The sequence below is a fragment of the Paenibacillus sp. J31P13 genome (genome assembly GCF_056269295.1).
In genome coordinates this window covers 864,192-979,534 of the sequence record NZ_JBWDNR010000002.1, presented here as the reverse complement: position 1 = coordinate 979,534, position 115,343 = coordinate 864,192, and the positions used below count along the sequence as shown (strand labels likewise).

Here is a 115,343-nt window from a genome sequence, read left to right as displayed (position 1 = left end):
GTGCAAATCCAAAGGAATAAGCTCATGATTAATATAGACAACTTCCTTTGTCCAATGAGTAAGAGTAAGCGACATATCTGCCCCTGGCTTACCAGAGCCTAATACAATCGTTTTCTTATCGGATATTTCAAATCCATCGCAGTCTGGACAGACAAAGACGCTAATACCTAGGCAAGGTAGAAGCTCAGGGAATGGAGGCAAACGGTCCTTAACACCAGTTGCGAGCAACAGCCTCTTGCCATGATGCCATTCACCGGTCTCCGTATGCAATATAAAGCCTTCTGAAGACTTCTCTGCTCTAATCACTTCTCCACTTACAAAATGTACGCCCAATCGCTCCGCTTGTAATCGTCCGTCAGCCAATAATTCTGCTCCGCTAACACCATCCGGCCATCCGATAAGGTTGTGGTAGCTTCTACAAATGCTGGATCTTCCATCTGCCGAATCAATGACAGCAACTTTGTGACGATAGCGTCCAAGCTGTATGGCAGCTTGTAATCCCGCGATACCGCCGCCTACAATGATACAATCCATTTGCATCCACCTGCCTCCTGCTCAAGCCAATACCATCGAGTATTTATTGTTTTTAAAATCTCACCTTCTTATGCAAGAGTGACGTTCTTCATCTTTTTTCAATAAAAAAAACCAGCTGCTCTCAATTGAAAGCAAGCTGGCTTTTTTTCTACAAACAATCTTCATCTAAATCTGAAATCCTTATCTCTCATGCTGTAATCGCAATTGCTTCCTTTTCTTTAGCAGTTCAGGCAGCGCAATTCCAAACAGAACGACAACCACTCCTATCCACTGCAACGGACTAACATATTCATGTAATACGAAGGAGGATAGAAGTACAGCAACTGGAAGCTCAGATGCTCCAAGTATTCCGGCCATCCCTTCCCCAATATGAGGAACGCCAATTGCAAATAGAACAGGAGGAATAAATGCACCGAAAAAACCAAGTAAAAGGCCATAAAACAAGAGATCTCCAAAAATCACACCATTAAATAAAAAGGTCGGCGGGAACAATAGGAATACAAGTAACAATCCTCCTGTTATCATCCATACGCTGCGATAAGCAGGATGCACGGACGGAACAGCCTTCCCACTAAATAAAATAAATAAAGAATAACTTACAGCGGACAGCAAGCCTAAAATCACACCCATGATATTAAACTTACCCGTACCTTGCTCCAAAATCCCAGCAGCCAGCAATGTACCTCCAAACAAAATGGCGATAGTGAACAACATTATGCCTTTTGGACGCTTCCGTTGGCTAACAGCTTGGATTAGCACGCCGATCCATGTGAATTGAAATAATAAAATAATAGCTAATGAAGCTGGAATATATCGCAGTGATTGATAATAAAGCAAACCTGTTATTGCGGTTGGGGTACCAGCAGCCATTAAAATAAAGCGATGCTTCCATGTTAATTTTGTCATTTTCTGAGAGGAAGAGACTGAAGCTTCCGCAGTGTTCTCCGTCATTTTTGCCTTATTCTTCTCACGCCACTTCATAATAGTCGCAAAAATCCAAGCAAGTATAAAACCCGTAAGTAGTTGACTGCCGACCACCTCACCTAGCTGATAGCCTTTCCCATAAGCAAGAACTACAAAGGTTGATAATATGCCATAGCTGGCTGCACCAAAAAATACCGATAATAAATATTTCATGCCATTAATTGCTCCTTCCTGATGTCCGTATACCTTTTTTTGCACACAAAAAAAATCCTAACTATGAATATAGAATCATTTAAAAAATGATCTTATATTCGTAGTTAGGAAGTTAAGGCTTCCTGTAGAAACCCTCACCCTTATCGTTCTGTTAATGCCGTGAGGTTATACGAATTATGATGTTGTAAGTTAATGTTCAACCCTTTAAAGGTTACATGACAAGTAAGCTTATGTCAATGGTTAAAAAATTGGAAATTGACCATTTTTACGGCTTCGATCGTATTTATCAGTAGCAAATGCCAACTCTTTCGTGAATAAATGATTGATTAAAATATTCGGAAACGGCTAATTCCGCTGTGTCAGCAAACGAGATTTCCGAACCATTGGATGGCAATACATCCTTCTGAAATCTATAGCCGCCCCTTTGCTCCTTCTCGACAAGCTTGGTTGGACAGATGATGGTCCAGTCCAAATTAGTTTTCAACAATTCGATATAGACTTGATGATGTTCCTTCGCTGCAACTTGTTTTCTTTGCTTATTCTCGATTGATTGATATCTAAGCAAGTGCGGTTCCACTGCACTTTGCAATATTCCAGCCGTACCAATGGTAACAAGTCTTTGCACATTGTAATGGTTCATGGCTTCAATCACATGATTCATGCCGGCAAGGAGTGTACCATTACCCTCTGTGCTTAGCGATGAGATAACGCCATCTACACCTTCCATGGCATTCATAACGTCCTCGCGGCTGCGAATATCCCCAACAATAACCTCTTCTCCCGTTTCAATGGGCGAGCGAACAAAACGTTTAATCGGGACGCCGCGAGCTGCTATAAGTTCATGAATATATTTTCCTGTGTTGCCTGTTGATCCAATGAGCAGCAAAGCCATCTTCATTATTTCCTTCTTTCTACTTCAATTCTTCAACAACGTTAGGAGGTGTTAATCCTTTAACACCATTAATTAAATTATTAGCGGCGAGCATCGCCATATCGAAGCGGGTGGCTGCAGTTGCCGAACCGATATGTGGAAGTGTTAGGACATTGTTCATAGTAAGAAAAGGATGATTAGATTCTATGGGCTCTCTCTCATAAACATCTAGTCCAGCTGCTGCTATTGTTCCCTCTTGTAGCGCTTCGATCAAAGCTTGCTCATCAATCGTTTGACCTCTAGATATATTTATGAATATAGAGGAACGTTTCATTAATTGAAATTCGCGGCGTCCAATTAGCTTCATTGTCGCTGGCGTCAATGGTGCCAATAGTACAACAAAGTCAGAAGCTGCTAGCAACTCGTTGAGCTCCGCATATCGAACACCTAGCTTATCCTCAGTCTCTGGCTTCCGGTTGCGATTATAATAGAGGACATCCATTTCAAAGCCGAATTTTGCTCGGCGTGCAACAGCTTCACCAATTCGCCCCATACCAATAATCCCGAGTGTGGCGTGGTGTACATCTGTTCCGAATAACTTATTGCCGTCTCCTTGCTTCCAGTTGCCGTCCTTCACATAATGATCCAGCTCAGCCACTCTTCTTGCTGTTCCTAACATCAATGCAAAAGCTAAATCCGCTACCGTTTCATCGAGCACATGCGGCGTATTCGTTCCAAGAATGTTACGCTCCTTCATTGCTTTCAGATCAAAATGGTTATAGCCGACGCTAATACTGCTAACGATTTTGAGGTTAGGAGCTGCTTTTAGAAGCTCAGCATCAATTTTCATACCCGCAGTTAGCAGGCCACTCACATTGGCAAGCATAGAATAAAGCTTGTCCGTGGGGATCGTTTCACCGCGATCCCACTTTTCTATATTACAATGCTCTGCTATATAGGCTTCCACCTCAGCTGGGATAGGACGGTCTATAAATACGGAAGGTTTCATTGACATTCTCCTCTCGGGCTTTCATTTCACAAAAATGATTTCTACTCCCATTATAAAACGAATGCTCCTCTAATATATAGAGCTGTGAGTATTGAATGCCAAATCCATCCTATCTTAGTCATGCATAGCTGCTTGCTGCTTGTACAAATCTTCAACTACAATCGCTGCCATAGCTTCAACAACAGGAATTATTCTTGGACAGATACAGGGATCATGTCTGCCAATCGTTTCAATCGTTTTCTCTTCCCCATGGATATCGATCGTCTGCTGCTGTTTGGAAATGGATGAGGTTGGCTTAACAACTATACGAAATACAATCTCCTCACCTGTACTAATACCGCCAACAATACCGCCAGCATGATTAGTTAGAAAACCATTACTGTCCATTTGATCATTATGCTGACTGCCCAGCATGTCTGCTGCCGCAAATCCGGTACCGAACTCAATACCTTTAACCGCGCCAATAGAAAGCATAGCTTTGGCTAGTTCAGCATCAAGCTTATCAAATACCGGCTGCCCAATACCCGGTTTAACGCCTCTTATTCTGCACTCCACAATTCCGCCGCAGCTATCGCCAATTTCAGCCAAGTGCTCCACTTTTTTGATCATTTCTTTTGCTGCTTCTGGATCACAAGCTCTAACTGCATTTTGCTCGATCTCAGCTTCAACAAACGTTTCGCTTTTGATTCCGCCAATTTCCTTTGTGTATGCGATGACACTTACTCCTCTATTTTCTAGCAGCTTCCTTGCAACAGCTCCGCCCGCTACTCGCCCTGCCGTTTCTCTTCCAGAAGCTCTCCCGCTTCCTCGATGGTCACGAATGCCGTATTTTTTCAAATAAGTATAGTCAGCATGACCTGGACGGAATGAGTACTGAATATCACTGTATGCATCAGGCCTCATATCCTTATTGTGAAGCATGATGAACAAAGGTGTTCCAGTCGTTTTCCCTTCAAAAGTACCTGATAGAATGTTGATGATATCATATTCTTTGCGCGGTGAAGTTACAGATGATTGACCTGGCTTTCTACGGTCCATTTGTACTTGAATATAGGCTTCATCCAATTCAACGCCTGGTGTAACACCATCGACAATGACACCTACTGCTTCCCCATGCGACTCACCAAAAGTTGTTATTTTAAATAGATTCCCATATGAATTACCAGCCATTTATTTTTCCTCCCGAATGTATGCTTTGACGTTCATCTTCTGTTTCCATTATAATTTTGATTGTGAAATAAATGAAATCATTATATTTAGATCTCACCATAGAGAGGATCTATATCACTTATGAATATAAACTTGGAATGGTATCGTATTTTTCTATATACAGCTAAGTCAGGAAATTTGACCTTAGCGGCTAAAGAACTTCATATCACGCAGCCGTCTGTAAGCTATGCCCTTAAACAGTTGGAAGCCATGCTAGAGGTTAAGCTTTTCCAGCGCATGTCCAAAGGGGTTAGACTTACGTCTGAGGGCTCTGCGCTCCTCACGTATGTAGAGAAATCATTCTCAATGCTGGAGGCTGGAGAAAGCAAGCTGCAGTCACTTAAGGACCTCACAGCAGGTGAACTGCGTATTGGAGCAAGCGGCCCTATTATTAAGCATGTGCTATTGCCCCAATTAGATTCCTTCCATGCCGAACATCCCGATGTTAGAATCCGTCTTGCCCAAGGAAAGTCATCCGATCTGCGCACGCGCTTAAAGGAAGGGCAAATTGATTTGGGACTTGTCCATCTGCCCCTGTATGATGAGTCGCTTGACGTAACGCCTCTAATTGAAATACAGGATTGTTTTGTAGTTGGGCCCGCGTATGAGAAATGGTCAAAGCAAGTACTTACTGCTGAAGAGCTCGCCAAAATCCCGCTTCTGCTGCTAACACCTGGAAGCAGTACGCGAGGTTTTAGTGACCAATGGTTTGCATCACAAGGATTAGATGTCGAAGCGGACATTGAGCTAAGCAGTATGGAGATGCTGATCGAGCTTTCTGAGCGGGGTTATGGAGCGGCTTTCGTAACACAATCTTTCGTTAAACAAGAGCTGCAGAGCGGCAAGTTGTTTCAAATTAAAACAGAAAAAAGGATCCCCTCACGTTCAATCGGTATTGCTACAAGAAGAGATTCCTCGATGTCATTAATCGCGACTCACTTTATAGAGCTCTTAACGAACAAAATATCCTTTTAATCTCATGATGCAGTAAATCATCAAGTACTTTCTTACGAATAGCTTATGGTGGTTAAGTTTTAAGTTGAAAATAACAATGTGGTCATTTATAATATAGTATGGTTTTAATTGTTCTCGTGAAAGGAATTATACGATGAGTGAAAATAATAATTATCGCGTATTATTGTATTATAAATTTGTAGCTATCCCTGATGCCGAGCAGTATGCTGCTGAGCATCTTGATTATTGCAAGAAGTTAAATATTAAGGGCCGTATCCTTATTGCAGATGAAGGCATTAACGGTACACTCTCCGGTACATTTGAACAAACAGAGCAATATATGCGTGATATGCATGCTAACCCATTGTTCTCTGATTTGTGGTTCAAAATTGACGATACGGACAAGCATGCATTCAAGAAAATATTTGTTCGTTACAAAAAAGAGCTCGTAACCCTTCGTTACGAAAAACCGCTTGACCCTAATACGCTTACAGGAACGCATCTCTCTCCAAAAGAGTTTCATGAATATTTGCAAAGAGAAGATGTCGTTGTTCTGGACGGAAGAAGTGACTATGAGTATGATCTCGGTCATTTCCGTAACGCAATCAGACCCAACCTAGAAACATTTAAGGAATTTCCGGAATGGCTTCGTGAGAATATGGCTGAGTTCAAGGATAAACCTATTCTTACTTACTGTACTGGCGGTATCCGCTGTGAGAAGCTTACAGGTGTCATGCTTAGCGAAGGCTTCAAGGATGTTTACCAGCTCGATGGCGGTATTGTAACGTATGGTAAGGATGAAGAGGTTCAAGGCAGACTGTTTGACGGCAAATGCTATGTGTTTGATGAGCGCACTTCCGTTGATATCAACATGACGGATGAAGCGGTAGTTGTCGGCAAATGCCATCATTGCCAGCAGCCGGCTGACACTTACATCAACTGCGGAGATGATTCCTGTCACCTTCAGCATATCGTATGTAAGGAATGTGAAGAAACGAAGCATGGCTTCTGCTCAACAGAATGCGAAGAGCATGTTATCAGCTTGCACTCCTAACCCAAAAAGGTTGGACTTCTGAATCACAGAAGTCCAACCTTTTTTATTTAAGTTTATTTTAAAACCCTGACGGTTGCCCTGATTTCAATAAGGCATCATCTAAATAGGCTCTGTATAGCGGCTCATCCGGTGACTCCAATAGGAGCGCGCGATAATAAGTAACAACCTTAGGAAAATAATAAGGATTCACATCCGCTGCTTGGACTAAGCCTGAGTAACGCCAACGATACGTCTCTACTCGGTAAGCTTCTTGAGAGTCATGATTCCATAAGGCTAGTTCACAAAGACCATCCCTTCCATATACACCAGGCATATCCTCAATCTCAATTCGGTTATACATAATACCTTCAGGAATTAAACGATTAAAGCCTTGGGGATTCCAATGATAAATATCAAGCTCGGAAACGTTCCAATCTGCTTGCCACCCTACAATTAAGCTTAACTGATTGGGCCTTGCAATCGGAGCTGCCCATAAGTCATTTATGCCGCTTCCCTTCCCTTTCATTTCAAAAATACGATACCAATTATGACCGCTTCTCTTCAATATCATCATATAGGGTTCATTTTCTAAACGATAAACAGCCGTTACTTCCTGCTCCTGATCCCCATCAACATCTGCAATTAGAATTGCAGGCTGGTTACCGTATTGTTGTAATCGAATGATTTCCGCATCTGGCGGCAAGAAGCTTCGAATCATTAATTCATAAATACCATACTGACTCATCGTTTATCCCTCGTTTCTCGTTAGTCCTCAAAGAAGAATATGCCGATTCTATTCATAAAAGCACCCTTTCGAGCTAGAAGTCTGCTGCGTCTAACCGCATCTTTAAAATCAATTGCATTTGGACAACCTAAAGCTGTCTGAACTGACAACCTAATCAAACTACCGGAGGTGCCGTCATGGCTCGAAATAAAAACAAATCTATTCCAAGTAAAAATCAAGCATTCGCAGCGAGCTCTCAAGAAGCTGAAAACAACTTAGCTGCTTCTACTGCAGAGAACAAAAATCAGAAGGGTCACGTACCTAACAGTCCATCGACAGGCTAATTAGCTACGCCTTAGAAACGAAAAGAGCTGTCTGTGAGGTTTCCCTCCTAGACGGCTCTTCTTATCCTTTATTTTGTTATGATTAATTCCCAGCGATTACTGTATTGAAGCAGCCTTGGATGGATGTGCTGAGGCTCTGTTAGGATGAGAAGACGTATCTTCACTATCCACTCCTCGAAGGATGAGAAGGAAGCAAACTTATTAGCCATATCCCCTGTCATTAGTAAGAATAACGGTGATGGGTAGGTTTCAGCTAAATGTCGCAGCGCTGAATCAATTGGTGTATACTTTTTACGCTTTATTTCCAATCGTTCAACGGTAATATCTGAATCATCCCGATCTCTTCTCCACTCGTGAAGCCTATCCTCTCGTTTGTAAAAGGCGCTGACCGTTTCTTTGGAGATGCGTTTCATGCTTTGTTCATGCAAGGGATAGAGAACGAGTTTTTTGAATGAGCGCTCCTTAGCCAAGTACGCCGCAAGATCCAGTTCCCGATCCGTAGTATGCTCAAATGAATCATAATAAACGATTGTACCTTTTCGCTCATCCTTCGGCGGCTCATAGCCGAATGGCATCTTTTGTATGATTTCGCTCATCATTGTTGCCTCCTCGTGTCATGATCTGCTCCTATTATGACCCAGAGCTTGAAAATAACACAATTTAAAGTGAATTACCATGCTAGAGCTTTCGATAGTCGCTTTTCATTATATTTTTCACGAGCCCCGACCATTTGGAGTTAGCAGGACAATACTTTTTCGCTACCTTCTCCACCGTCTTCAGCCCTTTGCCTACATAGTTTTTGGAGAGAAGCTGTCCAAATTTCCGTACGCTGTCTCCCTTGGTTTTAAAGCTGAAGGCTTTGTTGTACTTGTCTCCATCTATGGCATTCAATCCGAATAAATTATTTTTCTTCTTGGCAAGCTTACTCTTGCCATTTCCGCTCTCAAGCTTCATGACCGCAATTGTGAAATAGGCATTAATGCCATAGTCCTCTTCAATTTCGAGAATAGCTTCTTCTAAGCCATGACCGGAAAGCTCCGTGCCTTCAAATATTTTTTCAATTTGATCAATGGACAGCCCTGAATCTGAAGCTACGATCGAAGTAGGTTCATTAGGCTCAGAGTCAATCTTTTCTGTCTTTGCCTCATCCCCATCATCATTGGCCTGCATTTGTGTAAGTAAGTATATCTTCTCGTATTTATCAGATGAAGCATTAGCGTCTGCACTTGGCGCTGCGGATGTCAGTACTGCCTCTTCTTCTATTAATGTAGCATAACTGCCCTTAATAAAGCCGCCTTCCTTCAACTCCAGCCAGCCGTTATCGGTCACTGCAATTATTTCTAAGATTGTACCCTGCTTAACGACTTTAACAATTGCGGAAGCTGCATTTGGCTCAGTACGAACATTTAAGTAATAAGCGGTTACCTCATATGTATGGGACGGTTCTTCTTCAACCGTTGTATTCAAAGGGAGCTCCACTTCCGAGATTTGGTTAACGATGTTCTCCGATACTTCTAGTTCACTACTTTCAACGGGCTCGATTACTGGCGCTGGGATCGATTTCAGCGAGATCATTTCTGTGCGGTAAGGGGTAGGCAAAATAGTCGGTTCTACATCCTCCATGTTAGCTGTCAGATTTACTAAAGATTCCGATGATGAGAGTAAAGCATCATGTTGTACCGGTTTTGTCGTCATTCCTAAAGTGACCAACAAGGATATCAAAAGTAATTGAACGAAGGCATGTTGAATTAACTTTTTTCTCATGACTATACCTCTTCCTATAATTTATTGGAGGATACCTGTTACGAGCTAAGTTAGGAGTCGCGGATCAGCTGAATAAGGGATGATCAAGCAGTCTGAGGAAATTATATGTTGCTACATCAGACATAAGACGAGTTTTTATCCTTTTTGTAAAACCAAGGAGACCCAAAAAAGCTCTAATTCCCGATGGAATAAGAGCTTTTTTGGATAAATAAATTTTTTTTAATGGATGATGGTATAATGGTTTCAACAAGCCAGAAGGGAGTTTCAACCATTGAAAAGATTAACAATGACGACTGTTTACTCTGTCGTTCTCTCTGCGCTGCTGCTTAGCGCATGTGGGAGCGGACAAGCTGCCACCAATCATAATGGACATACCAATGAAACAAGTGCATTAAATGATTCCAACGATAACCATGGAACCGGAACCCATGTAAGTAATGGTGATCTGCAGGAAAAAACCGCTTCACTAGATATTCTGCCCTCTTTCTTGGATGGAGCATCAAAAACGATTAGGACCGCTTACCAAAAGGCCGCCACCGTTACAGATGTGCTGCCCTTTATTCCCTGCTATTGCGGCTGCGGCGAAAGTGCCTCTCACAAGAGCAATTTGAATTGCTTTATTGCAGAAATAGAATCAGATGGTTCTGTTGTGTGGGATGATCACGGCACAAGATGCAATGTTTGTATTGAAATAGCCGTAACCACTGCTGCAATGAAGGCAAATAACATTGATGCCCAAAGAATCCGTCAATTCATTGATGAAACCTATAAAGAAGGTTACGCTGCTCCAACACTAACGGAACTTCCACCCTCAGCTTAACTATCATTTGTAAGATAACACTCTTCATTCACAACCCCCCTCTCGGACAATCCTGATCACAATTCAAGCTCTTGTTCGAGAGATATCTTTTATTCGAAAGTGCCAATCAAAAAACGCCTCTTGTATTATTTTCATAGCAACGAGAATTGTCCCTATAACGGTTTGCAAAAAAACAAACAAAATCATAACTTTACGGCATCGCCACATACGCCCTAATCTAACTAATATAAAGCTATAAAACGGCTAGCTATTATTTCATTGCTGCAAATGCGGAGGTGATCCATGAAAGTGCAAAATAAAGTTGTATTTATTACTGATGCTGATCATGAAAGCGGACGGGCTATTATTAGAAGGTTGATTGGAGCGGGTGCAAGCTTTATCCTAAACAGCCCTTCTGACGGCTTAAACCTCTCGGAAGAGCTGTCGACCATACGTGAAGCGGGCTTGCAAGCATTCGTTGTTCATATTAATCTATGCAGCAGTACAGACCTAGCCGAAATGCTAGAATTAGCTGAAAAAGAGATAGGGACTGTTGATATTTTCATTCATAATACTAAATTGGTTCACCTTGCCCCCATTGAAACCTGTGAGGAGGATGCATTTCTAGACTCCTTAGCCGTTAATGCCAAATCAGCTTTCCTTTGCACACAGGCTGTCGGAAAGCAGATGACCCGTAAGCAGTCTGGCAAAGTCATCTACGTCTCCTCCATACATGCGCAGAAGCCTACAGGCTCCGCTTTTGCCTACAGTGTATCGAAGGGGGCAGTGAATATGCTTGCTAAGGAAGCAGCACTTGTCCTTGGCCGTTCCGGCGTTAGCGTAAATACGATTGAGCTCGGACCAATTGCCGGAGATGATAAGCAATTTGAGAGCAGTCTCTCTACTCTTTATAACGATTATGAATATAAAGTGCCAAACACTGTATTAGGGAATTACGATGATTTAGCCGAGCTTATTCTTTTCCTATCCTCTGATGAGTCACGTTATATGAACGGCACAGATATAAGACTCGACGGTGGATTCCTTCTTCACTACATGAATTTCAAAATGAAACGTCCGTAATTCCCTGCCTGGAGGTGCGTCATGAGTATGGAAGGAAAAATTGCACTAGTAACTGGTGCAGGAACAGGGATTGGCAAAGGTGTAGCTCTCGAGCTCGCCAGACGAGGTGCTAAGGTTGCTGTCCATTACAATCAGAGTGATGCCGGTGCGCTCCATACAAAGCAGCAAATTGATGAGTTTGGTGGAGAAGCAATCCTTGTTCAAGCCAATGTGTCTGTAAAGAATGAAATTGAAAGAATGGTTCATCAAGTGATAGAGTCTTTCGGAGGCGTCGATATACTCGTTAATAATGCAGCGCTCCAATTGAATTATGATTTCTTCGAGCATGATGAGCACTCATTCGATCGCATGATGAATGTTAATCTAAAGGGTTATTGGCAATGCATCCAAGCGGTCATCCCTGCAATGAAACGGAAGGGCTCAGGTCGTATTATTAATATGTCCTCTGTCCATAGCAAGCGACCCACTGATTTTGATGCCGTCTATTCAATGACCAAAGGCGGAATAAGAATGCTTGGCAGAGAAGCAGCTATTGAGCTTGCCCAATACGGCATCACTGTCAATACGATTGAACCAGGACAGGTCGATGTTGGGAAACAAAGCGCGAGAGAGTCCAAATCCATAATGACTCCTGAGCAAATTGAAAAGTTTAAGAAAACAAAGGGCAATATCCGCGAAAAGTTTCCTCTCGGTCGGGTTGGCACACCGCTTGATGTAGCAAAGCTAGTATGTTTCATCGCTTCCGATGAAAGCGAATTCATGACAGGTTCATCTATTCGGCTTGATGGCGCAAGTATGCTTCTTTAACAAACCCTTCTCTACCAATCTATTATTAATTAGGAGTGATTTATATGAGTAATAATCAATCCTTTGAAGAGACGCTAGCGCATGTCAGCACCTATTCTCAGCCCTCTCAGCTTCGCATTACGGATATTCGTTTCACCGATATCACGGGTGGTCCTTTCCACAGCAGTCTGATCAAAGTATATACAAACAGTGGCTTAGTCGGGTTCGGAGAAGTTCGAGACGGAGCAGATAAAGTTTATGCCCAAATGCTAAAAGGCCGGCTCTTAGGCGAAAATCCTTGCAATGTCGATAAGCTGTTTCGGCGCATTAAACAATTTGGCGGACATGCAAGGCAAGGCGGCGGAGTAAGCGGTCTTGAAATCGCTCTATGGGATTTAGCTGGAAAAGCATATGGCGTTCCGATCTATCAGATGCTGGGTGGTAAATTCCGAGAGAAAATTCGAATGTACTGTGATACTGAGGTTGTAGGCAAGGATACAGGTACTGCTATGGGGTTAGCGCTTAAGAAACGTATGGATGAAGGCTTCTCGTTTCTGAAGATGGATCTTGGGATTGGCCAAATCATTAATGAGCCAGGTACGCTCAGCGCTCCAATGGGTTTTTTAGAGGAAATGCGTGATATTTCCAAAAAAAGATATCAATCTCACAGTGACAAACTGACGGAAGATGAAATACGATTAATCCGAAATCAACATTATGATATTTATAATATCCCTCATCCTTTCACAGCCATTCATGTCACAGAAAAGGGTCTCGACATGCTGGAGCAATATGTAGCGGATGTCAGAGCCGTAATCGGTTATGAAGTGCCGCTTGCTGTTGATCACTTCGGACATATTGGACTAGAGGATTGTATAAAGCTTGGCCGCCGTGTAGATAAGTTCAATCTCGCTTGGATGGAGGATATGCTGCCTTGGCAATATACAGAGCAATACGCCAAGCTGTCACGCTCAGTCGCCACCCCTATTTGTACGGGAGAGGACATTTATTTAAAAGAAAACTTTAGGCCGCTTCTACAAGCCGGCGGCGTCTCCGTTATCCATCCTGATGTATTAACAACAGGCGGTATACTGGAAACGAAAAAGATTGGCGATATGGCGCAGGAATACGGCGTTGCGATGGCGATTCATATGGCAGAGAGCCCTATTGCATGCCTTGCTGCCGCACATGTCGCTGCTGCTACCGAAAATTTCATGGCGCTGGAGTATCACTCCTGCGAGGTGCCATGGTGGGATGATATTATCATTGGCAGCAAGCTGCCGAAGAAGCTCGTACAGAATGGTTTTATTCATATGACAGATGCACCCGGACTTGGCATCGACGACCTGAACGATGAAGTATTGGCTCATCATCTCCATCCCTCCATTCCCGGTCTATGGGAATCAACAGACAACTGGAACCATTATCACTCCAATGATCGTCTTTGGAGCTAAACAACAAAAAAACAGCAGCCTCGGATTTCTAAATCCTTGGCTGCCGTTTTTTTATCCTAATAAATCTATTTAGTACCTTTTGTGGCTAATTTATCGATCGAGCTTTAGCATGCGATAGTTATTCTTGATGTAGTTATAGCCTGAAAATATAGTCAAGATTAGCGCTATATACATAAGAATCAGATCAACTGGAATGTTCGTGATAAGACTGAATGGCTGGTTATTCAACATAACAGCTATAATGGCAACAACTTGGAAGACCATTTTAATTTTACCGAAACGATCAGCTTGCAATGCGATCTTCTGAGAGGAGGCAACAATTCTAATCCCTGTAATGATTATCTCTCTTGCAATTATTGCAAAGGCTATCCAAGAGTAGATCATCTGCTCGCTTACCATCAAGATTAACGCTGCAGAGATCAATATTTTATCTGCTAACGGGTCCAGCAGCTTCCCCATATTCGTTATTTGATTATACTTTCTAGCAATATGTCCATCAAGCTTGTCAGTAGCTGCGGCGAGAATAAATAGGGCTGTCGCATAATAGATGCCAAAAGAATCGACATGCTGTAATAGAAGGGATTTTTCGACTAACTCATTCGGATAAATAGGGAAAAGTAAAATGAAAATCGGTATTAATAGTATTCGTGCAATGGTTATCTTATTTGCTAAATTCATGCTCAACCCCCTATGTATTAACTCCTTCAAAATACCATATTAATCTTTTTATCTCCTGGATTAATGGTTATATTTGTTGATCCAATCTGTTCTCCACTCCTGAAACCCCTTCGTTTGAATCTCTTCTAATGTTTTACCGTCTATTGACCAATAACCCCCATCTAATTGCTCGCCATGCGGGAATGAAGTGCCTCCTATAGGCACACCATCGGCTTCATATACATAAACATCAACCTTCCCATTTTTCAGAGGATGATTTTTGACAATATATCTCTCAACGTTGATCGTCTTACCAAAATACCTTTCGGGTTCAACAAGCTGCAAACCCCAATACATCATATAGGGTAGTGCTGTGATTTTATCTTTTGTCAGTTCATAGCTTTCAACATGTCCTTCATAGGATACAATGTCATAGCCTTTACTCTCAACAAATGTTTGAGATAATGAAGTGCCTTTCTGTAATTCATTATTTTCCGCACAACCTAATAACAAAGCTAGTAACAAAATGGACATCATATACTTCATCTTCCACCCCCATCAATCATTAAATGATCAGACTCTCTATTTAATACGAATCACATTATCCACAAATACTGCTTTATTAGAGCTCATTACTATCTTATTAACGAAAATTTGTAAAAAAATGTTTCAAATCATTACGATTAACCTCATTAAGTAATTTTGTTAGCATCATTAAATAAATGGTTGAATTGCGTTATTACTACAAATTAAAAGAACCGCCCCAAACTATTTCTAGTTTTGAACGGCTCTACTATATTATGCATCTTGCTAAAATTGCGGCGGAAAACGATGCTTTGTCGCTTGTTCGAAGCTATACGCTAATTTGATCAATGTTGGTTCGCTGAATGCAGTTCCGACAAAAGATATACCTTGGGGTCCTTTAGTTGTATAGCCTCCTTCAGCAATAATGCCATTATACGCAAAGCCACCCGGAACGGTAATGACTGGATAGCCTACTCTTGCAGCTAGGTCTGGCCCCTCTTCATTTCCAAGAAAAAGCAGGGCATCCAAGCGGTGCTCTTCAAGTGCATAATCAATACCCTGCTTACCTGCCATCTCTATATTTTTTGTTTTACTGTCTATATATTCTTGCTCAGTCAAATTCCCGATTGTCTCCTGGGACCAGAGCAGTACATTTTGACCGTATTTCAAAGCTTTATCCCCATGTTCTGTATTAAACGTGATTACATCCTGCAGTGAATGTACAGGACTGCTCTCATCTAATGCCGATAGATAGGCATTAAGATATTTCTTAAACTCATATCTCAGAACATTGCTATCCCATTCTGTTCCTTCACAGGGAAGTACTACAGGATCAATAATAACAGCGCCTTGATTTCTTAAGACCTCAATTGCAGACTCTATGATCGCAAGCCTATCCTCATCTAAATCCTTATAGTAGAATCGTGGAATTCCAATTCTAGCATGCTTTAAATAATCCGCGTCCAAGAAAGGCGTGTAATCACTATAGCCGCGATTCCCCGCAGCTATTGATAATTCGTCTCTTTCATCCGCTCCTGACAAGACCCCCAGTATGATCGCTGCATCTCTAACTGTTCTGGTCATCGGTCCGGCTGTATCTTGTGTATGCGTAATCGGAATGATTCCGGATCTGCTAATTAAACCAACAGTTGGCTTGATGCCTACAAGACTGGTTTGGCTTGATGGACTAATAATGGAACCTGATGTTTCTGTGCCGATCGCAGCTGCACACAGGTTAGCAGTCACCGATGCAGCAGAACCTGAACTCGATCCCCCAATGAACAATTCACCAGGACCATATGGGTTTAGAACTAGTCCGCCGCGTGCGCTGTAGCCTGCCCACATCGTGTTGGACATGAAGTTTGCCCACTCCGTCATGTTTGCTTTCCCAAGCAGCACAGCGCCTGCAGCACGCAATTGAGCTGCAACAAAGGAGTCCTTAGCCGCATAGGAATCGGCGAGTGCCAACGACCCTGCGCTCGTATGCATGTTATCCCCTGTATCGATATTGTCCTTCAATAAGATAGGAATGCCATGCAACTTGCCTCGGCTACCCTTTTCGAGTCTTTCTTGATCCAAAGCTTTTGCTATCTCTATCGCTTCAGGATTGATTTCAAGAATAGAATGAATTAGCGGATCATGTTTGCTAATCCTCTCTAAATATGACGCTACTAATTGTTCCGAACTCAGCATTCCTGCTTCCATTGCAGCTTGCATTCCTGCTATGTCTGCTTCTACTATCCATTCCTCTACATTGATTTTCATTTATTCATCTCCAACTTTGTTTGACCTAATCGTCTATAGTTCTAACTATAGGGAGTAATGCCATTTTATGAAACAGACTAAATGGTTTAAATCATTTTTTACCAAACATAGGCTCAAGTGAACAGAAAAAAGGACGAAATGCACAAGTACATTTCGTCCTTCCCTTCACTCTTCCTTTCATCTTTCACAAGCTAACCGATTCTCGCAGCTTCCATCAACCCGCGAATATAACCGATTCCAAATAATCGTCCTAGCATTTCATAGCCTGGATTAGCATTATCCTCGCCTTCCATGGTAGGCACATGATCTGGTCTTGCGGGTCCGCTAAAGCCAACCTCTGAATAAGTTTGCATTGCTTCAAGCATATTTGTTTTCCCGTCATCATGAAAAGTCTCATGAAATTTCTCGGGTGTTCCAACAACATCTCTAAAGTGTACGAAGAACAATTTATCTTGCCCAGCAAACTGTCTAATTACGGTTGGAATATCATCTCCTGCAGTAGCTAGCGTACCCTGACAAAGTGTTATTCCGTTATACGGACTGGGCACGAGATCAATAGCACGCTGCAGCGCAGCCGCATTTCGCAGAATGCGAGAAACGCCTCTGATCGACGCTATTGGGGGATCATCTGGGTGTAGAGCGAGCTTAACTTTAGCTTCTTCCGCTACAGGAACGATTCGTTCCAAAAAGTATTGCAGATTGGACCAGAGCTGCTCTTCCGTAACGATTCCCGCTTCAGTGAGGGGAGCATCGTGCATGAGACTGTGATCATAGCTGGAAACTAGAGCGCCGCCGCGCGTCCTTGTTGTTGTTGAGGTGCGAAACCAATTAAACTGAGCCATAAAATTGTAGCAAAGTACAGGAATGCCTGCCGCTCCCATATTTCGAATAAAAGCTTGAAATTGCTGGATCTCTTGATCCCGACCAGCTGTTCCTAGTTTAATTTCATTGCTTGGCGGCATCGATTCGATAACGGCCAGCTCAAGGCCGAAATCAGCAAAACGCTGCTTCATCCGAATAAGCGGCATCAAATCCCAAGGCTTCTCTTGTTTTTCCTCCCAAGGAAGCCAAGCAACTGCATGATTTACGCCTAACTGCTTCGCCAAGTGCCATAATCGGTCGGTCTGAGGCGAAAATGCTTCTGCTAATTGCATACGTAAAACACCTCTCTCTCAACTCTATTAGTTTCCAGCTTTCGCAGCCAATTCTTTACCCATTTTATCTATTTTGTTATAAGCAGCTTCTATAGATTGTTGACCGAAAGTGACGGCCTCCATTTCCTTCTTATACGTATCCACCCACTCAGAGAAACCAGCTGCAGGAGGATAGAATGGTAAAGCTTTATCTAGCGAGAGATCGTATAATTGTTTGCCTAACTTATCCTTTGCTTCAAGGGTTGGTTCTAGCTCATTATAGATGTCTGGATTAATCGGTATTCCCCGAGTAAGCCCAAGAGCCTTGCCCGCTTCCTTATCCGTAATAAACCATTTCACGAATTTTTTTGCCTCGTCTTTATTTTTGGAATTGGCGCTCACGCTCAGGAAGATAGTGGATTGTGCCCAGCCGCCACCAGCAGGACCAACAGGCATATTTACGACGTCTACCTTGCCTGGCATGAGCTGTTCCAATGCACTGACCGAGCCTGTTGTTGCCCCCCTCGTCATTACAACGCCAGATGCCATTGGATCAGCGAGTGGATCATTTTCTAGAAAGGCAGCAGCCTTCTCTGCGGGAGGAACGATTTTATCTTTGCGGAATTGATCATAGGTTTGGTAGAAGGACATGAAGGTTTCTTTATCCAACGTAAACGTCTTTCCTCCATCAGACATAACAGGCAACTTACCCATTGAAGTCTGATAATAATTATAGCTATCCCAAGTTGTCGTATCCCCTATCGGATATTTCCCTTCTGGCAGCTTATTGCGTGCATCTCTCGCCCATTGGAAAAATTCATCATAGGTCCAATCCTTTTTCGGATGAGGAATGCCGTATTGATCAAGATCAGCTTTATTGAATGCGATGCCTTGCGCGTTTTGACTAAGAGGAATCCCGTAGAGCTTTCCATTAATACTTAAATTCCCAATAACGCTTGAATCGACAATTCCACTTAGATCAATATCAGATAAGTCCTCCAGCTGTCCTCTAGCTACATACTCTTGGATGTAGGCAGCATCCATTTGAAGCACATCCGTTATCGATTTTGAAGCTGCGAGCGTCGGGAGCTTTTGCCAGAATGCATCCCAGGCCATAAATTCAGGTTTGAAGGTAATATTTTTGTTTTGCTCCGCGTAAATGTCTAGAGCCTTTTTCGTTGCTTCATGCCGGGCATCTGGTCCCCACCACATGATACTTAGCGTTGTTGCCCCTCCTGCTTTATTGTCTCCCCCTTTTTCTCCGTTTTTGTTGCCGCCATTACCGCCTCCGCTGCAAGCTGATAGTAGGAGCATGAGTGCCAAAACAAGTAATCCCATCCCTTTTAACCGTCTTCTGCTCATCATTAGACATCCCCTTTACGTTGTTTAATGTGAAACGCTCAACCTTTTAATCCTGTCGTTGCTATTCCTTCAACAAAGTGCTTCTGTGCAATAAAGAAGATGAGAACGGAAGGAAAGATGGACAGCAAGGACATCGCCAGCAATTGCCCCCACTGAATATCAAACTGATCAATGAACATACGTAGTGCAAGTCCAACGGTAAACTTATCTACCGAGCTCAAATAGAGAACCTGCGCGAAGAAATCATCCCAGCTCCATATAAATGTGAAGATCGCAACAGTAACAAGTGCCGGCTTAAGCAAAGGTAAGATGACTCGCAGAAATATTCCATAGACACTAGCTCCGTCAATCGTAGCAGCCTCATCCAAATCACGAGGAATACCGCGTATAAACTGTACAAGCAGGAAGATAAAAAATGCGCCTCCGCCAAAAAAATGCGGCAATACCAGCGGAACATAGCTATCTACAAAGCCTAGCTTGTTAAACAAAATATACTGTGGAACAACCGTTACTTGCCCAGGAAGCATCATCGTCAATAATAAAATGGAGAACCAAAAACCGCGCAGCTTAAATTGCAGTCTCCCGAAGCCGTAAGCTACAATGGCTGCCGTAGCTACGCCGCCTACTACGTTGCCGAGCTCCATGAGCAGCGTATTACCGAAGAAATGAGCAAAAGTATATTCAGAAGAAAAATGCCAGCCGTTTGTATAGTTCTCCCACATGGGGATCTTTGGCCATATAGTAGGCAGACTAAGCTCTTCCGTCTTTTTCAAGGACGCACCAGCCCACCATATGATGGGGTATAGCATGATGAAGGAAAATACCGTTAGAAACAAATGACTCGATAGCTTAGATCGATGCGAGTTCATTTCGGTTTCCCCCCATCCGATTCGTAAAATACCCAATAGCGTGATGCAGCAAAATTAATGACCGTCAGCAGAGCAACAATCGTTAGCAAAATCCATGCAAGAGCCGACGCATAGCCCATCTGATAATGCTTAAATGCCTTCTCGTAGAGAAACATGGCATACATATACGTTGAATTGATCGGCCCACCTTTCGTTATGATGAAAGCAGAGGTGAATGTTTGAAAGGATCCGATAATACCGAGTACGAGATTGAAGAACATAACAGGAGAAAGCATAGGAAGCGTAATGCTTAAAAACTTTCTAACTTTCCCAGCTCCGTCAACGGACGCCGACTCATAGAGCTCCTGAGGAACCTGTTTTAGGCCAGCAAGGAATATGACCATTGTAGAACCGAACTGCCATGTATTTAACAAAATCAAGGTCCCAAGTGAGGTGTCTGGATTCGAGATCCATCCCACGCCTTCAATGCCAACCCAAGCTAGTATCTGATTGATATAACCGTCAATACCGAACATATTTCTCCACAGCGCTGCTACTGCAATACTACCGCCTATCAAGGATGGGAAATAAATAGCTGTCCGGTATAGATTCATCCCGCGAATATTTTTATTAAGTGCTAGAGCAACCATAAGTGAGAAGAAGAGCTTCAATGGCACTGAGAATAAAACAAACATAAACGTGACACTGAGTGACTTGGTAAACGTCGTATCGCCTGTAAAGATTTTGGTATAGTTATCTGTTCCCGTCCATACTGGATCTTCCAGCAGTGAATAATCTGTGAAGGATAAATAAAATGATTGAGCGATAGGCCATAATGTCAGCAGTAAGAAACCGATTAACCATGGTGAAATAAATACATAGCCCGCAATGCTATTCGTTCCTGTCTGCTTTCGCTTTCTTCGTGTCTTCTTATTGTTCAGCTTCGCTTCCTTTGCCGTGATTGCATTCGCTTCCATAAACTCCTCCCTCTTGCCTCCACATTTTAGTGAACCGATGATGTTCTCTTACTTTAATTGAAAGCGGTACCATCGTTAAAGGAGAATAATTTATGAAATGGTTTGATTATATATAGGGTGGAAAAATTCATAGATTGCGTTCAAAAGCCTTAAGAAAGTCACATCGACAAAAAACCAAATGTCCTTAACAATAGAGCTAGGAAAGAAAACACGTAAGCGCTAATCACAAACATGCGAAAGAGGTGCTTCTCATGAAATTTGACAATCCAGAAGATATTATTCAGCTTACTCCGCTTTGGGAGGGTGAACGGTTTCCCAACGGTCGCCCCAAGGTATCCGAGGATGTATTGCGCCGGATGCGAAAAATTACATTAGAGGAAGCATGGGGTCCTCTATGGAACAGAGGGTATGCGTTTCAATTTGAAGGTGACTTCAAAATCATTCATCCTAATAAAGTAATGGTTGGCCGTGCGGTAACCGCTGTCATGGTACCCAAACGTCCGGATCTTCATGAAACATTATTAAAGTATGGTCATGAACAAGAGGATCGCAAAGGCTTTTTTAATCAGTGGGTGATTGATGCATTGGTAGAGGATGACGTTGCTGTCGTGGACATGTTCGATAAGGTTCATTTGGGTACTTATGTAGGCGGAAATCTTTCGACTGCCATTTCTACGAGAACAAAACGAGGCGGAGCTGTTATTTGGGGCGGTATTCGCGACAATCAGCAAGTCGTAGAGATCGAAAATATAAATGTGTTCTATCGCGGCAGTGATCCAACTGCTATTGCAGATGTGACAATGGTAGGAATGAACGGACCTACTAGAATTGGCAAAGCCATTTGTATGCCTGGCGATGTAGTGCTCGGCACACCGTCAGGTGTCATCTTCATCCCTCCTCATCTGGCAGAGCTCACGGTAGTACAAGCAGAGAAATCACAAGTTCGTGACGTATTTGGCTTCGTACGGCTTCGTGAGAGTGTCTATTCGACTGCACAAATTGATGCAGGATGGGACTTAGCTTTATGGCAGGATTTCCTAGGCTGGTTCCAATCGGATGATGCGGCTGCCGAATACCGTCATTTATCATGGGAGAAAGAGCTCGAAGACGCTCGTCAATCAGAGCGAAACGGTCCGCAAAGCGACGTTCGGCTTTAATTCAAATGGCAAGCATGCGAAAAAAGGACTCTAAAGGCAGATTACACGCCAACAGAGTCCTTTTTTATTTGATATATCAAATCGTTTACCTCACGATAGATTCTCGATATTCGCTAGGCGAGATGCCAACCTTCTTCTTAAATATTTGGCTAAAATATCGAGGGTCTTGATACCCCACCCGCTCCGCTACCTCATAGTTTTTGAAATGTGTGCTTCTAAGCATATCCTTCGCTTTATCAATACGAATATCCGTCAAATGCTCGATAAAGGTTTTGCCCGTATTGAGCTTGAACAGCAGACTTAAATACGTTGGCGTCATATATACCTTCTGCGCAACACTTTGCAGGGAGGCATGCTGACATTCCAGCTCCATGTGATGAATGGTCTTTTTTATAATACTGCGATGACTCTCTTTCTGGCTATGGGACAGCACATCCTTAAGTCCGATAAGAAACCGGATGACGTATCTCTTAATATCATGCAGCGTCTCTAGCTTCACAATGGATATAACATCAAAGTGCTCGTAAGTGCCAACTTGATCAACCTCAGACCGTACCCGCTTCTCCATACCAACCAAAAAACGTACGGTAAAGTCATACACACTTTTGGTATCAATCGGTCCCTTCTGCAGCAAGGAATCATAGAAGAAATGTACGGATTGCTCGATCTCTGCTGAGCTCTCAGCCCCTTTAAACCGATCAAACTGTTCCTTCTCCATGTCCGCTGGGTATTCTTGCAGCACCTCATAACGGCCAATTTCGCTAAAATGAATAATTTGCCCTGTTCCTCGATAAAACTTATCTTGTAAAGCTAAGGAGGCTTGGCGATAGGAATGGACGACATCAGATAAATGACTGCATGGCTTGCCAACTCCAATATTGATCGGCTGCTGAAAGCGTTCCTTCAGTATGGCTTGCATGTGTTCAAGCAGATCCTTCGACACCCATGAGAATAATAAACCGATCCTGCCCTCTTCATCTACAAATACGATACTCCCATCGTTGATTTGCTTCTGCATATAATCACGCATTTGTTCTAAGTATATGGTCTTCTCATGCTCATCTCGGAATTGAACCGTAAGCTCAAGCAGTGCAATCGCCGGGAAGGTGTAATAGGGATTTAATTGGAGACGTGATAAGCTTTCCTTCAAATCCATTCGCGCACCGCTTATGTCAGATACAAGGTTTCTTAAAAAACGATCTCTCATCCAAGTTAGAATAACATCCTCTTTAAATAACAGCCCCTCGTTCAGCATGCTTCATTCCCCCTCTTTTACTAAGGTTGACTTGCAAGATGCATGAAACTAGTCCAGATGAATGGTTTTGTAAGAGTGCATATGCTCGATAAAAGCGTCCTCAGCGAGTACTCTATCTCCAGAACGGAGCACTTCAATTAAGCGCATATGCCAATCAGCAAGTCCGTCTGTGGAAAAATGTCGATTAGAAATAGCCATAAAGCGCATGACCTTTATTTTCATCTGATTCCATAACTCCAAAATCATATGATTATCGCAGCGCTTATAAAAGAAACCATGAAACTCCATATCCAACTCCAAAATAGACAAAAGATCATTTTTTTCATTTGCCTTATTCATTTGTTCAATAATGCCTTCAAGATAAGTAAAATCCTCTTCGGTTAATTGATTCATGGATTGCCTAACCGCATACCCCTCAATGATCTCTCTTAGCTCAAAAATATCCTTAATTTCCTTCGACGTTATATTAGAGACGACCGACCCTTTATTAGGTATCCCTGTAATAAATCCTGACTGCTTCAGTCTCTCTAAAGCTTCTCTGACTGGAGCTTGGCTAATTTCAAATTTCTTCGCAATTTCAAGTACGAGCAAACGCGTTCCTGGCTGAAGCTCACCTGCGAGAATTTCTCTTTTTAACGTCGTAAAAACTTGTTCACTGATAGAATTAATCGGAGTAATAGAGATATTCTCATACATATTATTCGTATCTCCTTCCACATTATCGATTATCGATAATCTAATCTAGATTCATTATAAAACGCTTTCATGCTTGTGACAACCGCTTATATTGTCGAATATTCCAATTAATAAATATAGTTCAAATGGATTATGATCGATTAATGCGTGTACCTTTTAAAAGTTTAATTACTAGTCACACACTCATCCAAAGCATATAATAAAAGGATTAGTCTACGTCCGATCCTTATACGGACAATTGGAGAATTAGTGATGAATATGAAGCTTCTATCAATCAAAAAACAAATTTTCAGTCTTATTAATCGATACCCTCTTCTATCCAAGGCAGAGCTAATGAAACAGCTCACGATTACAAGCACCAGTTTATCCAGAGTTTTGGACGAGCTGCTATCAGATGGTCTAATCATTGTTTCCGAACTTGGGCAATCAACTGGCGGACGAAAGCCAATCCTATATAGCGTGAATGCTTCTCATCGCGCGATTTTCGGAATAGAAATTTCTCGCTTCTCTTCCTCGCTCGGTTTATATGACCTTAATCTAAAGACCTTAGCATTTAAGCGCTGGAAAATGGACGAGCATATGACACCGCAAAAGCTTGTTTCAAAAATAGCTGGACTTGTTGCTGAAATGCTAAGAGACTGTGATATCAAACGTGATGATGTACTCGGAGTAGGTATTGGAGCCGTCGGTCCGCTTAGTCATGAGAATGGGATCATACTGAAGCCTCGCTACTTCCCTGCAGAGGGCTGGAGTGATGTTCCGATATGCGAATGGCTGGAGCAGAGCTTGAACTTGAATGCCTTGCTCGATAACGGGGCTAATACCGCTATTATCGGCGAGCACTGGGCTTTGCGTAACGAACAAGTAGAGCATATGCTTTATGTCCATGCTGGTGTCGGCTTGCGTACAGCTATGATGTCAGGCGGACAAATCGTTAGAGGGGCTTTCGATATGGAAGGCTCTTTTGGCCAAATGATTCTACAAACAAATGGCCCAAGACTAGGGGATAAGGGCAATTACGGAGCTTTAGAAGCGCTGGTTTCTATCCCTGCTTTAGTAACGAAAATACGTTCAAATCTCCACTTATGCACCGATAGCAGCCTAAGAGATTTGGCGCAGGAGGACATTGGATTTGACAGCTTGCAAAAGGCTTATATCCGTGGAGATTCATTCGTCATAGAACAATTTCTTCAAACAGCTTCTTATCTTGGAATTGGCATTGCAAATTTGATCAATATTTTACATCCAGAAGCAGTTATATTAGGCGGTCCATTTGTGAATGCTCATGCTTCGATTTTTGATGCCGTGATTGAAGTTGCGCGCAGCAATATTTATTACTCTCCTCAATATGAGCCAATGTTCTCTCGCGGTCAGCTCACTGAGGATGCTGTTACCGCAGGAGCAGCTATTATGCTGCTTGAAGAGTGGGATCTTAGCTAGTAATGAAAAAGAACGATTCCGATTATTAAAAATCGCATCGTTCTTTTCTTCTCACTACCTTATCTTCATTTTCTTCTCAAAATATTAGGGTTGTAAATTTCCACGAAGCCGCATCCGAGGCAGGATACAAATAGATAATGCTGATAGTTAATATCTAGTATTTTACTAATACCTGTTCCGGTCATTGCTGCCTCATTCTTCTCACATTCCTCATACCCGCATTTCACACATTTGAATGTTTGCTCAATATGCCCTCCATCATTTTGATCTCCGTATTCCACTATATTTTCACGCCATTCCAAATCCGTTTTATCCAACATTTCATGCATATGCTCTGGCAGTACCTCTTGCCTGCATTCTGGACATACATCATTTGAAAGCACAACTCCACTCAAACACCACGGACACTCTATCAAATCAATCATCCTCCCTAAACCATATTTTTCATTATTAGAATCAATACCCTTATATTATTTAGTGAGCTAAAAATACGTACTTATTGTATTTAGTTCTTATACATCCATAGTAAGGTTTAATTTGATTAGTTTAACAAAATAGCCATCTGTAAATATGGCTGAAATGGTTCTTTAATAGAGTAGTTAAAATGGAAAAAGGGCAAAACACTGAGACTCAGCGTTCTGCCCTTCGTACAATAAAGCCAGCAGATTAACCCGTTTTAAGAATAGTTTTTCTGCTGTTAATCATTAGATTTGTTAGCCATACCGATGATCATTACGATAAGCACGAGTAGTTGAATGAGCAATTCATTACTCATATCAATCCCTCCCAGCTATAGGTAATGCTCCTTCGAACCGGCTTCTCCTCTCGTTCTAACGACACTAACGAACATCTCCCAGTATCATATCTATGAGCGGAGCTTGATTTTTATGACGGAAATTCGCACTGCTGCAGCAGCCGTAATGATGGATGCCAGACATACAGCAGCGAAGTGTAAGAGGCTATTCGTTATAAATAACTTTTCCAGTTGAACAGTCTCTGCAGCACCTCGTACGAGGACGATAGCAATAGGATGCAGGATGTAGATCCATACTCGCCATTCCCTAAAAGCTTTTCCTGTTCTCCCCCTCCATTTCAGCGCCCATTGTACTAGAAAAAACGTAGCAGGCAATGCAAATACATACATGCTGTCATGTCTTGGGATCTCGGCATTGTTCAGGAGAATACCTTCAACGAACATCAAGCCGATGGACACGAAAAACAAGCCGGCGTCCATTAAGGTGTTTCTCTCCTTTTTCTGATGTTTGGCAGTCCATGCTCCAAGTGCAAGATATATAGGAGCGTAAAATAAGCCGTTACGCGTGTAATCAAAAACATTGAACATCACATCGTATGCTTCCGCTATCCCTGTGTAAGGAATAATAAAACCAAAGTAGCTGTCACCAAGCAATCCTACTATATACAATAAACAGGATGCAGCCAGCATCGCATTCAGCGACATCTTTTTGTACATCAAGGTTGTTAGCGATATTCCAATTAGTAAAGCAGGCAAATACCAGAGATGATAAAAGGTACCGTCAAACAAGATGTCTTTTATAAAAGAATACACAGTAAACTCTTCTGTAAAATAACCCGTATATAAGTTGAGTGGTATATATAATAGAATAGCAATGCCATATAACATACCGATTTTTTTCAGATAACTTAGAAGAGACTTTCTATCCGATATCGAATCGCCTGTCAGCTTGCGAAAATAGAAAAATCCGGATGTCATAAAGAATATAGGTACCGCGACACGGGTAAGAATACCGCTAAGTAAAAAATTCGTATAAGGACTGTAAGATAACAACGGTCCGGTATGGTTGGCAACAACCAGTATTGCAGCAATAAATTTCAGCCAATCTAGGCCGCTATAATTTGGTTTATTAATCACAGGCCTTTTGTCCTTTGCCTGTAAATGCAGTTACGATAAATCCATCCCTATTATTGCCTGATAGTCTGTAAAGGTCACATTTCACTATCGGGACTGTCGTGGTTGGTGCTTCTTCTGCACTCACATAATAGATTTCAACGAATAAATGATCATTTTCAAATATATAATGCTCACTTGCATATCTATATTGTTGAATAAAATCGATATACTCTTCTAAACAAAAGGCATTTTTCTCCATGATCACAGCATGTGGATAGCCCACATAACGGAAATGCCAAGGCTCGCAAGAAATATTCGTTATAGCTTCTTTGCCTTCCTTATATCTTTGAACAAATCCATGCTCTGCAGCCAGCTGTTTAAAAGATCTATATTTACCACTATCTGGAAAAGAAGGCGCTATAAAGTCGACATCTTTATCTCGTTTCCCAACATCAATGGCAAGCCCTGTTTGATGCTCGCTTTGATCCGGTAATGCTACGTAACAAGCCGTATACACTGGACCATTTTCGATCAAGGATGTTTCGTAAATTCGCACTTGCTCTTCCTTGGTGCGGTAGCCGCTCACAGCGACAATATCATCCATACCCTGGCATTCGTTCAGTAAAGAACTGAAATGCTGCAAGGTTGTTTTTTCCAAGAGCATACCGATTTGCAGTTCTCTTATGTCTGGAAATGCGCTTAATGGCTGGAGCTTATCGAGCGGCAGCGCCTTTCTTATCGGATTGGCTCCATTCACTAATACCAAATGCCCCTCGAACATGTCATCACGGCTTACTTGAACAGCAGCATGCTTCACATAACTGCTTTCTTGAATTCTTTCCCCATATTTCGGTTGTCCCATCGTGTACGAGCCTCCTCTATACCTGTATATGTTCTTCTTACTCTAGTTGTAAGTGATGTTGATATTTCTTGTGCTACGCTGCCAATATGAGCCGCCAGCTCGGCAAATGTAATCTTCTGCTCACCCTGACGGCCGATTAATGTCACCGTATCCCCTTCTTTACATGCCACTGGGATTCTGATCATTAACTGGTCCATGCAAATTTTACCGACGACCTTTGCACGTACACCATTCACAAGAACCTCTGCACGCTGCATATTTTGCGACCAGCCGTCAGCGTATCCGATTGGAACTGTACCAATCCATTCCTCTTCCACTGCTTGATAGGAATTGTCGTAACCCAGATACTCACCTTTGCTCACTTTCTTTACTTGCATGAGTTTGCTGTGCAGGCTTAACGCAGGCTCTAGCCCTATGGTTGGAACAAGCTTCTCGGGATAGAATCCGTACATCGCAGCTCCTATGCGTACCATATCCATGGCCAAATGAGGGAAACGCAGTGCTGCCGCGCTCCCTGCACAATGATAATGACCTATAGGAAGGCCAGAAGCTTTGCCCCACTTCATCATGTTTATAAAATGTTTGGTTTGGAACTCTAGAAAGGTTGTATCTTCTTTTGCGGCTGTAGCAAAATGAGTGTAAAAGCCATCGACTACAATATCCGATGACCGCAGCCAAGGAACGAGCTCATCCCACTCTTCTTTTGTTTTTAAGCCGATTCTACCGAGTCCGGTATCCATTTTTACATGGACTTGAAGTTTTTTTCCTGTACCGTTTGGCTTGTACGTTCTCATTTCTTTAAACCACGAGGCACTCGTTACGGTCAGCATCAAATCATTCTCCAGCGCAAGCCCGATATATCCAGGACTAATAGGTGTAAGGATCAATATTGGCAGCTTCATACCCTTATCTCTCAGCTGGAGAGCCTCCTCCAAATAAGCAACTGCCAGGTAATCGGCTCCGGCTTGTTCGGCCATTTTCGCCGACTCAATGTCACCATGACCATACCCATTCGCTTTTACAACAGCCATTAGCTTGACTTTATCCGGCAGTGTTTGACGAATTTTATGCATATTATCGCGTATATGATTCAAACTAACCTCAGCCCAAGTATCTCTAAGCATTGGCATCACCTCGTATAATGAATCAATTGTTTTTCGGCATGACGGGTGAAAGCATAATCAATAAGCTTTTCAACAAGCTCAGAGTACTTCGTTCCGTTCGTACGCTCCCACATAACTGGATACATGCTGTAATTGGTGAAGCCGGGCAGTGCATTTATTTCATTCAAATACAGCTCTTCATTGCCATTGAGGAAAAAATCAACACGCGCAAGTCCTGAGCAGTCATGTGCTTGATAGGCTTGTATGGCAAGCTTCCTAATTCTTAGAGTAACCTCTTCCGATAGCTGTGCCGGTATCGACATTGTCAGCTGCTTGTCCATATACTTGGACTCAAAATCGAAGAAAATATGATTATGCACGAATTCTCCCGGCAAAGATGCGAGCGGCTTCTCATTCCCCATTACAGCGACTTGAATTTCTCTGCCCAATACTTCCTGTTCAATGACGAGCTTGCTGTCATAGTTAAAGGCATCAATAATGCCTGCTGTTAATTGCTGCTTGTCTACACATCTGCTAATGCCTATGCTTGAACCGAGTGAAGCAGGTTTCACATAGCATGGGTAACCGATGTTTTCCGTCACCGATCGAAGAACAGCCGAGCGATCATCCTGCCATTCACCTAAGTGATAAACAAGGTATTCAGCTTGCTTAATACTCGCTTGAGCTGTTAACTGCTTTGATATGGCTTTGTCGAGAGTTACCGCGGAAGACAACACTCCGTTACCGACATAAGGAACATTTAATAGCTCAAGCAATCCTTGTACTGTTCCATCCTCACCATTGGAGCCATGCAGGAGCGGCAATACAACCTTCTTCCCTGGCAAAGCCAACTGATTCACGAGAACATGCCCCATTGATTCAGCAGCTGTCAGTCGATTAGACTGCAGGGTTAAATCACTAATCTCAAGTCCCTGACGACTAAACTTTTCAGGCGCGCACCAAATTCCTTCACGTGTAATATAGATAGGTAAAATTTCAAATTTGGAATCGTCTATAGATAATATGACTGTATATGCAGTTTTGATTGAAACCTCATGCTCGACGGATTTGCCTCCGTATAGTACGAATAGCTTTGTTTTCAAAAGAAAAAACCTCCTAAAATCGACTTGTTATCTCTAATAAAGATAACCGTCAAAATTTAAGAGGCTTGTAATTAAAGATTAAATAAAGCTTAAGATTCCATAAATTGTTTATATGCTTTTGTGACTAGTCACCGTAATAGCCGCGGACAATGCCTGTAAATCTCGGCTTTGAAGCGAGCCATTCCATGGTTTTTCGAGTCAACATGCTGCTTTAAACATAGAAAAAACCCAGGCATATAGCCTGGGTTTTGTTCTACCATGGAAGATCTCCGATGTTATTAAGAATTCCATCTATTTCAGTCAATTCTTCAGGAGATAATGAAGCACCCTCAAGCGCCTTCACATTCTCTTCGATTTGACTGACACGGCTAACGCCGATTAGCGCTGATGTTACCCCACCTTCTCGAAGTGCCCACGTCAATGCCAGCTGGGATATCGTTTGTCCTCTTCTTGCAGCTAGAGCCTCTAAACTGCGGAATTTTTGTACGCGCTCAGCTGTAATGGCTTCCGGCTTCATCGTACTGGATGCTGCCTTGGACTCAGCATCAATTTTATCAACGTATTTATTCGTAAGCTGTCCCCTGCCAAGCGGGCAATACGCAATGGAGCCTACGCCATTCTCTTCCAGTACATCCTGCAAGCTGTCTTCAATCCAACGGTTTAGCATGGAATAGTTCGGTTGGTGAATGAGACAAGGTGTTCCAAGGCGCTTTAATATGGCAACAGCTTCTCTCGTTTGTTCCGCGCTGTAATTGGACAAACCTACATAGAGTGCTTTACCTGACCGAACAGCATAGTCTAACGCGCCTATTGTCTCCTCAAGCGGCGTTTCTGGATCTGGACGATGGGAGTAGAAGATATCTACATAATCCAAGCCCATACGCACTAAGCTTCTATCTAAGCTGGAGAGCAGGTTTTTACGAGAGCCCCATTCGCCATATGGTCCTTCCCACATATAGTAGCCTGCTTTTGTAGAGATCAGAAGCTCATCTCGGTAAGGTGCAAGATCTTTTTTGTATATTTGTCCAAACGTTTCTTCAGCTGAACCAGCTGGTGGACCATAATTGTTAGCAAGGTCAAAGTGATTAATGCCAAGATCAAATGCTTTCAATATCATGGCACGTGAATTTTCTATCGGCTGATTACCGCCAAAATTTTGCCATAAGCCTAATGAGATAGCAGGCAGCTTGATTCCACTTTTTCCACTACGGTTATATTTCATATCTGAGTAACGATTTTGATCGGCAGTATAGGGCATTTGCACATATCTCCTCTGTTGTTTGATTCATGAATACTCATCTAACATGATATAATGTTTGGCTTCACTACAATTTACTTTCTAAGTATAAGCTAGTAATATAGTGAAAAGGAATGTCCGCAAGCAAGATGAATATGGCATAATGTAATATGCTTGTTAGTCGAATTAGGGGATGAATGAGAATGCGGGAGCTATATGATTTGGTTTATTATTATCATGGAAAGCAATATTGTCATCCAAGTTACTGCTGGGGTCCAGGCGTAAAAGATCATTATAAAATACTATTTATCCATAAAGGCAAAGGTACTTATCACATAAATGGCTGTACTTATCACCTCGAGCAAGGCCAAGGCTTCATGGTCTTTCCGGACACAATTTGCTGCATGAAAGCTGATGAAGAGGATCCATGGGTATATTCCTGGATTGCTTTTCAAGGAACTTGTGTAGCGAGTATTTTGGAACAATTGAAGCTCAGTAAAATGAATCCCTGCTTTGAGTTCGCTCCTGCAAATTGGTTTGATTCATGGTTGGATCAATTTACAGAAGCAGATGCACTGCTTACCAATAGTGGTCTCGTTCTTCATGGGTTGCTTTATCAATTAATTGCAGAATGGATCCGACTTCTCTCTGAACCAAGCGTAGAGAATTATGTACCAAAGACGAAAGAGCTATATGTTCGTAAAGCAATCGATTATATTCATAATAATTACTACAACAAAGTGAGCATAACGGAGCTAGCCAAGCTGATTGGCATTGATCGGATCTATCTATCCTCACTCTTCAAAGAGGTTGTTCAACTGTCTCCGCAAACGTATTTATTGCAATACCGAATGGATAAAGCTTGTGATCTCATGAGAAACCCTCAGTTATCCATATCTGATATTTCGCATTCTGTTGGTTATAATGATCCCTTGCTCTTTTCAAAAATGTTCAAAAAAATGAAAGGGCTCTCCCCCACTAGCTACCGTGCACAATATCTATTTACCAGTTCATCACAAACAAGCGCGCAGCGATAAATGACATTAAAGTCACTTATCCGCAGCGCGCTTGAAGCGTTTTTCATATATTTAACGTGATAAATCTTTAACCATCTTAACGTGCGGGATATTCTCCTCCAAAAACACCGTTGAAGCCGTTTCATAGCCCAGTTTTTCATAAAATGGAATGGCTTGAACTTGACCATGCAGCTTTGCTTGCTTTAAGCCTTTTTCAATAGCGATTTCTTCGAGCTCATTCATAATTGTTTTGCCAAGACTATGCATGCGATGCGAAGCTAATACGCAGATTCGCTCAAGCTTAGCCATACCATCCGCTACTCGCATCCTGCCTGTTCCAACAGGCATATTCTCATCATAGACGATAACATGATTACAGATGTCCTCATATTCGTCTAGCTCAACTTCCTCCGCTACACCCTGTTCCTTTACAAACACATTCTTTCTTACTTGAAATGCATCTTCCAATTGTGCCTTTGTTGTTATTCGTTTGATCTCCATTCTTTTACTTTCCTTTCACTTGCTATATTCATGGTACCTTTATGACGAAGTACTATGTTTTCATTATACGGGATTTCGATAAAGAAACAAAAATTATAGCGAAAATCCAAAGTATGACACAAACCATTTAAGGAAATAATTAGACTGATATAATACGTTATTAAAGGAATATAGTGTAAAGTGAGTTGTTAAAAATGATGCAATTATATGGTTGGATGATTGGAAGAACCATACTCGCCTTTATTATTTTAATAATGATATCTAGAATTTTAGGTAAACAAACGATTTCAAATATGACTTTTCATGATTTTGCAACGGGAATTTCAATGGGGGCCATTGCAGCGAATTTAGCCTTCAACTATGAATTTAAAGCCATCTATTTAATAGCTTGTTTGGCAGTCTTAACTGCAATCTCCTTTCTCTCATCTTGGGTGTCCCTTAGATTTCCAAGAACGAGGCATTGGATATCCGGCGCACCAACAGTGATCATCGAAAAAGGTAAAATCCTTGAAGCTAATATGCGAAAAATACACTACACCATGGATTCTCTTAATCAATCACTGAGAGAAAATGATATATTTAATCTCGATGAAGTAGAATTTGCTATTTTAGAGACGAATGGACAGCTCTCTGTAAAAAACCGGGATCCGTTTTTATCAGTAACCAAACAAGATCTGAAGTTGCCAACCATATTGTCAAATGTCCCGATTGAATTGATCATGGACGGCATTATTATGCAAAACAATTTAATGGACAATCAAATCTCTGAAGAATGGCTATTGAAACAAATTAAAAATCGTAATAAAGAGCTAACCGATATCTACTATGCCGTAAAAACGACTACAGGAAAGCTCGTTTTTGATTATTATAAAGATCATATCCATAAACCCATCGATAAAGAATAATGTTGTTGAATCCGTTTAACCTTTACACAAATTAGTGTAAGAATATAGCATATGAGCATGAATCTTTTTCAGGATCCGAATGTTATGCTATAGCTATATTTGATCATAAGAAAGAAAGGCGGAATGATAATGTCTTATTTATCCATTAGTACTTGGAGCTTGCATCGTATCTTAGGCCCTCTTCGCTGGACGGTTTGGAATGCTGGCACGGGGCTTCATGAGACGGTTGAACAGGAACAGCCACAAACCCTTACCCTGTTAGAACTGCCCGCCATTTGCGCAGCAAAAGGCTATCAAGCGCTAGAGGTTTGTCACTTTCATTTCCCAACGACCGATTCGGATTATTTAGAGCAGCTTAGACTTGCCTTTATAGCTGCTGATATACAATTGGATACCTTGTTGTTAGATTACGGCGACTTGACCACAACTGATGAAAATCAAAGATTAGCAGATCTTTCACTCATCCGGAACTGGATAGATATCGCTGCCGAATGCGGTGCGAAACAAATCAGAGTCATTGCTGGTGAGGCTCCTCCAACAGATCTTTCAGCAATCCAGCTAGCGGCTTCCTCTCTATTTGAACTTGCAGAATATGCAGCAACTAGAGGCGTACGCGTGATTACTGAAAATTTTAAACCACTCACATCTACAGCGGAGAGCAGCCTCAAACTGCTTGAGGAAACGGGCGAATTAGTCGGTTTTATTACTGATTTCGGTAATTTCCACGGTCCAAATAAGCTGGATGAAATCGCAGCAACAACGCCAAATAGCGTATCTGTGCATGTAAAGCCAACTTATGATGGGGATGGATATCCAGACGAAGCTGAGCTGATTTCCTACTTGCAACGGGTTGAAGAAACTGGTTTCCAAGGCGCTTATGTTCTCATTTATGATGGTCCAGGCGATATGTGGAGCGGGCTTGATCGTGTCAAAAGGATTGTTGAGCCGTTCATTACTGCAAGGTAGTTCGATTCCAATAAACATGGTTTTTGATTGTATTTGAAACAGAAAAACGATAAATATAAAGGCGATTATGCCAAGTTTTTGATTATTTTCGAGATGTGAATGTTATAAAAAAAAGAGCTGATATCTGCTACTTGGAGTAGTTTTTATCAGCTCTTTGTTTATGCTTATTCAGGTAAGATAGGCACGCGATTTGGAAATGGTTAATCCTATCTTCAATTCAAGATTTTCAATCACTCTATCAATATGTTTACATAACTATTATTATGTTACTATTTGCGCAATCCCCCAGGAATCTTATCGGAAATGTTGTTCATGGCACTTCGTAATTGCTTATTATCGATATGCGTATAGATTTGCGTCGTTTCTATACTTGCATGTCCGAGAAGCTCTTGCAGAGTTCGAATATCTGTACCGCTGCGGATCTGCATGGTTGCAAATGAATGCCTTAGCTTATGGCTTGATAATCTCTTGTCTGCAAGGGAAGGATTTGCTTCCTTGAGCAGTTTTATCGTGTCATCCGCAATCGTTTGAATCATTCGGATGGATAATCGTCTGCCAAATTGCGATACAAAGAAGGGCTGTTCCTTGCCCTGTCGCGATTCTTTTCGTTCCGCCAGTGCATCATTTAAAATGTCCTGAAGCGCAGTTGGAAGCGGGATTACACGCCATTTTCGGCCTTTTCCTAGGATGTGGATGGAGCCGTCTTGATGTAAGTCCTGCACATTCATTCGATGAACTTCTCCGACCCGCAGCCCAGCATAAGACATTAACAGAACGATCGCTACATTTCGAATATAGTATTTTCCTTGTATCGAATGCAGCAAGCCTTCCAGCTCATTTTCCTCTAAATATACAGGAATACGATTTTTCTCTTGCTTTGATTTTGCAATGAGCGCAGCCGGATTTCCTTCCATATGCTCCATTTCTATTAATGCTTTAAAAAATGAGCGAAGCGATGACAGCTTTCGATTACGCGCTTCATCACCTACACCCTTCTCTCGGCATACAGCCATATATCTCATAATGTCCATTTTGGCAATTTTCTTCGTTTCGGTCGGATAAGCTGTTTGAAGAAAATAAGTGACGTCACTCATATAAGCTTGATGGGTTGATTTCGTCATGCCTTTATTTTTCATCCAGATGGAAAATAGCTCAAGCTCAATGCCGTAATTTTCTGTTACCTCATGCTGTCTATTTTGCAAGGAAATTGCCTCCAATAATCGCTTTTATGTATGAAATCTAACCTCCACTACTCTATTATCATAGTCTAAAAGGCTCTTAAAAAGCAAACTGCGTGAAATATGTATTTCACGCAGTTTTTTACCGGCCAATTTCTCTCGTTTTCTCTCAAAAAGCATGATTTATTGGGTATTCTTTGCACCATTATCTGTTATAATCATTTTCACATGAAAATTTATCGGTATTTCGCTAAATTCCTCATCCCAATCATCCTTAACTTGTTGCCAACGTTTCGGATGTTGAATATTTAATCTTGTACCGAATCCTGCGATATCTGTTTTATATTTTTTTTGTATTTTATCCAAGCCTAGCTTAACTATACGTTTAACTTCAGCTTCAGCAGCTTCTTCCATTCTATTGGTAAATGCATTCTTGATAGGTTCATCAGATATCGACCAATCCTCCATAATTCGGCCATTGAACTGAATGTTAACATCAAAGCTAATTTGATTATTGCGGATATGGGAATTAATTTCGCTTTTTAATCGATCCACTTCGAATGAGACAAGCTTATTTGTTTTTTCATCATAGGTTTTAATCATCCCCGCCTTTCCGCTGCCCATTAGAAAAGTAATACCTAACGTTTCTTCTTCATTCAGCAGTCCTTTAAACTTTTGTGTTTTTCCATCAATAACCGCTGAACCGGAAAATTTAGATTCACCTTCCGCTGATACCACATTTTGCAAGGAATAGCTGGAATGTGAATCCATCTTACTCACAATCTGGGTTAATGTCTTCGGAGGCAGGATTTGAAGACTTCGGTAGCGATTATGAATCATATTTGCAAGACGAAACGCAGGAACGGTTGTATTATCGCCTGCTTCTAATGTTTTTCTTGCTTCCCCACTACTCATTAACACCAGCGTGCTTAATCTAATATCATTATCTCTTATGAAAAAATCCAGCAAAGAATTCATGCTTTGATGCTTTGCCAACTGTTGATTAATGACAATTACCTTTAGATGATGACCGATAAGCGGACGTTCCATACGGGTTGAAAATTCTCTGACCATTTGAAAGAGTGAATCACCCGTTTCCGAAATATTTAAATAAGGCTTGGCATCTTGGGAACCGCTCGAATCTTTTTTACCCTCTGACTGTTTATTCACAATTTGTACCGTATAGGATATCAGATTCTTTTTCGGTTGATCATAACCTAATTTATTAAGCTTCCTTTCCAGCTTCGTCTCATTTGCCTCATCCAGCGACATTCCAACATACATACTAAGGTCTTCAATTTCATCCATACTCCAGCAACCCGTTTGTACGGTTAATAAGAGAAAACTCATACTAATAAGTAGAAACCGAAATTTTTTTGTATGTCCCATCATCCTTGTTTGCCTCTCTTCCATTTCGCTATCATCAAAAGGAATATTGGCAGTATGCCAAATAGATAAATTGAACAATTACCAATGAAATTATTCATTATAAATAAATCATTTGTATTTTTCGGAATCATGGTAATCAAGTAAACAATAGGAAGCAATACATACATGCATTTGTTAATTTTCCATTTAAATAATAAGGAAAGACCTAAAGCAGCGGCATAATAGGTTATTGTATAAGTGGAGTATATTTGCATGATCCAAATGACCAGCAGGAAAGAATCATACCTCTCAAAAATCAAGCCAGTGACTTCAAAACTGCGTACTAGATCAATAGTCGGCCATGTTCTTGAAACAACGGCATCAATGGTCATCGAACCAATGACCATAATGACTGTAAAGAGATATATGATTATTGGAATTATCGTTCCATAAACGACCGCCTTAGTTGATTTATCAGGCTTCTTCATAAACGCAGTTAGAATTAATATAATTTCGATACCTGTAAAAGTAAAACTAGTTGTTTGCACGCCCCTTAACACCGGCATGAGACCTTGGCCCAATACGGGACGTAAATTATTTAAGTCAAAATTTTTAAATCCCAAGGCGAGAACAGCCAGATAGATAACAATTGTTATTGGCAAAATAACCTGGAAAAATCGAGCAATCGGATTAATTCCTCCTGTTGCTAAATATAGACTGACCCACATAAACAGCATAACTATCGCCCATGAAGGCGTGCCTTCTAATATAAATAATGTGGTGACTTCACTTAATGCGCGTAATTGAAAAGCTGCAACAACAAAGAAATAAACAATAACAATCAGGCTTAATAATCCGCCCATCCATTTTCCGATAAGCAGCTGATTATACTGATAAAACGTTTGCTCCGGATATATCTTAGATAAACTAGCCATGATCACGCCGGCAATAATGGCTAACAGTCCGCCAATAAAGACAGTCAACCAAACATCTGGTGTTCCCACTTTCTCTACTGTTGTTCTTGGTAATGTTAAAATTCCCGACCCTAGCATAAAATTGGAAATAATAACTGCTGTCTGCACAGTTGTAATTCGATCCTTTACACCAATCAATGCAGACACCCTCTTCCCCTAATCTTATTTACTACTTTTGTCGCTTCGGATTTTTTGTATGAAGCATTTCTGGTCTTTTTTTCATCATAAAGATAGGAACACGCACGATAAAATCCTTAAAATCATTCAGTTTATAAGGTATGGAAGGACTCGCATAATCAACGCCAAAGCTCTTAAGCTTCATCACATGTGCACCTAGTAATAAGCAAAATAAGACAACACCGTATAACCCAAAAGCTGCTGCAAAAAACATAGCAACAAATCGCAGCATACGTAAGGATGTTCCCGCATTATATTGTGGGATAGAGAATGAAGATATCGCAGTAAACGCCACTACAATGACAAGAATAGGGTTAACGATGCCAGCTTGTACGGCTGCTTCTCCGATAATCAGCCCTCCGACGATGCCCATTGCAGGTCCTATAGGTTTGGGGAGTCTAAGTCCAGCCTCCCGCAGAATCTCTATCGCTATTTCCATAATTAAAGCTTCCACAAGTGATGAGAATGGTACACCAACCCTTGCCCCTATAATGGAAATAGCCAATTTGGTTGGAATTAATCCCGGGTGAAAGGAAATAAAGGAAATATACATAGCAGGTGTAAGCAGTGAGAGGATTACTGCGAAAAAACGAAGCATTCTCAGCAGCGAACCGGCTATCCAACGCTCATAATAATCCTCTGGAGATTGTATAAGCATGCTAAAGGTTACAGGAGCGATTAAGACAAAAGGTGTTCCATCAAGGAGTATGGCAACTCTCCCTTCCATTAAAGCACTTATAACTCGATCAGGTCTTTCTGTGCTTTGCACCTGTGGAAATGGACTCAGGTAGTTATCTTCTATCAATTGTTCCACATAGCCGGATTCAAGCACATTGTCGATTTTAATTTTACCAACGCGTTTACGCACCTCATCGACAAGTTCAGTATTCGCTACATCCTTGATATAAGCGATCACAAGCTCCTTTTTAGAACGCACCCCTACTTCCATACTTATAAATGCTAAGCTTGAATCTTCTCCATTCTTTCTTAAGAGCGCCAAATTTTCCATTATTGATTCATTAAATCCAACACGAGGACCTCGAACTAATGACTCTGAAATCGGCTCTTCAATGTTTCTTGTCCTATCTTTATTGGTACCTAAAATAATGATTTCATCTATGCCATGAATCAGAAGTGCTGTCTTTCCTGTTAATACTTTTGATACAACTTCTTCAATAGAGTCTGTCTCTGATATTTGGCTAATTGCCAATACTTGATTGAGTAAAAATGATTTGGTGATTTTATCCGTTTCGATATCAATGGACATCAACGCTTTTAAAATATGTTGATCAATGAGATCACTATCGACCATACCGCTAACAAACACCAGAATAGCTGGAATTCCGGTATTACCCAAGTTAAATTCTCTCAGTGTTACGTCCGTATGATCTTTCATTTGCTCTCTTATATAAGCTGTATTTGCTGTAAATTCATTTGCCATCCTAATCACTCTTCTTCCAGCTTATTAAGCCATTTAAATAGGTTTAAAATAATAAGGGGAATGATAAGCGTAACGACTGCTTGGGCAAACACTTGCCAGTTTGGTATATACAATAGCAATGCTTGTATTGTCAAAGCCCTCACTCCTAACAGCAGCACAATATAGATCAAGATATATTTTGCCTAAAAAAACCATTTTTATGCGAGTGCGTTCTTTATATAAGTAAACAACACAAAAAAAGAGAAGGGTTTCCCCTCCTCCTTGAACTTCATAAATTCAATTATTATAAATCAGTTAAAATTACACCAGCTGGCAGCACGCTCTCTACTTGCTTGCGCACTTCAGGCTTATTCAGCTTATCCCCAAAAATAACAATGGTGCCGTTATCCTCACGCGTACGAATTAATCGTCCAATGCCCTGTCTTAAGCGCAGCAGCATGTATGGCATATCCACCTGCTCGAATGGCGAGCTCGAATCATTTCGTCTAGCAGCAAATAACGGGTCATTTGGAGGGAATGGCAGCTCCCACATCACGACCTGCGAAAGAGATGGACCAGGAATATCGAGTCCTTCCCACAATGTGACCGCACATAAAATGCTAGCTTCGTCTGTTTGGAATTCAGAAATTAGCGTACTAATCTCTCTCGAGCCTTCATATAAGAATCGGAAGTTAGAATAGTCATTACGCTTCTCTGATTCTGATCTGAACTGCTCTAGCTGCTCCATAGATGGAAATAATAACAGCGTTCTTCCGCCTGCAATTTTCAGCAGCTCAAAGGTTTTTTCTATTTTCCCATTTAGATCAATGCTAGTTCCTGCCTTAGGTGCAAGCAGCTTCATTTGCTGCTCATACTCATAAGGTGAAGCGACAGAAAAGGATAAGGCGCTGTCCAAGCCTAAAATATCCATCAAATATTGAAAAGAACCATTAACCGAGAGTGTTGCGGATGAAAACACGATCGGCATTTTCCGAGAGAATACCTGCTCTTTCAATACCTCTTTTACCCATTTCGGCATAATAACGAGTGAAATACCGTCCTTATCCTGGGAAACCCAACTAATCGGCTTGTCTTCTCTTTTGTATAAGGAGAGCGCAAATTGGATCATTTCCAAATGCTCCTCTACGATTTTCAACTGATACGTATCAATCGTATAGAGACCGCTCTCAAATACTAGCTCTTCTTCAATAATGGATAGCGTATCCTGCAATCGATTGATCTCCCGCAGCAATTCTTCGCTCCATATAATTTCTTTCCGTTCGGAAGCAGGAACTTTGATACTATTTTTATTAATCATCTTAAATAAATGTTCGCTTTGCATAATTGCGTCTTCAACAGCAACCGCTAACGTTTCTCGTATTTCTTCTTGAAGCAAACGGATAACGATGCCTTCAAATACAGCATGATTTAGCTTGTAAGTCAGCGCTTGCTGAGCTGCTGTTTCGAGTAAATGACCTTCATCAAATACAACAGAGCTATGATCAGGAAGTAATGGAAGCTGTCCCTCGCGCTTTCTCGCTTCATATGTCCAAACATGCTCCATATAGAAATCATGGGAGCAGATCACAACATCTGCTGCTTTGCGGTAATGATCACGAGATAAGGTTTGTCCACAGCGATGTCTACGATCGCATACCATACAATCTTGGAAGACATCCCAGCCAAGCTTATTCCATTGCTCATCGTTCAGAGCAGGATATTCCTTGCGATTTCCGTAGGGATGAAAGGTTTGCATGGAGTCAGGCTTATATACAAAGCTAGGCAATTCTTGATAAATGCCTTCAAACAGCCCTGCATCATCCTGTCCGGATCTCGCATCCTCTAATTTATTTAGACAAATATACTGATCAGCAGATTTTCCTAATCTCGCATCTATCGTTAAATCCAAGTAACGAGCTAGCTTTGCAATATCCCCTTCGGGCTTGACTAGCTGCTCGATTAACGACTCATCAGCACATGCGATTATGGCTGGCTTCCTTGTATAACGCGCATAACTGATCGCATACAACAAGTAAACAAGTGTTTTACCCGTTCCTACACCAGCTTCTGCGAAAATCGTTTGCTTTTCAGCGAAAGCTCGCTCTAGCTGAAAGGCCATATATATTTGTTCATCTCGAATCTCAAATCCCGCTTCAGGCAGCTTTTCATAAAAAACATCAGCAATCCAATCGCTTGCCTGCTGGATAAACGGTTGTTTCGGGTCAAACTCAAATGGATAATTGTTCACGATGGCTTGCCTCCATGTAGTAGGCACAAACGGCTACGTGAGAACACGCAGCCGTTTTGTGGGATTCCTGTACTAAGCATACTTTTCAATATACCACATGATGCTGTAATACGTCAAAGTATGCTAGACATGTCAGCTGACAATACGCTATTCAATCCATTTAATAAGAAGCGGGTTCTTATCAAGAATCGACTCATACTGTTCTTTCCAGCCGTAGATGGCATCAGGATCAAGCTTTTTATAGCGATCATATTTATGAATGCGGTCCTTCTCTCTTGCCCAGCCCCAATGCTTTACTCTTAGACTCGATGTCTTAGGCGGAACTGAATAAATATTTTGCGGGAATCGACCACAGTGCTGAGGCGTTTGTTTCCATTCATAGGGATAGCCTGCTACATATCTCAACAGAAACGGACGGTATACGGAATGTGCGTTCCAATAGCTATCCTCGCGATACTGATCCTGTGACCAAAAATCATATAGCCGGAATAAATATACATAGGCATCGGGGTCTTGTAGCAACTGAGGTAGCTCATCCTTGAATCGATCTTCAAAATATTCATCTGCATCCATATTCAGAATCCATTGCGGTGAAATGCGGATGGTTTCCTCCCATTGCTGCGTACGGAGCTTAACCTCATTATGAAATTGGGATTGTTCATTCTTAATATAGGTTAGCGGTATACCCGCCAAGCACTCTCGTACTATCTCTTCGGTATGATCTGTACTGCCATCGTCAATAATGACGGCATGGTCAATATATTCACGGTGATGCTGGAGTGCGTCATGCAAGTAACGATCGCCTTCATTTTTTACAATCATGGAAAGTGTGAGCTTGGGACTGGCGCTAGGTGTATGAATCGTAACCTGACTCGGTATGAATGCTGTATTCGTCATAGACACATTGCTGCCTGTAGATTCCATAAACAAATTCGCACGTATAAGATCTGAATCTCTATAGATATGAAACGCCGGATAATGGGTGTCAACATGCAAACGAAGACCAAGAGCAATCGCCCGAACGCAGAAATGACGATCCTCTCCCCAAAAGGATAAATTCGATATGGTCCGAAAGGAAATGTCCTTCTCTAATGCAGATTGAGAAATCAAGGTGCAAGCACCTAAACCACCGACCTCAAATATGCCGGGTATTCTTAGCATGACAATAAATTGAGCTGCTGCTTCCGCGTCTGCTCCTGCACTCATGGTTCGATCATTTTGAAAGGGCCAATAGGTATCTTTTAACCAAACCTGTGGCAATTCCATCGTTCCAGGCTGCCATTGCGTCCAAAAAATAGTTGAAATAATGTCTTTCTCTGATGTTATAAGGGATTCGAGTGCTTTTGGATGGAGTAATAGATCGGAGTCAATAAGAAATAGTCCGTCATAATTCTGATCTCGTGCCGCGGCAATGATCCCGTCTTTCCAGCTAGCTATTTTGTCGATAATTTCATTAGTCCAATAATGCGTGTGTTCATCACGCGTATATGCTGTCACAGCATTTTCGCCTTTGAGAACGGTCGCTTGAACGCCTGCTTCTTCTTGTCTATCCCGAATAAAGTCTTGCAGTAATTGAGATGACTCCTCGGAATCATTGTCATCAATAAAATAATAATCAATACGGCAATCACTCACCGTTAGTCTTTTTAATGAATCGAAAAAATAGTGTAAAATAGCCGGCTTCTGACGAATAGGACTTCCTATTAGTATGCGCTTCAACGAATTGCCCCCTTAACCCGCAGAAATAGCATCGGAATGTTAATCTTTATGAAGCATATGCATGGATTATGCGGAATGTACATAATTCTGGCCAGAATAGGAGCAGGTGAAATAGACAAGATGAGAACTTGGAATTTAAAAGGGCTATTGTACGCTCTACTCTTTCTTTGTTTTGCTGACGCCGCTTTTACAGATTTCGGACTGCGTTTGGAGCTCATCGAAGAGCTTAATCCGCTCGTAAAAGGGATTTATGATTGGAACATTGCTGCCTACTACGTTACGAAGCTGCTTCTCCCCCTACTCCTTATTTTCATTTATAGTCATTTAAAAAGGAGAGTATGGATTAATCCATTCATGCTCCTAGCTCTTTTTCTATATTTCATTGTTAACATCTATCATTTGGTCTGGATTTATTTGGGCTTAGAAAGCGGTCAATTGACCTTTAGCCTCGTATAGACAAAAATCCTTTATCTCTAAAATGTTCAGTGTATAATATGAGTAGCTGTTCTACTGTATTGTCATTGGGAGTATGAAGGAGTTTGTTGCACATGATCGATGCAAGACCGCCCCTTACCATAACTTTAATCAAATTCACTCTTAAATGGATGCTTCTTGCAGGCTTGGTTGGCATCTTAATCGGTTCCATTTGCGCGTTGTTCCTCGTCAGCTTGGACTGGGTGACTCAAAGCCGAATGAGTAATCCCTGGCTCCTATGGCTGCTGCCCGTTGGCGGTGCAGTCGTAGCTTACCTCTATAAGAAAGTTGGAGGAGAAGCTGGGAAAGGCAATAATCTCATTATTGAACAAATCCATTCCGGCAATGGTATTGTCCCTCTGCGCATGACGCCTCTCGTGCTCTTCGGCACATTAGTAACTCACTTGCTGGGTGGATCTGCTGGTCGTGAAGGTACAGCCGTACAAATGGGAGGAAGCTTATCTGCGTGGCTGGGGAAACTTTTCAAGCTCAACTCGCTTAATCGTAAAATTATTCTGATGTGCGGGATTAGCGGAGGGTTTGGTGCGGTTTTCGGAACACCTCTTGCAGGAACTGTATTTGGGCTAGAGGTACTTGCAGTAGGTGCGATCAGCTATGAAGCTATGCTTCCTTGCTTTATTGCAAGCTACGCAGGTCATTTAGTCACAACTGCATGGGGCGTTCACCATGTCCAGTTCCAGATGGGGGCAGTCCCTCCTTTGGAATTGTTTTTTCTCTTGAAAATCATTGCAGCTTTTATTTTATTCGGATGCGCGTCCTATCTCTTTATCAAGCTTACTGGCAAGGTTAAAGTTGTGTTTAGCAAATGGTTCCCAAATCCTGTTATAAAAGCATTTATAGGCGGTATCCTTATCATTTCTCTTGTTTATGCCCTTGGTACGAGAGATTATTTAGGCCTAGGTATTCCGCTCATTCAGCAATCTTTTCAAGATGCAGTCTCTCCTCTTGCCTTTTTATTAAAAACGTTATTTACCTCCATCACCCTTGGGACAGGCTATATAGGGGGAGAAGTAACACCGCTATTCGTCATTGGTTCAACGCTTGGCAGCGCTCTCGGAGGCTTATTCGCTGTCTCTGTACCTTTTCTCGCGGCAATAGGCTTCGTCTCTGTATTTAGCGGCGCAGCAAAAACACCTATTGCATGCTTTATCATGGGAATAGAATTATTCGGCTCAGAAGGTGCTATTTATTTGTTTATGGGTTGTATGATCAGCTATCTCTTCTCAGGTCGAGAACGAATTTACGAAGCTCAAAAGGTAAGAACACCAGAGTAAAGCATAGCTTTACGTACATAGCTTCAATAAAAAAAAGCCTGCATCTCGGTTAAGAGAAGCAGGCTTTTCGGTTTTAGAAATAAACGACATAGATGATTGCTGCAAGCACGATTCGATAAATCGCAAATGGTACGAGCTTAACTCGGTTAATGAGCTTCAAGAAGAAGCGAATCGAGATGAGGGCAAATACAAATGCACTCACAAATCCGGCGATAAAAAAGGGTAAGTAGTCCATCGTGAAGTACTCCCAGTTTTTAGCTAAAGATAATACACTTGCTCCCGCCATGATCGGTACAGCCATTATAAATGTGAAATCAGCTGCGGCGCGATGACTCATTCCAAGCAATACGCCTCCGGAGATCGTGGAACCTGAACGAGAGAATCCCGGCCACAGTGATAAACATTGAATGAGCCCTACTGAAAGAGCCTGCTTATAGGTAATTTGATCCACCGTATCAATTTTAGCCACTTTGGGTCTAAGCTTGTCAGCGAAAATCATAAATACCGCACCGATCACCAGTCCTACAAGCACCGTTTCGATAGAAAACAAATGCTCGTCGATGTAATCATCAAACAGAAGACCAATCACTCCTGCAGGTAATAGACCTACGATAACATGTGTGAGCTTAAGTTTTTTCTGAGGAACCGCTGAAGCTTGTCCATTGTCCTGTTTGCCACGGTCTAAGCCTAGCATTTCAATGAAACGATTGCGGAAAATGATTAATACGGCTAGGATCGATCCAAGTTGAATGACGATTTTAAACGTGTTTGCTGCATACTTTTCTTTGAAAAATTGCTCCGAGTGCAGCCATAAATCATCTACGATGACCATATGACCGGTTGAGGATACAGGAGCAAACTCCGTTAATCCTTCTACAATGCCCAAAATGATTGCTTTCAAAATTGTCAAAAAATCCATCGAGCTCTAATCTCCCAACTACGTGTATGATAGAAAATCAATAAAAAACATGGCCATTTCATATCCTATCATAAAACGATCCCACCCTACAAATCAATAGCTCCTAAGCGCTGAAATCAACCGAAGCGTTGGCGGTAACCGCATTTTCTGCATAATTCTTCTACGGCTTCTCTTCGGGAGAATCCTTCATAAAGGTTGGTCGAACGCTCATTTTCTATAATTTCGGAGAAATGCGTGTCATGAATATTGCCGAGATTAATAACGCCCTCTCCATCTAAGCAGCAAGGAATAACGGTTCCGTCTATAAGGATGCCGGCTTGATTACGCAGCGCATGGCAGAAGCCTTTACCGTCGTCCTCTGGCTCCTTTAAGTCTGGCCATTTGAATTCAGGGTCCTGATTCAGATAAATGCGCTCTGCAATTTTGACACCTGAACCTGGAATGAACTTTTCTTCAATTTTGTAATCCAGATCAAATGCCTTTTCGATCATACCAAGCAGCTCACGGTTTTTGTTCTTCTGTTGATTCGTTTCATTATCCATATCCAAATTCCATAATCGGAATGAGATGATAATATTACTGCTGGCTACCGCTTCCTTGACGAAAGCTAATATTTCTGCGAGATAACCTTCTTTGTTCGTAGAGCCTGCATGTCCATCAAAGCTATGCAACGAGAAGTTAATTTGGCGAAGAGCTGGCTTATTGAGCAGTTTTTCTTTATTTTTTGTAATTAGCGTACCGTTAGACGTAATATTTACTTTAAAGCCCTTCTCATGGGCGATATCAAGCAATACATCCATCTTAGGATGAAGCATCGGTTCACCCTTCACATGAAAATAAATATAGTCCGTATGCGGTTTTATTTGATCCAATGTTTTGATAAAATCCTCTACCTGTATAAATCCTTTAGCACGCAAAGTTGGCGGACAAAAGCTGCATGACAAATTGCATATGCTTGTTGTTTCTATATAAAACTTTTTGAACTTTTTCATCTTTTACTTTACTCCATTCCCCGTTGTCGCAGAGAGCGATATTCGCTCAAGCTTCTATACATTCCGTTATAGCCTATCGCTATTATACAACGACAGACTGTGAAGTGACAAAAAAGGAATAAGATGAACCATCTTACTCCACTTTGCCCTCGTGATCCATCTCTGCTGCTTGAACACCATTTTCTATAAACCGTCCCTTTAATTGTGCAGAAGGCAGCATGCATACCTCCTGACGTCCGAACCAGCGGTATCGATTTCGAGCTATCCAATCATAAACTAGATTTCGCAAAGGGCGAGGCACAATAATAAAGACATAGAACAATGGCCAAAAGCCGCCTAATTGGCGCAAGACACGCAGCGCCGCTGTTGATTTTATGAAATATTGCCCGTTTTCGACCATAACAAACGTATCTAGATCGCCAGTAGGCATTCCGCCACTTATCAGAAACTGTTGGCCAGCCTTCGATTGAAGCGAAGCGAATTGAAAGATTCCGACTTTATCTCGTTTCACAATAAAACGTGTTATGTCATTGCAGAGCAAGCATTGTCCGTCGATGAGCAGCACGGAAGTCACAGACGGCTTCTTCTTCCTAGAAGTGAGTTTTCCCATGAACTCATCCCCTTTCCTCTTTCATCTATTATAATCGCTTACTCAGCTAGCTGGCAGTTCCAAATTTTCTAGTACAACAGTTAAGGGAGTACTACGTTATGTAGTACCCCCAATCGCTACTCCTTGTCATGATGCTGGAATAGACCTCTTCTTCTGACTTTCTCAACAGCCTCTTTGCTGCTTTTCACGCCAAATTTCTTTAATATTTTGTTAACTTGATTTTTGAGAGTGCTCTCTGCTTTATACAGCTTCTTCTCGATTTGGGATTGCGTATACCCCGCTTCAATCAGCTCAAATACTTCACGCTCTGCCGGCGTTAAATCCTTCAATTGCTCCTCACGCTTTAGCCTTGTTAGTTCCTTAAGCAGTGCTTCCATCGGAGCGGAATGGTGATAAGCGCTCCGTATCGCTTGCGGCAGCTCCTTGTAACGAGTTTTCTCTAAATAATGTACAGCGCCTGCAGTAAAGGCCTGTGTCATTGTTTCCTCATCATTTAATGATGTCAGCATAATGATCTTCGCTTTTGAAAGTTCGCTCATCAGAATCGCTGTTTGTATGCCGTCCAGCACGCTTCCTTCAAGTCCAATGTCCATTAGTATAATATCTATAGTAATGCTTTGAGCAAGGCTGAGCGCTTCGCTCCCCTGTGCAGCAGTACCAACGACAAGTATATCCTCTTCTCGATTTAAGAATGCCGTAATCGCTTTAATCCAATCCGCATCATCCTCAACGATAAACACTTTGATATGACTCATAAACACCCTCCCTGCCTATCTCCTATAATCTTTTTTTTAGGCCAAAATAAGGAGGCTCGCGCTCCACCGCCATCTCTAGGTGTAAGTTCAGCGCTGCCGCCGCTCTTCTGCATCACATTGTAAACATAGGACAAGCCCAGGCCAAAATTACGACCTGTTTTGCCGCTGCTAAAGAATGGCTCGAACTCTTGTCCTCGCTTGTCAGCCGCAAGTCCTATTCCGCGATCCAGTACGGATAGTTCTAGCCCTTTTTTATGCGAATGAAGCTGTACATCAATTACACCGCCCTCAGGCATTGCTTCACATGCATTCATTAACACATTGCCGATGGCCTCACTAATATGTATCCTATCGCATACAACTACGGGCCGTATCATATATGCAGTCTGGACTACGATTTCTTGAGAAGATAATAGCGTTTCATGCTGCTTGATACACTGATCTATCAGCTCGTGAAGGAAAACTGGCTCCTCTTTGAGCGTTATCGTTTTCATTTGACTGTGCATCCTGGACACCATAGCTAGCATATGATTGGAAGCATTCGTAATAATCTGCATATGCTGTTGTGTTTGTTCATCATCCTCAGGAAAAATACTTCTTAAATTTTCTGTGCTAATCGAAATCTTAGCAATCTCATTTTTAATCGTATGATTAAGCATCGTCGTACCGGAGCTGACTGCTTTCATCGTGCTTTGAAGAGGATCATGCTCAATGCGAACTCTTACACCTAGCACCCCATATATAAAGGTACAAAAAAAGGCAACAGCTAGCGAGTAAATAATAAAAACCGAAATATAGTTAAAAAAATCAAATTGGGGTGAAAACACCTTCGTGAAGTAGATAAATAGGAGTACAGCAAGCAGAGTAGGCACCATTATTATCGACGTTATAAATCGATTGCGACGAAGCCGAGCATCACGCTCTCTCCAAAATGAGAGTATAAGCAAATAACAGGAAATAAGAAAATAAGGAGCTGTCCACAATAATAGTAGTATGAAAACTGACCTGGAATTGGTGAACGACAAGGATACTGCTGCCATCACTAGTACAGGAAGAAACAAAACCAACTTCCAATATCGCTTCCAATATCGTCCTATTCGTGATTTCTCAAATGAGACTCCTGCATATACAATGCTAAATATAAGAATGCAATAAGGCGTGCATGATAAGTTGAGAAATTGTAGAATACTAGCTGTTGTTGCGTAACCAAGCTCAGTCAGCATATCAGTAAGGCCGCCAACGGATGAGAAAAATAAGAATAAAGCAATCCAATGATTCATCGTATTCCGCGGGTTGTTAAACATAACAATTACAGCTGCTAGAAATAAAGCTATAAAGTAATAGATCATGCTACTATACCTGCCCTGTCAACATTTGATATCTCTATCGTAACATTTTTTAGACTATAAGGTAAAAATAAAAACCCAATCCAGCAGTGAGCTTGATTGGGTTCCTATATGATTGACGCTAGAAATCAGATTTCGGTTTACGCGGCTGAGGTTTTGGTTTATTTTGAACGGCAGGTAAATGCCGCATGCTTCTGAGCATTGGACCTTTACAAATCGGACAAACCTGCTCTGTAGCAGCAAATTCATCTCTTACCCATGCCTTGCATTCCGGATTTTTGCATTTAAAAATTTTAGTCGCTTTTAATTTCGGTTTCTCGTCTTCGCTAGTAGCCACGCTTATGTTTTCCCCTTTTCACTTCAAAACTTAGATCATTAATTATTAACTACATTAAATAAACCAGGAATGACACAAACTGGTTTAGATACGCTCGCGCTATTTCCCGTAAAAGTTAGCTTCCCGCATTCTTTATCAACCTTGAAAATCGCGATGTTATTTGTATCACGGTTTGCTGCAAGCAAATAATTCCCGCTAGGCGTCAATGCAAAATGACGTGGATGACCGCCTTCTACTGATATATGCTGAAGAAGGTTTAATGAGCCTGTTTCTTCATTAATCGCATATACAACGATGCTGTCATGACCTCTGTTTGAGCCGTACAGGAATTTTCCATCTGCTGAAACCGAAATTTCTGCACATGAATTTTCATTATTGAAATCAGCAGGCAAAGTACTTACTGTTTCTTTTGTCGTCAGCTTGCCATTCTCTGCATCGTAAGCAAATGAGGTAACCGTTGAATCAACCTCATTAATAACAAATACGAATTTTCCGTTCGGATGAAAGGCAAGATGCCTTGGACCTGCACCAGGATGAAGAGAAACCGCGCTTTGACGGTCTAGCTTCCCTTCTGCTTCATCAATAGCATACGTTACAATTTGATCAAGCCCTAAGTCCGATACCAGCAAAAAACGGCCGTCAGGACTGTAGAAGGATGAATGCGGGTGTGGACGATCCTGACGATCGGGATGCTGACTGCTGCCAACATGCTGCTGGACATCAAGTTTTTCACCAATAGAAGCGCCATCCTTTGATAAGCCGAATAGACCAATCATTCCTCCATGATAGCTTGTAACCGTCAAATAGCGGCTGTTCGCATCACGTTGAATATGACATGTCGTTGAATCCACCGTTATTTTACGGTTTAAAAGCTCCAATGTCCCATTTGACGCATCAATGCTAAATACAGCAGCTTCACCAACTTTACTACCGCTATCATTGACCGTTTCCGAAATAGCATATAGCAAGCTGCGTTCACGGTCTACATTGAGAAAAGTAGGGTTCTTAAGACCCCCATGCTCGTCCGTGCGTGTTAATGTACCCAATTGTTCATCAAAAGCATACACATAAACGCCGCTTTCTTCTGCTTCGGCATAAGAGCCTGCGAATACAAGCAGCCGCTGTTGTTCTGTCACGGTTACTTCCCCCAATCATTTTCCAAGCAAAGCTTGTAATCATTCCTTATAAATAGACAACGATATTTATTATATAACTTCAGAATGAACCACACAAACATTTTATCCTTAGGAAATTAATCCTTTGAAGTTTTTGGTGCGCAAACACCATCTGTGCATAGCTCATCAGCGTTAGCTTCGTTGACTTGAATAAAGGACGGATACTTCTCTTCCCATGCTTTGTTCAATGTATCAAGAAACACCTCTGGAGATTGCGCGCCAGAAACCGCATATTTACGGTCAACAACGTAGAACGGTACACCGCGAATGCCAAGGCGGCTGCCTTCTTCCTCTTCACCACGAACAGCTTCAGCATATTTATTAGCAGCAAGAATATCCGCAGCAGCTGCTGCATCTAGACCAACTTCTGCTGCAAGCTCAACTAGTTTCTCACGATTTCCAACATTTTCCCCGTTAGTAAAATGAGCTTTAAACAATCTCTCAGACAGCTCTTTTGCCTTTCCTTGCTCTGTAGCAAAATGTACTAAACGGTGTGCATCAAATGTATTGGTTTCAACAGTACCTTCAAATTTAAACGTAATGCCTACTGTTGATGCCTGTTCTGTAATGCTTGCAGTTGCTGCTTTAGCTTGTTCAACACTCATTCCATATTTGGATGCCAGCATGCTGTGCGTACTAATATTTGAATTAGGATCAGCATTCGGATCTAGCTCAAAGCTGCGGAACTCAACCTCTACTGCATCTTTATGAGCGAATTTCTCCAATGCAAGCTCAAACTTTCTTTTCCCTATATAACAGTACGGACATACATAATCCGACCAAATTTCTACCTTCATGCTGATAGCCCCCTAAATAATTGTGATGCTTACTTTATTATTGTAACATGTTTGGATACTACATTGAAAACCATTCATGGCAAAACGAATGCAATAAAAAAGCGATCCTAATCGGAAATGGAACACACTTTCCGAGAAGAATCGCATTTTGTTTACTATTATTATACCGCAAAGATATGATGACCTATTTTTACAACCTGTGTTCTAGACCATATCCATTTCGATGTAGCTGTATCAGGATTGAAATAATAAATAGCTCCGTTTGTAGGATCATAGCCGCTCACTGCCTCTTTGGCTGCTTTATATGCGGTTGAATCCGGTTTTAACTTGTATTGTCCATCATTCACAGCAGTGAAAGCATTCGGCTGCTCAATGACGCCTCTTAACGTGTCAGGAAAGCTTGATGAAGCCAAACGATTCATAACCACTGCACCAACTGCTACCTGCCCCTTATACGATTCGCCTCGTGCTTCTGCATGAATGATTCTTGCGAGAAGCGTCAGCTCCTTTTCGTTTACGGAAACTTTCTTAAGTTGTTTCCACGTATCCGTACCAGCAATACCGTCAGCCTTCAAACCATAATCCTTCTGAAAGCGAGTTAGGGAGTCTAACGTTTTGGTACCAAAATAGTTCGTTACATCCGGGCTGAAATAACCTAAAGTTTTCAACCGATACTGTAAATCCGGAACATCCTGATTCGTAGATCCAACTTTAAGTGTTGCCGCAGGCGCTGCTTCCGCAACAGTCAAAGGCAAACTAAAAGCCATCATGAAAATAATGATTACAACCATGCTATGTTTAACGTAATTATTGTTATTCAAATATATGATCCTCCTTATTTTTACATTAAAAATAAAATTTAATTAATTAATAGTCGTAATAAATATAACTTTCAACACGTTCGTTCGAGTTTAACATAATGTATAGTCAAATGTAACAGAGATTGGACAATTACATGCATTTACCAGTTTTCTTTGTTTCGTTTTTATCACCCTTTGCACATTAGAATTCCAATATAAAAAATAGAAATAGAAACGTTTCGTTACATAAGCAACATGTATATAGTAAACAAGCCATCCTTGTTTTAAACAGGGATTCAACGTACAATTTAAAGGGTATATATATGATTGCGATCCACTCTGTAAACAGAATTTGCTTGATCTTACTTTATCTAAACCATTAACTTAAAATGAGTAAATTCGCGATCTGTTTACATAATTATATTTATGTTCTTTTAATATGGTTAATTAATAATGACGTTAATGAATATGCATGTTATGAGGTGATGGGAATTAATATTTTAAAACAGAAAGATCGCGAAGAGCTCGACAGGAAGCTGCCTACCATGCCCTGGTATATTGAGAAATTCATAAATTACAAACTTCCGGATTTATCTCCATCCTCATTAGTGGAATACATAAGAGATTATGATACTTTTCTTAAATGGCTGATGGCTGAAGGTTTGACTGAAGCGGATAATATCAAAAAAGTTACTTTGCTGGAGCTCGAAAGGCTGCATATGGATAGTATTGACGGCTTTCGAATGTACTTGTCGACGTACAAAGAGGAAAGGAACAGCAAGACAACGATTTCCAGGAAATTGTCCTCCCTCCGTTCCTTATTTCATTATTTGAGTCAAATTGCAGAGGATGAAGAATTCTATCCGCTCCTAAAGCGAAATGTGATGGCGAAGGTTACGATCAAACGTACACATAAGCCAAAGGATACGGCAGCCAAGCTGGAGGGCAAGCTGCTTCAAGAGGAAGAGATAGCAGAATTTATGAGTTACATTAAACAGCACTATGGAACAGATGTAGCAAAGAATAAGCAAGCACTCTATTCCTACGACCTTAACATGATTCGGGATGCCTGCATTATCAGCTTTATTTTACATTCAGGTTTGCGGGTTTCTGAGCTCGTCAATTTAAATGTGGATGATATCGATCTTAAGAAAAAATTATCCTATGTATACCGTAAAGGTAAAAACGATGATACATTCAAAACCCCCGTCTATTTTCGGCAAGAGGCGGTTGAAGATTTAGAAGCCTATATGACGCTGAGAGACGTTCGTTACAAGGCTCCTAAGCGTGAGAAGGCGTTATTCCTCGCCATTGCCAACGGCAAGCAAGAGGGGTCACGTATGACAAAGCGAGCGATACAAGAGATGGTCATCAAATACGCCAAAAGATTCGGTAAGCCGTACTTATCCGTGCATAAATTGAGACATTCCTTTGCAACCGATTATTACTTGCGAAATGATATTTACAAGACACAGGAGCAGCTTGGTCATGCCTCCCCCGAAACGACACAGATTTATGCCCATTTGACCGATAAAACGATGGCCCAGGCCATTGATCGCAATAAAAAAGAGGATGATTCACACTAGCGTTTTCTCAAACGCTTTGTGAACACCCTCTTTTTTTTCATCCGCTAACTATGAGCTGGATTGCAGGATAACCGATTCTTGCATAGATAACTGCGTTAGGACAAGATTGGAATAAATGCCGCCTTGCTTCATTAAAGCCTCATGAGAGCCTTGTTCAGCGATTCTTCCATCCTCTACAACGAGAATAAGATCCGCATCTCTAATGGTTGACAAGCGATGTGCAATAATAAATGCTGTTCTCCCTGCGAGCAAGGTTTGTAAGGCTTCCTGTATATGCTGCTCCGTCTCTGTATCCACGCTTGATGTTGCCTCATCTAATATCAATATGCGCGGATCAGACAGCAGCACGCGTCCAAAGGCGAGCAATTGTCTTTGACCGACTGAAAGCTTTGAACCGCGTTCCTCCAGCTCCGTTCCGTATCCATCAGAGAGCTTCGCAACGACGCGATCTAATCGCACACTCTCCCCTGCTTTGTGCAGCTGCTCATCTGTTGCGTTCTCATTGCCATAACGCATATTTTGTTCCACCGTACCTGCAAATATAAATGAATCCTGCAGTACAATTCCCATCTGTTTACGCAAAGATTCCAGAGTGGCTTCCTTAACATCCATTCCGTCAATTCGTACTGTGCCGCTCGTTGAATCGTAGAATCGCATGAGCAGGTTCACGATGGTACTCTTCCCAGCACCTGTAGGACCAACTAAGGCAACGCGTTGTCCCGGTTTAACTTGGAACGAAATGTTATGAAGCACATCAGGTTTGTTTTCCTCGTACCGGAATGATACATTATCGAAAGCAACAGCGCCTTGAATGGAAGGAATATCCTTTGCTTCTTTGCTGTTTTTCACCTCAGGCTCCGCATCCAGCACCTCGAAAATCCGCTCTGCCGAAGCCATTGCAGAAAGCAATTGGCTGTATACCTTGGACAAAGCGCTGAGCGGTCCCCAGAAACGCCATAAGTAGTTAATGAATGCCATTATAAAACCTAATGTAATCGCATTATCCAATACACGGATAGCACCATAATAGACAACGATACAAGTACCAAGCATACCGATCATTTCAACAAGTGGATAGACGGTTGATTCCAACTTAATGGCACGCATGAACGCTTGTTTATTGCGAGTATTAATGCCGTTAAACTTCTCATTATTCATCTCTTGACGAGAAAAAGCTTGGATAACGCGTATGCCTTGAATCGTCTCGTTTAGATTCCCGTTGATCGCAGACATCGTTGAACGCGAACGCGACCAAGAGCCTTCAATTTTGGGACGGAGCTTCGCAATAATAAAATAAAGCAAAGGAAGCATAATAAAAGATAATAATGCCAGCTGCCAATCCATCCAGAACAAAATAACGATGATCCCAACCAAATGCGTAAATTCCATAACGATTGTGATGAGCCCGCCATTAATTAGTTCACCGATTGCATTCGTATCATTCGTAATTCTTGACATAATTTTACCTGCCGGTCGTCCGTCAAAGAATCGAAATGTCAACGTCTGTAGATGATTAAATAATTGCTGCCGCAAATCAAATAAGATGCGCTGACCCGTGAAATTAATCCATCTTGTATGCATCCAGCCGAAGAGCCAACTAATAAGCCTAATCCCCAGTAGAACGGCAGTTAATATATAAATAATGTTATAGTTTTTGGCTATTATTCCTTTGTCGATAATGTATGCGAGAATGATTGGCTCTGACAAGCTCAGAAGCATATTAATCAGTACGATTATAACAACCCATGTCATAAGTTTGCGATACGGAGCAAGATATTTCAGCATACGCTTCATGTAGCCCATATTAAACGGTTTTTCATCAGCATCCGTATCTTGATCCCACTCGATTTGACTCATTCGATCACCTCTTTTTTTACTGATGTGCGATATTCTTTTGTCTATCGAATAATTGTCGGAAGAAGCCGCCTTGTTCATTTAATTCTTTGTGCGTGCCCTGCTCCGTCAATCTCCCGCTCTCGAGCACGATTATACGGTCTGCATGCTGGATAGAGGAAAGTCTTTGCGCAATAATAAACGTTGTTCTTCCTTTCATCACGCTGAGCAATGCCTCATGAATAGCAGATTCCGTTGCTGTATCGACACTGGCTGTCGCTTCATCTAACACTAGAATTGGAGGGTCCATTAATATAGCTCTTGCAAGTGCTACGCGCTGGCGCTGACCTCCAGAGAGTCCCACACCGCGTTCACCGATCCGTGTGTCGTAACCGTCTGTCATGCCTACTATAAAGTCATGAATTTGTGATTTACGCGCTGCTGCCTCAATCTGTTCAACTGTTGCATCTGGGCATCCATAGGCGATATTATCACGGATCGAAGCAGAGAATAGAAACGTCTCTTGAGGTACAATCCCAATGCTTCTGCGCAAACCGTCAAGGTCATATTCCCGAACGTCTACACCGTCAATAAGTAATCTGCCTCCGGTTACATCATAGAAACGCGAAAGCAAACCGATCAGGCTGCTTTTACCTGAGCCAGTAGAACCAAGCACGCCGATTACTTCACCTTGCTTAACCTGGAAAGTAACATCATCCAATATCGGTTTATCCTTCTCTTGATCCTGATCGGCAAAGTGAAAAGTAACACGATCAAACACAACATTCCCTTTCATTTCATATGTATCCACACCTTTAATCGGCGTAACAATATCCATTTGTGTATCCAACACTTCAAAAACACGTGGTGCAGCTTTTACAGCCTGCTGCATAATGTTAATCTGCCATCCAAGCATGTTAAGAGGCCAAATGATTCCCCAGACATACCATTGAAACGCCATAAAAGTGCCAAGCGACATTTCATCGCGCACAACAAATATCGATCCGATGCAGATCATCATAACGAAGGTAAGCCCGCCGTAGAAGCCCATAAGAGGAAATGCTTTTGCCTCCAGCTTCGCACGCTCCATATTCGTCTCGAAGCTTTGCTCATTTCGCTGAGCAAATTTCTGCTGCTCTACGCCTTCGGTTGCAAAGGATTTGACGACTCGAATGCCTGAAATATTTTCCTGAAGCGTTGTCGTCAGGCGTCCCATTTGCTCTCTAATTTTCGACCAAGCAGGACCGACATTCTTATTAAATCTCCAAAGCACAAACAAAATAAATGGAATTGTAATTAAGCTGATGACGGTAACCTTCCATTGCATCGACAACATAAAAATAATCGTTCCGAGAAAGGTTAACATGCCGGTAAACAGACTCATCGCTCCAAAACCAACGAAGTTTTTTACCGAATCAATATCACCAGTCATTCTCGACATCAATTGTCCGGTTTGCGCACGATCGTAATAAGAAAAGGATAAGCGTTGCAAGTGAGCATATAATTCTTTGCGCAATTGAAATACGACATTCTGACCAACCAGTTCCTGTGAATAGCCCTGTATGAACATCCCTATGCTTTTTAAAGCTTGAATGCCGACAAGAGAAAGCGTTAGCCATAATACGAGAGACATGTTTCTTTTATCAATACCCTCATCAAATATTTCGCTAAGTACCCAAGGTGCAATCAAATCACAAATCGTCGCTACAATCATTATGGATACTGCAATAAATACCCATTTTGCATTCGGTCTTACATAAATCATCAGTCTTAAAAGCGTTTTCATACGACAACTCCCCTCCTCATTGGAACAAAAAAAGACCTCAAGCCGCAAACGGCTCAAGATCCTCGTATAAATAGACAGCTATGCAGCCAGTCAGCTGCATGTCAGCCCTTTTACGAAGGCAGGCCTCTCGGTTTGTTTACTAATTCTATTGAAACTCATGCTTAATTGTCCGCCGTCAACATTCATTTCAATCGCATTCGTAAACATCCTCAAGCCCCCCTTTTCCAATTTCAATTTGTAACACTTTCCAATCACATCCAAATATTAACACCGAAATCAATATTTAAGCAAGACATTTTTCAAAAAAAGTCAAAATCGATCTAAGCCATGCGGCTGCTCCATATCGACGGTTGAAATCCCTTCCTCTACCGCAAACTCAAAATCCTCAATATCGTATATTTGAACCGGCACCTCTGCTTCAATAAGCTTTTCTTGGAATTCAAACTGATCAGATAAGAGCGGTATATTCAGCTTTAGTCCAGTCAGCAGAAGCTCGGTTTCAATCGGATCGAAAACCTCTCCGTAATGAGCATTGTCCACAGCATGAATAACAGTAAATTGAATAACATCATTCAGCAATAAAGGCGAGCTTTCTCTCCAAGGCACTTGCATCGCTTTTTCAATTTTTTTGCGGTTTAGTGAATCCTCAAAAAAAGCAATCAGCTCATTTATTTTGTTTTTCACATGCCCATCATCATCAGGATCCTCCATAACAGGCTCAGAGCCGTCTCTCATCTCATATAACTCTGCTATTGATGAATAAGGTACAACATAATCAATAGGTCGGCTTGGTACAAGAAGATGTCCATACGTTGCTATTAAAACTGCTTCTATTACAAATCGTCTCCGCATGTGATCTCCTCCTAAATCATTTTATTAATATAAACCGTTCGTATGCATCACTACTATTAAAATTAGGTTACATATTATTATACAATATTCCAAAGCCTGTTCAAGAGAGTCATCAAACCAAATTTGCACAATATGTGCGATTAGCTGTAAAATAAATGTTATGCCTAACATTAAAAAATGAATGTGTAGGCAATAGATTTAGGAGGTTTTCACAAATGCAGCAGGAAGAAGCCATCATTATCGGCGCTGGTCCTTGCGGATTGGCAGCAGCGATTGAGTTAAAGCGAATTGGACTCAATCCGCTTATTATAGAGAAACGTAATATTGTACATTCTATCTCCCAATACCCTACTTACATGCATTTCTTTAGCTCACCGGAGCTTCTGGAAATTGGTGAAATACCCTTTACTACAGCCAACGATAAGCCATCACGGCTTGAAGCTTTAAACTACTACCGTACCGCTGCTCAACGCCATAGCATTCGTGTGCAAGCTTATGAAGCCATTACTAGCATCCAGTCAGAGAATGAAGCTTTTGTGCTTCAGAGCAAGGATCGCTTCGATCAAAACCGCACATATAAAAGTAATTACGTTGTTATTGCAACCGGTTATTTCGACCATCCTAATGTACTTGGTATTCCTGGTGAGGAGATGGAGAAAGTCAGTCATTTCTTCCGTGAATCTCATCCATATGTAGGAATGAAGGTTGCCATCATTGGAGGAAGTAATTCAGCTATCGATGCCGCATTAGAGCTAGAGCGAGTTGGCGCTGAAGTTACAGTCATTTATCGTGGTGAAGGTTATTCTTCCAGTATAAAGCCTTGGGTTAGACCTATTTTTGAAAGTAAAGTTGCCAAGGGCTTGATCGGCATGCATTTTGAATCCAAAGTAATCGGCATCCAAAATAATGACATTACGGTTCAAGGCCCAGCGGGCAACTTGTCCATTCCGAATGATTTTGTTTTGGCTCTAACCGGCTTCCACCCCAATCGCAATTTTCTAACACAGACAGGAATTACGATGGAGGATGAAGGATATCCTACTTTCCACGAAGAAACGATGGAGACTAATGTACCCGGCATCTATCTTGCTGGAGTAGTCGCTTCACGACATGAAGCAAACGAGATTTTCATAGAGTCAGGGCGTTACCACGGACGGAAAATCGCAGAACATATTTTGAACAAAAAAGACATATCGGCTACGTAGCCGATATGTCTTTTCTTTTCATCATTTCTTACTTCTTCTCATCATCTAGCTGCTTCTTAAAGTCGGTTACTTGCCGATCTATTGGCTTGCCCTCACCATAACGAACCTGTTCATACAAGTCAATAAAGCCATGCAGTTTCTCACTGCTCCTATTGCCTTTCCCCCACTTTATAATATCTGTCGTTGTCTCACGTGGCGTCAAGTGCTCTTTAATCTCATAGCCCTTCTTGGCATCATTACGAAGAAGCTGCGCATAAAGGAATCTGATCCTCTCCGCATTTGTCGTTAGATCATTCCAATCTGTTCCTCGCTTTTTCTTAGGAAGCAGATTTTTCAATCCATTTCCGATTCCATCCCATAAATTATTTAACGTCATTAATTGTTCCACTTCATCGGTAAAACCTTCTTCAGTTCTTCGGTTCTCTGCATTACGCTCAAGCAGCTTATTGGCAATAGTCCTTACCCATTGATAGAGTTTTTTTCCAAGCCAATATAAGAGTACTACTGCTGCGATAATAAAAATAACGATAGCTGCTATTTTCAATATTTGTTCCAGTATGACCAACCATGCTGCAGGATCCTTCGCTTCCTCCTGAGGCATAATTGGCGGTGGTTCTGGAGCCGGTGTATCAGGTGTTTCAATCTTCTCCTGCGGGCGGTTTAACCAATTAAGAATGCGATCTATAATACTCTTAATACTATCTTCAATGAATCTCTGAATTTTTGTAAATAAAGCTATGATACTAATTACTACTATGATAATTAGAATCAAAAAGCGGTTTTGACGCTTGAACGCTGAAGCAGCAGGGGACTTTGCCGTATCCACCGTCTCACTATTTAAATGACGTTCATTAGCTAAGAAAAAAAACAAAATAACCGCAGCAATTCCGCATGCTATGACTATTCCATTGTAATTCATTAGCTTAGGAATCAAAGAAATTTTTAATGGCTGCACGGCAATATAGGTTGTTGCCCCAACAAGCATGCGTGAATTAGGAAAAGCTATAGCCCAGCCATGCACGCTTGTTGATATGCCTCTGAAAAGAGCAAACGCCCCTACTATGCCGCATACCGCAATTGGAATGACCATCATTTTTCCTGTCCATAGGAAGGTAATTAGACACACCTGCAAAAGACCAAGCAATATAGATATAAGAACCCTATTAATAAGTCGAAGCCTAGGCAATCTCTCGATCAGCATGGACCCTGACATATAGCATAAAGGCAAGGTAAGAAGCCATGGCCAAATCGCAGATTCAGGGAGCAAATAAATGGCGATGATGAGCAGCAGAGGTAAATAAAATAACAACTCCATAAAACCATACAATAGGGAAACTAGAGCTTGGCGCTGCTTATTATCTGCTGTCATGCGCTCACCTCTTCCCTACTCCTGCTTGATCCATCCTTCTCTTCTTTTGAAGCTAGTAATCTATCTGTCAACAGCCATACTGCTACCGCATTACCATTATATCGAAGCTGTTCTGCTTGCTCTTCCAATTGATTATTCCAGTAAGCAGTAATAATCAGAACATCTCGCTCGCTAAAGCCGTTCTGCGCTTCTCGCTCCAGCATGGTATGGAACAGCTCTGTTCGTTCGATCTCCAGCTTCGCCATACACTCCAGTAATCCTATAAGATGCTCATGACCGGCACGAGGCTCTATGTGCACACTCTCACGACTGCCGATAAGCGGCATATTCGCTGCAAAGCCAACGTCCATTCCTTGCCCAATAACAGACTCTGCTGCGCCAGCTGCCCATTCAATACCGCTCTCAATTAGGTCCATATCCGTAACAGTGCGCCACATACCTTCCGCGTCGTCTACATTCAAATAAATCATAAGTCTTCTATCGGCTGTAAAATCATGCTGATGCACTTGAAGGTTGCCAGTCTTAGCTGTTGCTTTCCAATTGATTTGCTTATAAGTATCTCCTGCTTGATAATCCCGTACACCAGCGTTTACAAATGGATCGCTTATAATCCACCTTCTAACGGACTGATCACCTTGCCAGCTATGATAAGGAAGCTCATGGACGGGAACCTGTGCTGGCTTTGGATATACAAGCAGTTGCCCATCAAGATCAATTTGTTGGGAGACACTGCTTATGCCAAGCAGATCGCCTCCGGTTAGTGAAACGGATTGAAGCTTGTACCAGCCTCTTTTGGCGCATGTGATATGATGCTTGCGTGTTATTTTGGTAAAAGGCGCTAAGCTAAAGAAGCTTTTATGATTTTGATAAAAATTCCCGCTGCTCACTGATAGATTGTCCTGTCTCTGAAAGTGCAAATGAGTCGAGAGCTGAGACTCTACACGCAGCCATGGTACAGGCAGCCACTTTGCATTAGTCATTTCCTCGATAAGATCAATTTTATCGCCGCGAAAGCATGTTTTCACAGTTAAATGCCGTTGGTATTTAATTTTACGCAGTACAAAGCGATGAAAGACAACACTCTGGATGTACAAAATTCCAACTGCAGCAACAATATACCAAAACAATGTCATCTCGCCGCCGCCTAAGAAACGGCTATGCCGACTTCAGCAGGCACGGCTGTTTGTTGAATGATCTCATCAATAATTTTATCCGCATGAGCTGGTGTACGGTGCATGCCTCGGATAGCCAAACGATGCGAAAGAACAGGCTTTGCCATTGCCTTCACATCATCAGGAGTAACGAAATCTCTCCCGCGCAAAATGGCATGCACTTGTGATGCACGAAGCAGTGCTTGGCTGCCTCGCGGACTGACACCTACAGACACCTCTTCGCGTTTACGCGTCTGTTCAACCAACTGCAGCAAATACTGAAGTACATCATCCGTCACCTTGACCGCTGGGTACGATTGTTGAGCTTGTTGAATAACATCAATCCCTGCAACAGGCGTCAGCTCAGTGAGGGGATCATGATCTTTAAATCGCTTCAATAGCTGCAAGCCTTCCTCAGTTGTAGGGTAGCCCATTTTTATTTTAAACAGGAATCGATCAAGCTGAGCTTCAGGAAGCGGGAATGTTCCTTGATGCTCCACAGGGTTTTGTGTTGCAATAACCATAAATGGACGTTCCAATGCTTTGGTTTCACCGTCTATACTTATCTGCCGCTCTTCCATACATTCTAGTAAGCTGGATTGCGTCCGCGGTGTTGCACGATTGATTTCATCTGCCAGCAGCAGGTTTGTGAATAGCGGTCCTGCGCGGAATTCGAACTCACTAAGCTTTTGATTATAAAAATGAATGCCGCTTAAGTCAGAAGGAAGCAAATCTGGTGTGAATTGAATTCGTTTAAAATGAAGCGACAATGACTTCGAAAGTGACTTGGCAAGCAATGTCTTTCCAGTTCCAGGAACGTCCTCAAGCAGCACATGACCTGAAGTAATCAGTCCGATCAAGAGCAGCTCAACAACTTCCTCTTTACCGACAATAACTTTTCCGATATTTGCTTTAACATCCTCAGCTAATTGTTTAACTGCATGAAATGACATAGCTCCAGCTCCTTATTTAGTCGTATATCCGCTGCGGTCACGCTGCAGCTTCTGCAATTCACTCCAACGGATCATCCGGATTCCTTCATCTTGCAGCGTCTGACGAATATCTGCATCACGGAATAATTCAAGCTCCATTCCGCGTTTGGCAGGCTGAGCATGGAATGCTTGAAGTTCATCCGTAACGAGTGATGGATGAATAATAATTTCTGTCACTCCTGGAATCAGGCCTCTTAGCAATGTCTGCATGTCTGATTTGAGAGATTCATAAGTTTCATTCTCCTGTAGATGAAAGGGAAGACCTAGCAAATAATCCAAAATAACGACTCCCTTTGAATCTGCAAGCCCTGCAAGAAGCTTTGCTTGCTCAGCTAGCTCCGGCGGTGCAATTCCTCCATCTCTTTGCAGCAAATAGCGCGGCAACCGGAAAGGCAGACCATAGGAAGCGCATACATCAAGGACAATTGCTAAGAAATTCCGACCAGTAGCGAGACCATAGAGACTGCCCATATGATTATCAGCATGAGATGGCTTCATGCCCATCGCCAATGCCATTTCGATTTGTGCAATCAGCTCCGCCTTCACTTGCTCAGGATCAGCCGCTTGCTCAAAGGTTTTGCAGTCTTTTGGGAAATAATTTTCTGCTGTCACCAGCGAAGCTGTACTTTCTTGTCTATTAACCGGACCCCAACGATAGGAATCCCATTCACTCGTAAATGTAAAATGAATACCAACATCCACTTCCGGATGTCTCGCGCTCCAAAGCGCGCCATCTCTTGCCCAAGCGCATGGCAGCATTAACGTAGCGGAACTAACCATTTCATCTAGCAGCAGCTGTTGAATACCTTTATTTACAGAATGGCATAGACCATAATCATCCGCATTAACAAGAAGAAGCTTCTCGCCCTCATTATATCCTAACGCCTTAGCTAAGCTCATACCCTTCCAACCTCCCATAGTCATTGATCCAGCTCAAAGCAAAATTGCAATGATCAATAATTCCGCAAAGCACATGATCTTCATCTAAACCTTCTCTCAAGCGTACCGCAAAATGCAGCGCTACGTCCAGCAGCCTTAATTTCATTAACGAAGGCAAGTAGTTCATTTCCTCATCCGTCAATGGAAAAGATTCCAAATAGCCTTGTATGAGAAGCTTAACGCGCTTGGCAAACTTCGGATCTTCTTCTCTAATCAAATCTACAACGATAACTGCAAGTTCCATCGCTCTAACATCGATTGTACTGAACTCAAAATCAAGTATGCCTACGATCTCATCACCTTGAGCAACGGTATTATTAAATACGAGATCTCCATGAATCCATTGCTTAGGCAATTTAGCAATTTCATCGCACACGGGGATAAGCTTATTTCTCTCCTCTTGGAGCCTTATAAAGCTATCTCGTCTTGCAGCAAGCTCCTTTGAACACTCAGTTATTGCTAAGAAGCTATTAGCGTCCATAGAGTCGTAAGTACTTTCCAGTAAATAATAGGGACTATAAATGGGCTCACGCAATAGTGCAATCTCACTTAGAGCAATCGTCAGATGAGCAGCCGCTCTTCCAAGAGCAAATACATGCGAGTCGTTAGTAGAGCTCGGCCGTTCACCGTCAATATAAGAAAATACTGCGGCAAGAGTGCCGTCTTTCGCAATACATAACGTTTCTCCAATTTTATTTTGAATCGGAACAGGAACTTGATAGAGTAAATTTTGAGACTTTTCCAGTAATGCATGTAAAACCTCATGCTCTAATCTAACAATTTCAGCATCCTTATGGTTATTGTAGACACGCAGTACAAAGCGATCAGCACCTGCTGAAACCATTCTAGTCGTATTATTCATACCGCTCTCACGATTCTCAATCTCATAAAGAGCAACAAATTCATATTGATCCAAAAATAGGGATAAATCTATCGTACAGACGTTCAAATGTAAAATCCTCCTCAGTTCTCCTGCTGCAAACGTGACAAACGGCTCCCAAGCTGATCTCGCCAGCTCTTTGCCAGCTCTTCAACCTCCAGCAGCTCCTGCAAACCTTTAACATCTTCCTTATCCATGTACATAATACGATTTGCCTCAGCAATCGACTTTCTAGCAGGATGCCTGTGTGTGATGATCAGCTCGGCTCCTTCACGAATATCTCCTTCTTGCAGCACTCGGAAATAAAATCCAGTAAAGCCATTTTTTTGAGCTCGCATTGGCAGTTCAGGCAATCCATTACGCAGTCCAAGCTTATAGCATGGTTGACGCGGTTGACTTACTTCCAGCAAAATTTGACCTGATTGAATCTGATCACCAATGCATAAATCATCTTCCGTCCAGTTGGAGAGCGTAAAGTTTTCACCAAAAGCGCCGGATTGAAAGGCAGCACCGAGCTCATTCTCCCAAAGCGGATAACGCTTCTCAAAATAAGCACAAACTGCTTTATCGGGGCCGCCGTGATGAACGGTATCACCCTGCCCATCCCCTTGTAGACCGGTAAAGCTAAGCTTATGCGCGAGTTGAGAAGGCTGCTTGAAAATACCTGTCAGCACCTCTTTAGAGCCGTGTGCAATCATGGAGGGCATACCAACATTTAAAGAGATCAGACGTGCTGATTCTATGTTTTGTTTCATTTTTCCAAAAGCCTCCTAGATTTTTTGCTTATTTGAACATTATAAACGTGAAAGGGAGAAGTTGGCAAAGTGTTAAAGCTTTATCAATCATTCATGCAGTTAACTATTTAATTGAATTTCATTTCGACATCATTTACAACATGAATTTCCATAGCGTGTCGAAAACGTTTCTTTCGTGTAGCTTATTGCGCTTCCCCGGGAAATGTTTTCTAATTTATCGGAAATATTTCCTGAAATAAAGAACCTTATTTCCCCGTTTGCCATAATATTCTGTCAATTCAAAGGGAACTTCCCTTCCATTCCAAACAGCTCCTTATGGGATCCTCTAGCTCTGCTTTGCAAACGTTCTACATGTTTCTTTTTATATCGAAACTCAATAATTGCCGTTGCTAAGAATAACAACCCAGCAATAATAGCACCCGAAACATGCACAAAAATACCGGCCAGTATACTGGAGGAGATTAACCAAAGGAATGCTGCCCAATTAATGGGCATGCTCCAATTTCCCAATGACCAGGGAGCGTCATTTAATAAACTCCCCCTCTCTCTTTTACCTAGCTTAAGACCAATCGGTATGGCATACGATATATGCAAGCAAATAATCGCTAATGCAAGCAAAAGATTGATGACCTCTCTCTCATTGCTTAGTATTGCAATTATAGTAATCGTTAGAGAAGTCGTAATGCAGAGCCAAACAGCTTGAATGGGGGTTTGCAGCCGTTCAGATACTAAGGACCACTTACGACTTAGTGGCAGCGCTTCGTCACGTGCTAGACTATATACAACGCGTGAACAGACTGTAAGAGACTGCAAGCCACTTCCCCATAGTGAGCAAATAATTAAAATAACAATGAAGGCTTGCCCTCCCCATCCGATCATAGCTGTTTGAATAAAAAGCCCCATGCCCGTTGCACCTATTGCCGGTCCCATATTGAGCAGCATGAATGCAAGCAGAATAAATGCGATGATGAATATATAAGCTGTAGACAAGTAGATCGCCCAAGGTACTCGAATACGAGGATCAAGCGTTTCCTCTGATCCGTGACTAGCGCCATCCATTCCTAAAAATAGCTTAAGTAAAAGCAATAAGCCGCTGATGTATGCGCCAGACTGTACGGTACCGCTCCACCCCGCATTTTGAAATTGAAATAACCATAAAGGAGAATATCCGCCTGGCCAAAATACCCAAACAAGTCCACTGAGTATACCAACTGCTGTCAGCACTTGAAGCCAAACACCGCAAGCTTGAAGCACGCCAAGCATACGATAACCCCAATGATTAATCGCTCCCTGGGCTATCGATATCGCAAGAAGAATACCCCAGAAGGATAAAGAGCTGGCTTGATAGCCAAAACGGGCGGAAGCATATGTATCGATGTATATCGCACAAGCGTAATTAACCAAAGCTAGCATAGCCAAGTGGCCTGAGGCGTTAAGCCATCCCGTTCGCCAACCCCATTTTCTACCACTGATTGCTGTTGCCGCATGATAGATACCGCCAGCCGTTGGCACCGCAGAAGCAAGCTCAGCTATCGAACCACTGACAGCTAGCATCAATAATGCCAATATAGGCAGTCCAAAACCAATAACAGAGGGTCCTCCCTCTCCTAACGCAGGACCAAATACGATTACTGCGCTGCCTACTAATCCCATTGTGTTAAAGGATAAAGCGAATATGGATAAACCACCCCATCTTCTTCGAAACAGCTGTGCCAATCCAAAGCGATGCAAATCATGTTTATCCTGAAGCTGCTGTGCTGCCTCTCCGTACTGTAGCATGCTTACATGTGTAGACGACCTTATCGAACGCTGCGCTTTGTATGCACCTAGCCATACAGCTACGCAAACGGCGAACATCAATATTACTCCTGCAACAAATAACAGCATATTCACACCCCCATACATAAATATATGAGTTAGTTGGCAGTCACATGCAGAGACAAGGACAAGGCACTAGATGTATCTAAGTCCTAACCTATACAAATCAAAGAAGCCTCGCATCTATTCTAATGCGAAGCTTCCATTCGAAATATTAAGTGGTTGCAAGTCATTATTGCTCGAGAAATCCAATCACTTCTTTTTTCAGTTCATGAATATCAAAAGGCTTTGACAAAAGCTTGCTTGCACCAAGTTTATTCGCTTCTTCAGCGATATGCGGTTCAATATAAGCGGTTATAAGAATGACTGGCACTTGCGCCGACATTTCTCTTATGCCCCGCAGAACCTCAATCCCAGTCATGTCAGGCATTTTCAGATCTAGCAATATACAATCAATTGAATGGTTCTTAAAAAGATCCAGCGCCATTGTACCGTTCTCAGCTTCATACACAGTTGCGCCAATCTCACTAAACAATTCACCGATTAACATGCGGATCGATGGCTGATCATCTACAACTAAGATAGCTCCTTGAATTTCATTAGTTTGTTTCGTGCACATAATGGGCAATTTTTTTTCTTCAACATTTGAGATAAAAATGGGATTATCCAGCCCATTCTCTACTTCGAGACTGGAAGATTTTGTTGTTTGATCGGGGGATGCCGTATTATGATACTTTTTTTCATTGTTTTTATGATTCTGCTGATACAAGGCAAACGACACAGAGGCGATTACTGCTACAGCAATAAGTACGATTATCAAAGTCATAGTGCCTTCTCCTTAAAGCCAAAAGCTATCCAATTGAAAATCTTTTCTTTCTATAGTTGGAGCTTCATTACCTTTTAATCATTTACAAGCATTACGCCCAGTGGTCCATCTTCGTTGATTATATCTTGGATCTCATAAACGCTTATCGGAAAATAATTAAAACCATATACATAAGCAGTCAGTTCATAGAGCTGAAAATAAATGACCAGCGAGCGATCAGCGACATAATAATCCTGATCCGGTCTGATGGATTGGAACGGCTCCAACGGTTCAATCGATCTCGCTTTAATTTGTGCGCTGACAATTTCACTTAAACGCTTCACGTAATCCGCTCCGGGCTTAAACAATTGCGCTAGCGTATACGTTTGTCCAGTAGATTGCTTAAAAGTGAGCGATTGCTGAAGCGTATTGCCATGGGCACCGCCTGTATATGCGTAATTAAACAAAGATAAGCCGAGATAGTCCTTTTGATTCGTCTTTTGTTCAAAATAACCAATCATTTGAGCTTGAGGATAATCGAGAGCCCCTTGACTGTTAACTTGATTCTGAACCGTTTCATGAATGGTATGATTGATTTTCTTATCCGCAGCTTCGCTTTGCCCTCCGCTCACATAAGGCAAAAATAACTCAGCTTTCGGAAAAACGGATTTAGCCGTTTGTATAACGACAGGCGGTTTAAATGGCATTCTGAAGACACCTTCCTATTCGGTAAGATGCTCCAGTATATGCAGGCTGCGACTCATCTCATACCATTTGATCCCGCCATGCTGAGAAGCGGACTCGCCACGAAGCTGAAACTGCTCTGCTTGATAAAACGGAATCAAATGTTCTTCACACATTAAAATGATCGTTTGGATTCCATCCATCTGACATTGCTCTACTAGCTTCTTCATAAGCATTGAGCCGATTCCCTGTCTGCGAGAATTAGGATTGACGGCAACAGTAAGCACACAGAAGTTATGACCCAGCAAAAAATCAGCTTGATCACCCTTCATCTCATCACCGCAGGATGACTGGGAGGTTCTAATGCCATTCGTTATACCCAGCAGCTCTGTCCCTCTCCATGCAGACCAAAAAAACTTTCGATAATGCTTATAACGAAATTGAAAACCGCTGAGCGAAGCGGCTGCTTCCGGCGTGTAACAGCTGAGCTCCAGGGCAATGGCGGCCTCGAGCTCCTGTTCAGCTATTGGCCGCAGTATAATTTCATTCACAGCAATGATTTCTCGCGTTCAGTGAGTCTTCTGCCTCTTACGTCCAGTACCAGCTTCCCACTATTCAAGCCTAGTATCCGATCCGCATATCTTTCCGCCCAATCACCCTGATGCATAACTGCGATAACGATAACGCCTTGATCTCGGCATAGCGCTTTCAAATCACTAAGCACTTGATCTGCTGTATGGGGATCCAGCCCTGATACAGGCTCATCCGCTGCGATGATCTTGGCACCATGTACAAGAGCTCTTGCAACAGCCATACGCTGACGCTCTCCGCCGCTTAATGTACTTGCTTTTTGATGCGCCTTATCAATAAGTCCCCGCTTCTCAATCATGTCCATGGCACCCATATAATCATCATTACGAACCATGCCTGTCCATCTGCGCCAAGCTGGAGTTTGTGTAATAGAGCCGATGATTACATTTTTGAGTCCTGTCTTGTTCGGAAACAAAAATGGCTTCTCTTCTAAATATGCTACCTCGCGCTTTACTTTCATCTTCGCGGTTATACCTTCTTTGAAAACATCCTTGCCATTAAATTGATAAGTACCCTCAGTCCATTTTTCTTGAAGCGCCAAGCATTTGAGCAGCATAGACTTCCCGCTTCCGCTGTCTCCTTTTATCGCGATAAAATCACCCGGATAGGCTTCAAAACTAATATCGCTGAGCACCTTTGGGCCCCCTGGAATACGTTTGGATAAGTTTTTTATTCTAATCATTTTCCGCGCTCCTTCTGTTAGCAGCAATCGCATCTATGAATCTAGTTTACGTTAAACAAAAAACAGTTTCCATACGAACAAATGTTTGGTATAATAAAAACAAGAACAAACGTTCCATCGATCAAGCAATTCAACCCTTAAAGGAGGCCTGATCACCATGAATAACATCTGCGAAAATTTCCGTTATGTAGAGAAAGCACGTCCATTCCGCGACTTAACCTTTAAGTTTTACGCTGATGGTAAGCTTATCATTATCGACAATGCAGCAGAGGAGGTGATCACCCCTAATGATTTAAAGAATGACAGCAAAGACTTCTATATTCGTAGACGAATCGCGTTTATCAAAAATCAAATCGCTGCGACACAGTTGAAATATGCATAACATAATCTATGAGGAGGAGGTGATTCGTCACCTTCTCCTTTTTTACATGAATTGACGGAGCCCCCTCAATTGCGGTAGATTGGACATACAGCCTTATATGCAGCAAAGGAGAAATATTAGATGAAACAACAAATTATGTTTGACTTGGATGATACGCTAATTCACTGTAATAAATATTTTTATATGGTCATTGATCAGTTTATTTCTGCAATGACAACTTGGTTTGAAGCTCATCCTGAAGTTACGATAGATGCCATTCGAGATAAACAAATGGAGCTCGATATTGCCGCTGTTGCTGTAAACGGCTTCAAGAGCGAGCATTTCCCACAATCCTTCGTTGACACCTATACGTACTATTCCAATCTGACTGGACGCAAGCGTTCTCCAAAGGAAGAAAATCTGCTTTGGAAGATGGGTCTCTCCGTCTATGAGCATGATATCGAGCCTTATCCAAATATGGAGCACACCCTTTACTCGCTGGCTGAGTCTGGACATGAGCTTCATTTATATACAGGCGGCGAGCTTCTTATTCAGCAGCGCAAAATTCAAAGCTTGAATTTGGAACGTTACTTTGAATCTCGGATCTATATTAGACGACTGAAGAACAGCGATGCGTTAGAAAATATTCTATCTACAGGCATTTTCGATCGCAGCAGTACTTGGATGATTGGGAACTCCATTCGCACAGACGTGGTGCCCGCATTAACAGCAGGCATTCATGCCATTCATATGCGCGCGGTATCGGAATGGCAATTCAATGTCATGCAGATAGAAATTGAGCCAAAGGGTGCTTTTTTAACATTAGATCATCTCAAAGATGTGCCGGATGCGATCCACCAGTATCTCAATCGGTAAGCATCAATGTTATCAAATAGACCCGACTACGCCCCCACGCAAGGGATGCGGAGTCAGGTCTATTTTTTTGCCATTTGCTTAGAGGCTACTCTTCTATTGCTAATTCACCTGTATCTATATTTTTGACAACAATTTTGCCTTCTGTTTGTGTACCATCCTCAAGCGTCAGCTTCAGCTTATTGGTTTTGCCCTTCTCCACTAAATTTTTCACCTGCACATCCGTTAGACTCCGTCCGAAGCTTTCCTTCCAGATGACGAATTTGCAGCCTTCCTTATAATGAGAACAACCGTAACCCTTTCTTCCCATGAAAATCGAGCCGCCACAGCCTGGGCGAGGACACACTGCAACCACGCTTGGGCCGCTTGATGCAGAAGAATCCACGCTTGTACTTTTCTTAGAAGCCGCAGAAGTACGCGTTTTGACAGCAGTTCCACCACTGCGAGTGGATGAGGCTGCCCTCTTACCCGCTGCTCCCCTGCCTGCCGAAGCGGGAGCATCACTCTCAAATGATGTTTTTGCAGCTCTTGATTGGACACGAACCTTATCGACAATCATCGTTGCGAATTTTTTTACATTTTCCATGAACTGACCGTCCGATGCCGTTCCCCTGGATATTTCGGTTAATCGTCTCTCCCATAAGCCCGTCATCTCTGGTGAAGTCAGAAGATCAATGCCTGCTCCTCGAATAAGTTCGATAGCGGTTCGACCTTTTTGTGTGATGTTGATTTTCTTTCCTTGCATCTCCACATAGCCAACATTTTTCAAACGTTCAATTGTAGCGGCGCGTGTCGCTGGTGTGCCAAGACCCGAATCCTTCATGGCATCTCGCGTATCCTCATCCTCAATCTGCTTGCCCGCGCTCTCCATCGCTTTCAATAAGGTTCCTTCTGTATAGTGCTTTGGAGGCTGCGTATCCTTCTCTTTCACTATTGCATCGGAACAAATAACGCCAGCGTTGGAATCGATTGAGAAAGGCTCACTTACCTCGATTTCCTCATCCTCTTGCTCGTCCTTGTCTTTGCCCTTGGTTGCTTTTGCTTTTTCCTTCTTCTGATCGGCATAAATGACCTTCCAGCCTAGGCTGAGCAGCTCCTTAACCGTCGTTTTGAAGCTCTCATTCTCTACTTCGGTCAGAACGGTATGCACCTTATATTCAGCAGCGGGATAGAACTGAGATAGGAACCTTCTCACAATCAGATCATAAAGCTTCTGCTCATCCGGAGTAAGTCCATTGGCTTTACGGTTGGTAGGCAATATCGCATGATGGTCCTCTACCTTAGTCGGATTGCAAATCGATTTATTCCCTTTATGAACAAGTCCACGATTAGCTCCCCGGACAAGCTCATCATATACGGTCCCTTGCAAAGCATTCAGTGTTTTGTGCATTTCAGGAATATTTTGCTCTGTCACATAATTGGAATTCGTTCTAGGATAAGAAATAACCTTATGCTTCTCGTATAATGCTTGCGCAGTATCTAGTGTCTTTTTCGCGGAGAAAGCGTATTTACCATTGGCTTCCCGCTGAAGCAGCGTAAGATCATAAAGCTTAAATGGATGCTCCTTCGTTTCCTTCACCTCATACGAGGAAATTCGCCCTTCTTTTCCCTTCACCTTCGCTGCCAATGCTTCAACCTGTGCTTGATCCGTCATTCGCTCGCCTTGCCACATACCGCGGTATGTCATTTCACTTTGCGAAAAATGTCCTTCTAGTTCAAAAAACTTCAACGAAGAAAAAGCTTCAATCTGCTTTTGACGATCATATATTAACGCAAGCACCGGCGTCTGAACTCTTCCTACCGACAGCAACACATTGTGTTTTGTTGTAAAAGCACGCGATCCGTTCATCCCTATTAGCCAATCTGCCTCACTTCGCGCTGTAGCGGCACGAGTCAGATTCTCATATTCAGCGCCCTCCTTCAGCTCCGCAAAGCCTTTCCGGATGGTTTCTGGCGTTAGATCAGATATCCATAATCGTTTTACTGGCTGCTTCAGCTTCAAATGACGCTGGATGAGTGAGAAAATATACTGTCCTTCTCGCCCGGCATCGCAGGAGTTTACAAGTAAATCACTTCGTTTGGCGAGATCGCCAATGACCTTCAGTTGGTCGATTGTTTTTTTGTTTGGCACAAGCTTGAATTGGGTTGGAATAATCGGAAGATCATTAATATTCCATTTTTTGTAGCGATCATCATAAGCATCAGGCTCTGCGAGTCCAATGAGATGCCCGATCGCCCATGTAATAATATACTGCTCGCCTTCTATGTAGGAACGGTGATTTTTTGCTTTGGGATCTATTGCGGCCGCTATATTACGTCCCATATCAGGCTTCTCCGCAATGATTAGTGTCTTCAAAAGATTATCGCTCCTTCATTAGGCATTTCCATTTGAATCGGCTAGTGTCGATCACTTAAAAAACTAGCTCATCCCTTTAATAATTGAAGATCCAATCGCCTCTTATCGGATCATTATTATGTACTTCTCTACAACATTCTACAGATTTCTTCATCAAAATGGAACCTTTTTGACCCTTTATTCATGTTCAAACGAGAAAAAAATAAAACCTGAAGGGTATTTTTTCCCCATCAGGTTCCATCATTTTATATATGAATTAATGGCATTAATCATCCTATACATACATAGATGTTATTAATTGATTTCCTTGATAATGCTTGAAAAAATGGATCTTACACCATCAGACCATTTCGGGTCTTCCGCGTATTTACGGTTGATCCAAGTGAAAGGATCCGTCTCGGACGGCCGATCCTTGCTCAGGTTAAAGATCGTACGAGCAGCAATTTCTGCTGATTGCTCGATTGTGGTATTGAACTCCTGCCAGCTATGAAAAACATTAAAAGGATTATTGGCAATTTCTAAATATTGCTTGTTTGTTTTTGGCACAAAACCTTGTTCTTGGCCTGTAATTGCAAATAGTAACACAGGATGAATATCAAAGGCCATCGCAGCAGCAACAATAGCATCAAAATATCGCTTCTCAGCTAGAACAGATGATTTTTTGTCCAAGTAATCAATTAGCTTGGTATTATCAATCTTTTGGTATCTCAATTCTGCCGGTAAGCCATCAATAGGAGCTTTTAAGGGTTGGAGCGGCTTCGTCGCTGCCGGCGGTTGAAGGATTTGGGGTGATGGCTTAGCTAGAGACCAACCATACAGCAAAGACGCTGCAACGAGAAAAATGCATAAAGCGCTATACATAACCACTCTTGTACGAAGCCTCTGAATGACAGTTACAGATGGTGCATTTAAAGTGATGATCTCCGCAGACTCAGACGTTTCGATTACATGTTGCGGTTGAACACCTTCTGCCTTCAAGAGGGCGTACAATTGGTCCCATTGCGTCCCGCCTGCTTCACTAAAGGATTGATCATCATTCTGGAGCTTGTCCAAAATACGCTGCATTACGGGCTTCTGACAGCTGATTCGAAGCTGATCTTCCATCCATTCGTGAAATGGATCATAAATGCTTTCATTAGATCTATCCAGGCTGAGGCAAGCCTCAAAAATATCATCAGCACGAACCGGTCCTTGTCGATCCATTACCGCTGTGCGAATGAGCGTTGCCGTAATGGAACGCTTTAAGCTTGTCTCAAAATTCGGCAATTGCTTATGTATAATTCGATTAACCGCATCTGCTACGATTTCCGCACGCTTCTCCTGCGGCATCGAACCGTATTTATGCTGTACATAGCTGCGTATGTTTCGAACATCTGTTGGCGATAAAACATATGCTTCTTCGGCTGGCATGACGAGTCACCCCTTTGCGTCATCTCACACCGATTTTACCACATCTTTCCTTATTGTGGTGAGCTTTGTTTTAAAATTTCCGCTTGAATATGAGGCTGCATAATAAAAGCTGCGATCTGTTCCTTTTCGCTAAATGTAAATTAATATTCACAATCACAACCCTCATCATGCGGTACCATTTGAGCAATCGTTCCATTCGCTGTGCAAATGACAAGCGCAGTAAAATCAATCATATCTGAAGGTACTTCTGAACCCGGAGCAAGCTGGAACTGAAGAGTAATATCTACATTGATTGACTGTTTCTTTTTTCTAATACAGGCTGAAAGGATAGAAATTTCAACTCTGTGATGCGTTCAAGCTCATATTTAATCATATTAATTATACTCAAATTCATTACTCGGTAGCATAATCTAAGTATATAGGACTTTTTATTTACTCAGCAAGAAAAGCGCCTCGAAAGGCGCTTCTCCTCTTACTTTTTCACTTATTTCTTCTATCTAATCGAAATTATTAAGGAAGCATCGACGATCCCATCAAATATTTATCGACTTCACGAGCGGCCTCTCGGCCTTCGTTGATTGCCCATACAACCAAGCTTTGCCCACGGCGCATATCTCCTGCTGCAAATACTTTATCTACATTGGTCGTGTACTTGCCATAAGTCGCTTTCACATTTGTGCGGCGGTCTTGTGCAAGGCCAAGCTGATCGATAAGTGTTGTTTCAGGTCCTTCAAAACCAACTGCGATGAAAACAAGATCAGCTGGCCATACTTTTTCAGTACCTGGGATTTCAGTATATATTTTACGACCAGTCTCATCAACTGTCCGCATAATTTGTACCGTGTGAAGCTCTTTTAGATTACCATTCTCATCTCCAACGAATTTCTTCGTGAGGACGGAGAATGCGCGAGGATCTTCGCCGAATAGCGCCTTTGCTTCTTCCTGCGCGTAATCCAATGTGTATACATTTGGAAATTGCGGCCAAGGGTTATTGACGCTGTCACGCTCAAGAGGTGCTTTCGCATGTGTACCGAATTGTGTTACCGATTTGCAGCCATGGCGTAGTGCCGTTGCCACACAGTCTGTACCGGTATCACCGCCGCCGATTACGATAACATCCTTGTCTTTAGCGGAGATGTATTTACCATCCTCCAAATTGGAGTCTAGATAGCTTTTGATTGTCCCATTCAAATAGTCCATCGCCAAATGAACACCGTTCAAATGACGGCCTTCCATTTCTACTTCACGCGCTCTCGTCGAACCGCCGCATAATACAACTGCATCAAAGTTCTCAACAAGCTCTTGAGCAGTAATATCTTTGCCGATCTCCGTATTTACGACAAACTCTACACCTTCAGCAGCCATCAGATCCACACGGCGTTGTACGACATGCTTCTCAAGCTTCATTGTAGGAATTCCGTAAGTGAGCAATCCACCTATGCGGTCAGCACGCTCGTATACAGTAACGTTATGTCCGGCCTTGTTCAATTGTGCTGCAGTAGCCATACCTGCAGGACCTGAACCGACAACCGCGATGCGTTTTCCTGTACGAACTTTAGGCGGTTGAGGAACGACCCAACCCTCGTCAAAGCCACGGTCTATAATGGCTTGTTCGATCGTCTTGATTGTTACCGCATCCCCTATCAAACCAACCGTACATGAGCCCTCGCAAGGTGCAGGACACACACGGCCAGTAAATTCAGGGAAGTTATTCGTTTTGTGCAAACGATCAAGCGCCTCACGCCATAATCCGCGGTAAATCAAGTTGTTCCATTCAGGAATAAGGTTATTTACTGGACAGCCTGAGACAGAACCGGCAAGCTCAATTCCCGTATGACAATATGGTGTACCGCAATCCATACAGCGTGCGCCTTGTGTTCTGAGCTGTTCGTCCGAAAAATGCTTATGAAATTCCTGCCAATCTTTAATACGCTCCAGCGGGTCGCGATCGGCCGGCAATTCGCGTTGATATTCCATAAATCCAGTAGGTGTAGACATGATCGCATTTCCTCCATCCATATTTCCCGTAACCATTTCATCATCTATTACAAAACTATATCGGGAATTCATCAATTATTCAATAACAAACTTTTTCAAATCCACTGATAACGTCGTATAAATTACTAGTTTTCTATTTTAGAATATCCTAGCATTTCATCGCTAATATCGTTAATGGATTATCCGTACAATCTTTTGTACTATGTTACATATCGTTCGTCATAGAATGAATTCCTGACCAATAAGTCAGCGGGATTTTCTTTTAAATGTTTGAAAGGTAAAAGAAAACGCATTTTTCTCATCACTTGCTCTATACTCGCTATCAACGAGCTCCCAGTCGGTTTCAGGCAATATCGGAAAAAAAGCATCTCCGCCTAGAATCTCCGTATGAACATCCGTCAGTAACACAGTATCCGCAATGGGCAGCATTTGTGCATAAATATCTGCTCCCCCCATCACCATTATCTCGGTATCCTTCAGAAGCTGGAGCGCTTCCTCCACAGAATGCACGACCTCGCAGCCCTCAGGATGAAAATCCTGTTGACGCGTCAAAATAACATTTCTTCTATCCTTCAGCGGTTTACTGCGAATGGACTCAAATGTTTTTCGACCCATAAGAACGGTCTTTCCAAGCGTGTTTTCTTTAAAATAAGCCATCTCCGCCGGCAATCGCCAAGGCATCGCATTTCCAATTCCAATCGTTCGTTTCGAATCCATCGCAGAAATTAAAGTAATAGACATTTCGATCTTGCAACTCCTTATATATAGACTGCCTTTTATACAGCAACCGGCGCTTTTATGGATGGATGAGGCTCGTACTGCTCAATGACTAGATCCTCAACTGCAAAGTCAAAGATCGATTGCTTTTCAGTATTAAGCTTTAGCGTTGGCAAAGCTCTTGGCTCACGCTGGAGCTGAGTTTGAATTTGATCCATATGATTGGTGTAGATATGAGCGTCCCCAAGCGTATGAATGAAATCTCCTACCTCTAGACCACACTCATGCGCGACCATATGCGTTAGAAGCGCATAGCTGGCTATGTTGAAGGGTATGCCGAGAAAGATATCAGCACTCCGCTGATAGAGCTGGCATGAAAGCTTTCCGTTAGTCACATAGAACTGAAACATCGTATGGCATGGCGGAAGCGCCATATTGCTAGGCACATCCTCCGGATTCCATGCTGATACAATCAGTCTTCTTGAATCTGGGTTGCTTTTGATGGTCGCTATGACATCCTTTAATTGGTCAATGGTTTCACCTTGAGAGGTTTTCCACTCACGCCATTGCTTGCCATAAACATTCCCCAACTCGCCGAAATCCGCAGCAAATAATTCATCCGTTAAAATTCGCTGCTTAAACAATTCCATTTGTTCTTCGTATAAGGCTTGAAATGCTGGATCGCTCTGAGAACGAAGACCAAAGTTTGTCATATCAGGACCGGTATAGCATTCACTTTCAATCCATCTTTTGAATGCCCACTCATTCCAAATATTATTATTATTTTGCAATAGATAACGAATGTTAGTGTCGCCTTGGATAAACCAAATCAGTTCACTTGCTATTAGACGAAATGGAATACGCTTCGTTGTTAAAAGCGGAAATCCTTCACTTAAATCAAACCTCATTTGATAACCAAATGTAGAAATGGTCCCCGTTCCTGTACGGTCTTCCTTTTTTGTACCATGCTCTAAAACATATTTCAACAATTGCAAATAGGATTGCTCACTGTTACTCATTCCGATATAGCCTCCAGTCTTGATGCAGAAAATCTTGAAAATAAGAATTAATTATAGCATTATCCTTGTTGTCTGTCGTGTTTCCTTTTTTTTCTAAGCTCATGTCTTTCTGGAGCTGATGCATGCAGCTTAATCTCTTCCTCTGTCTCAGGCAGCACGTTTGGTACTGCCGTCGGCTTGCCATGTTCATCCAGCGCAACAAAAGTGAAAAAAGCAGTAACCGTTTTTTTGCGTTCACCACTTAACATATTTTCAGATTGAACCGATACGTAGATTTCCATAGAGCTCCTCTGCGTCCATGTAACGAACGCTTCAACCTCAATCACTTCACCTACTCGAATCGGTGCCAAGAAATCAAGACTATCCGTTGAGGCAGTCACAACCTGCATGCGAGCATGTCTCATGGCTGCAATAGCCGCAACCTTGTCCATATACTCCATCAGTTTGCCGCCAAACATCGTATCGTAATGATTGGTATCTAGCGGGAAAATGAGTTGAGTCATTAATGTTCTGGATTCTTTTGCTCGTTTTGTCGGTTGTTCCATCTCCAAATCACTCCTCTTCAATATTTTACTACAGACCCTTTGAAACGCAAAGAGGCCTCTGCGGCTGTGACAGCCGCGAGACCTCTACTATTGCAAAACGACATCAATTGATGCGTTTTATTTAATGAATGTATGGATCGGGTGACCAAGAGCAACCTCAGCTGCGTCAAGCACGATCTCACCTAGTGTAGGATGCGCATGGATCGTAAGCGCGATATCCTCAAGCGTTGCACCCATCTCAATTGCAAGAGCAAGCTCAGCAATCATGTTGGAAGCTTCAAGACCGATAATTTGTGCGCCCAATACAAGACCGTTATCTGCATCGGATACAAGTTTTACAAAACCTTCGTTAGCGTTAAGGGACATTGCGCGTCCATTAATTGCGAATGGGAATTTGCCAACTTTAACATTATGGCCTTTTTCTTTTGCTTCTTTCTCGCTGTATCCAACGCTTGCGCATTCTGGATCGGAGAAACAAACAGCAGGAACACATTTGTAATCAATCACGCTGGATTGACCAGAAATAGCTTCAGCTGCAATACGGCCTTCATACATTGCTTTGTGAGCAAGTGCAGGTCCAGCAATAATATCGCCAATTGCATAGATATGCGGAATGCTTGTACGGCATTGCTCGTCAACCTCAACTAGACCGCGATCGGACATTTTAAGGTTAATAAGATCAAGACCAAGCTCGCCATCCGTATTTGGACGACGTCCTACTGTTACAAGCAAGTAGTCTGCTGTTACTTTTTCTTCTTTGTCGCCAACTGTGTAAGTTACAGTAACGTCTTTATCTGTTTGCTCAGCGCCTTTTGCTTGTGCGCCAGTAATGATATCAACATTCGTACTTTTCAGTTTCTTCGCAACGATTGAAGACATATCTTTGTCGAAGCCAGGCAAAATAGCGTCAGAGCCTTCGATTACAGTTACTTTAGTTCCGAATTTGGAATACATTTGACCAAGCTCGATACCAATATAGCCGCCGCCGATTACAACTAGGCTTTTTGGAATCTCAGGCAAGGACAATGCGCCAGTTGACGATACGATACGTCCGCTGAACGGGAATGCTTTAAGCTCGATTGGACGTGAGCCAGTAGCGATAATACAGTTTTTGAAACGGTAACGAGGTGCTTCTTGATCATTGAAAACACGAGCTTCGTTTTCGTTGATGAACATCACTTCGCCGTTGAAATATTGGACTTTGTTTGCTTTCAAAAGAGAAGCAACGCCGCCAGTCAATTTCTTAACGATACCGTTTTTGAATTCTTGCACTTTGCTGAAATCAACTTTCGCCTCGCCCACTTCAATACCGAAAGCAGAAGCGTGACTGATTGACTCATATTGGTGAGAAGCAGAAATAAGTGCTTTGGAAGGAATACAACCAACGTTTAAGCAAACGCCGCCTACGTATTCTTTATCCACGATTAGTACGTTTTGACCAAGTTGTGCTGCGCGAATAGCTGCAACATAACCACCAGGACCGGCACCTACGATTAGAGTATCAATATCTAGGGAAGCATCACCTACGACCATGTCTTTATACCTCCATTATGAACAATTCTGGTTGGCCCAGAAGTGTTTTGATGTAATTCATAAAGTTTTGTGCAGTAGCACCGTCAATTAGACGGTGATCAAAGCTGAGTGATAGTGCCATAACCGGTGCTGCAACGATTTCTCCGTTGCGTACAATTGCTTTTTCAGTAATTCTGCCTGTACCAAGAATTGCAACTTCAGGGAAGTTGATAACTGGTGTGAAGAACATACCGCCAGCAGAACCAATGTTCGAAATGGAAATGGTGCTGCCTTTCAATTCGCTGCCCGAAAGCTTGCCGTCGCGTCCACGAACAGCCAAATCACGAATGGAATCTGCAATTTTGAATAGATTTTTACGATCTGCGTCTTCAATAACAGGAACGATTAGACCGTTATCTGTATCGGTAGCAATACCGATATTGTAATATTTGCGGTATACGATTTCTTGGCTAGCTTCGTCAAGCGTTGAGTTCATAATTGGGAACTCGCGGCAAGCTGCCACAAGCGCTTTTACGATGAACGGCAAGTACGTAAGCTTAGAGCCTTTTTTCTCAGCATAAGGCTTGTATTTTGCACGAAGAGCGACAAGCTCAGTAACATCAACTTCATCCATAATCGTTACATGCGGAGCTGTGTAGACGGATTTGGACATTGCATTCGCAATAATTTTGCGGATACCTTTGAAAGGTACGCGTTCTTCTGGACGATAAGCTGTACCAGATGTTGATGCAACTGGTTTTGCTTCGCCAGCGCCTTGTGCTGCTACTGCTGCGTTGTCTGCTTCAGGAGCTGCTGCATCGGCTTGAACTGCAGCCGGTGCACCGCCAAAGCCGTTCACATCATCACGAGTGATGCGTCCGTTTTTGCCTGTACCGCCAACTTGAGTAAGGTCTACACCTTTTTCACGAGCGAATTTGCGTACGCTTGGCGTAGCAAGAACAAGACCGCCTGTTGCTTTTGGAGCAGATGCTGCTGCAGGTGCGGCAGCTTCAGCTTTTGGAGCGGCAGGAGCTGCTGGAGCTTCTACAGTCGGAGCAGCCTGAGCAGGCGCTTCTTCTTTAGGAGCTTCCGGTTGATCTGGCAATTCGCCTTCTGCATCTATGATTGCAACTACCTCGCCAATATGGCAAACTTGACCATCTTTAACGAGTACTTCTAGTACTTTGCCGTTTACTGGGCATGGTACTTCAACGATCGCTTTGTCGTTTTGAACTTCCATAATAATATCATCATCTGTGACCGTGTCGCCGACTTTGATATGCACTTTGATAATTTCGCCTTCGTGCAATCCTTCGCCCAGCTCTGGGAAACGATATTCGAATTTAGCCATCGCTAGTAACCTCCTCTAAAAGTTCAGTACTTTTTGAACTGCTGCCGAAATACGAGCTACGGATGGAAGCCACGCATCCTCGATTTGTGCAAACGGATAAACCGTATCCGGACCAGCAACGCGAAGAACTGGCGCTTCTAAGTGTAGGATTGCATTTTCATTGATTTGTGCAATAACCTCAGCTGCAACGCCGGAAGTTTTTTGCGCTTCTTGCACAACAATCGCTCTGTTCGTTTTCTTAATCGAAGCTACAATTGTATCGATATCAAGCGGCATCAAGGTACGAAGATCGATAACCTCAACTTTCACGCCTGTTTTCTCAAGCTCTTCAGCAGCTTTCACAGCTGTATGAACCATCATACCGTAAGTAATAATAGTAACGTCGCTGCCTTCGCGAACAACGTTTGCTTTACCGATCTCAACCGCGTATTCACCTTCAGGCACTTCAGCCTTGAAAGCACGGTATAGATTCAAATGCTCCATGAAGAATACAGGATCATTTTCACGAATCGCTGAGATCATCAAACCTTTTGCATCATAAGGATTGGAAGGAACGATTACTTTGATACCTGGTGTTTGGATAGCTAGACCCTCAAGGGAATCCGTATGAAGCTCAGCTGCTTTCACGCCGCCGCCGAAAGGTGTACGGAATACGATTGGTGAGTTGTAGCGACCGCCTGAACGGAAACGCATACGTGCTGCTTGAACGAACATTTGATCAAGAGCCTCATAAATAAAACCAACAAATTGAATTTCTGCGATCGGACGGAAACCTTGAAGTCCCATACCAACTGCCATACCTGCAAGCGCCGACTCAGCAAGAGGTGTATCAAATACACGATCTTCTCCGAATTCTTCTTGCAAACCTTCTGTCACACGGAATACCCCGCCGACTTTACCTACGTCCTCACCGAAGATGACAACGTTTGAATCACGTTTAAGTTCTACACGCATCGCATCGCGAATTGCTTCCAACATATTCATTTGAGCCATGATTGTCTGATCCTCCTCTACTATTGAAAATCGGCCTTTTGCTCTTCCAAGTGTTGCGGTGTTGTTTCGAACATCGTATCGATCAAGCCAGCTACAGTCATTTTTTCAACTGCTTCTGCTTTTTTGATATGCTCGTTTACAGTCGCTTTCGCTTCGTCTTTCACACGAGCTGTATCTTCGTCTGACCAAAGACCTTTTTTCTCCAAAAACTTACCAAAACGAACGAGCGGATCTTTCAAAGCCCATTCTGCTTCTTCTTCTTTAGTCCGGTATTTAGTCGCGTCATCCGCCATGGAATGCGGACGGAAACGGTAAGTGATCATTTCGATCAATGTTGCGCCTTCGCCATTACGGCCGCGTTCAGCAGCTTCTTGAACAGCTTTGATTACAGCAAGCACGTCCATTCCGTCTACTTGAATGCCTTTGATACCAGCAGCAACTGCTTTGTGTGCAATGGATAAAGCGCCTGTTTGCTTAGCAAATGGTGTAGTGATCGCATAACCATTGTTTTGTACAGCATAAATGACAGGAAGCTTATAAGCACCTGCAAAGTTCATGCCTTCATAGAAGTCGCCTTCTGATGAACCGCCATCGCCTGTATACGTGATTGCGACACGCTTCTCGTTCTTTTTCTTAAACGCCATAGCAACGCCAGTCGCATGCAAAATTTGAGCGCCAATGATGATTTGCGGCATTAGAACGTGAACATCCTGCGGAATTTGTCCGCCTGCTTGATGACCACGTGAATAAAGGAAAGCTTGGTATAGCGGCAAACCGTGCCAAACAAGCTGCGGCATATCACGGTAACCCGGGCAAATGAAATCATCTTTATTAAGTGCGTACTCACTGCCGACCATGGATGCTTCTTGACCAGATACTGGCGCATAGAAGCCAAGTCTACCTTGACGTCCAAGATTTACAGCACGCTCATCCCAAGTACGAGTAAATACCATGCGGTACATAATCTCTTTTAATTGATCATCGGTTAATTCCGGCATTAGATCAGGGCTAACAACTTCACCATCAAGTGACAAGATGGATAGTGGTGTTACCGGTTCCGTTTGAACTTCATATGGTAATTTGCTCATTTTGAACGCTCACCTCAATTGAAATATTTGAAAAACTTTTTTCTCTGTTATAGAATTATTATAAACCTGTTTAACGAAGTTGGTCAAAGCAAAATACAAAAAAACGACCGTTTTTTCGCTGATTCTTATCTTTATCTAATAAATTGTATATGCTACAGTCTTATTTTTTCACTATAACAGCATAATACAAGAATGCAGAACAGATAAGAATCACATGATTGTCTTACTATTGTTTACCCACAACAGCCGCATTCCATTCAGTAATTAATAAGGACAGGAGATAAAGCAATGACAGATGAAAGATATTTAAAGCGTACGATTGTAAAAGAAACGGTTCCAAGCAGATACCTAATGGAGGGATCTCGAAATTTAAGAATTTTTCTGCCACCAGGGTACAATGAACTTCTAAGCTATCCCGTTGTATACTGTCAGGATGGCGAGGACTTCTTTAATTTTGGTCGAATTGCGACAACTTCAACAAGGTTGATTTTGGATGAAGGACTGGAGCCCTTTATTATAGTAGGAGTCGATGTCGACAAAAAATTCAGAACGGAAGAATATACACCAGATGGCGATCGTTTCGAAGCTTACACGAGGTTCTTTGCAGAAGAGCTAATTCCATTCGTTGAGGAAAAATATGCGGTGCGGCGAGAACCAGAACACCGTTTGCTTGCAGGCGATTCACTCGGTGGATCAGTTTCACTCCATTTGGCGCTGGCATACCCTCATCTTTTCACTCGTGTGATGTCACTATCTGGCGCTTTTTACGGCGTTTCGCAAAATATTATATCTGATGCAGGCGATTTGAGCTGGCTGACCATTTATATGATTGTCGGTTTACAGGAAGATGCATATGAAACAGATCGCGGCGTTTTTGATTTTGTCGCATTGAACCGAAATGCGAAAGCTTTAATGGAGCACAAGCAAGCGACTATCTTTTATGAAGAAAAAGATGGCAAGCATCAGTGGGGTTTCTGGCAAAAAGAGCTTGATAAGGCTCTCTCTTATTTCATAGAGATCGAATAATTCAATAAAAATAGCTGCCCTACTTGCTCATACAAGCCAAGGGCAGCTATTTTTTTGATCCAAAACCTGCTTAAGCAAGCTTCAAATCCTTTTTGATTATTTCTAATAAAGCCTTGCAGCCATTATCCACTAATTCGTAAACATATGGGAAGTTGCCATCATAATACGGATCAGGAACATCCTTTACCCCTTCATTCGGAAGAAGCTCCATGAAAGTGAATAATTTTGAACCACTCATCCCATCCACTAAGCCTGTCCCAGACTTATTTCCAGCATCATTTAACAGCTTTTGAACATCATGAAGATTTTTGGAATCCATGCAGACGATATAATCAAAGGTAACGAAATCTGCCACCGTTACTAAACGCGATCTCATCCCTTCATAGGAAATACCGTAAAGATCTAATTGCTTGCGAGTGCCTTCATGCGGTGGATGACCGAGATGCCAATCCCCTGTTCCTGCTGAGTCCACCTCAATGGCTTCCGATAAGCCTGCTAACTGAACACTGTGACGCATTACAGCTTCTGCCATTGGTGAACGACAGATATTACCTAGACAAACAAACAATACACGTGCCTTCATTTCATACCACCTTCTTGCTTCACATCAGTCACTGTCAGTTTAAGAGAACGACGCGGAAGCTTCCATTTGTAATACACCGAGAGCATACGAAAACCAATAATAACAACGAATAAGAATAATAGCTCTAGATTTGTTTTCATCCAGCCCATACCAATTACTAGTCCAGCAAGCATAGCCCAAACCGCGTAGATCTCATCCTTTAGAACAAGTGGTTTACGACCAGCGAGCACGTCGCGAATAATTCCCCCGCCTATTCCGGTAAGCATAGCTGCAACGAGGACGGCACTTAGTGGATGCTTCATTTCTGTCGCATACAGCGCGCCTTGAATCGCAAAAGCTGATAAACCAATCGCATCAAAAAAAGCTTCACTGCGGCGCCAACGTTGAATCCATTCAACCGGCAGCAGGAAAGCGATTGTCATCGCGATTAACGCAATTTTCAGTAGATTGCCTTGATTCCATAGTGACGTGATCGGCATACCGATCAGCAGGTTTCGCACTACCCCTCCACCAAAAGCTGTCACGAGGCCGAGTACAAATACGCCTAAAATATCGTATTCTTCCTCCATTGCCACAATCGCGCCACTAACAGCAAAAGCAATTGTGCCAATAATACTGAACACTCCAAAAACGTCCATATCCACTGCTCTTACTCCTCGCTTCCCGTCCCATGCACCGCCCGCTGTCTTCGGTGCTGTCCTTCCCCATTTTAGCTGGGAGATTTAGGTTTGACAACGACAAATTTCGCAGTTTTTTCAAAATTTATCGAGAGGAATAAGCTTATCTCTAGTTTTTGTTTAACAAAAAGCATTATACTTATTAGAGTAAAAGAAGATTTTTCTATTAGAAAGGATAATTCATGATGCACCCTCGCATAGTCATATGCACAGGCGGTCAGCTCGACGCTTGGGCACTTGAACATATATCAACAAGTGATTTGTTAATTGGCGCAGACAGCGGAGCACGCTTCCTAATTGCGAATGGGCTAAAGCCCGATATTGCAATTGGTGATTTCGATTCGGTATCAGAGGAAGAACTCGCAGCCATTCGTAGCCAAAGCGGACAAACGATCGCCTGCGATCCCATTGATAAAAATTATACCGATACTGAAATGGCAATACGGCTTGCACTCGATATGCAGCCCTCAGAAATTGTACTTCTTGGCGCTTTAGGCAGTCGCTTCGATCATTCGCTTGCAAACGTGCATCTCTTAGCGCTTGCGAACGAACAGCATGTACAGGCTACAATTATCGACAACCATAACAAAATCACACTTATCGATAAAAAATTCACGATTAAAGGAACAGCCTATCCCAATGTTTCCTTGCTGCCGCTTACGATGCAGGTAAAAGGAATTACACTAACTGGCTTTCAATACCCTCTCCATGAAGCAACACTTAGGATCAGTCAGTCACTTGGCATTAGCAATGTATTAATTGACCCCGTAGGGACCATCGAACTTCATGAGGGATTGTTGCTGGTGATCCAAAGTAGGGACTAAACCCTAATTAACCCTTTGAAGGATTTTTCACCCCTACCCTCTAGGGCTCTTTTACACCCTTCCCGATATGAAGTTTTGAACCCCTACTTTTTTAGAAATTTTTCAACACTCAACCCTAATAAGGAGTTTCGAACCCACCCAAACCCTCCCTTCCAAGGGAGGGCTCCGAGGGTTGCACCCTCTGGACACCTGCAATTGAAGAAACGTTGGATAGTCTCTGACACATTAAAGTAATGTTTGTGCGTGGAGCGCTTTCGTCCCTTTGGGACACGCTTGCATGCGTGCAGGATCTTAATAAAACCCTCCCTCATTAGGATTTTCATACCCAACCAAGCCCTCCCTTTCAATGGAGGGTTCCGAGGGATGAACCCTCTGGACACCTGCAATTGAAGGACGTTGGATAGTCTCTGACACATTAAAGTAATGTTTGTGCGTGGAGCGCTTTCGTCCCTTTGGGACACGCTTGCATGAGTGTCGGTACCCTAATCAAACCCTCCCTCTCATAAGGATTTTCATACCCAACCAAACCCTCCCTTCCAAGGGAGGGCTCCGAGGGTTGCACCCTCTGGACACCTGCAATTGAAGGAACGTTGGATATTCTCTGACACATTAAAGTAATGTTTGTGTGTGGAGCGCTTTCGTCCCTTTGGGACACGCTTGCATGCGTGTCGGTACCCTAATCAAACCCTTATTAGATTTTTTAAATCCAACACTTATATAGACTTTCGATTCTATCGAAGCCTTCCCTTCCTAGGGATGGATCAGAGGACACCTGCATTTAATGTAATGTAAGACGGTCTCAGAAACATTGAGGCAAGGTTAGTGTTTGGATTATTCTCATTACAAGTAAGAAATTACCTTGAGCTAGGTTGAGCGTAGTCATTTTTATCATTCGTTTGTGATAGTTAATCAGAAAAAGCAGAAAAATTTATGCTTTAATTGATTTGTTTCATTTAATGAAATTAAACAGATACAAACGATAAAAAAAGCTGTATTAGTTTCAATAGTTGAAACTAACACAGCTTTTTTATAGTTCTTCAAATTAAAATACTTGGGTTAGTTTCATGAATGAATACTAAATCAATTAGGAAGCAAGAATTAGTTACTTTAACATCATATTATGAAACTAATACCCTAAATAAATGTCCAATATATAAAATACAGAAAACAGAAGCCCAACTAGAAGTGTTTTGACTAATGTTCATCTAAATGATAATTAATCTTGTTAATAAATGAGCCTGCCAGTTCTAACTGCTGTGTTGCGAAGGTTAAGTCACCTTGCCCCGCGAGTGCAAAGTCCAAATTTCCGAGTGTAGACATGAGGGTTCGTGCAGTAAGAGCAAACACAAAAGCTCTACGATCATCGGCATTTTTCATTCTGCTTATAATATACTGAAAGGTTGGCTCTTCAATCCCGCCAAATAAAGCGAGATTGCCTACAAAGGAAGCCAAATCCCAGTATGCGGGCATTAATGATACATCCTCAAAATCTATCCAAAGCCAGCCTTGGGGGCTCGCGATTAAGTTTCGTGCATGTGCATCTCCATGAGCAGGAATAAGTGTATCATGTTTTTTCATTCGAATTTCATTGTCTACCTCGTCAAAAATATCTAATAATTGATGTATCCGAGGATCTGCTTGCTTTCTTAGCCTTGAAGCTGATTGACATGCCCGATACCAAACACTAAGCACAGGTATGGAATCAGAAAAGGTTGCCATAGCTTCAGACAATCGATCTACTAATTCTACGGCTTCTTTGGGTGTTGGAAGCTCTAATTTTGTTGGAGTGGCATATCTCCACAATGTCATCCATGCGTCACCTACATGATGTGGTCCAGAATACTCAGTTGGCTGCAGAACAGGAACCCCAATTAATTGTAGATGGCGTGCAACTTGTAATTCTCTAGTGAGATTGTTACAAGCATATTCTCCATCAAGCTGAGAAAAAACCGTAGCTACGCGGGCAACAACAGGATGAGGGTATAAATGAAGTATCATATTCCCGCCGTTACTTAAAACCTTTGGATGAGTATCCAATAATCCAAATTCTTTTACCGTTTCCATCACTTGTAATACAAGTGCATTTTGTTCAGTCAACAAAACATCTCCTTAAATTAAGCTATAAGCTAATATTAGCGATAGATCTGACTATATAGTAGGTAAAAAACAATTATACTTATTTTTTCTAACAGCATTGTTTGCATAATAAACTTACCAAATATAAGTGAAGGGCTAATTTTGAATTTTGAATTATAGCCCTCCGACATGATAAAAAATATTTAATTCTTAAGTGATCAGAATTGATCTTCTTCTGGTGTAATAATGGATAGACCTTCTACATGTTTGCGATTCATGAGTTTTCGAGCTCTTCTGTTTTGCTTCGATTCAAAGACAATATCCAAATCATATTGCTCGTCAGGATAGAGCTTTGTTTTGGCGATATACAGTTTGATTCGTTTCTGATTAAAGGCTAGCTTCTGTCCCTGAACTTGAACGATTACATTGCCTCGCTCATCCGCTGGACGAAATACAACCCCCATTCGCTTCAGCGGGTAAATCCAAACGGCATCTCCTTTTTCAAAAGATTTAGTTTTAACAGGCTTTTCCTTTGCTTCATCAACTGACTCCTGAGTTTTTGAAGACAATTGAGATTGTAATATAGGTTTTAAAACCGTATGCGATATTGAATCGGATATAGATCCAGATATTGGTTCAGATATTTTTTCTAATATTTTTTCTGATTTTTTCTCAAACGTTGTTTCATTTGCATGTTCAACTTTTAACGGTGAACTTGTTCGTTCAATCTCCCTCCTATCAAAAGTGAGTTCTTTATTTACCGGATTGATCATGTCATCTTTTTTCCGAGCTAACAGCTGCTCGGCACGCAGCATAACTTCTTCCGGCAATCCGTACCTGCGAGCAATTGCAAATGCATGACTATCTCCTGCTTCTCCGATTTCAAGCACATACAGCGGCTTTAATGTGTCTGCATCGAAGGCCATTTTTCCATTTTGGCAACCATCTGTTTGCGTCGCGAACGTTTTTATCTCATTAAAATGGGTTGTAGCAACTGTTAATGCACTTTGACATAGCAGCTTCTCCAATAGTGCAATAGATAGTGCAATCCCCTCTGATGGGTCAGTTCCAGCAGCCAATTCATCTAGCAGTAACAATGAACGAGGGCTAGCATTCTTTATCATTTCCTTCAAAACCGTTATATGAGAGGAAAAGGTGCTTAGTGATTGCTCCAAGCTTTGTCCGTCTCCCACATCTGCAATGACATGCTTGAATACCCCAATCACACTGCCCTCTTCTGCTGGTACAAGCAAACCAGATTGAACCATTAACACGAACAAGCCGATTGTTTTGAGCGTAACGGTTTTTCCACCTGTATTGGGACCAGTAATGATCAGCTGTTTCCACTTGAAGCCTAGCTCAACATTTAACGGAACACAGGCTGACCCGAGCAAAGGATGTCTAGCGTTAATGAGCCGAATAACAGGTTTATCTGAGAGCTCCACTCGTTTTCCCCCATAGGCTTGTGACAGCTTCGCTCTTGCTGTAATAAAATCGAATGAAGCCATCGCTTCTACATTTCGATGCAGTTCAAAAGAATACGACTCCGCGAGATCGGACAATGCAGATAAAATAATTGTACGCTCCCGGTCTTCAGCAGCCTTCCATTCCTGGAGCTCCCCTTGCAACTCTGCCACATCGAGCGGTTCAATAAAGAGTGTTTGCCCGCTTGCTGATTCATCCCAGACGGTACCTGGAACTCCCTTGCGCAGCTCCTTCTTCACTGCAATAACGAAGCGATCTTGTCTCTTGCTTATAACCGCATCCTGAAGAGCAGCACGATACTTGTGTAAAGCTTGTGTCATTTTTTTCTGAATTTTATCCTCAGAAGCGTAGATGTGTCTTCGAATGTATGCTAGATCCGCACTTGCTATATCCGTTAATAAACCATAACGCAGACAACGATTAAGTTCCTCACGCAGTTTAGGACAATCGTACATCGACTCCGCATAACCAGCGATCGTAGGCGCAATATGACGCTTATTAAACATATATTTTTTCATTTGTACGACTGAGGTAAGCCACAGGGAGAGCTGTTCCAGTTCCGATTCAATATAAATTCGACCTTTACCCAAAAGAGCAAGAAATGGTTCTATGCCTTCCATTGCTGAAATAGGTATGCTTGCTCCGCTAGCCAGCAAATCGGAAGCTTCTTTTGTTTCTTGCAGCCATGCTTCAACCTGACCTTTCTCTGTACTCGGTTCCATCTTCATTGCCATGGAGCGTCCTGCTTCGGATAGAGTAAAGCTCACTAGACTCGATTTCACCTTGTCATACTCTAATTTTTTCCAAGCTGCTTCATTCATTTTTCATAATCCTCCTTGAAATTGGGTATAAAAAAAGACAGAAACAGAACGCGGGCGCGTTCCATTCCTGTCTTAATCGACTTAAGCTCCAATCCACTTTTACAATCAACGAATGATCGTTAACGTAAAAATGCTTATAAAAAAAACCGCGCTGCGAGAGCACGGTGATTGGGCCGCTGACGAAATACATTCAGGCGGAAATCCTCATGTCCAGAACTCTTGGAGCCAGATCACGAAATAAAGCCTTGCCGCACAGTGTTTTTTCACTGAGCTGGTCGCAAGACCGCCGTTCATCTGACCATATCCAATTTATGAGTTATGGACACCAGCAAACATTAAAATTTCCCCTTAGTGAATCATCGTTTAATCATTACTTTTTTAATTTACATAAAAAACAAGCACATTGTCAAGTCAAGTTGCAATTTCCCCTAACGAATACGTCTTTTCGTTTTCAGAAATAAGATATAGATACAACAAAATAAAAAAACGTGCTATAATCGCACGTTTTTTTAGTTAAACGGTAATTCTCATACCTGTTCTAGCGAAGCTCATACCTTTCGGCAGGTCATAAGCCTTGCGCAGATCAATATCATGAGACATATGTGTAAGCAGGGTCTGTTTTGGTGCCCAATGCTTTGTCAACTCAATAGCTTCGCATACGTCATAGACGGATCTCGTTTCATAAGCATACGGTTCCTCGTAGAAGCTGGTACCGAGCACGAGCAGATCTAGTTCATAAAGAGGCTTTTGCTGTTCTTCCGTTAAACCGATAGAATCAGAGCAGTAAGCCCATTTAAAACCACTTTCCATATGCTCAAAGCCAAATGCGTATGCATATCCGTTTTTCCCATGATTGACGCGCCAGCTGAAAGCATGCCATTTCCCGATTGTTATGGGTTGGTCAAATGAGTGAAAGTCAATTTGATTGCTAAGCCAAGGAAAACGATCCAGTATCTCTTTTATAACCTCAGAAGGAGCATATGCCTTCCCCTTCTTCTTCAGCCATCGGCAAGCGTCTGCCCATTCCACCAATCCCCCAATATGATCAAAGTGAGCGTGAGTAATCAGCATTACATCTATCGTGCGGAGTGCTGCAGCTTCCATCTGCTTTGCCCAGTCCGAGCCGCAATCTATCCAAACCGTTCCGGCTTCTGAATCATCCATCTGAAGAGAAGAACGAAATCTACGATTTTCTCCTGATGTTCTCGCCTCTTCACATACCTTACAATCACAATAAACGCGTGGGACACTCATGGAGTCTCCCGTTCCTCTGAAAATCAATTCGGTCATAGAGGCATTAGCTCGATACTTTCCAAAGTTCGTATGTTCTGAACCATACTCATCCATTCCTTTGGTTTATTCGTCAGGAACGAATAGTAGCCTTCCAGAAAGTCTGCAACGAGTGATGCTTCAATTGATGTTCTATCCTCATCTGCTGGAAGGAAACCCAAATCCAGCTCCGTTACTGCCATCCCCTCGAGATCCCATGATGGATGAACGTAAGGATGATTGACTCGCTTGTAACCAATATGTGAGAGCACTTCTCGACGTACGATAGGATTCATTGGCGACACTCCGCCGAAGGCATGCTCTTTCGCACGGTATGGATCATAAATTTCAGCAAACATGCCAATTGATACTGTTCCTGATTGCTCAGCAAGCTTTTGCAAATCCCGTTCACGATTACGCATGAGGAATCTTCCAATTCCAAGTGAAGGCTTGCCGATAATCGTAAAGTCAGTCATCGCTACACAAAGCTCTGGGTAATAACGATACTCCGTAGAACCAACAACTTCACCGTCATGAATGGCTACATACACATGAATCGAAGGATCAAGCAATGGTTCCTTCCATAGCTCATAAGCAAGTACTTCCTCAGGTGGGAAAATGGTTTGAAGCTGTTTATGTAAGGCTGGAAAATAAGGGTCTTCTATAGTCGCTATACGATGATAAGTTAACATCTGGACCTATCACTCCTTTATTTAAATGGATTACGCCATTCCATCAACGCAGCATGATTTAGAGATTGCTCATCTTCTAAATAATGATGGGCGACGCCAATTGGCATTCTGCCACAGCGGAGCAGGAAGGTTAGGACAGGGTCCTTCCATTCCCCTCTCAGCACTTTTTCAACGTATTGTTCAGGCGTAGTATCATGTGCATGCAAATGGTAGCCAGGCATTCTTCCCGCTCCAAGCAGTCTGGTGAGTCTAAGTTCAACGACTGTTTCAAACATCGTTTGCATTAGCCACTTGCCAATTCCTGATTTGCGGTACTCTGGGATAACACATAAGTCTATAACATACAAGGTATCCCCGTCACGGTTATGATTTCGAATATATCCGCTATCGGCGATCGTTTCCCAGTTATGTGTATGACCATAATCATTCATATCTAAAATCAAGCTTGTCATGGAACCAACTATTCGTCCGTCTACCTCTGCACATAATGCGCCCTCTGGGAAACGTGTTACATGCTGGGACAACTGTTCCGAATTCCACCATAGCTCTTCCGGATATGGTGGAGGAAAGCTTTCTGCTTGGACAGCGATTAAAGCTTGAAAATCAGCTTCGCCATAACGTCGGATAACGGTTAGTTGAGGCTTACCATCTAAGAACAAATACAGCTCTTTCCGCATATATGACCGCCTCTCTATTCACAGCCTTTTATTAATGAATGTTAGTTAGCTCCAGTCTGGATACAAGTCGGTGCGTCGATCACGCCAAGTTGTAACCGAGCCCTTCGCACGTACATCTTCCAACAAGGCTAAATCAAGATCTGCAATAACAATCATATCATCATTAATAATACCTTCACTCAAAATGCCTGCTGGAGGAAATGGAATATCATTAGGTGAAATAATAGCAGCTTGCCCAAAATTAGCGCGCATAAAATCTACTTTTCGAAGAGAACCTACTGTTCCTGTGTTCACTATATACACTTGATTCTCAACCGCTCTTGCATGACAGCAATATCTAACACGGTAGAAGCCATGGCGGTCGTCCGTACATGATGGGCAAAACACAACGTCTGCCCCTTTAGCGCGTGCCATGCGAACGATTTCAGGAAATTCAATATCATAGCATGTTAACATGGAGATCGTTCCATAAGCGGTGTGAAACACCTGAAGCCCATCCCCTGGTGACATATTCCAATTATCTACTTCAACTGGCGTTAGATGCAGCTTGTCTTGCACATCAACTTTACCATCTGGATGAAAGAGATGAGCGGCATTGCGAAGCTTGCCGTCAGCTTTTTTTAGAACATGCGTGCCACCTACTATATACACATCATACTCTGCAGCCAAAGAGCGGAATAGATTCAAATACGCTTCTGTAAAATCGGGCAAGCGCTCAATGGGGAGCGCTTTGCCTGACTCGTCGCCGATGGAGAGCAATTGCGTCGTTAGAAATTCAGGAAACAATATAAATTGCACGCCATGCTCTTCAGCAGTGCGAACATAATGTGTGACTTGTTCTGCAAATTGCTCAAATGAGCTAATATCTGCTAGCTGATATTGCACAGCAGCCGTACGAAATTTCATACGCAGATACCCCCGATCCTTTATTATTGCTTGCGTTGTTTAAATTGAAGCGTAATTGTTGTTCCAAGATCAGGCAAACTAAAGACGTCAACCTTACCCTCATGCAAATCGACGATACGCTTTGCAATAGACAAACCAAGCCCTACCCCGCCCGTTGTCCGGCTTCTAGCACCGTCCACACGATAAAAACGTTCAAACAAATGAGGAATTTCATTTTCAGGAATGCCCATTCCTTTATCCTTCACTTCGATTTTCACAATATGCCGTGCAAGTGAAATCGATACATCTATTGGATCTTTGGAGTATTTAATCGCATTATCCAGCAAAATGACGAGAAGCTGTCTAATTTTATCCTTATCGCCAACCATCTGTACAACCTTTGACATGGCCTTTACCCTGATGGGACGCCCAAAGGTTGTCTGAAGCATTGGAGCCAGCTCTTCTACTACCTGGACAACATCGAACATTTCTTGTCTCAGCCAATCTTCTTGTTCGGCTTCAGCAAGCATGAGCATCGATTTTGTAAGGTTTTGCAGCCGGTTTGCTTCCTTATCAATTGCTTCAATTGCCTCATCGCGCAAGCTTTCGTCATCACGTCCCCAGCGCTTCAGCATGCCTGCATAGCTGCTAATAACCGTTAAGGGTGTCTTCAACTCATGTGAAGCGTCCGCTACGAATTGCTTTTGCTTGGCAAAAGTACGGTCTAACCGCTCGATCATTTGATTAAACGCTCGAACAAGCTGCAGAAGTTCGGCAGATTCCTCGCGGCTATGCAGCTGGATTTGTCTCAGCTTTCCACTTCGGTCTATTTCACGCATCGTGTTTACCATTTGCTGAATGGGAGCTGTCAATCTGGAAGTAAACCAGTATGTGCCAAATATTGCAAACAAAATAGCGCCGCCGCTTGTAACGCTTAAGGCTGCTACTAACACCTGCAAATAATTATCTAGCTCGTCCAGAATCCGATTAATTTCCAGCATAGCAATAACCCGGTTTCCTTCATAAAGCGGGACGCGCATATACAAAATACGCTCCCCGCTTTGTGTGATCATGCCCGTATGATGATGCGACTCGAAAGTTGCTGGCAGTTTTTGCAGCAAAGGATCTGAGCCTGTTATGTTTACGACTCTATTATTGGGTCCAATAATACGAATCATTTCATTCACATTATAATATTCATTGAGCAAATCAGGTGAATTTAAGCCGCGACCGCTCTGAATTCGCGGATTCTCCAGCATCGTATTAACCTTATTGCTAATGACTTCTTCTTCACTTTCTGTCGTGATCTTGATGACATAAAAGTAAACAAAAATATTAAACAAAATAAGAATAAAGATAAGCCAAAATATAGTGAAAAGAGTAAACCTTTTGCGCAGTGTCATGCGTCAGGCTCCTTTATCATATAACCTACTCCGCGAACGGTATGAATAAGTTTATGGCGATAGCCCTTGTCCAACTTTTGACGTAGATAACGTATATATACATCAACCAAATTGGTCTCACCAATAAAGTCATATCCCCACACTTCTGATAAAATGTCTTCACGTGATTTCTCTACGTTTTTGTTCTCAACCAAATAAACCAACAATTCAAACTCACGAGGTGTTAATTCAATCACAATGTCCTTACGGAATACTTTACGTGTTCTAAGCTCGATCGTAAGATCGCCAACTTTTATCATATCAGAACCTTCAGCCTCACGAGGATACTGTTGGAATATTCTCAATATGTTGCGTACACGCGCAAGCAGTTCCTCCATTGCAAAAGGCTTCGTTATATAGTCATTAGCACCATGCTCGAATCCGCTTACTTTATCCGGCACCGTGTCACGGGCAGTCAATAATATAATAGGTACTGGATTCCCAGCTTGACGAAGCAGTCTCAACACTTCAATACCGCTCATTTCGGGCAGCATAACATCAAGCAATACGAGCTCCCAATCACCAGTTGAAGCCATCTCATAGCCAGTACGGCCATCTGCTGCTGTACCTACTGTATAACCTTCATGTACTAACTCAAGCTGTAATATGCGAGAAATACCCGCTTCATCTTCTACGACAAGAATACGCTCTTTCATCTTAGAGGTTCACCTGCTTCCGATTGTCGATTATTTCTCCTAGTAATGTTCTAGCGAGTATAAAATATTTAATTTATTTTCATCATAATGAGAATGTCCCATAAATGCAAGCAAGCCGATCTACAAAAAGAGTAGACCGGCAATTGCCGCTTGCTTAGTCATTTACTGTCCATTCTAGCTTTGCATCGACCAAGCTTCTACATCCCAAACTTTCGTAACCCAATCCTCATAAAAATCAGGTTCATGTGATACGAGAACGACGGTGCCTTTGAAGGCAGTAAGTGCACGCTTCAATTCAGCTTTCGCGACAACATCCAAATGGTTTGTCGGCTCATCGAATAGAATCCAGTTGCTCTCACGCATCATCAATTTACATAGACGAACCTTCGCTTGCTCGCCACCACTCAGCTGATTAAGGGCACGAGTAATATGCTCATTCTTCAGACCGCAGCGTGCAAGTGCAGCGCGTACTTCATGCTGATTCATGAATGAAAACTCATCCCATACATCTTCAAGCGGTGTCATGGTTGGTGCTTTCGCTTCCTGCTCGAAGTAGGCAGGATTCAAATAGTCGCCAAGATACGTTTTGCCATCCAGTGGTGGAATAACACCTAGAATCGTTTTTAACAGGGTTGATTTACCAACACCATTGCAGCCAACGATCGCGATTTTGTCACCACGCTCAATAACCATATTCATTTCAGGCAAAAGCGGCTTATTGTAGCCGATTACCATGCCTTCTGCTTCAAAAACAGTCTTACCGCTCGTTCTGGATTCCTTAAAGTTAAAGGTTGGCTTAGCAGCCTCCTCCGGCTTCTCAATCCGATCAATCCGATCCAGCTGCTTCTCACGACTCTTTGCACGGCCAGAGGTTGAAGCACGTGCTTTATTTTTCGAGATGAAGTCTTCTTGCTTCTTAATATAATCCATCTGCTTCTCATAAGCATCGATATGTTGGCTTTTGTTCAAATCAGCCATTTCAAGGAACTTATCATAGTTCGCAGAGTATCGAGTCAGCTTCGTGAACTCCAAATGATAGATCACGTCTACGATTTGATTCATAAAGGCTGTTTCATGGGAAATTAGGACAAAAGCATAAGGATAGTTTTTCAAATAATTCGTTAACCAGTTGATATGCTCTTCATCCAAATAGTTGGTAGGCTCATCTAGCAATAGGACGCTTGGCTTCTCAAGCAAGAGCTTAGCAAGAAGTACCTTCGTTCGTTGTCCACCGCTTAGCGCAGTAACGTCACGATCCAGTCCAATCGCATTTAATCCTAGACCATTTGCCATTTCGTCGACTTTTACATCAATCAAATAGAAGTCTCCCAAATCAAGCTCTTCCTGAATCTCGCCCATACGGAGCAGCAACTGATCAAAATCAGCATCCGGCTCGCCCATTTTAACAGAGATATCATTAAGCTCTTGCTCCAAAACAAGCATAGGGAGAAAAGCATCCTTCAATACATCACGAATCGTTTTGCCCGCTTCAAGTTTTGTGTGCTGATCCAAATAGCCATAACGAACACGCGGTGTCCATTCGACCTTGCCTTCATCCTTCAATAGCTTGCCTGTCAAAATATTCATTAGTGTAGATTTGCCTGTTCCGTTTGCGCCAACAAGCCCTACATGCTCACCTGCTAATAACCGAAAGGATACATTCTTAAAAAGCACCCGATCGCCGAACGTATGTGATAAATTTTCTACTGTCAACAAACTCATTTTATTTTTATCTCCATTCATGTATGCACAATAATAATAGACGATGATTTCGCTCGTTTTTAACCCGTATCATTGTACCACACAAGTGGTCATTATGTGTTAATTACATTGTTAACCATCATGAAAATAGGCTTGAGTGCACGTTCAAGTCTGTTGCTAAGTCGTTTATCGTCTGTCACAATGCGTTCGCTCCATTGCAAATGAAGCATCTCATCATGTGGAATATATGGAATTACAGCACGCGGAACTTCAGGAAACAAACTCAGCCATTCATTTCTTCCGCAAAATTTCATATCCTTATTTGCGATCCAACTGATGGTCCCGTCCTCTAAATGTTTCCTATCATTTTTCAGCTTTGCCAGCTTTCTAAACTCGCTCACTTGCCATTTTGCTGCGAATGGATCACCAACTATGAATACAAATTTCGCTTGCTTCAACAAACGCAGAGCCTCTGGTTCCTCCCATTTTCCAGAAAGGTCATAGAGGTTAACTCTGCTGTTCATTTGCCTGAGCATCATTTCACTCTTGGAATCCGCATAGGGAGTTGACGTGATGCGCTGCGGATTTAAAGCAAACCATTTAACTATACTGTCTTCTTCCACTATTTGAATATAGTGCTTATCTGAAGGGGCACTATCATGCTCGTGAGCTAATTGTCTTCTACTGCCTTTGGATAACCATGCATGCCACTCCGGCCTTAAGCCTTTATATTCAATTGCTGTGACAGACACGTTATTTTTGCCTAACAAGGCTGCTAATGTAAGGGTTAGAAATGTAGATCCTGCACCAGGCGACAGTGATAAACAGCATACTTCAATTCCATCCGTCATTATAGAATTCGGATGTGGCTTGAAATTTACTGGGGTCATACTCTCATTCTCTTTATAGTCTAAACTTTTCAAAGCCGATTCTATTTCAATCATGGAAAGATAACGATACTGCGGATTAGGATGAAGCATGCGCTCCAGTATGGTTGTAAAAGACTTTGGTACGTCTGGCAGCAAAGCTTTGTATGGATTTTTGCCGATAATGCTGTTAGCTTTGTAAGTTTCTCCCCCGCTCGCTATATAATAAAACAATGAACCCAAACTATATATATCCGTTCTTTCGTCGCTTTGTCCGCCCCCATCTTGCTCGGGCGCAGCATAACCAACCGTACCAAGCTGAACAGTATCCTGTGCTTGTCCTTCTTTGAACTGTCTTGAAATGCCAAAATCAATAAGCGTCACATGTCCGTTACGATCAATCATGACATTAGAAGGCTTCAAATCACGATGAATGATAGGCGGAGCTTGATTATGTAGATAACTCAATGCAGAGCAGAGCTGAATCCCGATTGCAACTACTTCCTGAAAACTAACATCTCTTCCTCTACGCTCCATAAAGGCAATGAGTGTTTGTCCATGAATATAATCCATGACGAGTACTTCTATCCCATCCTGCTCGGGTGGGAAATAATCGATTATAAGCGGCAGATGCGGATGGCTGAGCTTCATTAAAGTCATTGCCTCTCCCATGGTTGTTCGTACCTCAGACATAAGCGGGATTGTCACCTTCATTGCCCGAAGCGTACCTTCGAGCTTTAAGTCATCTACGGCATAAACAATACCCATACCACCTCTTCCAATCACACCAGAAATGTGATAACGACCACCAACTATATCGCCTACTTGAAAAGCAATTGCACTTAAATCATTGCCCTCCAATTTCTTCCCTCCTCATAAATCCTGATCATAGAACAAAAAAAAGCATCCCAATCCCCCCTGCAATGAACAAGAGGAATCAGGATGCTTTCCCGATAAAGTATCTATTACAGATACTTTATCATAGGAATGAACTAATCAACAACCCTAATTGACTAAAATACACGCTTCTTCGAATTTAGCACTTCAGCTAAGAATGCTAATGCAAGCCCTTGGCCCCAACCTTGTACACGCTTATGCGCTACATCTCGGTAGCCCTGTAAATCATTCATGACAGCTGTGCCTGCCGATACGTTCAGAACAGCGCCATCTTCCGTGATCTGGCTTAAAATACCATCAATCGAGCGTTGAATATATTTGTTATACAGTGATCCAAATGCGAACAAGCCTGTTGCGATCCCAGCCGAACCAGAAGTTTCATAATAAGAGGTATCATCGTTTAGAACAGTATGCCAAAGTCCATTGTCTCCTTGCATACGCACTAGTGTACTGAGCTGATCCCTCATCGAGCCTTCAATAATCATAAAAGCGGGATGCTGTACTGCAATATGCGGCAATGCTTTTGCCATTGTAAGAGCTGCCCATGAATTTCCGCGAGCCCAAAAAATAGATGACATATGATTTTGAGCAATATTGTCCCAGCCATGATAATACAAATTGGAAACTGGATCTTGCAGGCAGTTCTCATGTCCATGATACTGCTTCAAGCCATCCTCTAAATAATCTGCACGATCTAGTAGATGCCCCATACGAACGAGGAAATAGCCTGCCATCATCATTGTATCTACCCATGCTTGCTCTGGGAAATTATAGGTTTCAGAATTTACGGTATGCTGGAAGATACCATCTCCAAAACGAACCGCATCATTCTTTAAGTACTCCGCCATTTGAATAGCAACATCTAAATACTTCTGATCATCCGTTGCTTTATAAAGTGAAATCAATGCATGACCGATTGAGACGCCATTTACTGATAGCTTAGGAAGACCATCCTCTAGCTTCTCATCAATCCACTCCTTGAGAAGCTGCATGTAACGCTCATTTCCGGTCGCCTCATAAGCTTCAGCAACACCGAAAAATGCAACGCCTCCCGGCCAATCCCAACTAAAATCCATTCTGAATGTACGGTCAACAACACGATCTATTACCTCACGAATATGAGTTTCGTCAAATTGAAGCTGCGGCATATCCAACGTCCTCTCCCTCTCTATGTTGAGCTGCGATTTCAAATTTTAAACTATTTCAACCCGCTTGTACTGATACCTTCAACAATATACTTTTGAAAAGCGAAAAACACTGCTAATACTGGGATTAAGCTGACAATGGACATCGCGAACATGGCACCCCAGTTGGAAACCGTATCACTATCCAAGAACATCTTCAGACCCATGGAAACCGGATACAAGCTTGGACGGTTTAAGTAAAGCACCGGACCGAGCAAGTCCTCCCAACGCCAGTAGAATGAGAAGATTGCTGCTGTAGCGAGTGCAGGCACGACCAGCGGTAAAATAATTCTGAAAAACAAGCGGAATTTACCGCATCCATCGATCGTTGCTGCTTCGTCCAACTCAGTCGGAATCGTTCTAATAAACTGAACGAGCAAGAAGATGAAAAACGGAATACCGAAATATTGTGGAATAACAATAGGTTTAATGGAATTAAGCCAGTGCATCTTTGCGAACAAAATATATTGAGGAACAAGTACAACATCATGTGGAAGCATAAGTGTTACCATCATTATTCCGAACCAAAATGTTTTACCCTTAAAATTAAGTCTCGCAAAACCAAATGCAATGAATGCAGATGATAATACGGCTCCGATCGTTGCAATAATAACGATCTCAAGTGAGTTCATTATGAAATTACCGAAGGATTGACCGGCGATGCCGACCCATCCGATCTTATAGTTTTCCCATACCCAAGGTTGAGGGATTAAGGAATCTGCAGTAGCAAAAATGAGATTACTTTGTTTAAAGGAACTCATTAGCAGCCAAAGCACGGGATAAATCATGCCTAGCGCGAGTAGTGATACAAGGATATGGTAAATCGGCCACTTCAGCTTTTTCATTACCATGATTAATGGCCACCTTTCGACTCGTAATGTACCCATTTCTTAGATGTTGCGAACAAAATCCCCGTTAAAATGGCGATGATTATGAGCATGATCCAAGCCATTGCAGACGCATAGCCCATATCGAAGTAAACGAAAGCTTGGCGGAATAAATAAAGCGAATAAAGAAGTGTTCCATCGAGCGGTCCGCCCTCACCCTTGGAGATAATGTAAGCCGGAACGAAAGTCATAAAGGCACCGATTGTTTGCATAATGGTGTTAAACAATATAATCGGGCTTAACATCGGCAATGTAATTTTAAAGAAACGAACGACTGGTCCTGCACCATCCACATTTGATGCTTCATATAGTTCTGGGGGTATATTTTTCAATCCGGCTAAGAAAATGAGCATCGAAGAACCAAACTGCCAAACTGATAATGTAATAAGCATCCAAAGCGCAGCAACAGGTTCAGCAAACCATTTCACGCTATCTAAACCGAGTGCATTCAGAAAAATGTTTATAACTCCTTGGTCTCCATACAGGTTGCGCCACATAATAGATACCGCGACACTTCCTCCGATAATCGAAGGTAGATAATAAACAGTCCGATATAACCCGATTGCTTTCGAAGCTGTATTTAAGATCATTGCGATAAAAAGAGCAAACGCTAATCGAAGCGGTACACCGATGAAAACGTACAGAAACGTTACTTTAAGGGAAGCCCAAAACTTAGAATCGTCAGTAAACATCGATGAGTAGTTTTCTAATCCAATAAACGATGGTGTAGATAATAAATCATAATCTGTTACCGAAAAATATAAGGATGCTATCGCAGGAACTAAGGTGAATAATAAAAACCCGATAACAAATGGTCCAATAAAGGTGTAACCGATCAAGTTGTTTTTGAGTGATTGCGATTTCATCTTATCCAACTCCTATACGAAGTCTTATTTATCTAGAATGGAAGAGCGATGACTAATCCGAAGACCAGTCATCGCATCTACGTAAACAATTTTACTTGTTTTTCTTAAGGATGGATGTTGCTTCGTCTCTGAATTTCTTAGCTGCATCTTCTGGCTTAATTTTGTTATAGTTCATTTGCTCTGCAAGGCTAGTCAATGACTTAAACACTTCAGCAGAACCGATTGGATCAGCTGGGTCCATTGGGGAACTGTTATTTTCAGCCCATGCAACATAGTCATATACTTGAATTTGTGCTTCAGTAGAAACTTCTTTAAGTGCTTCTTTAACCTTAGATGAAACTGGAACTCCGCGATCACCCAAAATCAATTTGTTGGCTTCGATATCGTTTACGAAGAAGCTGATAAATTTAGCTGCCTCTTCTTTCACTTTGGAATGCTCAGAAACGGAGAAGAACATACTTGGTTTCAAGAACAAGCCTTTTGTCATTTCTGGACCAACCATTGGTGCAATGGCTAGTGGACGGTTAGCTACTTGTTGCAAACCAACATATTGGTTGGACCATTGCCATACGCCAATACCTTGATTCAATACGAGGTGGCTGTCTTCAGCACCTTTAATTTGTGCTAGAACGTCAGGTGATGGTACTGCGCCGTCAATTACTAGTTTAGAAAGCATTCCGAAGAAATCAGTGAATAGTTTATCATCTTCATAGCCAAGGCCTGTGCCTTCAGCATTGAACAATGTTTTGCCAAAAGTACGCAGGTAGTAACCGAAGAATACTTCTGGACGCATACCATTATCGATGAATAATCCTGCTTCTTTTGCTTTAGCTGCCATTCCTACATAATCATCCCAAGTCCAATTTTCAGGAATGGAGTCGATTCCAGCTTTTTTAAGAAGTGCTGGGTCGTAGTTAAGACCTAGTGCATTTACGCCAAGGTTAAAGCCGTAAAGACCGTCTCCCAATTTACCTCCGTCAATCGCATTTTGAGAAATGTCAGATACATCAATTTGATTATTTAAGTATGGTGTCAAATCAGCTAGTTGTTTTCTACCAGCATATTGAGAGTAGTTTTGTGTATCGATTTGGATGATATCGGGAAGCTCGTTTGCAGCCGCTTGAGGTGCAAGTTTTTTCCAGTAATCATCGTAGTTTGCATACTCCATTTCGATTGTTACATGAGGATTTTTTGCTTTGTACATTTCGATAACTTTCATCGTGTAATCATGACGAGGTTGACCGCCCCACCATGCAATTCGAAGTGTTACATCTTTTGGTTTGTCTGTTGCCTCTGTACCGCTTGTTGGTGAGTTAGTTGCGTTAGTTGTCTTATTCCCGTTGTTTGAGTTGCCGCTTCCGCAAGCGCTTACGAGAACGAGTGCAAAAGCCATAAGCAGTAAAAGCATTTTCTTTGGTGCTTTCATCTTTGTTACGCCCCTTCCAAACTCTTTAATGTTGTTTACAATTTTTATTATAATTCGAATGTTGAAATGTCGGAATTAAAAAAACCGCTTTCTTTGTTAAAAAAACAGAGGTCGCCATTATGGCGACCTCCTGTATTCAGAGGGGGTGAATCCCGTGAATTTTTTGAATACTTGGCTAAAATACTGGGGATTATCACCAAAACCTAGCCTCTCGGCAAGTTCGAACACCTTTACGTCACCCATTTTCTCAATTTCCTCCATCGCCTTCTCCATACGGAGCCTTACGACAAAGTTCGAGAACTTCTCACTGGTTTCCTTCTTAAAGAGCTTGCCCAAGTAGTCAGCATTCATATAAAGAATTTCACTCGCTACCCAGTTCAGCGATAAGTCTGGATTTGAAATGTGTTCCTCAATGATCCCAATCATTTTATGAATAATAGCGGAATGCTTTTTCGTTTGTGTTAAGAAGTTATTCATACAAATCTGCTGGGCATTTTCAACAATAAATTGTTCAATCGTACGAAGGGTGAAAAACTGATCAAAGCTCGCTATTTTCTTCAAATACTCATTAATTTCTTCCGGTAATCCTTGTCTAACAATCGATACATAAAGCGGTATGACATAAGACTTTGATAAATGCGTTTCCATTCGGCTATCAGCCAACATTGCGAAATAGGACTGTAGCTCCCCCTGTACAAACTCCCAATCTCCTGATTTCACACCCATGCAAAGCGGCTCTTCATCATAAATAAAAGGTTTGATCATGCCGTTATCGCCATGTTCAATATCTTTTTTCGTTATAATACTGCCCTCACCTAAATAAAACTGATAGTTCAAGCACTCCAATGTTTCATGATACATTTTCCGAGCGTTAATGATTTGACTTGCATCACTAACAGCTATTGTTACGTCGAGCTTGTAATAAGCCGTGAACGTTTGCTTTATTTCTTTCAATTGTGAGAATAATGTCTCGGGTTCTTCTGTTTCTTTGATAAGCAGCAAAACATGCTTTCCGATCGTTGTGCTAAGCAGCGTTATCGATTTGCCAAGCACATCCTCCGCTATATTTTTAATTGCAAACATATGTTCAAACTCGACTTTACCCTCCAGTTGGAACAACAGCAGTCTGACGTCTTCATTTTCAATAGTAATATGGAACAATCTTCCGTAATCATCCCAATCACGCTGCCCATATGTCTTATTCGTTACTAGCTCCTTCAGAAATTGCTCTTTGGCATGCGGCATCACCTTAAGCAATTCTTTTTGCATATTATTCATAAAGGTTTCTTGCGTTTGCTGCTTCTCAATCTCCTCGATTACATCCTTCATGGCATCAATAATCGAATTTTCATTGCAAGGCTTAAGCAAATAATGCTTCACCCCAAATTGCATCGCCGTACGTGCGAAATCAAATTCACCAAAACCTGATAGAAGAATAAAGGCAATATGCGGATATTTCTCATAGACCTTCTCTACGAGCTGTAAACCATTCATTCCAGGCATTTTTATATCGGATATAACAATATCAGGAATATGAGTATCGATTAGCTCCATCGCTTCCAGACCATGTCTTGCTGTACCAATCAACTCGGTGTTATACGCATTCCAGTTTACCGTTTGAGATATTCCCTCAACAATGATTCGTTCATCATCAACTAACAGTACCTTATACATGTGTATCCCTCATTTCATATGGAAGCATTAGCGTAACCTTGGTTCCTCTGTTCAGCTCACTTTCAACCATCAAGCCGTAAGCTTCTCCGTAGAGGAGCTTTATGCGATCCTCGATATTTTTCAAACCAAGGCCTGAGCCCTTCGTTTTCACTTCGCCTCTCATTAACTTCTCAACCCATTGCTGCTCCATGCCAGGTCCGTTGTCCTCGACGGAAACGAACAGTAATTCATCTTTGGTGTATGCACGAATTTTGATAGTACAGGTATCTATCATTTGCTCAAGACCATAATTGATGGCATTCTCTACTAGCGGCTGAAGTGAAAGCTTTGGCAGACTGCAATGAAGCAGTCTATCCGGAATATCGAGATGAAAATCAAGCCTCTCCTCAAATCGAAAGCGCTGTATCGTCACATAATGGCTAATGATATCTAACTCTTTGCTCAGCGGAATAAGCGGCTCTTTCAAATTAATTGATGTTCTGAGCAGAGAGCCTAAAGCTTCTACCATTTGTGAAATATGCGTTTGATTGCTCATTTTAGCGGACCAATTAATAGATTCCAATGTATTATACAAAAAATGCGGATTAATCTGTGCTTGCAGCGCTTTAAACTCGGTGTCACGTATCGTAAGCTGCTTCACGTAATTTTCATGGATAAGCTCATTGATTCGCTCAACCATTATCCGGAAATTACGATGCATTTGACCTGCTTCATCCATGGCCAGCGCTCGCTCATTAGGCTCTTCGGTATATTCAAAATTTCCGAGCTGCACACGTTTCATTTTGGAATTAAGTCTTTCGATTGGCTCCGTTATACTCTTCGCAAAGGAAACGGCAATAAATAGGATAATAATGAACAACGATATAAATATGATGAAAATCGTCTTTTTTACTTTTACAATCCGTTCAAATATGTCATCAAAAGGGATGAGCGTATAATACGTCCACTCCATTTTCGAGGATTCGATATAGGTGACGAAATATTGCTTACCTTCCCAACTAATGATTTTATAGCCTTTATCTCCATTCAACTTCGTAAGCAAATCAATTGGAAATTCGGATGCTTCAGGGTAAATAGATTGATTGTTTTGCATAATAATTAGTTTGGCATCGTTGCTATTCATTCCTTTGGCGAAATCACTGAACAGCTTCTTCATATCAATACGGATGGCTAATGTTCCAATATAATCTAAATCCAGCTGATCAAATGATCGAACCTCGCGTGCAGCAATTAATGAATGATCAACCGTGTCGGGTGCAATCCACGTATTACCACCTTTATTGACTCCAGTCAAAATCTTATATTCATTTAATCGGCCTTGACTGACCGTGATTGAATTCGCGCCTACCGCGTACTCGTTGTCGAATACATCATAAAGCTGTGAGGACAATACATATTTGTCGAGCGCTCCGATGTTAACCATTCTCTCTAGAACAGTTAATTGAACGACATAGTTATCATAATCAGACAACCCGCTCTTAATGGATCTTAAATAATGTTGAATAGTGGAGTCTGTGGCAATCATGAATGATAGTTTTTCCATCTTCTTGAGCTCATTCTCAATGCTAAGAGATGACAAGCTGAGTGCTTTGGAGGATTGTTCGTAAATTTCTCGATCATAGAAATCAAAAATGTATTGCTGAACGATAATGCCAATCGAGCCTACGACAAGCATAATGACAGAAATGAGCACAAACATCTTATGCTTGATTCGCAAATTCATATAAAGCGCTTTCATAGCAGACATTGGAACAAGCCTCCCCACTTAGAAAAGAGAGCCCTTCCTATTTAGAAGGGCAACTCGCATTATTTTTTCTGCAAATAGAGCGTGATTTCTTCACGATTGTGGAATAGCTGCTTTGCTTTTTGAAGTACAAATTCGGTTGATAATCGAGAAATGACATCTCTGATTGTTTGAAGCGGTTTTCGATGCATGAGCTTGACCGTAATAATCGCAGTTGCACCTTGTTTCAGTGCTGGTTCAAGATCAAGTACAAGCTTGCACATCAGCATGGGACTCCAGCTCATATCACAAACTAATAAGTCAAATGAATCGGGAGTAAACTTAACTTCTGATGCATTACGTTTTAAATAGGTTAATGTCGGATAAGCCATTAATGAAGGATGAAGCTCCGCCGGATCAACCGCAGTTACATGTAACCCTCGTTCCAATAGTAGAGATGTCCAGCCGCCGGGTGCTGCGCCGACATCTAGTGCATTTCTATATTGCGCATATTGAAGTCCAAATTGACGCTCCGCTTCAAGCAGCTTAAATTTTGCACGGGAGACTTGTCCTTCCTCACGCTGAAAACGTACGGCTCCGCCCGGCCAATCAGACAACATCTCTGAAGGTGTGCCAAAACCAACATACAAAGCATCGACAGCTGCATATATCGCTAAAATGATATCCGGCTGTTGTACAACCGGCTCAGCGCCTACCTCTTCCAACACAGCATCCAAAACGGCTTTCGTATCAGAAGCAGAATATACAAAATTTGATTTTGACGTTCTTCTAATATGAACAGCAGTACGTTTATCCTTAAATGTCAGTACGGCATGACGAACCATATCCGACAATTGCTCCAAGTCATTTGCATTGCCTGAAATTTCTAAGGTTCGATCAACAGGCTGTATATGCCGTAAAAAAATCGGCTCTTGTCCATGAATAGCCTGCAGTGTCTCTTCCCGTCCCTGCGGACTATTCATTAGAAATACTTCCCCTGCCGCAAGCTGTGTGAAAGCCAAACCATCTATAAGACGTCGAAGCTCTTCCATAGCATATGGCGCATAACTTTGATTAGCTGTTCCGATCCATTGAGTCACTGTTATGCTCCTTTTACATTTTAATTTAATTTGAGGGGGATTCCCCTCGGACCCCTTTTTATAGGGGGAATTTAACCCGAAACCCCTAAGGGGTTTATAACCAAACCTTTAAAGGCTTTATACAAAACCTTTTAAGGCTTAATAACCAAACCTTTAAAGGCTTAATAACCAAACCTTTAAAGGCTTTTCGAACCCACCCAAACCCTCCCTTCCAAGGGAGGGCTCCAAGGGTTGCACCCTTTGGAAACCCGCAAAAGTGCAATGTGAGAGCTAATGCGACGAGTTTGAGGTATTTTGGTGATGGGCTCGCTTTCGTCCCTGGGGGACACGCTTAACTTGGGTGCACTTTTGTTACTAAGTGAACATACACCTTAACCTGCATGACGTTGGATTGATCGAGACGCATTTGAGTTACTTTTGTGCTTATGCTCGCTTTCGTCCCTTGGGACACGCTTAACTTGGGTGCACTTTTGTTACTAAGTGAACATGCCCATTAAACCAGCATAATGTTCGAGTTTGTGTGTAGCATTTGAGTTTCTTTTTGTGCTTATGCTCTCTTTCGTCCCTTGGGATACGCTTAACTTAGGAGCTCACTTGGTTACTAAGTGAACATACACCTTAAACCTGCATAACGTTGGATTGAGCGAGAAGCATTTGAGTAACTTTTGTGCTTATGCTCCTTTCGTCCCTCGGGACACACTTAACTTAGGAGCTCACTTAGTTACTAAGTGAACATACACCAAAACCTGCATGACGTTGGATTGATCGAGAAGCATTTGAGTTACTTTTGTGCTTATGCTCGCTTTCGTCCCTTGGGACACGCTTAACTTGAGTGCATTTTTGTTACTAAGTGAACATGCCCATTAAACCAGCATAACGTTCGAGTTTGTGTGTAGCATTTGAGTTACTTTTGTGCTTATGCTCGCTTTCGTCCCTGGGGACACGCTTTACTTGGGATCGGGTGATTTGTTAATAATCATTTATATTTTAGCTTCACTAAATGAAATTAAAATAATCTATGCATGCATTATAACTGAATTAGTATCATTTAGTGAAACTAAACCTTGCAAAAATAAAAAATGCTTCGAAAATTCTTCATTTAGTTATCATTTGTGAAACTAAATAAACGATTTCGAAACAAAAATTTCTATTAGTTTTACAAAATGAAACTAATAAGACCTAGCCCCCGTTCGGAGAGAAAGGCAACTAGCAAACCATATGCACTTATGTACTTAATGTACTTAACAAACTCACTCTTTCCCCTCGACTGAAAGCGTGTCCCAAAGGGACGAAAGCGCTCCTTATGTCCGATAAGCTATCGAACGCCTGTCCGACTCAAACGTTTTCCTTCCGCAGGTGTCCAGAGGGTGCAACCCTTGGAGCCCTCCCTTGGAAGGGAGGGTTTGGGTGGGTTCGATAAGCCCTTTAGGGTTTGGGTGCTAGTAAGTCCTTATTAGGGTCTGGATGTTAATAAGCCCTTTAGGGTTTGGGTATTAATAGACCTTTATGAGGTCCGGGTGTTATAAACCCCTAATAGGGTTTGGGTGTAAGCGCACTTTCAGGGCTTCGGGCCTCTACTCGAAGAATACACTTGACCAGCTACTTCTTTTAATACCGCGTCCGTCATCGGGCCATTGGACAACTTCATTGTGTCTGGGCCGTTCGTTGCTAACAGGTGGTACATTTGCATCCGTCCTGCTGCACTGGATGTGTGAAGGTAGACTCGCTTCGGGTAACGGCCGCTCTCTACAATATGGCGTACGACTTCATAGCCTGTAGGCTGATTCCAGCCCAAATCGTAGTCAAGCGAGAGGATATCAATCGATTCGAGATCAATCAGTTGCTTGCACTCCTCGGCATTGCTCGCTAATACAAAGCCTTTTGGGCAAGTTCGGTAATCATCTAAATAAACATGAATCATGATTGAATCCTCCGTCCATCCTTTAGATTCATTGATCCTTCTGACAGTCGGGACTAACGAATGCTTTACGACCGGATACATCTATTTTCTCGATCGTTCCTCCGCAGCGTGCGTTGACTTCGCCTTCACGGTTATAAACTTGAAATTGATCGCTATAGCCGCCAGTCAAATGATCATCAGCTGCAAAAGGCTGCTCGCCCGCACCGCCGTGTGAAATCGCTTCCTTTAACACACTATGCATCGCTTCATAAAGCCGTTCCCAAGTTTCTTTCTCGAACACAGGAATTTTTGCGTCTGGGCGCAAGCCAGCTGCATAGCATATCTCATCAGAATAGACTGTTCCGATTCCCATGATCACATTTTGATCCATTAAAGCAGTTTTGATAGAACCGCGTTTTTTCGCAAAACGTTCCACGAAACGCTCAAGTGTCAATCTCTTCTCGAGGGGATCTGGTCCTAGTTTTTTCAACTGCTCCTCGACTTCCTTCACTGTAAGAAGCTGCATTTCATCAGTACGAAGTCCGACAAAATACAAGATTTGCTCTCCGAAATGGATTTTCACACTTGCTGTGCGATCTGGTTGATCCTCAATTGTTCCTTTGTATAAATGTGCGCCCTGTCCGACGAGCAGCAGGATCCGCTTTCCGTTGTCCAAATGAAAAATCAAATGCTTGCCTCTGCGTTCAATAAACCAAATCACTTTGCCAACTACATCCCGAATCAATTGTTCTTCGCTTGCTTGAAAAACTTTTTGATTGGTTACCTCGATACCGGTAATTTGGGCTCCTGCGAATTTTTCAGCGAGCAAAGACCGGTATACGTATAACTCAGGCAATTCCTGCATGAAAGCTCTCTTCCTTCCTCTGGCTCTCGTTACGTTTCTTTATAATCCTTTATGGTCGGAAATATACGAACGAAGCTCCTCTAGATGATTGCAAACAACATCCGGCTTACAGCCGGCTTTTTCCATATAATAATCCATATTCTCCTCATTGGTGAGCCCCGTCAGTACGAGAATCGTACCGCAGCCAGCGTTATGGCCAAAAGCAATATCCGTAGCCATGTTATCGCCAATTACCCATGTTTCAGCAGCGCTCAATCCTATTTTTTCTAATGAATACTTCATTAAAATGGATGAAGGCTTGCCAATTACAATAGGCTCCTTGCCCCCTGCTGCAGTCAGCATGGCACCAATGGAGCCTGCTCCTGGAATCAAACCATCAGTAGATGGCAGAAGCAAATCTGGATTAGTTAAAATAAATGTTGCTCCTCCATGAATATAACGGACAGCCTTCGTTAATGTTTCATAATTTAGGGAGCGGTCAATGCCTTGTAATACAAAATCCGGCTGTTCCTCTGTCAGAAGCAAGCCTGCTTCCTGGACAGCATGCCTAAGCCCCGCTTCACCAATAACAAATACAGATGCTCCTGGCCTTAAGCTAGCGATATAACCAGCGGAGGCTTGCGCGGATGTACAAACATCCTCTGGAATAGCTGGGATGCCCATATTCATTAATCGATCTGCTACATCCTTTGGCGTTGCAGATGAGTTGTTCGTCACAAAACGATACGGGAGCTTCGTTTCTGCTAAATAAGCAATGAGCGTATCAGCACCGTCGATCCGGTGCGTACCATGATATAAGGTTCCATCGAGATCAATGAGTAAACCGCGCATTTCAGGCAGTTTCTCTGTCATAGCATCGCACCTCCAAAGCGTAAACAGCAGTTTCCGTCTTAAAGGCGGGCAGCTTACGTTTCTGTTCTATTATGAATTAAGACATTTATTGTATTTTCTTATCAGACTTACGCTGTAATCTCGTAATTCGATTTCGCAGCGCTTCAAGCTCCGCGCGCTTCTTGCTGTCTCGACGCTGCAGCATCGCATGGTTCAACGCATGCTCTAACGCAGAGTTCGCATGACCCAAAGCAGACTCATAGTCTTTAAGCTTATGCTCATAATACATCGCAAGCTCTATGCTTGCTTCATGTGCGGCAGCTCCAAAATTAGAAGATGATAGAATAATTGCCTTCTGCCACAATACCACAGCACGCTTCCAATTTCCAGCCTTCTTGTCTCGCGCCGCAAGCATAACAAGCGAAGATGGTTTTGCCTCCGATGTGTTCAGCGCCAGCTCGAATAAAAGCTCGGATAACTCACTGTTTCCCATACGT

General features: G+C 42.2%; 107 protein-coding genes and 1 riboswitch (2 of these 108 cut by a window edge). Of the genes, 20 read left to right on the top strand and 87 right to left on the bottom strand.

The features are described from left to right. The 5 genes from AC0YOD_RS10800 to aroC form a co-directional block, all read right to left on the bottom strand. A protein-coding gene (locus AC0YOD_RS10800; RefSeq protein WP_475799263.1) for an NAD(P)/FAD-dependent oxidoreductase crosses the window boundary here: on the bottom strand, positions 1-540 show its 5' portion. The gene continues 366 nt to the left of window position 1, outside the view; 540 of the gene's 906 nt are visible here — the first part of the coding sequence; it begins with the start codon at positions 538-540; its stop codon lies off the left edge, out of view. A gap of 174 nt (positions 541-714) precedes the next feature. Further along, positions 715-1,671: an EamA family transporter gene (locus AC0YOD_RS10795; protein WP_475799262.1), complete on the bottom strand. Its 957-nt coding sequence runs from the start codon at positions 1,669-1,671 to the stop codon at positions 715-717. 81 nt (positions 1,672-1,752) lie between these two features. Then, a riboswitch (purine riboswitch) is annotated at positions 1,753-1,864 on the bottom strand. A 93-nt stretch (positions 1,865-1,957) separates the two neighbouring features. After that, the gene (locus AC0YOD_RS10790) at positions 1,958-2,569 is read right to left on the bottom strand and encodes an NAD(P)-dependent oxidoreductase (protein ID WP_475799261.1); all 612 of its coding nucleotides are present in this window, start codon (positions 2,567-2,569) and stop codon (positions 1,958-1,960) included. A gap of 13 nt (positions 2,570-2,582) precedes the next feature. Beyond that, positions 2,583-3,551 (bottom strand): 2-hydroxyacid dehydrogenase, encoded by a 969-nt coding sequence (locus AC0YOD_RS10785; RefSeq protein WP_475799260.1) that lies wholly within the window; start codon positions 3,549-3,551, stop codon positions 2,583-2,585. A gap of 114 nt (positions 3,552-3,665) precedes the next feature. Further along, a complete protein-coding gene (aroC, locus tag AC0YOD_RS10780) occupies positions 3,666-4,721 on the bottom strand; it encodes a chorismate synthase (RefSeq protein WP_475799259.1) in 1,056 nt (351 codons plus the stop codon). A 120-nt stretch (positions 4,722-4,841) separates the two neighbouring features. Between aroC and AC0YOD_RS10775 the strand changes: the two genes are divergently transcribed. Together AC0YOD_RS10775 and trhO are read left to right on the top strand one after the other, a co-directional pair. Next, positions 4,842-5,735, top strand: coding sequence for a LysR family transcriptional regulator (locus AC0YOD_RS10775; protein ID WP_475799258.1), 894 nt, complete (start codon positions 4,842-4,844; stop codon positions 5,733-5,735). A gap of 133 nt (positions 5,736-5,868) precedes the next feature. Further along, positions 5,869-6,768: an oxygen-dependent tRNA uridine(34) hydroxylase TrhO gene (gene trhO, locus AC0YOD_RS10770; protein ID WP_475799257.1), complete on the top strand. Its 900-nt coding sequence runs from the start codon at positions 5,869-5,871 to the stop codon at positions 6,766-6,768. Between the two features lie 58 nt (positions 6,769-6,826). On the opposite strand, the gene AC0YOD_RS10765 is transcribed toward trhO, so the two are convergent. Continuing rightward, positions 6,827-7,492 carry a hypothetical protein gene (locus AC0YOD_RS10765; protein WP_475799256.1) on the bottom strand — a complete coding sequence of 222 codons (666 nt, stop codon included), beginning with the start codon at positions 7,490-7,492 and terminating at the stop codon, positions 6,827-6,829. Positions 7,493-7,668: 176 nt separating this feature from the next. Here AC0YOD_RS10765 and AC0YOD_RS10760 point away from each other — a divergent pair, with 176 nt between their 5' ends. Continuing rightward, the gene (locus AC0YOD_RS10760) at positions 7,669-7,815 is read left to right on the top strand and encodes a hypothetical protein (RefSeq protein ID WP_475799255.1); all 147 of its coding nucleotides are present in this window, start codon (positions 7,669-7,671) and stop codon (positions 7,813-7,815) included. A gap of 68 nt (positions 7,816-7,883) precedes the next feature. On the opposite strand, the gene AC0YOD_RS10755 is transcribed toward AC0YOD_RS10760, so the two are convergent. Then, positions 7,884-8,411, bottom strand: a complete 528-nt coding sequence (locus tag AC0YOD_RS10755; RefSeq protein ID WP_475799254.1) for a hypothetical protein — start codon at positions 8,409-8,411, stop codon at positions 7,884-7,886. 82 nt (positions 8,412-8,493) lie between these two features. Next, complete coding sequence (locus AC0YOD_RS10750; RefSeq protein WP_475799253.1) at positions 8,494-9,579, bottom strand: glucosaminidase domain-containing protein; 1,086 nt, start codon at positions 9,577-9,579, stop codon at positions 8,494-8,496. A gap of 286 nt (positions 9,580-9,865) precedes the next feature. On the opposite strand from AC0YOD_RS10750, the gene AC0YOD_RS10745 reads away from it, so the two are divergent. The 4 genes from AC0YOD_RS10745 to AC0YOD_RS10730 all read left to right on the top strand — a co-directional run bounded on the left by AC0YOD_RS10745 (position 9,866) and on the right by AC0YOD_RS10730 (position 13,701). Then, on the top strand, positions 9,866-10,399 hold the full coding sequence (locus AC0YOD_RS10745) for a PCYCGC motif-containing (lipo)protein (protein WP_475799354.1): 534 nt from the start codon (positions 9,866-9,868) through the stop codon (positions 10,397-10,399). 282 nt (positions 10,400-10,681) lie between these two features. After that, a complete protein-coding gene (locus AC0YOD_RS10740; RefSeq protein WP_475799252.1) occupies positions 10,682-11,461 on the top strand; it encodes an SDR family NAD(P)-dependent oxidoreductase in 780 nt (259 codons plus the stop codon). A 21-nt stretch (positions 11,462-11,482) separates the two neighbouring features. Beyond that, positions 11,483-12,268 carry an SDR family NAD(P)-dependent oxidoreductase gene (locus AC0YOD_RS10735; protein ID WP_475799251.1) on the top strand — a complete coding sequence of 262 codons (786 nt, stop codon included), beginning with the start codon at positions 11,483-11,485 and terminating at the stop codon, positions 12,266-12,268. 44 nt (positions 12,269-12,312) lie between these two features. Then, positions 12,313-13,701, top strand: a complete 1,389-nt coding sequence (locus AC0YOD_RS10730) for a mandelate racemase/muconate lactonizing enzyme family protein (protein WP_475799250.1) — start codon at positions 12,313-12,315, stop codon at positions 13,699-13,701. Positions 13,702-13,791: 90 nt separating this feature from the next. Here AC0YOD_RS10730 and pgsA read toward each other — a convergent pair whose 3' ends face one another. The 7 genes from pgsA to AC0YOD_RS10695 all read right to left on the bottom strand — a co-directional run bounded on the left by pgsA (position 13,792) and on the right by AC0YOD_RS10695 (position 20,967). Next, on the bottom strand, positions 13,792-14,379 hold the full coding sequence (gene pgsA, locus AC0YOD_RS10725) for a CDP-diacylglycerol--glycerol-3-phosphate 3-phosphatidyltransferase (protein ID WP_475799249.1): 588 nt from the start codon (positions 14,377-14,379) through the stop codon (positions 13,792-13,794). Between the two features lie 60 nt (positions 14,380-14,439). Beyond that, a complete protein-coding gene (locus AC0YOD_RS10720) occupies positions 14,440-14,904 on the bottom strand; it encodes a hypothetical protein (RefSeq protein ID WP_475799248.1) in 465 nt (154 codons plus the stop codon). Positions 14,905-15,168: 264 nt separating this feature from the next. Further along, on the bottom strand, positions 15,169-16,647 hold the full coding sequence (locus AC0YOD_RS10715) for an amidase family protein (RefSeq protein ID WP_475799247.1): 1,479 nt from the start codon (positions 16,645-16,647) through the stop codon (positions 15,169-15,171). A gap of 191 nt (positions 16,648-16,838) precedes the next feature. Next, positions 16,839-17,801, bottom strand: a complete 963-nt coding sequence (locus AC0YOD_RS10710) for a mannonate dehydratase (RefSeq protein ID WP_475799246.1) — start codon at positions 17,799-17,801, stop codon at positions 16,839-16,841. 27 nt (positions 17,802-17,828) lie between these two features. Continuing rightward, the gene (locus AC0YOD_RS10705) at positions 17,829-19,142 is read right to left on the bottom strand and encodes an ABC transporter substrate-binding protein (RefSeq protein WP_475799245.1); all 1,314 of its coding nucleotides are present in this window, start codon (positions 19,140-19,142) and stop codon (positions 17,829-17,831) included. 38 nt (positions 19,143-19,180) lie between these two features. After that, positions 19,181-20,011, bottom strand: coding sequence for a carbohydrate ABC transporter permease (locus tag AC0YOD_RS10700; protein WP_475799244.1), 831 nt, complete (start codon positions 20,009-20,011; stop codon positions 19,181-19,183). Then, positions 20,008-20,967 carry a carbohydrate ABC transporter permease gene (locus AC0YOD_RS10695; protein WP_475799243.1) on the bottom strand — a complete coding sequence of 320 codons (960 nt, stop codon included), beginning with the start codon at positions 20,965-20,967 and terminating at the stop codon, positions 20,008-20,010. Before AC0YOD_RS10695 ends, AC0YOD_RS10700 begins: the two co-directional genes overlap by 4 nt. Before the next feature lie 251 nt (positions 20,968-21,218). Between AC0YOD_RS10695 and AC0YOD_RS10690 the strand changes: the two genes are divergently transcribed. Continuing rightward, complete coding sequence (locus AC0YOD_RS10690) at positions 21,219-22,124, top strand: RraA family protein (protein WP_475799242.1); 906 nt, start codon at positions 21,219-21,221, stop codon at positions 22,122-22,124. Between the two features lie 85 nt (positions 22,125-22,209). On the opposite strand, the gene AC0YOD_RS10685 is transcribed toward AC0YOD_RS10690, so the two are convergent. Then, the gene (locus AC0YOD_RS10685) at positions 22,210-23,379 is read right to left on the bottom strand and encodes a helix-turn-helix domain-containing protein (RefSeq protein WP_475799241.1); all 1,170 of its coding nucleotides are present in this window, start codon (positions 23,377-23,379) and stop codon (positions 22,210-22,212) included. A gap of 48 nt (positions 23,380-23,427) precedes the next feature. Beyond that, on the bottom strand, positions 23,428-24,075 hold the full coding sequence (locus AC0YOD_RS10680) for a GntR family transcriptional regulator (RefSeq protein WP_475799240.1): 648 nt from the start codon (positions 24,073-24,075) through the stop codon (positions 23,428-23,430). 252 nt (positions 24,076-24,327) lie between these two features. Between AC0YOD_RS10680 and AC0YOD_RS10675 the strand changes: the two genes are divergently transcribed. Continuing rightward, positions 24,328-25,515 (top strand): ROK family protein, encoded by a 1,188-nt coding sequence (locus AC0YOD_RS10675; RefSeq protein ID WP_475799239.1) that lies wholly within the window; start codon positions 24,328-24,330, stop codon positions 25,513-25,515. A 65-nt stretch (positions 25,516-25,580) separates the two neighbouring features. Here AC0YOD_RS10675 and AC0YOD_RS10670 read toward each other — a convergent pair whose 3' ends face one another. The 6 genes from AC0YOD_RS10670 to AC0YOD_RS10645 form a co-directional block, all read right to left on the bottom strand. After that, positions 25,581-25,940: a zinc ribbon domain-containing protein gene (locus AC0YOD_RS10670; protein WP_475799238.1), complete on the bottom strand. Its 360-nt coding sequence runs from the start codon at positions 25,938-25,940 to the stop codon at positions 25,581-25,583. Positions 25,941-26,380: 440 nt separating this feature from the next. Continuing rightward, positions 26,381-27,406, bottom strand: coding sequence for an acyltransferase family protein (locus AC0YOD_RS10665; RefSeq protein ID WP_475799237.1), 1,026 nt, complete (start codon positions 27,404-27,406; stop codon positions 26,381-26,383). Further along, complete coding sequence (locus AC0YOD_RS10660; RefSeq protein ID WP_475799236.1) at positions 27,399-28,247, bottom strand: D-alanyl-D-alanine carboxypeptidase family protein; 849 nt, start codon at positions 28,245-28,247, stop codon at positions 27,399-27,401. Before AC0YOD_RS10660 ends, AC0YOD_RS10665 begins: the two co-directional genes overlap by 8 nt. Then, a complete protein-coding gene (gene alr / locus AC0YOD_RS10655) occupies positions 28,199-29,371 on the bottom strand; it encodes an alanine racemase (protein ID WP_475799235.1) in 1,173 nt (390 codons plus the stop codon). The genes AC0YOD_RS10660 and alr overlap by 49 nt, the downstream gene beginning before the upstream one ends. 5 nt (positions 29,372-29,376) lie before the next feature. After that, positions 29,377-30,453, bottom strand: a complete 1,077-nt coding sequence (locus AC0YOD_RS10650) for a D-alanine--D-alanine ligase (protein WP_475799234.1) — start codon at positions 30,451-30,453, stop codon at positions 29,377-29,379. Between the two features lie 253 nt (positions 30,454-30,706). After that, positions 30,707-31,711, bottom strand: coding sequence for an aldo/keto reductase (locus tag AC0YOD_RS10645; protein WP_475799233.1), 1,005 nt, complete (start codon positions 31,709-31,711; stop codon positions 30,707-30,709). Positions 31,712-31,893: 182 nt separating this feature from the next. Here AC0YOD_RS10645 and AC0YOD_RS10640 point away from each other — a divergent pair, with 182 nt between their 5' ends. Further along, complete coding sequence (locus tag AC0YOD_RS10640) at positions 31,894-32,727, top strand: AraC family transcriptional regulator (protein WP_475799232.1); 834 nt, start codon at positions 31,894-31,896, stop codon at positions 32,725-32,727. A 51-nt stretch (positions 32,728-32,778) separates the two neighbouring features. Here the strand turns inward: AC0YOD_RS10640 and AC0YOD_RS10635 are convergent, their stop codons facing one another. Beyond that, entirely contained in the window at positions 32,779-33,207 is a 429-nt protein-coding gene (locus AC0YOD_RS10635; RefSeq protein WP_475799231.1) for a GNAT family N-acetyltransferase, read from the bottom strand. Between the two features lie 215 nt (positions 33,208-33,422). Between AC0YOD_RS10635 and AC0YOD_RS10630 the strand changes: the two genes are divergently transcribed. Both AC0YOD_RS10630 and AC0YOD_RS10625 read left to right on the top strand, forming a co-directional pair. Next, the gene (locus AC0YOD_RS10630; protein ID WP_475799230.1) at positions 33,423-34,112 is read left to right on the top strand and encodes a DUF421 domain-containing protein; all 690 of its coding nucleotides are present in this window, start codon (positions 33,423-33,425) and stop codon (positions 34,110-34,112) included. 129 nt (positions 34,113-34,241) lie between these two features. Next, positions 34,242-35,078 (top strand): sugar phosphate isomerase/epimerase family protein, encoded by an 837-nt coding sequence (locus tag AC0YOD_RS10625; protein WP_475799229.1) that lies wholly within the window; start codon positions 34,242-34,244, stop codon positions 35,076-35,078. Positions 35,079-35,347: 269 nt separating this feature from the next. Here the strand turns inward: AC0YOD_RS10625 and AC0YOD_RS10620 are convergent, their stop codons facing one another. The 7 genes from AC0YOD_RS10620 to AC0YOD_RS10590 form a co-directional block, all read right to left on the bottom strand. Then, positions 35,348-36,280, bottom strand: a complete 933-nt coding sequence (locus AC0YOD_RS10620; RefSeq protein ID WP_475799228.1) for a tyrosine-type recombinase/integrase — start codon at positions 36,278-36,280, stop codon at positions 35,348-35,350. 159 nt (positions 36,281-36,439) lie between these two features. Then, positions 36,440-37,645 carry a Ger(x)C family spore germination protein gene (locus AC0YOD_RS10615; RefSeq protein ID WP_475799353.1) on the bottom strand — a complete coding sequence of 402 codons (1,206 nt, stop codon included), beginning with the start codon at positions 37,643-37,645 and terminating at the stop codon, positions 36,440-36,442. Continuing rightward, a complete protein-coding gene (locus AC0YOD_RS10610) occupies positions 37,645-38,745 on the bottom strand; it encodes a spore germination protein (protein ID WP_475799227.1) in 1,101 nt (366 codons plus the stop codon). The genes AC0YOD_RS10615 and AC0YOD_RS10610 overlap by 1 nt, the downstream gene beginning before the upstream one ends. A 22-nt stretch (positions 38,746-38,767) precedes the next feature. Continuing rightward, a complete protein-coding gene (locus AC0YOD_RS10605) occupies positions 38,768-40,225 on the bottom strand; it encodes a spore germination protein (protein ID WP_475799226.1) in 1,458 nt (485 codons plus the stop codon). Further along, complete coding sequence (locus AC0YOD_RS10600; RefSeq protein WP_475799225.1) at positions 40,222-40,350, bottom strand: hypothetical protein; 129 nt, start codon at positions 40,348-40,350, stop codon at positions 40,222-40,224. The genes AC0YOD_RS10605 and AC0YOD_RS10600 overlap by 4 nt, the downstream gene beginning before the upstream one ends. Positions 40,351-40,499: 149 nt before the next feature. Next, positions 40,500-42,443, bottom strand: a complete 1,944-nt coding sequence (locus AC0YOD_RS10595) for an ATP-dependent DNA helicase (RefSeq protein ID WP_475799352.1) — start codon at positions 42,441-42,443, stop codon at positions 40,500-40,502. Positions 42,444-42,590: 147 nt separating this feature from the next. Continuing rightward, positions 42,591-44,162, bottom strand: a complete 1,572-nt coding sequence (locus tag AC0YOD_RS10590; RefSeq protein WP_475799224.1) for a glycosyltransferase — start codon at positions 44,160-44,162, stop codon at positions 42,591-42,593. Between the two features lie 75 nt (positions 44,163-44,237). On the opposite strand from AC0YOD_RS10590, the gene AC0YOD_RS10585 reads away from it, so the two are divergent. Next, on the top strand, positions 44,238-44,618 hold the full coding sequence (locus AC0YOD_RS10585; protein ID WP_475799223.1) for a DUF5658 family protein: 381 nt from the start codon (positions 44,238-44,240) through the stop codon (positions 44,616-44,618). Between the two features lie 92 nt (positions 44,619-44,710). Next, a complete protein-coding gene (locus AC0YOD_RS10580; protein WP_475799222.1) occupies positions 44,711-45,931 on the top strand; it encodes a voltage-gated chloride channel family protein in 1,221 nt (406 codons plus the stop codon). A 73-nt stretch (positions 45,932-46,004) separates the two neighbouring features. Here the strand turns inward: AC0YOD_RS10580 and AC0YOD_RS10575 are convergent, their stop codons facing one another. From AC0YOD_RS10575 to AC0YOD_RS10535, 9 genes are all read right to left on the bottom strand, one after another. Further along, positions 46,005-46,850: an undecaprenyl-diphosphate phosphatase gene (locus AC0YOD_RS10575; protein WP_475799221.1), complete on the bottom strand. Its 846-nt coding sequence runs from the start codon at positions 46,848-46,850 to the stop codon at positions 46,005-46,007. Between the two features lie 116 nt (positions 46,851-46,966). Beyond that, a complete protein-coding gene (locus AC0YOD_RS10570; protein WP_475799220.1) occupies positions 46,967-47,842 on the bottom strand; it encodes a radical SAM/SPASM domain-containing protein in 876 nt (291 codons plus the stop codon). Between the two features lie 133 nt (positions 47,843-47,975). Continuing rightward, positions 47,976-48,452 carry a thiol-disulfide oxidoreductase DCC family protein gene (locus AC0YOD_RS10565; RefSeq protein ID WP_475799219.1) on the bottom strand — a complete coding sequence of 159 codons (477 nt, stop codon included), beginning with the start codon at positions 48,450-48,452 and terminating at the stop codon, positions 47,976-47,978. A 116-nt stretch (positions 48,453-48,568) separates the two neighbouring features. Further along, positions 48,569-49,207, bottom strand: a complete 639-nt coding sequence (locus AC0YOD_RS10560) for a response regulator transcription factor (RefSeq protein ID WP_475799218.1) — start codon at positions 49,205-49,207, stop codon at positions 48,569-48,571. Further along, positions 49,204-50,556 (bottom strand): ATP-binding protein, encoded by a 1,353-nt coding sequence (locus AC0YOD_RS10555; protein WP_475799217.1) that lies wholly within the window; start codon positions 50,554-50,556, stop codon positions 49,204-49,206. Before AC0YOD_RS10555 ends, AC0YOD_RS10560 begins: the two co-directional genes overlap by 4 nt. Before the next feature lie 118 nt (positions 50,557-50,674). Continuing rightward, the gene (locus tag AC0YOD_RS10550; protein ID WP_475799216.1) at positions 50,675-50,890 is read right to left on the bottom strand and encodes a cold-inducible protein YdjO-related protein; all 216 of its coding nucleotides are present in this window, start codon (positions 50,888-50,890) and stop codon (positions 50,675-50,677) included. 38 nt (positions 50,891-50,928) lie between these two features. Further along, positions 50,929-52,026, bottom strand: coding sequence for a lactonase family protein (locus tag AC0YOD_RS10545; RefSeq protein ID WP_475799215.1), 1,098 nt, complete (start codon positions 52,024-52,026; stop codon positions 50,929-50,931). 116 nt (positions 52,027-52,142) lie between these two features. Then, the gene (locus AC0YOD_RS10540; RefSeq protein ID WP_475799214.1) at positions 52,143-52,862 is read right to left on the bottom strand and encodes a DsbA family oxidoreductase; all 720 of its coding nucleotides are present in this window, start codon (positions 52,860-52,862) and stop codon (positions 52,143-52,145) included. 161 nt (positions 52,863-53,023) lie between these two features. Beyond that, entirely contained in the window at positions 53,024-53,632 is a 609-nt protein-coding gene (locus tag AC0YOD_RS10535; protein WP_475799351.1) for a cell wall hydrolase, read from the bottom strand. A gap of 521 nt (positions 53,633-54,153) precedes the next feature. Here AC0YOD_RS10535 and xerS point away from each other — a divergent pair. Next, positions 54,154-55,248, top strand: coding sequence for a tyrosine recombinase XerS (gene xerS, locus AC0YOD_RS10530; RefSeq protein ID WP_475799350.1), 1,095 nt, complete (start codon positions 54,154-54,156; stop codon positions 55,246-55,248). 48 nt (positions 55,249-55,296) lie between these two features. On the opposite strand, the gene AC0YOD_RS10525 is transcribed toward xerS, so the two are convergent. The 3 genes from AC0YOD_RS10525 to AC0YOD_RS10515 form a co-directional block, all read right to left on the bottom strand. After that, entirely contained in the window at positions 55,297-57,105 is a 1,809-nt protein-coding gene (locus tag AC0YOD_RS10525) for an ABC transporter ATP-binding protein (RefSeq protein WP_475799213.1), read from the bottom strand. A gap of 16 nt (positions 57,106-57,121) precedes the next feature. After that, positions 57,122-58,867, bottom strand: a complete 1,746-nt coding sequence (locus AC0YOD_RS10520) for an ABC transporter ATP-binding protein (RefSeq protein WP_475799212.1) — start codon at positions 58,865-58,867, stop codon at positions 57,122-57,124. A 309-nt stretch (positions 58,868-59,176) separates the two neighbouring features. Then, a complete protein-coding gene (locus tag AC0YOD_RS10515) occupies positions 59,177-59,719 on the bottom strand; it encodes an ADP-heptose synthase (protein WP_475799211.1) in 543 nt (180 codons plus the stop codon). Positions 59,720-59,934: 215 nt separating this feature from the next. Here AC0YOD_RS10515 and AC0YOD_RS10510 point away from each other — a divergent pair, with 215 nt between their 5' ends. Beyond that, complete coding sequence (locus AC0YOD_RS10510; RefSeq protein ID WP_475799210.1) at positions 59,935-60,924, top strand: YpdA family putative bacillithiol disulfide reductase; 990 nt, start codon at positions 59,935-59,937, stop codon at positions 60,922-60,924. Positions 60,925-60,952: 28 nt separating this feature from the next. Here the strand turns inward: AC0YOD_RS10510 and AC0YOD_RS10505 are convergent, their stop codons facing one another. From AC0YOD_RS10505 to AC0YOD_RS10455, 11 genes are all read right to left on the bottom strand, one after another. Then, positions 60,953-62,293, bottom strand: a complete 1,341-nt coding sequence (locus tag AC0YOD_RS10505; RefSeq protein ID WP_475799209.1) for a DUF4129 domain-containing protein — start codon at positions 62,291-62,293, stop codon at positions 60,953-60,955. Continuing rightward, complete coding sequence (locus AC0YOD_RS10500) at positions 62,290-63,426, bottom strand: DUF58 domain-containing protein (protein WP_475799208.1); 1,137 nt, start codon at positions 63,424-63,426, stop codon at positions 62,290-62,292. The genes AC0YOD_RS10505 and AC0YOD_RS10500 overlap by 4 nt, the downstream gene beginning before the upstream one ends. Before the next feature lie 11 nt (positions 63,427-63,437). Beyond that, positions 63,438-64,397 (bottom strand): AAA family ATPase, encoded by a 960-nt coding sequence (locus AC0YOD_RS10495; protein ID WP_475799207.1) that lies wholly within the window; start codon positions 64,395-64,397, stop codon positions 63,438-63,440. A 12-nt stretch (positions 64,398-64,409) separates the two neighbouring features. Continuing rightward, entirely contained in the window at positions 64,410-65,336 is a 927-nt protein-coding gene (locus AC0YOD_RS10490; RefSeq protein WP_475799206.1) for a polysaccharide deacetylase family protein, read from the bottom strand. Then, positions 65,323-66,324: a phosphotransferase gene (locus tag AC0YOD_RS10485; RefSeq protein ID WP_475799205.1), complete on the bottom strand. Its 1,002-nt coding sequence runs from the start codon at positions 66,322-66,324 to the stop codon at positions 65,323-65,325. Before AC0YOD_RS10485 ends, AC0YOD_RS10490 begins: the two co-directional genes overlap by 14 nt. 14 nt (positions 66,325-66,338) lie before the next feature. Beyond that, positions 66,339-67,010: an MOSC domain-containing protein gene (locus AC0YOD_RS10480; RefSeq protein WP_475799204.1), complete on the bottom strand. Its 672-nt coding sequence runs from the start codon at positions 67,008-67,010 to the stop codon at positions 66,339-66,341. 273 nt (positions 67,011-67,283) lie between these two features. Next, on the bottom strand, positions 67,284-68,897 hold the full coding sequence (locus AC0YOD_RS10475; protein WP_475799203.1) for an amino acid permease: 1,614 nt from the start codon (positions 68,895-68,897) through the stop codon (positions 67,284-67,286). Between the two features lie 163 nt (positions 68,898-69,060). Beyond that, positions 69,061-69,654, bottom strand: a complete 594-nt coding sequence (locus AC0YOD_RS10470) for a response regulator (protein ID WP_475799202.1) — start codon at positions 69,652-69,654, stop codon at positions 69,061-69,063. A gap of 74 nt (positions 69,655-69,728) precedes the next feature. Next, complete coding sequence (locus AC0YOD_RS10465; RefSeq protein ID WP_475799201.1) at positions 69,729-70,340, bottom strand: DUF3298 and DUF4163 domain-containing protein; 612 nt, start codon at positions 70,338-70,340, stop codon at positions 69,729-69,731. Positions 70,341-70,355: 15 nt separating this feature from the next. Continuing rightward, the gene (locus AC0YOD_RS10460) at positions 70,356-70,868 is read right to left on the bottom strand and encodes a GNAT family N-acetyltransferase (protein ID WP_475799200.1); all 513 of its coding nucleotides are present in this window, start codon (positions 70,866-70,868) and stop codon (positions 70,356-70,358) included. After that, positions 70,865-71,590 (bottom strand): phosphonate ABC transporter ATP-binding protein, encoded by a 726-nt coding sequence (locus tag AC0YOD_RS10455; protein ID WP_475799199.1) that lies wholly within the window; start codon positions 71,588-71,590, stop codon positions 70,865-70,867. The genes AC0YOD_RS10460 and AC0YOD_RS10455 overlap by 4 nt, the downstream gene beginning before the upstream one ends. A 157-nt stretch (positions 71,591-71,747) precedes the next feature. On the opposite strand from AC0YOD_RS10455, the gene AC0YOD_RS10450 reads away from it, so the two are divergent. Both AC0YOD_RS10450 and AC0YOD_RS10445 read left to right on the top strand, forming a co-directional pair. Next, the gene (locus AC0YOD_RS10450) at positions 71,748-71,972 is read left to right on the top strand and encodes a hypothetical protein (RefSeq protein ID WP_475799198.1); all 225 of its coding nucleotides are present in this window, start codon (positions 71,748-71,750) and stop codon (positions 71,970-71,972) included. Between the two features lie 120 nt (positions 71,973-72,092). Further along, positions 72,093-72,827, top strand: a complete 735-nt coding sequence (locus AC0YOD_RS10445; protein WP_475799197.1) for an HAD family hydrolase — start codon at positions 72,093-72,095, stop codon at positions 72,825-72,827. An 85-nt stretch (positions 72,828-72,912) separates the two neighbouring features. On the opposite strand, the gene AC0YOD_RS10440 is transcribed toward AC0YOD_RS10445, so the two are convergent. From AC0YOD_RS10440 to pdhA, 10 genes are all read right to left on the bottom strand, one after another. Further along, positions 72,913-75,180: a type IA DNA topoisomerase gene (locus AC0YOD_RS10440; protein ID WP_475799196.1), complete on the bottom strand. Its 2,268-nt coding sequence runs from the start codon at positions 75,178-75,180 to the stop codon at positions 72,913-72,915. 294 nt (positions 75,181-75,474) lie between these two features. Then, on the bottom strand, positions 75,475-76,590 hold the full coding sequence (locus AC0YOD_RS10435) for a hypothetical protein (RefSeq protein ID WP_475799195.1): 1,116 nt from the start codon (positions 76,588-76,590) through the stop codon (positions 75,475-75,477). A gap of 510 nt (positions 76,591-77,100) precedes the next feature. After that, positions 77,101-78,588 (bottom strand): glutamate synthase subunit beta, encoded by a 1,488-nt coding sequence (locus tag AC0YOD_RS10430; RefSeq protein WP_475799349.1) that lies wholly within the window; start codon positions 78,586-78,588, stop codon positions 77,101-77,103. 246 nt (positions 78,589-78,834) lie between these two features. Next, positions 78,835-79,329 carry a dihydrofolate reductase gene (locus AC0YOD_RS10425; protein ID WP_475799194.1) on the bottom strand — a complete coding sequence of 165 codons (495 nt, stop codon included), beginning with the start codon at positions 79,327-79,329 and terminating at the stop codon, positions 78,835-78,837. A gap of 35 nt (positions 79,330-79,364) precedes the next feature. Continuing rightward, positions 79,365-80,324 carry a thymidylate synthase gene (locus AC0YOD_RS10420; protein WP_475799193.1) on the bottom strand — a complete coding sequence of 320 codons (960 nt, stop codon included), beginning with the start codon at positions 80,322-80,324 and terminating at the stop codon, positions 79,365-79,367. 59 nt (positions 80,325-80,383) lie between these two features. Next, positions 80,384-80,869 (bottom strand): acyl-CoA thioesterase, encoded by a 486-nt coding sequence (locus tag AC0YOD_RS10415; protein ID WP_475799192.1) that lies wholly within the window; start codon positions 80,867-80,869, stop codon positions 80,384-80,386. Positions 80,870-80,986: 117 nt separating this feature from the next. After that, complete coding sequence (gene lpdA / locus AC0YOD_RS10410) at positions 80,987-82,402, bottom strand: dihydrolipoyl dehydrogenase (protein WP_475799191.1); 1,416 nt, start codon at positions 82,400-82,402, stop codon at positions 80,987-80,989. 4 nt (positions 82,403-82,406) lie between these two features. Next, positions 82,407-83,732 (bottom strand): dihydrolipoamide acetyltransferase family protein, encoded by a 1,326-nt coding sequence (locus tag AC0YOD_RS10405; RefSeq protein ID WP_475799190.1) that lies wholly within the window; start codon positions 83,730-83,732, stop codon positions 82,407-82,409. Positions 83,733-83,747: 15 nt separating this feature from the next. Next, complete coding sequence (locus AC0YOD_RS10400; RefSeq protein WP_475799189.1) at positions 83,748-84,725, bottom strand: alpha-ketoacid dehydrogenase subunit beta; 978 nt, start codon at positions 84,723-84,725, stop codon at positions 83,748-83,750. A 20-nt stretch (positions 84,726-84,745) separates the two neighbouring features. After that, complete coding sequence (gene pdhA, locus AC0YOD_RS10395) at positions 84,746-85,813, bottom strand: pyruvate dehydrogenase (acetyl-transferring) E1 component subunit alpha (RefSeq protein ID WP_475799188.1); 1,068 nt, start codon at positions 85,811-85,813, stop codon at positions 84,746-84,748. A gap of 288 nt (positions 85,814-86,101) precedes the next feature. Between pdhA and AC0YOD_RS10390 the strand changes: the two genes are divergently transcribed. Beyond that, positions 86,102-86,839, top strand: a complete 738-nt coding sequence (locus tag AC0YOD_RS10390; RefSeq protein WP_475799187.1) for an alpha/beta hydrolase — start codon at positions 86,102-86,104, stop codon at positions 86,837-86,839. Positions 86,840-86,909: 70 nt separating this feature from the next. Here AC0YOD_RS10390 and AC0YOD_RS10385 read toward each other — a convergent pair whose 3' ends face one another. Both AC0YOD_RS10385 and AC0YOD_RS10380 read right to left on the bottom strand, forming a co-directional pair. Then, entirely contained in the window at positions 86,910-87,422 is a 513-nt protein-coding gene (locus AC0YOD_RS10385; protein ID WP_475799186.1) for a low molecular weight protein-tyrosine-phosphatase, read from the bottom strand. Next, entirely contained in the window at positions 87,419-88,060 is a 642-nt protein-coding gene (locus AC0YOD_RS10380) for a trimeric intracellular cation channel family protein (protein ID WP_475799348.1), read from the bottom strand. The genes AC0YOD_RS10385 and AC0YOD_RS10380 overlap by 4 nt, the downstream gene beginning before the upstream one ends. A 224-nt stretch (positions 88,061-88,284) precedes the next feature. Between AC0YOD_RS10380 and AC0YOD_RS10375 the strand changes: the two genes are divergently transcribed. After that, positions 88,285-88,923 (top strand): thiamine diphosphokinase, encoded by a 639-nt coding sequence (locus tag AC0YOD_RS10375; RefSeq protein WP_475799347.1) that lies wholly within the window; start codon positions 88,285-88,287, stop codon positions 88,921-88,923. A gap of 1,194 nt (positions 88,924-90,117) precedes the next feature. Here the strand turns inward: AC0YOD_RS10375 and AC0YOD_RS10370 are convergent. The 21 genes from AC0YOD_RS10370 to AC0YOD_RS10270 all read right to left on the bottom strand — a co-directional run. Continuing rightward, positions 90,118-91,020: a phosphotransferase gene (locus AC0YOD_RS10370; protein WP_475799185.1), complete on the bottom strand. Its 903-nt coding sequence runs from the start codon at positions 91,018-91,020 to the stop codon at positions 90,118-90,120. 197 nt (positions 91,021-91,217) lie between these two features. Further along, positions 91,218-93,305 (bottom strand): endonuclease MutS2, encoded by a 2,088-nt coding sequence (locus AC0YOD_RS10365; protein ID WP_475799184.1) that lies wholly within the window; start codon positions 93,303-93,305, stop codon positions 91,218-91,220. Positions 93,306-93,818: 513 nt separating this feature from the next. After that, entirely contained in the window at positions 93,819-94,559 is a 741-nt protein-coding gene (locus AC0YOD_RS10360; protein WP_475799183.1) for an MBL fold metallo-hydrolase, read from the bottom strand. 32 nt (positions 94,560-94,591) lie between these two features. Beyond that, on the bottom strand, positions 94,592-95,266 hold the full coding sequence (locus AC0YOD_RS10355) for a GNAT family N-acetyltransferase (RefSeq protein WP_475799182.1): 675 nt from the start codon (positions 95,264-95,266) through the stop codon (positions 94,592-94,594). A gap of 17 nt (positions 95,267-95,283) precedes the next feature. Further along, entirely contained in the window at positions 95,284-95,943 is a 660-nt protein-coding gene (locus tag AC0YOD_RS10350; RefSeq protein ID WP_475799181.1) for a GNAT family N-acetyltransferase, read from the bottom strand. Between the two features lie 45 nt (positions 95,944-95,988). After that, complete coding sequence (locus AC0YOD_RS10345) at positions 95,989-96,849, bottom strand: carbon-nitrogen hydrolase family protein (RefSeq protein ID WP_475799180.1); 861 nt, start codon at positions 96,847-96,849, stop codon at positions 95,989-95,991. Positions 96,850-96,872: 23 nt separating this feature from the next. Continuing rightward, entirely contained in the window at positions 96,873-98,231 is a 1,359-nt protein-coding gene (locus AC0YOD_RS10340) for a HAMP domain-containing sensor histidine kinase (protein ID WP_475799179.1), read from the bottom strand. Further along, the gene (locus AC0YOD_RS10335; protein ID WP_475799178.1) at positions 98,228-98,926 is read right to left on the bottom strand and encodes a response regulator transcription factor; all 699 of its coding nucleotides are present in this window, start codon (positions 98,924-98,926) and stop codon (positions 98,228-98,230) included. The genes AC0YOD_RS10340 and AC0YOD_RS10335 overlap by 4 nt, the downstream gene beginning before the upstream one ends. 174 nt (positions 98,927-99,100) lie before the next feature. Then, positions 99,101-100,648 (bottom strand): ABC-F family ATP-binding cassette domain-containing protein, encoded by a 1,548-nt coding sequence (locus AC0YOD_RS10330; protein ID WP_475799346.1) that lies wholly within the window; start codon positions 100,646-100,648, stop codon positions 99,101-99,103. A gap of 92 nt (positions 100,649-100,740) precedes the next feature. Next, positions 100,741-102,354 (bottom strand): serine/threonine protein kinase, encoded by a 1,614-nt coding sequence (locus tag AC0YOD_RS10325; RefSeq protein ID WP_475799177.1) that lies wholly within the window; start codon positions 102,352-102,354, stop codon positions 100,741-100,743. Between the two features lie 152 nt (positions 102,355-102,506). Next, the gene (locus AC0YOD_RS10320) at positions 102,507-103,538 is read right to left on the bottom strand and encodes a glycoside hydrolase family 88/105 protein (RefSeq protein WP_475799345.1); all 1,032 of its coding nucleotides are present in this window, start codon (positions 103,536-103,538) and stop codon (positions 102,507-102,509) included. A gap of 50 nt (positions 103,539-103,588) precedes the next feature. Then, positions 103,589-104,425: a carbohydrate ABC transporter permease gene (locus AC0YOD_RS10315; protein WP_475799176.1), complete on the bottom strand. Its 837-nt coding sequence runs from the start codon at positions 104,423-104,425 to the stop codon at positions 103,589-103,591. A gap of 2 nt (positions 104,426-104,427) precedes the next feature. Further along, on the bottom strand, positions 104,428-105,327 hold the full coding sequence (locus tag AC0YOD_RS10310; protein WP_475799175.1) for a carbohydrate ABC transporter permease: 900 nt from the start codon (positions 105,325-105,327) through the stop codon (positions 104,428-104,430). 91 nt (positions 105,328-105,418) lie between these two features. Further along, positions 105,419-106,753, bottom strand: coding sequence for an ABC transporter substrate-binding protein (locus AC0YOD_RS10305; RefSeq protein WP_475799174.1), 1,335 nt, complete (start codon positions 106,751-106,753; stop codon positions 105,419-105,421). A 117-nt stretch (positions 106,754-106,870) separates the two neighbouring features. Continuing rightward, the gene (locus tag AC0YOD_RS10300; protein WP_475799173.1) at positions 106,871-108,427 is read right to left on the bottom strand and encodes a response regulator transcription factor; all 1,557 of its coding nucleotides are present in this window, start codon (positions 108,425-108,427) and stop codon (positions 106,871-106,873) included. After that, positions 108,420-110,174, bottom strand: a complete 1,755-nt coding sequence (locus AC0YOD_RS10295) for a sensor histidine kinase (RefSeq protein WP_475799172.1) — start codon at positions 110,172-110,174, stop codon at positions 108,420-108,422. Before AC0YOD_RS10295 ends, AC0YOD_RS10300 begins: the two co-directional genes overlap by 8 nt. 59 nt (positions 110,175-110,233) lie before the next feature. Continuing rightward, positions 110,234-111,250, bottom strand: a complete 1,017-nt coding sequence (locus tag AC0YOD_RS10290) for a 23S rRNA (cytidine(2498)-2'-O)-methyltransferase RlmM (RefSeq protein ID WP_475799171.1) — start codon at positions 111,248-111,250, stop codon at positions 110,234-110,236. A 1,558-nt stretch (positions 111,251-112,808) separates the two neighbouring features. Then, the gene (locus tag AC0YOD_RS10285) at positions 112,809-113,171 is read right to left on the bottom strand and encodes a cyclic-phosphate processing receiver domain-containing protein (RefSeq protein WP_475799170.1); all 363 of its coding nucleotides are present in this window, start codon (positions 113,169-113,171) and stop codon (positions 112,809-112,811) included. Positions 113,172-113,199: 28 nt separating this feature from the next. Further along, complete coding sequence (locus AC0YOD_RS10280; protein WP_475799169.1) at positions 113,200-114,015, bottom strand: Fpg/Nei family DNA glycosylase; 816 nt, start codon at positions 114,013-114,015, stop codon at positions 113,200-113,202. A gap of 39 nt (positions 114,016-114,054) precedes the next feature. Further along, entirely contained in the window at positions 114,055-114,867 is an 813-nt protein-coding gene (locus AC0YOD_RS10275) for a TIGR01457 family HAD-type hydrolase (protein WP_475799168.1), read from the bottom strand. An 85-nt stretch (positions 114,868-114,952) separates the two neighbouring features. Next, a protein-coding gene (locus AC0YOD_RS10270; RefSeq protein ID WP_475799167.1) for a ribonuclease H-like domain-containing protein crosses the window boundary here: on the bottom strand, positions 114,953-115,343 show its end. It continues 950 nt past the right edge of the window; 391 of the gene's 1,341 nt are visible here — the last part of the coding sequence; the start codon falls outside the window, past its right edge — the gene reads right to left on this strand; it ends in the stop codon at positions 114,953-114,955.

What these genes read in the sequence shown, in the direction of transcription:
- AC0YOD_RS10615 (WP_475799353.1), bottom strand. Translation starts at nt 37,645, where the DNA reads ATGGGACATACAAAAAAATTTCGGTTTCTACTTATTAGTATGAGTTTT.
- AC0YOD_RS10735 (WP_475799251.1), top strand. Translation starts at nt 11,483, where the DNA reads ATGAGTATGGAAGGAAAAATTGCACTAGTAACTGGTGCAGGAACAGGG.
- AC0YOD_RS10585 (WP_475799223.1), top strand. Translation starts at nt 44,238, where the DNA reads ATGTACATAATTCTGGCCAGAATAGGAGCAGGTGAAATAGACAAGATG.
- AC0YOD_RS10315 (WP_475799176.1), bottom strand. Translation starts at nt 104,425, where the DNA reads ATGGTAATGAAAAAGCTGAAGTGGCCGATTTACCATATCCTTGTATCA.
- AC0YOD_RS10715 (WP_475799247.1), bottom strand. Translation starts at nt 16,647, where the DNA reads ATGAAAATCAATGTAGAGGAATGGATAGTAGAAGCAGACATAGCAGGA.
- AC0YOD_RS10690 (WP_475799242.1), top strand. Translation starts at nt 21,219, where the DNA reads ATGAAATTTGACAATCCAGAAGATATTATTCAGCTTACTCCGCTTTGG.
- AC0YOD_RS10430 (WP_475799349.1), bottom strand. Translation starts at nt 78,588, where the DNA reads ATGTCTACACCTACTGGATTTATGGAATATCAACGCGAATTGCCGGCC.
- AC0YOD_RS10575 (WP_475799221.1), bottom strand. Translation starts at nt 46,850, where the DNA reads ATGGATTTTTTGACAATTTTGAAAGCAATCATTTTGGGCATTGTAGAA.
- AC0YOD_RS10625 (WP_475799229.1), top strand. Translation starts at nt 34,242, where the DNA reads ATGTCTTATTTATCCATTAGTACTTGGAGCTTGCATCGTATCTTAGGC.
- AC0YOD_RS10480 (WP_475799204.1), bottom strand. Translation starts at nt 67,010, where the DNA reads ATGAAACAAAACATAGAATCAGCACGTCTGATCTCTTTAAATGTTGGT.
- AC0YOD_RS10750 (WP_475799253.1), bottom strand. Translation starts at nt 9,579, where the DNA reads ATGAGAAAAAAGTTAATTCAACATGCCTTCGTTCAATTACTTTTGATA.
- AC0YOD_RS10380 (WP_475799348.1), bottom strand. Translation starts at nt 88,060, where the DNA reads ATGGACGTTTTTGGAGTGTTCAGTATTATTGGCACAATTGCTTTTGCT.
- AC0YOD_RS10760 (WP_475799255.1), top strand. Translation starts at nt 7,669, where the DNA reads ATGGCTCGAAATAAAAACAAATCTATTCCAAGTAAAAATCAAGCATTC.
- AC0YOD_RS10465 (WP_475799201.1), bottom strand. Translation starts at nt 70,340, where the DNA reads ATGCCATTTAAACCGCCTGTCGTTATACAAACGGCTAAATCCGTTTTT.
- AC0YOD_RS10340 (WP_475799179.1), bottom strand. Translation starts at nt 98,231, where the DNA reads ATGACACTGCGCAAAAGGTTTACTCTTTTCACTATATTTTGGCTTATC.
- AC0YOD_RS10285 (WP_475799170.1), bottom strand. Translation starts at nt 113,171, where the DNA reads ATGATTCATGTTTATTTAGATGATTACCGAACTTGCCCAAAAGGCTTT.
- AC0YOD_RS10790 (WP_475799261.1), bottom strand. Translation starts at nt 2,569, where the DNA reads ATGAAGATGGCTTTGCTGCTCATTGGATCAACAGGCAACACAGGAAAA.
- AC0YOD_RS10730 (WP_475799250.1), top strand. Translation starts at nt 12,313, where the DNA reads ATGAGTAATAATCAATCCTTTGAAGAGACGCTAGCGCATGTCAGCACC.
- AC0YOD_RS10685 (WP_475799241.1), bottom strand. Translation starts at nt 23,379, where the DNA reads ATGCTGAACGAGGGGCTGTTATTTAAAGAGGATGTTATTCTAACTTGG.
- AC0YOD_RS10400 (WP_475799189.1), bottom strand. Translation starts at nt 84,725, where the DNA reads ATGGCTCAAATGAATATGTTGGAAGCAATTCGCGATGCGATGCGTGTA.
- AC0YOD_RS10675 (WP_475799239.1), top strand. Translation starts at nt 24,328, where the DNA reads ATGAATATGAAGCTTCTATCAATCAAAAAACAAATTTTCAGTCTTATT.
- AC0YOD_RS10520 (WP_475799212.1), bottom strand. Translation starts at nt 58,867, where the DNA reads ATGAAAACGCTTTTAAGACTGATGATTTATGTAAGACCGAATGCAAAA.
- pdhA (WP_475799188.1), bottom strand. Translation starts at nt 85,813, where the DNA reads ATGAGCAAATTACCATATGAAGTTCAAACGGAACCGGTAACACCACTA.
- AC0YOD_RS10795 (WP_475799262.1), bottom strand. Translation starts at nt 1,671, where the DNA reads ATGAAATATTTATTATCGGTATTTTTTGGTGCAGCCAGCTATGGCATA.
- AC0YOD_RS10525 (WP_475799213.1), bottom strand. Translation starts at nt 57,105, where the DNA reads ATGAGTCAAATCGAGTGGGATCAAGATACGGATGCTGATGAAAAACCG.
- AC0YOD_RS10450 (WP_475799198.1), top strand. Translation starts at nt 71,748, where the DNA reads ATGAATAACATCTGCGAAAATTTCCGTTATGTAGAGAAAGCACGTCCA.
- AC0YOD_RS10630 (WP_475799230.1), top strand. Translation starts at nt 33,423, where the DNA reads ATGATTGGAAGAACCATACTCGCCTTTATTATTTTAATAATGATATCT.
- AC0YOD_RS10645 (WP_475799233.1), bottom strand. Translation starts at nt 31,711, where the DNA reads ATGCCCTATACTGCCGATCAAAATCGTTACTCAGATATGAAATATAAC.
- AC0YOD_RS10455 (WP_475799199.1), bottom strand. Translation starts at nt 71,590, where the DNA reads ATGATTAGAATAAAAAACTTATCCAAACGTATTCCAGGGGGCCCAAAG.
- AC0YOD_RS10705 (WP_475799245.1), bottom strand. Translation starts at nt 19,142, where the DNA reads ATGAGCAGAAGACGGTTAAAAGGGATGGGATTACTTGTTTTGGCACTC.
- AC0YOD_RS10710 (WP_475799246.1), bottom strand. Translation starts at nt 17,801, where the DNA reads ATGCAATTAGCAGAAGCATTTTCGCCTCAGACCGACCGATTATGGCAC.
- AC0YOD_RS10360 (WP_475799183.1), bottom strand. Translation starts at nt 94,559, where the DNA reads ATGAGTGTCCCACGCGTTTATTGTGATTGTAAGGTATGTGAAGAGGCG.
- AC0YOD_RS10535 (WP_475799351.1), bottom strand. Translation starts at nt 53,632, where the DNA reads ATGATGGCTTTTAGTTTGCCTTTGACTGTTGCGGAAGCAGCGCCTGCG.
- AC0YOD_RS10345 (WP_475799180.1), bottom strand. Translation starts at nt 96,849, where the DNA reads ATGAAATTTCGTACGGCTGCTGTGCAATATCAGCTAGCAGATATTAGC.
- AC0YOD_RS10570 (WP_475799220.1), bottom strand. Translation starts at nt 47,842, where the DNA reads ATGAAAAAGTTCAAAAAGTTTTATATAGAAACAACAAGCATATGCAAT.
- AC0YOD_RS10280 (WP_475799169.1), bottom strand. Translation starts at nt 114,015, where the DNA reads ATGCAGGAATTGCCTGAGTTATACGTATACCGGTCTTTGCTCGCTGAA.
- AC0YOD_RS10425 (WP_475799194.1), bottom strand. Translation starts at nt 79,329, where the DNA reads ATGTCTATTACTTTAATTTCTGCGATGGATTCGAAACGAACGATTGGA.
- AC0YOD_RS10540 (WP_475799214.1), bottom strand. Translation starts at nt 52,862, where the DNA reads ATGAAGGTAGAAATTTGGTCGGATTATGTATGTCCGTACTGTTATATA.
- AC0YOD_RS10695 (WP_475799243.1), bottom strand. Translation starts at nt 20,967, where the DNA reads ATGGAAGCGAATGCAATCACGGCAAAGGAAGCGAAGCTGAACAATAAG.
- AC0YOD_RS10420 (WP_475799193.1), bottom strand. Translation starts at nt 80,324, where the DNA reads ATGAGTAACAGTGAGCAATCCTATTTGCAATTGTTGAAATATGTTTTA.
- AC0YOD_RS10580 (WP_475799222.1), top strand. Translation starts at nt 44,711, where the DNA reads ATGATCGATGCAAGACCGCCCCTTACCATAACTTTAATCAAATTCACT.
- AC0YOD_RS10560 (WP_475799218.1), bottom strand. Translation starts at nt 49,207, where the DNA reads ATGAGTCATATCAAAGTGTTTATCGTTGAGGATGATGCGGATTGGATT.
- AC0YOD_RS10445 (WP_475799197.1), top strand. Translation starts at nt 72,093, where the DNA reads ATGAAACAACAAATTATGTTTGACTTGGATGATACGCTAATTCACTGT.
- AC0YOD_RS10640 (WP_475799232.1), top strand. Translation starts at nt 31,894, where the DNA reads ATGCGGGAGCTATATGATTTGGTTTATTATTATCATGGAAAGCAATAT.
- AC0YOD_RS10635 (WP_475799231.1), bottom strand. Translation starts at nt 33,207, where the DNA reads ATGGAGATCAAACGAATAACAACAAAGGCACAATTGGAAGATGCATTT.
- AC0YOD_RS10785 (WP_475799260.1), bottom strand. Translation starts at nt 3,551, where the DNA reads ATGAAACCTTCCGTATTTATAGACCGTCCTATCCCAGCTGAGGTGGAA.
- AC0YOD_RS10375 (WP_475799347.1), top strand. Translation starts at nt 88,285, where the DNA reads ATGCACCCTCGCATAGTCATATGCACAGGCGGTCAGCTCGACGCTTGG.
- AC0YOD_RS10500 (WP_475799208.1), bottom strand. Translation starts at nt 63,426, where the DNA reads ATGACATTGTTTTGGTATATTGTTGCTGCAGTTGGAATTTTGTACATC.
- AC0YOD_RS10660 (WP_475799236.1), bottom strand. Translation starts at nt 28,247, where the DNA reads ATGGGACAACCGAAATATGGGGAAAGAATTCAAGAAAGCAGTTATGTG.
- AC0YOD_RS10295 (WP_475799172.1), bottom strand. Translation starts at nt 110,174, where the DNA reads ATGTCTGCTATGAAAGCGCTTTATATGAATTTGCGAATCAAGCATAAG.
- aroC (WP_475799259.1), bottom strand. Translation starts at nt 4,721, where the DNA reads ATGGCTGGTAATTCATATGGGAATCTATTTAAAATAACAACTTTTGGT.
- AC0YOD_RS10365 (WP_475799184.1), bottom strand. Translation starts at nt 93,305, where the DNA reads ATGAATGAAGCAGCTTGGAAAAAATTAGAGTATGACAAGGTGAAATCG.
- lpdA (WP_475799191.1), bottom strand. Translation starts at nt 82,402, where the DNA reads ATGGTCGTAGGTGATGCTTCCCTAGATATTGATACTCTAATCGTAGGT.
- AC0YOD_RS10470 (WP_475799202.1), bottom strand. Translation starts at nt 69,654, where the DNA reads ATGACTTTGATAATCGTACTTATTGCTGTAGCAGTAATCGCCTCTGTG.
- AC0YOD_RS10740 (WP_475799252.1), top strand. Translation starts at nt 10,682, where the DNA reads ATGAAAGTGCAAAATAAAGTTGTATTTATTACTGATGCTGATCATGAA.
- AC0YOD_RS10720 (WP_475799248.1), bottom strand. Translation starts at nt 14,904, where the DNA reads ATGAAGTATATGATGTCCATTTTGTTACTAGCTTTGTTATTAGGTTGT.
- AC0YOD_RS10565 (WP_475799219.1), bottom strand. Translation starts at nt 48,452, where the DNA reads ATGGGAAAACTCACTTCTAGGAAGAAGAAGCCGTCTGTGACTTCCGTG.
- AC0YOD_RS10490 (WP_475799206.1), bottom strand. Translation starts at nt 65,336, where the DNA reads ATGAGCTTAGCTAAGGCGTTAGGATATAATGAGGGCGAGAAGCTTCTT.
- AC0YOD_RS10350 (WP_475799181.1), bottom strand. Translation starts at nt 95,943, where the DNA reads ATGCGGAAAGAGCTGTATTTGTTCTTAGATGGTAAGCCTCAACTAACC.
- trhO (WP_475799257.1), top strand. Translation starts at nt 5,869, where the DNA reads ATGAGTGAAAATAATAATTATCGCGTATTATTGTATTATAAATTTGTA.
- AC0YOD_RS10390 (WP_475799187.1), top strand. Translation starts at nt 86,102, where the DNA reads ATGACAGATGAAAGATATTTAAAGCGTACGATTGTAAAAGAAACGGTT.
- AC0YOD_RS10275 (WP_475799168.1), bottom strand. Translation starts at nt 114,867, where the DNA reads ATGACAGAGAAACTGCCTGAAATGCGCGGTTTACTCATTGATCTCGAT.
- AC0YOD_RS10670 (WP_475799238.1), bottom strand. Translation starts at nt 25,940, where the DNA reads ATGATTGATTTGATAGAGTGTCCGTGGTGTTTGAGTGGAGTTGTGCTT.
- AC0YOD_RS10765 (WP_475799256.1), bottom strand. Translation starts at nt 7,492, where the DNA reads ATGAGTCAGTATGGTATTTATGAATTAATGATTCGAAGCTTCTTGCCG.
- AC0YOD_RS10495 (WP_475799207.1), bottom strand. Translation starts at nt 64,397, where the DNA reads ATGTCATTTCATGCAGTTAAACAATTAGCTGAGGATGTTAAAGCAAAT.
- AC0YOD_RS10555 (WP_475799217.1), bottom strand. Translation starts at nt 50,556, where the DNA reads ATGATCTATTACTTTATAGCTTTATTTCTAGCAGCTGTAATTGTTATG.
- AC0YOD_RS10435 (WP_475799195.1), bottom strand. Translation starts at nt 76,590, where the DNA reads ATGCCAGCCGAAGAAGCATATGTTTTATCGCCAACAGATGTTCGAAAC.
- AC0YOD_RS10505 (WP_475799209.1), bottom strand. Translation starts at nt 62,293, where the DNA reads ATGACAGCAGATAATAAGCAGCGCCAAGCTCTAGTTTCCCTATTGTAT.
- AC0YOD_RS10475 (WP_475799203.1), bottom strand. Translation starts at nt 68,897, where the DNA reads ATGCTGTTATTTGTTGCAGGAGTAATATTGATGTTCGCCGTTTGCGTA.
- AC0YOD_RS10305 (WP_475799174.1), bottom strand. Translation starts at nt 106,753, where the DNA reads ATGAAAGCACCAAAGAAAATGCTTTTACTGCTTATGGCTTTTGCACTC.
- AC0YOD_RS10320 (WP_475799345.1), bottom strand. Translation starts at nt 103,538, where the DNA reads ATGCCGCAGCTTCAATTTGACGAAACTCATATTCGTGAGGTAATAGAT.
- AC0YOD_RS10385 (WP_475799186.1), bottom strand. Translation starts at nt 87,422, where the DNA reads ATGAAGGCACGTGTATTGTTTGTTTGTCTAGGTAATATCTGTCGTTCA.
- AC0YOD_RS10405 (WP_475799190.1), bottom strand. Translation starts at nt 83,732, where the DNA reads ATGGCTAAATTCGAATATCGTTTCCCAGAGCTGGGCGAAGGATTGCAC.
- alr (WP_475799235.1), bottom strand. Translation starts at nt 29,371, where the DNA reads ATGCTTAGAGATACTTGGGCTGAGGTTAGTTTGAATCATATACGCGAT.
- AC0YOD_RS10700 (WP_475799244.1), bottom strand. Translation starts at nt 20,011, where the DNA reads ATGAACTCGCATCGATCTAAGCTATCGAGTCATTTGTTTCTAACGGTA.
- AC0YOD_RS10300 (WP_475799173.1), bottom strand. Translation starts at nt 108,427, where the DNA reads ATGTATAAGGTACTGTTAGTTGATGATGAACGAATCATTGTTGAGGGA.
- AC0YOD_RS10745 (WP_475799354.1), top strand. Translation starts at nt 9,866, where the DNA reads ATGACGACTGTTTACTCTGTCGTTCTCTCTGCGCTGCTGCTTAGCGCA.
- AC0YOD_RS10680 (WP_475799240.1), bottom strand. Translation starts at nt 24,075, where the DNA reads ATGTATGAGAATATCTCTATTACTCCGATTAATTCTATCAGTGAACAA.
- AC0YOD_RS10355 (WP_475799182.1), bottom strand. Translation starts at nt 95,266, where the DNA reads ATGTTAACTTATCATCGTATAGCGACTATAGAAGACCCTTATTTTCCA.
- AC0YOD_RS10510 (WP_475799210.1), top strand. Translation starts at nt 59,935, where the DNA reads ATGCAGCAGGAAGAAGCCATCATTATCGGCGCTGGTCCTTGCGGATTG.
- AC0YOD_RS10775 (WP_475799258.1), top strand. Translation starts at nt 4,842, where the DNA reads ATGAATATAAACTTGGAATGGTATCGTATTTTTCTATATACAGCTAAG.
- AC0YOD_RS10755 (WP_475799254.1), bottom strand. Translation starts at nt 8,411, where the DNA reads ATGAGCGAAATCATACAAAAGATGCCATTCGGCTATGAGCCGCCGAAG.
- AC0YOD_RS10310 (WP_475799175.1), bottom strand. Translation starts at nt 105,327, where the DNA reads ATGAAATCGCAATCACTCAAAAACAACTTGATCGGTTACACCTTTATT.
- AC0YOD_RS10335 (WP_475799178.1), bottom strand. Translation starts at nt 98,926, where the DNA reads ATGAAAGAGCGTATTCTTGTCGTAGAAGATGAAGCGGGTATTTCTCGC.
- AC0YOD_RS10415 (WP_475799192.1), bottom strand. Translation starts at nt 80,869, where the DNA reads ATGGAACAACCGACAAAACGAGCAAAAGAATCCAGAACATTAATGACT.
- AC0YOD_RS10330 (WP_475799346.1), bottom strand. Translation starts at nt 100,648, where the DNA reads ATGAGTTTGTTGACAGTAGAAAATTTATCACATACGTTCGGCGATCGG.
- AC0YOD_RS10515 (WP_475799211.1), bottom strand. Translation starts at nt 59,719, where the DNA reads ATGCGGAGACGATTTGTAATAGAAGCAGTTTTAATAGCAACGTATGGA.
- pgsA (WP_475799249.1), bottom strand. Translation starts at nt 14,379, where the DNA reads ATGAATTTAGCAAATAAGATAACCATTGCACGAATACTATTAATACCG.